At 69.5% G+C, this 112,943-nt stretch carries 110 protein-coding genes (1 of these 110 running past the window's edge); 59 read left to right on the top strand and 51 right to left on the bottom strand.

What is annotated here, in order from left to right; translation table 11 throughout:
- On the bottom strand, positions 1–1,143 hold the 5' portion of the coding sequence (locus tag F0L68_RS00545; RefSeq protein WP_149847365.1) for an AbeC-like domain-containing protein. The gene continues 591 nt to the left of window position 1, outside the view; the window shows 1,143 of its 1,734 coding nt (coding positions 1–1,143); the start codon lies at positions 1,141–1,143; its stop codon lies beyond the left edge, outside the window.
- 39 nt (positions 1,144–1,182) lie between these two features.
- Positions 1,183–1,866, bottom strand: a complete 684-nt coding sequence (locus tag F0L68_RS00540) for a serine/threonine kinase C-terminal domain-containing protein (RefSeq protein ID WP_149847364.1) — start codon at positions 1,864–1,866, stop codon at positions 1,183–1,185.
- A gap of 169 nt (positions 1,867–2,035) precedes the next feature.
- On the opposite strand from F0L68_RS00540, the gene F0L68_RS00535 reads away from it, so the two are divergent.
- Positions 2,036–2,863 carry a hypothetical protein gene (locus F0L68_RS00535; RefSeq protein ID WP_149847363.1) on the top strand — a complete coding sequence of 276 codons (828 nt, stop codon included), beginning with the start codon at positions 2,036–2,038 and terminating at the stop codon, positions 2,861–2,863.
- Between the two features lie 29 nt (positions 2,864–2,892).
- Here F0L68_RS00535 and F0L68_RS00530 read toward each other — a convergent pair whose 3' ends face one another.
- Positions 2,893–3,774 carry a LysR family transcriptional regulator gene (locus F0L68_RS00530; RefSeq protein ID WP_149847362.1) on the bottom strand — a complete coding sequence of 294 codons (882 nt, stop codon included), beginning with the start codon at positions 3,772–3,774 and terminating at the stop codon, positions 2,893–2,895.
- 151 nt (positions 3,775–3,925) lie between these two features.
- On the opposite strand from F0L68_RS00530, the gene F0L68_RS00525 reads away from it, so the two are divergent.
- A complete protein-coding gene (locus F0L68_RS00525) occupies positions 3,926–5,353 on the top strand; it encodes an MFS transporter (RefSeq protein WP_149847361.1) in 1,428 nt (475 codons plus the stop codon).
- 5 nt (positions 5,354–5,358) lie between these two features.
- Here F0L68_RS00525 and F0L68_RS00520 read toward each other — a convergent pair whose 3' ends face one another.
- Positions 5,359–5,988: an HAD family hydrolase gene (locus tag F0L68_RS00520; protein ID WP_149847360.1), complete on the bottom strand. Its 630-nt coding sequence runs from the start codon at positions 5,986–5,988 to the stop codon at positions 5,359–5,361.
- Between the two features lie 255 nt (positions 5,989–6,243).
- Between F0L68_RS00520 and F0L68_RS00515 the strand changes: the two genes are divergently transcribed.
- On the top strand, positions 6,244–6,678 hold the full coding sequence (locus tag F0L68_RS00515; protein WP_149847359.1) for a hypothetical protein: 435 nt from the start codon (positions 6,244–6,246) through the stop codon (positions 6,676–6,678).
- A gap of 47 nt (positions 6,679–6,725) precedes the next feature.
- Here the strand turns inward: F0L68_RS00515 and F0L68_RS00510 are convergent, their stop codons facing one another.
- Positions 6,726–7,232 carry a PaaI family thioesterase gene (locus F0L68_RS00510; RefSeq protein WP_223198377.1) on the bottom strand — a complete coding sequence of 169 codons (507 nt, stop codon included), beginning with the start codon at positions 7,230–7,232 and terminating at the stop codon, positions 6,726–6,728.
- Positions 7,233–7,473: 241 nt separating this feature from the next.
- On the opposite strand from F0L68_RS00510, the gene F0L68_RS00505 reads away from it, so the two are divergent.
- The 5 genes from F0L68_RS00505 (at position 7,474) to F0L68_RS00485 (ending at position 13,616) form a co-directional block, all read left to right on the top strand.
- Entirely contained in the window at positions 7,474–8,736 is a 1,263-nt protein-coding gene (locus tag F0L68_RS00505; RefSeq protein ID WP_149847357.1) for an ATP-grasp domain-containing protein, read from the top strand.
- Between the two features lie 216 nt (positions 8,737–8,952).
- Positions 8,953–10,281 carry an MFS transporter gene (locus F0L68_RS00500; protein ID WP_188316312.1) on the top strand — a complete coding sequence of 443 codons (1,329 nt, stop codon included), beginning with the start codon at positions 8,953–8,955 and terminating at the stop codon, positions 10,279–10,281.
- 70 nt (positions 10,282–10,351) lie between these two features.
- Positions 10,352–11,305, top strand: a complete 954-nt coding sequence (locus F0L68_RS00495; RefSeq protein ID WP_149847356.1) for an alpha/beta hydrolase — start codon at positions 10,352–10,354, stop codon at positions 11,303–11,305.
- Positions 11,292–12,578 (top strand): ATP-grasp domain-containing protein, encoded by a 1,287-nt coding sequence (locus tag F0L68_RS00490; protein ID WP_149847355.1) that lies wholly within the window; start codon positions 11,292–11,294, stop codon positions 12,576–12,578. Before F0L68_RS00495 ends, F0L68_RS00490 begins: the two co-directional genes overlap by 14 nt.
- 132 nt (positions 12,579–12,710) lie before the next feature.
- Positions 12,711–13,616: an alpha/beta fold hydrolase gene (locus F0L68_RS00485; RefSeq protein ID WP_223198376.1), complete on the top strand. Its 906-nt coding sequence runs from the start codon at positions 12,711–12,713 to the stop codon at positions 13,614–13,616.
- A 52-nt stretch (positions 13,617–13,668) separates the two neighbouring features.
- On the opposite strand, the gene F0L68_RS00480 is transcribed toward F0L68_RS00485, so the two are convergent.
- The gene (locus F0L68_RS00480; protein ID WP_223198375.1) at positions 13,669–14,535 is read right to left on the bottom strand and encodes an SDR family oxidoreductase; all 867 of its coding nucleotides are present in this window, start codon (positions 14,533–14,535) and stop codon (positions 13,669–13,671) included.
- 49 nt (positions 14,536–14,584) lie between these two features.
- On the opposite strand from F0L68_RS00480, the gene F0L68_RS00475 reads away from it, so the two are divergent.
- The 4 genes from F0L68_RS00475 to F0L68_RS00460 all read left to right on the top strand — a co-directional run bounded on the left by F0L68_RS00475 (position 14,585) and on the right by F0L68_RS00460 (position 21,854).
- On the top strand, positions 14,585–15,049 hold the full coding sequence (locus F0L68_RS00475; protein WP_149847353.1) for a MarR family winged helix-turn-helix transcriptional regulator: 465 nt from the start codon (positions 14,585–14,587) through the stop codon (positions 15,047–15,049).
- A 169-nt stretch (positions 15,050–15,218) separates the two neighbouring features.
- Entirely contained in the window at positions 15,219–16,937 is a 1,719-nt protein-coding gene (locus F0L68_RS00470; RefSeq protein ID WP_149847352.1) for a putative Ig domain-containing protein, read from the top strand.
- A gap of 157 nt (positions 16,938–17,094) precedes the next feature.
- A complete protein-coding gene (locus F0L68_RS00465) occupies positions 17,095–20,409 on the top strand; it encodes a S8 family serine peptidase (RefSeq protein ID WP_223198374.1) in 3,315 nt (1,104 codons plus the stop codon).
- Between the two features lie 236 nt (positions 20,410–20,645).
- Positions 20,646–21,854 (top strand): S53 family peptidase, encoded by a 1,209-nt coding sequence (locus F0L68_RS00460; RefSeq protein ID WP_223198373.1) that lies wholly within the window; start codon positions 20,646–20,648, stop codon positions 21,852–21,854.
- Positions 21,855–21,953: 99 nt separating this feature from the next.
- Here F0L68_RS00460 and F0L68_RS00455 read toward each other — a convergent pair whose 3' ends face one another.
- Genes F0L68_RS00455 through F0L68_RS00445 form a run of 3 tightly spaced genes read right to left on the bottom strand, consistent with a single transcriptional unit; the run spans position 21,954 to position 25,466 of the window.
- Positions 21,954–22,790 (bottom strand): aspartate 1-decarboxylase, encoded by an 837-nt coding sequence (locus F0L68_RS00455; RefSeq protein ID WP_149847350.1) that lies wholly within the window; start codon positions 22,788–22,790, stop codon positions 21,954–21,956.
- 41 nt (positions 22,791–22,831) lie between these two features.
- A complete protein-coding gene (locus F0L68_RS00450; protein ID WP_149847349.1) occupies positions 22,832–24,001 on the bottom strand; it encodes an NAD(P)-binding domain-containing protein in 1,170 nt (389 codons plus the stop codon).
- Between the two features lie 46 nt (positions 24,002–24,047).
- Positions 24,048–25,466, bottom strand: coding sequence for an MFS transporter (locus F0L68_RS00445; protein WP_223198372.1), 1,419 nt, complete (start codon positions 25,464–25,466; stop codon positions 24,048–24,050).
- A 63-nt stretch (positions 25,467–25,529) separates the two neighbouring features.
- Between F0L68_RS00445 and F0L68_RS00440 the strand changes: the two genes are divergently transcribed.
- The gene (locus F0L68_RS00440) at positions 25,530–26,297 is read left to right on the top strand and encodes an ArsR/SmtB family transcription factor (protein ID WP_149847347.1); all 768 of its coding nucleotides are present in this window, start codon (positions 25,530–25,532) and stop codon (positions 26,295–26,297) included.
- Positions 26,298–26,410: 113 nt separating this feature from the next.
- A complete protein-coding gene (locus F0L68_RS00435) occupies positions 26,411–26,983 on the top strand; it encodes a ClpP family protease (RefSeq protein WP_149847346.1) in 573 nt (190 codons plus the stop codon).
- Positions 26,984–27,011: 28 nt separating this feature from the next.
- Here the strand turns inward: F0L68_RS00435 and F0L68_RS00430 are convergent, their stop codons facing one another.
- Together F0L68_RS00430 and F0L68_RS00425 are read right to left on the bottom strand one after the other, a co-directional pair.
- Positions 27,012–28,277 (bottom strand): GGDEF domain-containing protein, encoded by a 1,266-nt coding sequence (locus tag F0L68_RS00430; protein WP_149847345.1) that lies wholly within the window; start codon positions 28,275–28,277, stop codon positions 27,012–27,014.
- 464 nt (positions 28,278–28,741) lie between these two features.
- Positions 28,742–29,116 (bottom strand): hypothetical protein, encoded by a 375-nt coding sequence (locus tag F0L68_RS00425; protein WP_149847344.1) that lies wholly within the window; start codon positions 29,114–29,116, stop codon positions 28,742–28,744.
- Between the two features lie 616 nt (positions 29,117–29,732).
- On the opposite strand from F0L68_RS00425, the gene F0L68_RS00420 reads away from it, so the two are divergent.
- Positions 29,733–30,446, top strand: a complete 714-nt coding sequence (locus F0L68_RS00420) for a S1 family peptidase (RefSeq protein ID WP_149847343.1) — start codon at positions 29,733–29,735, stop codon at positions 30,444–30,446.
- Positions 30,447–30,518: 72 nt separating this feature from the next.
- Here F0L68_RS00420 and F0L68_RS00415 read toward each other — a convergent pair whose 3' ends face one another.
- A complete protein-coding gene (locus F0L68_RS00415; RefSeq protein WP_149847342.1) occupies positions 30,519–31,376 on the bottom strand; it encodes a PP2C family protein-serine/threonine phosphatase in 858 nt (285 codons plus the stop codon).
- An 83-nt stretch (positions 31,377–31,459) separates the two neighbouring features.
- On the opposite strand from F0L68_RS00415, the gene F0L68_RS00410 reads away from it, so the two are divergent.
- Together F0L68_RS00410 and F0L68_RS00405 are read left to right on the top strand one after the other, a co-directional pair.
- Positions 31,460–33,277 (top strand): N-6 DNA methylase, encoded by a 1,818-nt coding sequence (locus F0L68_RS00410; protein WP_149847341.1) that lies wholly within the window; start codon positions 31,460–31,462, stop codon positions 33,275–33,277.
- 28 nt (positions 33,278–33,305) lie between these two features.
- Positions 33,306–34,199: a serine/threonine-protein kinase gene (locus F0L68_RS00405; protein WP_149847340.1), complete on the top strand. Its 894-nt coding sequence runs from the start codon at positions 33,306–33,308 to the stop codon at positions 34,197–34,199.
- Between the two features lie 24 nt (positions 34,200–34,223).
- Here F0L68_RS00405 and F0L68_RS00400 read toward each other — a convergent pair whose 3' ends face one another.
- Both F0L68_RS00400 and F0L68_RS00395 read right to left on the bottom strand, forming a co-directional pair.
- Entirely contained in the window at positions 34,224–34,580 is a 357-nt protein-coding gene (locus tag F0L68_RS00400) for an MmcQ/YjbR family DNA-binding protein (protein ID WP_149847339.1), read from the bottom strand.
- Between the two features lie 69 nt (positions 34,581–34,649).
- A complete protein-coding gene (locus F0L68_RS00395; RefSeq protein ID WP_149847338.1) occupies positions 34,650–35,660 on the bottom strand; it encodes a quinone oxidoreductase family protein in 1,011 nt (336 codons plus the stop codon).
- Between the two features lie 110 nt (positions 35,661–35,770).
- Between F0L68_RS00395 and F0L68_RS00390 the strand changes: the two genes are divergently transcribed.
- From F0L68_RS00390 to F0L68_RS00380, 3 genes are all read left to right on the top strand, one after another.
- Positions 35,771–36,214 (top strand): MarR family winged helix-turn-helix transcriptional regulator, encoded by a 444-nt coding sequence (locus F0L68_RS00390; RefSeq protein ID WP_149847337.1) that lies wholly within the window; start codon positions 35,771–35,773, stop codon positions 36,212–36,214.
- Positions 36,207–36,866 carry a class I SAM-dependent methyltransferase gene (locus tag F0L68_RS00385; RefSeq protein WP_223198371.1) on the top strand — a complete coding sequence of 220 codons (660 nt, stop codon included), beginning with the start codon at positions 36,207–36,209 and terminating at the stop codon, positions 36,864–36,866. Before F0L68_RS00390 ends, F0L68_RS00385 begins: the two co-directional genes overlap by 8 nt.
- Before the next feature lie 283 nt (positions 36,867–37,149).
- Entirely contained in the window at positions 37,150–37,353 is a 204-nt protein-coding gene (locus F0L68_RS00380; RefSeq protein WP_149847336.1) for a cold-shock protein, read from the top strand.
- Between the two features lie 106 nt (positions 37,354–37,459).
- On the opposite strand, the gene F0L68_RS00375 is transcribed toward F0L68_RS00380, so the two are convergent.
- On the bottom strand, positions 37,460–37,666 hold the full coding sequence (locus F0L68_RS00375) for a hypothetical protein (RefSeq protein WP_149847335.1): 207 nt from the start codon (positions 37,664–37,666) through the stop codon (positions 37,460–37,462).
- 721 nt (positions 37,667–38,387) lie between these two features.
- On the opposite strand from F0L68_RS00375, the gene mihF reads away from it, so the two are divergent.
- Positions 38,388–38,699 carry an integration host factor, actinobacterial type gene (gene mihF / locus F0L68_RS00370; protein ID WP_149847334.1) on the top strand — a complete coding sequence of 104 codons (312 nt, stop codon included), beginning with the start codon at positions 38,388–38,390 and terminating at the stop codon, positions 38,697–38,699.
- A 105-nt stretch (positions 38,700–38,804) separates the two neighbouring features.
- Here mihF and F0L68_RS00365 read toward each other — a convergent pair whose 3' ends face one another.
- Both F0L68_RS00365 and F0L68_RS00360 read right to left on the bottom strand, forming a co-directional pair.
- Positions 38,805–39,440, bottom strand: coding sequence for a response regulator (locus tag F0L68_RS00365; RefSeq protein WP_149847333.1), 636 nt, complete (start codon positions 39,438–39,440; stop codon positions 38,805–38,807).
- Entirely contained in the window at positions 39,433–40,680 is a 1,248-nt protein-coding gene (locus F0L68_RS00360) for a sensor histidine kinase (protein ID WP_223198370.1), read from the bottom strand. Before F0L68_RS00360 ends, F0L68_RS00365 begins: the two co-directional genes overlap by 8 nt.
- Positions 40,681–40,815: 135 nt before the next feature.
- Here F0L68_RS00360 and F0L68_RS00355 point away from each other — a divergent pair, with 135 nt between their 5' ends.
- From F0L68_RS00355 to F0L68_RS00335, 5 genes are all read left to right on the top strand, one after another.
- Positions 40,816–41,349, top strand: a complete 534-nt coding sequence (locus tag F0L68_RS00355) for a hypothetical protein (RefSeq protein WP_149847332.1) — start codon at positions 40,816–40,818, stop codon at positions 41,347–41,349.
- The gene (locus F0L68_RS00350; RefSeq protein ID WP_149847331.1) at positions 41,336–41,836 is read left to right on the top strand and encodes a PH domain-containing protein; all 501 of its coding nucleotides are present in this window, start codon (positions 41,336–41,338) and stop codon (positions 41,834–41,836) included. The genes F0L68_RS00355 and F0L68_RS00350 overlap by 14 nt, the downstream gene beginning before the upstream one ends.
- A gap of 104 nt (positions 41,837–41,940) precedes the next feature.
- Positions 41,941–43,461 (top strand): PH domain-containing protein, encoded by a 1,521-nt coding sequence (locus F0L68_RS00345; RefSeq protein ID WP_223198369.1) that lies wholly within the window; start codon positions 41,941–41,943, stop codon positions 43,459–43,461.
- Between the two features lie 191 nt (positions 43,462–43,652).
- The gene (locus F0L68_RS00340; protein WP_149847329.1) at positions 43,653–46,790 is read left to right on the top strand and encodes an efflux RND transporter permease subunit; all 3,138 of its coding nucleotides are present in this window, start codon (positions 43,653–43,655) and stop codon (positions 46,788–46,790) included.
- Positions 46,791–46,946: 156 nt separating this feature from the next.
- Complete coding sequence (locus tag F0L68_RS00335; RefSeq protein ID WP_149847328.1) at positions 46,947–47,711, top strand: thioesterase II family protein; 765 nt, start codon at positions 46,947–46,949, stop codon at positions 47,709–47,711.
- A gap of 3 nt (positions 47,712–47,714) precedes the next feature.
- Here the strand turns inward: F0L68_RS00335 and F0L68_RS00330 are convergent, their stop codons facing one another.
- Complete coding sequence (locus F0L68_RS00330; protein WP_149847327.1) at positions 47,715–48,203, bottom strand: MarR family winged helix-turn-helix transcriptional regulator; 489 nt, start codon at positions 48,201–48,203, stop codon at positions 47,715–47,717.
- Positions 48,204–48,314: 111 nt separating this feature from the next.
- Between F0L68_RS00330 and F0L68_RS00325 the strand changes: the two genes are divergently transcribed.
- Entirely contained in the window at positions 48,315–49,157 is an 843-nt protein-coding gene (locus F0L68_RS00325) for an NAD(P)H-binding protein (protein WP_149847326.1), read from the top strand.
- Positions 49,158–49,311: 154 nt separating this feature from the next.
- Here F0L68_RS00325 and F0L68_RS00320 read toward each other — a convergent pair whose 3' ends face one another.
- The 6 genes from F0L68_RS00320 to F0L68_RS00295 form a co-directional block, all read right to left on the bottom strand.
- The gene (locus tag F0L68_RS00320) at positions 49,312–49,962 is read right to left on the bottom strand and encodes a 4'-phosphopantetheinyl transferase family protein (protein WP_149847325.1); all 651 of its coding nucleotides are present in this window, start codon (positions 49,960–49,962) and stop codon (positions 49,312–49,314) included.
- The gene (locus tag F0L68_RS00315) at positions 49,959–50,813 is read right to left on the bottom strand and encodes a metallophosphoesterase family protein (protein ID WP_149847324.1); all 855 of its coding nucleotides are present in this window, start codon (positions 50,811–50,813) and stop codon (positions 49,959–49,961) included. Before F0L68_RS00315 ends, F0L68_RS00320 begins: the two co-directional genes overlap by 4 nt.
- A gap of 50 nt (positions 50,814–50,863) precedes the next feature.
- On the bottom strand, positions 50,864–52,828 hold the full coding sequence (locus F0L68_RS00310; RefSeq protein ID WP_149847323.1) for a phosphocholine-specific phospholipase C: 1,965 nt from the start codon (positions 52,826–52,828) through the stop codon (positions 50,864–50,866).
- A 120-nt stretch (positions 52,829–52,948) separates the two neighbouring features.
- Positions 52,949–53,707, bottom strand: a complete 759-nt coding sequence (locus F0L68_RS00305) for an IclR family transcriptional regulator (RefSeq protein ID WP_149847322.1) — start codon at positions 53,705–53,707, stop codon at positions 52,949–52,951.
- Positions 53,704–54,522 carry an SDR family NAD(P)-dependent oxidoreductase gene (locus F0L68_RS00300; protein ID WP_149847321.1) on the bottom strand — a complete coding sequence of 273 codons (819 nt, stop codon included), beginning with the start codon at positions 54,520–54,522 and terminating at the stop codon, positions 53,704–53,706. Before F0L68_RS00300 ends, F0L68_RS00305 begins: the two co-directional genes overlap by 4 nt.
- Positions 54,519–55,628, bottom strand: coding sequence for an amidohydrolase family protein (locus tag F0L68_RS00295; protein WP_149847320.1), 1,110 nt, complete (start codon positions 55,626–55,628; stop codon positions 54,519–54,521). The genes F0L68_RS00300 and F0L68_RS00295 overlap by 4 nt, the downstream gene beginning before the upstream one ends.
- A 154-nt stretch (positions 55,629–55,782) precedes the next feature.
- On the opposite strand from F0L68_RS00295, the gene F0L68_RS00290 reads away from it, so the two are divergent.
- The 13 genes from F0L68_RS00290 to F0L68_RS00225 all read left to right on the top strand — a co-directional run bounded on the left by F0L68_RS00290 (position 55,783) and on the right by F0L68_RS00225 (position 70,201).
- Positions 55,783–57,105, top strand: coding sequence for an alpha-glucosidase/alpha-galactosidase (locus F0L68_RS00290; protein ID WP_149847319.1), 1,323 nt, complete (start codon positions 55,783–55,785; stop codon positions 57,103–57,105).
- Entirely contained in the window at positions 57,102–57,866 is a 765-nt protein-coding gene (locus F0L68_RS00285) for an SDR family NAD(P)-dependent oxidoreductase (RefSeq protein WP_149847318.1), read from the top strand. Before F0L68_RS00290 ends, F0L68_RS00285 begins: the two co-directional genes overlap by 4 nt.
- Before the next feature lie 27 nt (positions 57,867–57,893).
- Positions 57,894–59,183, top strand: a complete 1,290-nt coding sequence (locus F0L68_RS00280; protein ID WP_149847317.1) for an ABC transporter substrate-binding protein — start codon at positions 57,894–57,896, stop codon at positions 59,181–59,183.
- Positions 59,184–59,233: 50 nt separating this feature from the next.
- Entirely contained in the window at positions 59,234–60,124 is an 891-nt protein-coding gene (locus F0L68_RS00275; RefSeq protein WP_149847316.1) for a carbohydrate ABC transporter permease, read from the top strand.
- A gap of 95 nt (positions 60,125–60,219) precedes the next feature.
- Positions 60,220–61,029, top strand: coding sequence for a carbohydrate ABC transporter permease (locus tag F0L68_RS00270; RefSeq protein ID WP_223198368.1), 810 nt, complete (start codon positions 60,220–60,222; stop codon positions 61,027–61,029).
- Positions 61,030–61,349: 320 nt separating this feature from the next.
- Positions 61,350–62,927: a restriction endonuclease gene (locus F0L68_RS00265; protein ID WP_188316310.1), complete on the top strand. Its 1,578-nt coding sequence runs from the start codon at positions 61,350–61,352 to the stop codon at positions 62,925–62,927.
- Between the two features lie 289 nt (positions 62,928–63,216).
- A complete protein-coding gene (locus tag F0L68_RS00255) occupies positions 63,217–64,713 on the top strand; it encodes a recombinase family protein (RefSeq protein ID WP_149847314.1) in 1,497 nt (498 codons plus the stop codon).
- Positions 64,714–64,782: 69 nt separating this feature from the next.
- Positions 64,783–65,505 carry a hypothetical protein gene (locus tag F0L68_RS00250; protein ID WP_149847313.1) on the top strand — a complete coding sequence of 241 codons (723 nt, stop codon included), beginning with the start codon at positions 64,783–64,785 and terminating at the stop codon, positions 65,503–65,505.
- A gap of 45 nt (positions 65,506–65,550) precedes the next feature.
- The gene (locus tag F0L68_RS44830; RefSeq protein WP_223198367.1) at positions 65,551–65,760 is read left to right on the top strand and encodes a helix-turn-helix domain-containing protein; all 210 of its coding nucleotides are present in this window, start codon (positions 65,551–65,553) and stop codon (positions 65,758–65,760) included.
- A 366-nt stretch (positions 65,761–66,126) separates the two neighbouring features.
- Positions 66,127–66,597, top strand: a complete 471-nt coding sequence (locus tag F0L68_RS00240) for a hypothetical protein (protein ID WP_149847312.1) — start codon at positions 66,127–66,129, stop codon at positions 66,595–66,597.
- Positions 66,597–67,748, top strand: a complete 1,152-nt coding sequence (locus F0L68_RS00235; protein WP_149847311.1) for an AAA family ATPase — start codon at positions 66,597–66,599, stop codon at positions 67,746–67,748. The genes F0L68_RS00240 and F0L68_RS00235 overlap by 1 nt, the downstream gene beginning before the upstream one ends.
- Positions 67,749–68,222: 474 nt before the next feature.
- A complete protein-coding gene (locus F0L68_RS00230) occupies positions 68,223–68,636 on the top strand; it encodes a MobC domain-containing protein (RefSeq protein WP_149847310.1) in 414 nt (137 codons plus the stop codon).
- Positions 68,637–68,842: 206 nt separating this feature from the next.
- Entirely contained in the window at positions 68,843–70,201 is a 1,359-nt protein-coding gene (locus F0L68_RS00225; protein ID WP_149847309.1) for a relaxase/mobilization nuclease domain-containing protein, read from the top strand.
- A gap of 175 nt (positions 70,202–70,376) precedes the next feature.
- On the opposite strand, the gene F0L68_RS00220 is transcribed toward F0L68_RS00225, so the two are convergent.
- The 3 genes from F0L68_RS00220 to F0L68_RS00210 are packed head-to-tail and all read right to left on the bottom strand — an operon-like array spanning position 70,377 to position 76,566.
- Complete coding sequence (locus F0L68_RS00220; RefSeq protein WP_149847308.1) at positions 70,377–73,808, bottom strand: DEAD/DEAH box helicase family protein; 3,432 nt, start codon at positions 73,806–73,808, stop codon at positions 70,377–70,379.
- Between the two features lie 56 nt (positions 73,809–73,864).
- Positions 73,865–75,052, bottom strand: a complete 1,188-nt coding sequence (locus F0L68_RS00215; protein WP_149847307.1) for a restriction endonuclease subunit S — start codon at positions 75,050–75,052, stop codon at positions 73,865–73,867.
- Positions 75,049–76,566, bottom strand: a complete 1,518-nt coding sequence (locus tag F0L68_RS00210; protein ID WP_149847306.1) for a type I restriction-modification system subunit M — start codon at positions 76,564–76,566, stop codon at positions 75,049–75,051. The genes F0L68_RS00215 and F0L68_RS00210 overlap by 4 nt, the downstream gene beginning before the upstream one ends.
- Positions 76,567–77,036: 470 nt before the next feature.
- Here F0L68_RS00210 and F0L68_RS00205 point away from each other — a divergent pair, with 470 nt between their 5' ends.
- Complete coding sequence (locus F0L68_RS00205; RefSeq protein WP_149847305.1) at positions 77,037–77,351, top strand: hypothetical protein; 315 nt, start codon at positions 77,037–77,039, stop codon at positions 77,349–77,351.
- A gap of 248 nt (positions 77,352–77,599) precedes the next feature.
- Here the strand turns inward: F0L68_RS00205 and F0L68_RS00200 are convergent, their stop codons facing one another.
- From F0L68_RS00200 to F0L68_RS00190, 3 genes are all read right to left on the bottom strand, one after another.
- Positions 77,600–78,022 carry a hypothetical protein gene (locus tag F0L68_RS00200; RefSeq protein ID WP_149847304.1) on the bottom strand — a complete coding sequence of 141 codons (423 nt, stop codon included), beginning with the start codon at positions 78,020–78,022 and terminating at the stop codon, positions 77,600–77,602.
- A 112-nt stretch (positions 78,023–78,134) separates the two neighbouring features.
- Complete coding sequence (locus tag F0L68_RS00195) at positions 78,135–79,772, bottom strand: alpha/beta hydrolase (protein WP_149847303.1); 1,638 nt, start codon at positions 79,770–79,772, stop codon at positions 78,135–78,137.
- A 4-nt stretch (positions 79,773–79,776) separates the two neighbouring features.
- The gene (locus F0L68_RS00190) at positions 79,777–80,091 is read right to left on the bottom strand and encodes a hypothetical protein (protein WP_149847302.1); all 315 of its coding nucleotides are present in this window, start codon (positions 80,089–80,091) and stop codon (positions 79,777–79,779) included.
- Between the two features lie 397 nt (positions 80,092–80,488).
- Here F0L68_RS00190 and F0L68_RS00185 point away from each other — a divergent pair, with 397 nt between their 5' ends.
- From F0L68_RS00185 to F0L68_RS00170, 4 genes are all read left to right on the top strand, one after another.
- Positions 80,489–80,944 carry a PE domain-containing protein gene (locus tag F0L68_RS00185; protein WP_149847301.1) on the top strand — a complete coding sequence of 152 codons (456 nt, stop codon included), beginning with the start codon at positions 80,489–80,491 and terminating at the stop codon, positions 80,942–80,944.
- Between the two features lie 2 nt (positions 80,945–80,946).
- Positions 80,947–81,555: a DUF3558 domain-containing protein gene (locus F0L68_RS00180; RefSeq protein WP_188316309.1), complete on the top strand. Its 609-nt coding sequence runs from the start codon at positions 80,947–80,949 to the stop codon at positions 81,553–81,555.
- A complete protein-coding gene (locus tag F0L68_RS00175) occupies positions 81,555–82,844 on the top strand; it encodes a hypothetical protein (RefSeq protein WP_149847299.1) in 1,290 nt (429 codons plus the stop codon). Before F0L68_RS00180 ends, F0L68_RS00175 begins: the two co-directional genes overlap by 1 nt.
- A 96-nt stretch (positions 82,845–82,940) precedes the next feature.
- Positions 82,941–83,720 (top strand): ESX secretion-associated protein EspG, encoded by a 780-nt coding sequence (locus F0L68_RS00170; RefSeq protein WP_188316308.1) that lies wholly within the window; start codon positions 82,941–82,943, stop codon positions 83,718–83,720.
- A gap of 15 nt (positions 83,721–83,735) precedes the next feature.
- On the opposite strand, the gene F0L68_RS00165 is transcribed toward F0L68_RS00170, so the two are convergent.
- Genes F0L68_RS00165 through F0L68_RS00160 form a run of 3 tightly spaced genes read right to left on the bottom strand, consistent with a single transcriptional unit; the run spans position 83,736 to position 84,501 of the window.
- Complete coding sequence (locus tag F0L68_RS00165) at positions 83,736–84,026, bottom strand: hypothetical protein (protein WP_149847297.1); 291 nt, start codon at positions 84,024–84,026, stop codon at positions 83,736–83,738.
- 41 nt (positions 84,027–84,067) lie between these two features.
- Complete coding sequence (locus F0L68_RS42060; protein WP_188316307.1) at positions 84,068–84,244, bottom strand: hypothetical protein; 177 nt, start codon at positions 84,242–84,244, stop codon at positions 84,068–84,070.
- A gap of 59 nt (positions 84,245–84,303) precedes the next feature.
- Positions 84,304–84,501, bottom strand: coding sequence for a hypothetical protein (locus F0L68_RS00160; RefSeq protein WP_149847296.1), 198 nt, complete (start codon positions 84,499–84,501; stop codon positions 84,304–84,306).
- Positions 84,502–84,834: 333 nt separating this feature from the next.
- Between F0L68_RS00160 and F0L68_RS00155 the strand changes: the two genes are divergently transcribed.
- On the top strand, positions 84,835–85,692 hold the full coding sequence (locus F0L68_RS00155; RefSeq protein ID WP_149847295.1) for a helix-turn-helix domain-containing protein: 858 nt from the start codon (positions 84,835–84,837) through the stop codon (positions 85,690–85,692).
- 20 nt (positions 85,693–85,712) lie between these two features.
- Complete coding sequence (locus F0L68_RS00150) at positions 85,713–85,907, top strand: DUF397 domain-containing protein (RefSeq protein ID WP_149847506.1); 195 nt, start codon at positions 85,713–85,715, stop codon at positions 85,905–85,907.
- Between the two features lie 62 nt (positions 85,908–85,969).
- Here F0L68_RS00150 and F0L68_RS42055 read toward each other — a convergent pair whose 3' ends face one another.
- From F0L68_RS42055 to F0L68_RS00110, 9 genes are all read right to left on the bottom strand, one after another.
- The gene (locus F0L68_RS42055; RefSeq protein ID WP_188316306.1) at positions 85,970–86,122 is read right to left on the bottom strand and encodes a hypothetical protein; all 153 of its coding nucleotides are present in this window, start codon (positions 86,120–86,122) and stop codon (positions 85,970–85,972) included.
- Between the two features lie 223 nt (positions 86,123–86,345).
- On the bottom strand, positions 86,346–88,490 hold the full coding sequence (locus F0L68_RS00145; RefSeq protein WP_149847294.1) for an ACT domain-containing protein: 2,145 nt from the start codon (positions 88,488–88,490) through the stop codon (positions 86,346–86,348).
- Positions 88,487–89,281 (bottom strand): hypothetical protein, encoded by a 795-nt coding sequence (locus tag F0L68_RS00140; protein WP_149847293.1) that lies wholly within the window; start codon positions 89,279–89,281, stop codon positions 88,487–88,489. The genes F0L68_RS00145 and F0L68_RS00140 overlap by 4 nt, the downstream gene beginning before the upstream one ends.
- A complete protein-coding gene (locus tag F0L68_RS00135) occupies positions 89,278–89,925 on the bottom strand; it encodes a helix-turn-helix domain-containing protein (RefSeq protein ID WP_188316305.1) in 648 nt (215 codons plus the stop codon). Before F0L68_RS00135 ends, F0L68_RS00140 begins: the two co-directional genes overlap by 4 nt.
- Positions 89,926–90,173: 248 nt before the next feature.
- Positions 90,174–90,800: an MBL fold metallo-hydrolase gene (locus F0L68_RS00130; protein ID WP_149847291.1), complete on the bottom strand. Its 627-nt coding sequence runs from the start codon at positions 90,798–90,800 to the stop codon at positions 90,174–90,176.
- On the bottom strand, positions 90,797–91,492 hold the full coding sequence (locus tag F0L68_RS00125; protein ID WP_188316304.1) for a DsbA family oxidoreductase: 696 nt from the start codon (positions 91,490–91,492) through the stop codon (positions 90,797–90,799). The genes F0L68_RS00130 and F0L68_RS00125 overlap by 4 nt, the downstream gene beginning before the upstream one ends.
- The gene (locus F0L68_RS00120; RefSeq protein ID WP_149847290.1) at positions 91,489–91,986 is read right to left on the bottom strand and encodes a pyridoxamine 5'-phosphate oxidase family protein; all 498 of its coding nucleotides are present in this window, start codon (positions 91,984–91,986) and stop codon (positions 91,489–91,491) included. Before F0L68_RS00120 ends, F0L68_RS00125 begins: the two co-directional genes overlap by 4 nt.
- A 40-nt stretch (positions 91,987–92,026) precedes the next feature.
- Complete coding sequence (locus F0L68_RS00115) at positions 92,027–92,653, bottom strand: FMN-dependent NADH-azoreductase (RefSeq protein WP_149847289.1); 627 nt, start codon at positions 92,651–92,653, stop codon at positions 92,027–92,029.
- Positions 92,654–92,891: 238 nt separating this feature from the next.
- Positions 92,892–93,524 carry a TetR/AcrR family transcriptional regulator gene (locus F0L68_RS00110; RefSeq protein WP_149847288.1) on the bottom strand — a complete coding sequence of 211 codons (633 nt, stop codon included), beginning with the start codon at positions 93,522–93,524 and terminating at the stop codon, positions 92,892–92,894.
- Between the two features lie 186 nt (positions 93,525–93,710).
- Between F0L68_RS00110 and groL the strand changes: the two genes are divergently transcribed.
- Entirely contained in the window at positions 93,711–95,330 is a 1,620-nt protein-coding gene (gene groL, locus F0L68_RS00105; protein ID WP_149847287.1) for a chaperonin GroEL, read from the top strand.
- 49 nt (positions 95,331–95,379) lie between these two features.
- Here the strand turns inward: groL and F0L68_RS00100 are convergent, their stop codons facing one another.
- Complete coding sequence (locus F0L68_RS00100; protein ID WP_223198366.1) at positions 95,380–95,991, bottom strand: TetR/AcrR family transcriptional regulator; 612 nt, start codon at positions 95,989–95,991, stop codon at positions 95,380–95,382.
- 117 nt (positions 95,992–96,108) lie between these two features.
- Between F0L68_RS00100 and F0L68_RS00095 the strand changes: the two genes are divergently transcribed.
- The 5 genes from F0L68_RS00095 (at position 96,109) to F0L68_RS00075 (ending at position 100,077) form a co-directional block, all read left to right on the top strand.
- Positions 96,109–96,414, top strand: coding sequence for a GNAT family N-acetyltransferase (locus tag F0L68_RS00095; RefSeq protein ID WP_149847286.1), 306 nt, complete (start codon positions 96,109–96,111; stop codon positions 96,412–96,414).
- 11 nt (positions 96,415–96,425) lie between these two features.
- Positions 96,426–97,460, top strand: a complete 1,035-nt coding sequence (locus tag F0L68_RS00090; RefSeq protein ID WP_149847285.1) for a gamma carbonic anhydrase family protein — start codon at positions 96,426–96,428, stop codon at positions 97,458–97,460.
- 141 nt (positions 97,461–97,601) lie between these two features.
- Complete coding sequence (locus F0L68_RS00085) at positions 97,602–98,330, top strand: TIGR04222 domain-containing membrane protein (RefSeq protein WP_149847284.1); 729 nt, start codon at positions 97,602–97,604, stop codon at positions 98,328–98,330.
- Between the two features lie 175 nt (positions 98,331–98,505).
- The gene (locus F0L68_RS00080; protein WP_149847283.1) at positions 98,506–98,958 is read left to right on the top strand and encodes a hypothetical protein; all 453 of its coding nucleotides are present in this window, start codon (positions 98,506–98,508) and stop codon (positions 98,956–98,958) included.
- 186 nt (positions 98,959–99,144) lie between these two features.
- Positions 99,145–100,077 (top strand): NADP-dependent oxidoreductase, encoded by a 933-nt coding sequence (locus F0L68_RS00075; protein ID WP_149847282.1) that lies wholly within the window; start codon positions 99,145–99,147, stop codon positions 100,075–100,077.
- A gap of 93 nt (positions 100,078–100,170) precedes the next feature.
- On the opposite strand, the gene F0L68_RS00070 is transcribed toward F0L68_RS00075, so the two are convergent.
- Positions 100,171–101,079: an NmrA/HSCARG family protein gene (locus F0L68_RS00070; RefSeq protein ID WP_149847281.1), complete on the bottom strand. Its 909-nt coding sequence runs from the start codon at positions 101,077–101,079 to the stop codon at positions 100,171–100,173.
- 99 nt (positions 101,080–101,178) lie between these two features.
- On the opposite strand from F0L68_RS00070, the gene F0L68_RS00065 reads away from it, so the two are divergent.
- Both F0L68_RS00065 and F0L68_RS00060 read left to right on the top strand, forming a co-directional pair.
- Positions 101,179–101,748 carry a TetR/AcrR family transcriptional regulator gene (locus F0L68_RS00065; RefSeq protein WP_149847280.1) on the top strand — a complete coding sequence of 190 codons (570 nt, stop codon included), beginning with the start codon at positions 101,179–101,181 and terminating at the stop codon, positions 101,746–101,748.
- A 179-nt stretch (positions 101,749–101,927) separates the two neighbouring features.
- Positions 101,928–102,590: a SecDF P1 head subdomain-containing protein gene (locus F0L68_RS00060; protein WP_149847279.1), complete on the top strand. Its 663-nt coding sequence runs from the start codon at positions 101,928–101,930 to the stop codon at positions 102,588–102,590.
- 109 nt (positions 102,591–102,699) lie between these two features.
- Here the strand turns inward: F0L68_RS00060 and F0L68_RS00055 are convergent, their stop codons facing one another.
- The 3 genes from F0L68_RS00055 to F0L68_RS00045 all read right to left on the bottom strand — a co-directional run bounded on the left by F0L68_RS00055 (position 102,700) and on the right by F0L68_RS00045 (position 105,790).
- Positions 102,700–103,590 (bottom strand): helix-turn-helix transcriptional regulator, encoded by an 891-nt coding sequence (locus F0L68_RS00055; RefSeq protein WP_149847278.1) that lies wholly within the window; start codon positions 103,588–103,590, stop codon positions 102,700–102,702.
- Positions 103,591–103,711: 121 nt separating this feature from the next.
- On the bottom strand, positions 103,712–104,515 hold the full coding sequence (locus tag F0L68_RS00050) for an SDR family oxidoreductase (protein WP_149847277.1): 804 nt from the start codon (positions 104,513–104,515) through the stop codon (positions 103,712–103,714).
- A 411-nt stretch (positions 104,516–104,926) separates the two neighbouring features.
- Entirely contained in the window at positions 104,927–105,790 is an 864-nt protein-coding gene (locus F0L68_RS00045; protein WP_149847276.1) for an NAD(P)H-binding protein, read from the bottom strand.
- Between the two features lie 83 nt (positions 105,791–105,873).
- On the opposite strand from F0L68_RS00045, the gene F0L68_RS00040 reads away from it, so the two are divergent.
- From F0L68_RS00040 to F0L68_RS00030, 3 genes are all read left to right on the top strand, one after another.
- Positions 105,874–106,281 (top strand): winged helix-turn-helix transcriptional regulator, encoded by a 408-nt coding sequence (locus F0L68_RS00040; RefSeq protein ID WP_149847275.1) that lies wholly within the window; start codon positions 105,874–105,876, stop codon positions 106,279–106,281.
- A gap of 207 nt (positions 106,282–106,488) precedes the next feature.
- Positions 106,489–106,722, top strand: a complete 234-nt coding sequence (locus F0L68_RS00035) for a S1 RNA-binding domain-containing protein (protein ID WP_149847274.1) — start codon at positions 106,489–106,491, stop codon at positions 106,720–106,722.
- A gap of 109 nt (positions 106,723–106,831) precedes the next feature.
- On the top strand, positions 106,832–107,470 hold the full coding sequence (locus tag F0L68_RS00030; RefSeq protein ID WP_149847273.1) for a LysE family translocator: 639 nt from the start codon (positions 106,832–106,834) through the stop codon (positions 107,468–107,470).
- 6 nt (positions 107,471–107,476) lie between these two features.
- On the opposite strand, the gene F0L68_RS00025 is transcribed toward F0L68_RS00030, so the two are convergent.
- Positions 107,477–107,686, bottom strand: a complete 210-nt coding sequence (locus F0L68_RS00025) for a DUF397 domain-containing protein (RefSeq protein ID WP_149847272.1) — start codon at positions 107,684–107,686, stop codon at positions 107,477–107,479.
- Positions 107,687–107,701: 15 nt separating this feature from the next.
- Positions 107,702–108,541, bottom strand: coding sequence for a helix-turn-helix domain-containing protein (locus F0L68_RS00020; protein ID WP_149847271.1), 840 nt, complete (start codon positions 108,539–108,541; stop codon positions 107,702–107,704).
- Between the two features lie 126 nt (positions 108,542–108,667).
- Between F0L68_RS00020 and F0L68_RS00015 the strand changes: the two genes are divergently transcribed.
- The gene (locus tag F0L68_RS00015) at positions 108,668–108,931 is read left to right on the top strand and encodes a hypothetical protein (protein ID WP_149847270.1); all 264 of its coding nucleotides are present in this window, start codon (positions 108,668–108,670) and stop codon (positions 108,929–108,931) included.
- On the opposite strand, the gene recD2 is transcribed toward F0L68_RS00015, so the two are convergent.
- Together recD2 and F0L68_RS00005 are read right to left on the bottom strand one after the other, a co-directional pair.
- Positions 108,882–111,098 carry an SF1B family DNA helicase RecD2 gene (recD2, locus tag F0L68_RS00010; RefSeq protein ID WP_149847269.1) on the bottom strand — a complete coding sequence of 739 codons (2,217 nt, stop codon included), beginning with the start codon at positions 111,096–111,098 and terminating at the stop codon, positions 108,882–108,884. The genes F0L68_RS00015 and recD2 overlap by 50 nt on opposite strands.
- 22 nt (positions 111,099–111,120) lie before the next feature.
- Positions 111,121–112,893, bottom strand: coding sequence for an acyl-CoA dehydrogenase family protein (locus F0L68_RS00005; protein WP_149847268.1), 1,773 nt, complete (start codon positions 112,891–112,893; stop codon positions 111,121–111,123).
- Positions 112,894–112,943 lie beyond the last annotated feature (50 nt).

Below are 112,943 nucleotides of genomic sequence, written 5' to 3'. Positions count from 1 at the left end.
CTCCGTCGGCTGCTCCATCAGCGCCCGCAGTTCGGCCTCGGGCAGCTGCTGGTTGGGCCTGGCCTGGAGCTGCGGCAGCACCGTCCTGGTGCCCGGTTCGCTGATGTGGTCGAGCAGTTCGTCCGCGGACACCACCACCTGGTGGAACGAGGACAGCCCTCGGAACCGGTGGCTGGGCACCAGCGACGCCGATCCGTGCAGCAGAAGCAGATCCTGCTCGATCGCGTCGTACAGTTCGGCCATCGCGAACGGCGGGCCGCCCGGGTGCTGCGGCCGGGGCCGTTCGGTGGCCGCGTCCTCCCCGGGGTCGAGCGGCAGCGTGAGCAGCCACGGTTTGTGGCTGACACCGGCGCCGAGGAACGGCTCGTAGTCGCGGTACACCACCAGGTTCTCCCGCGCGGCCACCTGCTGGCCCTGCTGCGAGGCGCGCGTCCGGCACTCGGCGAGCGGCCCGGCGAACAGCTCGTGCCCGAGCGAGCGGATCAGGCGTTCGCCGCTCCACGAGTCGTGCGTCGGTGTCGGGGTGAACCTGCTGCGGCGCAGGCTCTTCGTCAGCAGCGAGGACACCACGAACCGGTCGGAGATCAGCAGCGTCAGCATCAGCGCCGCCATCACGTAGCTGATGATCGTGGCCGCCTGGCCGTTCCAGCCCTCCAGCAACGACGTGGCGCTCGAGCCGGCGTTGCCGAGCACGACGGACACCGCCACGACGAGCACGGCCAACGCGATCAGCCCGTTGAGCAGTCCGGCCAGCCCGCCGCCCTTCGGCCCGACCAGCCGCAGTCCCCGGATCAACGCACGTCCGGTCAGTCTCGGCAACGCGACCACGACGGCCAGCAGGACCCAGCCGAGCAGCACGAGCGGGGCCGCCACCGCGAACACCACGATCAGCAGGGTCAGCGCGCCGTCCCGGATCTTGCGCCGGGTGCGCGCCGCGACGGCCTCGTGCAGGACCGCGCTGGAGTCGACGCCGGGCGAGGGCGCGACCGCGCGGGTCGGCTCGACGAGGTGTTCCCGGATGGCCTCGTCGGCGAACAGCCGGTCGGTGTGCGCGGCCCCGCACAGGTAGCGCGTCGTGTCATTGCGCAGTTCGGGCGGCTGCTGGCCGCCTTGTCCGAGCCCGTAGGGGGATTGCGCAGTCATTGTCCTCGCCCGTCTTGTGGTGGTCGGTTCCCGCGCTCGTCACGGCGCCGTGTTGGCGGCCATCGCCTGGTAGACCGGTTCCATCGTCGGCCACTGGTCCGCGGGCGCGGAGGCGTACACGTAGTACTCGTATCCCTGCGTCTCCCAGTACAGGATCTTCACGTGTCGGCGCTGGGTGATCGTCTTGGTCGAATAGTCGTATTCGAACTCCCACACCACGGCCGCGTTATTCCGCAGAAGTGTGGAGTTCAATTGGACCCTGCTGTAGCCGCCGTTTCCGGTCCGGAAGTCCGCTTCGCCGGCCGTCCGCCTGGTCAGCAGGTCGTGTGCGTCAAGGGGTGCCGCGCCGAGCCGGACGAACCGGCCCGTCAGCCCCGGCTGGCCGGGGTCGTCGAGCTGCATGCCGACGCTGTTGGCCAGGGGATGCGACGGCCAGCCGGTCGGCGCGACGCTCGCCACCCCCTGCGGCCCGGTGACCGGCGTGTATCCGGCCGGAACGGCGGGGGTCGTGGTGGTTGGCGCGGTGCTGGTCGTGGTGTCGGTCGTGCTGTTTTCCGCCGTCGACGGCTGGGTCGGCGCCTGCGTGACGGGGGAGGCCTCGGCGGCGAGCGGGATCCCGGCCACGGTCGCGCCGGCGGGCGGCACCAGCATCGCGACCGCGAACGCGCCGCCGACGACGAGATATCCTGCGGCGCACAGCAATCCGAGTGATCGCGAACTCAACTGGGTCGTCTCGGCTGCGTCATCCGAATGGAGTACCACGGGTGCAGGCCCCCTCGGAAAATCACGTCAACTCGATGTTTCTCCGATCACTTTGAGGGAAACTGTAGCGCACGGAGCAATGGTGGAGAACGTTTGCACGGCGTGATTGTGATAGGCGGTCGAATAGGCGATGAGCGTCAATACTCCGAACGTGTGGCAGGGCGGCAGGGATTGGCGGAACATTTCACTCAAATGGGGGGCGGACCCGGAGTGGTCGGCGGCGGGCGATTCCGATGAGGCCGAGGCGCTGGCCGAGGCGCGGATCGACGACGCCCAGCGCGCCTACGAGCTGGCCGTGGCCCGAGAACCGGACGCCCGCAGCCACACCGGCCTCGGCGACGTGTTCCTCGCCAGGGGCGAGTGGGCGATGGCGGCCGAACAGTTCGTCATCGCCTGTCGCCTCGACCCGACGGCCCTGGTGCCGAGGCTCGGTCTCGCGCACGCCAACATCATGCTCGGCACCGCGCACACGTCCGTGTCCGATCTCGACGCCATCGAGGTGGCCAAGCCCGGCGACCCCGTCGTGCGCTACTACCTGGCGCTCGCGCTGTGGGCCAGGACCGTCGAGGTGCGCAGCCAGACCAGGACCGGCGAGCTGGTCCTCGTCGAGCCGGAGCAGCTGACCGCCTGCGAGGGACTGACCAGGCGGCTGCTCGCCCTCGGCGTGCCGGACGAGGAGCTGACGACGCTGGCCGGCACGTTGCTCACCGCGGTGCAGCGCGGCAGGCGGTGGGTGTGGATCCGGGACGGCGCGGCGGCCCTGCACGCGGTGGTCGCTGTCCTCGTCGGCGGCGTCGGGCTGGCGCTCGCCGGCCTCGCCGGCAGCCTGCTGCTGGTCGTGCTCGCCGCCGTGGTCGGCGCGATCCTGGTGTTCACCTTCGTGCTGCGCTTCCGCAGGCTCGCCTGGCAGGTGCACGCCGACGAGGCGGCCGCCCTCGTCTGGCGGCGCGGCCACTGACAGCGAGGCCGGCTAGGAGCTGGGCCAGACTAGGAACTGGCCGCGTAGAGGATGTCGCGCAACCCGGGGAGCGTCTCCCGGTCCGCGCGCCAGACCAGCCGCAGGCTCAGGGCCGGGGTGGGCAGCCCGAGCCGGACCAGCGAACCGGAGTCGAGGTCGGTCGCGACGGCGAACTCGGGGAGCAGGCAGATGCCGAGGCCCTGCTGCGCCCAGGCCCGCATCACCGCGACCCCACCTGCCCTGACCCGTTCGATGTCCGCGTCGAAGGTCTGCTCGACCGCCATCCAGAACGAGCAGGCCGGGCTGTTGTTGACCAGCAGGCGTTCGCCCCTCAGGTCGGCGGGGCGGAGATCGGGCCGGCCGCTCAACGAATGGCCGGGGGCGGCGACGAGGGCGAGCGGCACGGGCGCGAGGTCGAGGAAGGCCAGCGGCTCCGTCGGCGGCTCGAAGCCGAGCGCGCCGAGGGTGTCGCCGTTGTCCAGCAGCAGGGCGACGTCCAGCCGTCCGGCCGCCACGTCGTCGAGCAGCGTGTCGCGGCTGATCTCGGCGTGCACCTGGACACCGATCTCCGGACGCCGCTCGGACAGGCGCGCGAGCACCACGGGGACGTGGGTCGCGGCGATGGACTCCAACGCGCCGAGTCGCAGCGCCGCGCCCTGCTCGGTCACCTCGCGGCGGGCCTGCTCCGCCTGGCTCAACAGCCGATGCGCCCAGGTCAGCATCCGCTCGCCGGCGCCGGTGAGCCGCATGCCCTTCGGGCCGCGGTCGAACAGCGTCACCTCGAGCGACCTCTCCAGGGTCCTGATCTGCTCCGACACCGAGGAGGGCGCGAGACCGAGCGCGACGGCGGCGTCCGTGACCGTCCCGTGCCGCACCACGGCCTCGAAGGTCCGCAGCTGTCGTAGCTCCACTCCGCCCCCTACCGTCTCGACTCCCGTTCCCGACCAACCCCGGCAGGCGTTCGGAAATTCCGAACGGACGTGCGGCTGCGCCGGTGGAGACGGGTGCCGGCGCATCGGAGAGTGGATCACGCATCCACCACCTCCTGGGGAGACACTCGACATGACTTCTGCCGTCACCCGTGCGTCCGGCCGCCGAGCCGGCACGGCTTCCGGCCGCCCCGCCAGCACGGACGAACCGCGCGGGCGGACCCGCGCGCTGCTGGGGATCTCGCTCGGCTACTTCATGGTGCTGCTGGACATGACCGTGCTGTCGGTCGCCGAACCGGACCTGGCCGCCTCGCTCGGCAGCGCGGTCGCCGGGCTCCAGTGGGCGATCACCGGCTACACGGTCGCGTTCGGCGCGCTGCTGCTCTCGGCGGGCGCGCTGGCCGACCGGTTCGGCGCGCACCGGATGTTCCGGATCGGCGTCGCGGCCTTCGGACTCGGTTCGGCGCTGAGCGCGTTCGCGCCGAATCTTGGCACCCTGGTGGCCCTGCGGGCGCTGCTCGGTGTGGCGGCGGCGATGTGCGTGCCGGCCTCGATGGCGATGATCACCCGCCTCTACCCCGAGGCCGCGCTGCGGGCGCGCGCGGTGGCCACCTGGGCGGCCATCAGCGGTGCCGCCGTGGCCGCCGGCCCGGTCGTCGGCGGCGTCCTGGTCGACCTGGCCGGCTGGCGGGCGATCTTCCTGGTCAACCTGCCGATCGCGCTGCTCGTGCTCGGGCTGACCGCCGGTCCCGCGGTGCGCTGCCCCCTAGGCGACCGGCGGATCGACCCGGCCGCGCAGCTGATGGTGTGCGCCGCGCTCGCGTTGGCCACCGACGCGCTCATCGCGGTCGGCTCGGGCGCCTGGACTCACACGGCGTGGTCGGCCGCCGCGGCGGTGCTCGCCGGGATCGTGTTCGCGATGCTGGAGCGGCGCAGCGCGACCCCGGTCCTGAACCGCGCGCTGCTGCGGACCCGCGACGTGCGGGCCGCGCTACTGGCCGGCGCGGCGGTGAACTTCACTCTCACCGGCGGGCTGTTCGTGCTGCCGCTGCTGCTGGCCCAGGACCGCCACCTCAGCCCGGTCGCCAGCGGCCTCGCCTTCCTGCCGCTCACCATCCCGTTCGCGCTCAACCCGCCGATCACCGGCCGCATCGTCGCGCGCGTCGGCGCGCGCCCGCCGATCCTGGTCGGCCTTGCCCTGCTCGTCGTGGGCGGCGCGATCCTCAGCTGCGCGACCCTGACCGGAGCGGGCTACGGCTGGCTCGCGCTCGGTCTCGTGCTCACCGGATTCGGCGTGTCCTTTGCCATGCCGGCGTTGGTCAGCGCCATCGTCAACGCCGCGCCGGCCGGAACCGCGGGCGCGGCGGGCGGGCTGCTCAACGCCGTGCGCCAGCTCGGCGCCACCCTCGGCGTCGCGGTCATGGGCGCCTTCGTCACGGTCCGGGCGTCCGAGGCGAACCCGCACGGCGCCGGGGTCGCGCTGGCGCTTCCCGCCATCGTGTGCGCCGTGGCCGCGATCGCGTTCGTCGGCACGTCCCGGCGGCGAGACCAGAGCGCCTGACGGCGTCAGGCGCTGCCGAGCGGCCACCGCACGGCGGTCAGGTCCGCCACCACCCGGTCGGCCGAGGACAGCGCGTCGGCGGGCTGGGTGGTGGTGAGCGCGACGCAGTGCAGCCCCGCGGACTTGGCCGCGGCGACCCCGGCCGGCGCGTCCTCGAACGCGACCACCCGGCCCGGCGGCACGCCGAGCGCCCGGCAGCCGGCGAGGTAGCCCTCCGGGTCCGGCTTGCCGCGCACCACGTCCTCGGCGGTGACCACCACCGCGAACAGCGGCAGCAGGCCGATCACGGCCAGCTCGCCGTGCGCGTAGTCCCTGGTGCCCGAGGTGACCACGCCGACCGGCACCCGCTGCTCGTGCAGCCGCCGCACCAGCTCGACCGCGCCGGCCACCGGCGCGGCCGGCAGGGTGGCGTAGGACATCGCCTCGGTGAGCAGATCGTCGACGGAGTGCTCGTCGCCGAACTGATCATGGTGCGCGGCAAGCACCTCGCGGCCCGGCCTGCCGGCGAACGAGGCCAGCAGGCGTTCGTCGTGCGGCACCCCGTGCGTGCGGAACAGCCTGCCCCACGCTGCCTGGCTGCGCGGCTCCGTGTCGACCAGGGTGCCGTCCAGATCGAACAGCGCGGCCTCGTGCATGGGTGTCCCTTCGTTGTGTCGGGAGCCGTCAGGTGTTGTCAGGCGCCGTTAGGGGCCCTTGGCCCGATCCTGCCCGGCCCTTCGACGACATGCCGGCGGTTTCCGGACACGATGATCCGCCCGCCAGGGGCCCTTGTGGGTGCCCGGACTGCCCTCGGCCGTCGGTGTGTCTACCTTGTTGCCCAGCGTGGCCATCGCGGTTCCGGGTCGAGCCGTGCGCCGATGCGCCGCCAGCAGCACAGAAAAGGGAGGTAGATGAACGGCAACGCCGTCAGCCTCGGCACCGACTACATCAGGGATCTGGTGAGCGTGCTGAGTTCTCAGGGTTTCACGATCTACTTCTATGGGCGGAAACCGAACGTGCACACCATCGCCGCGACCCGGCGCGAGGCGGACGTGGTCGAGGTGGTGATCCTGCGCGGGCCGTACCGCGCGGTGGCCTACCGGGTGCCAGCCGCCGATCCCGGGGTGGACGTGCTGGCGCCGGAGTGGTTGCTCTGGCATCGACGGGGGTCGGCCAGTTCCACGATCAGAGCGGTCGGCTTCCTGCCGGCGTCGAGCCATCCCGACTCGCCGGCGCACCCGTACCGCGTGACCGAGTGTCCCGAGCCCGAGGAGTTCGGTGTGCCGCTTGGTGAACGACAGGACTGCGACATCCGCTTCCCGCCGATGCGCCCGGCCGCACGCTGACGCGGTGTCCGGGGATGCCCCCGCAGGCGTCCCCGGACACCGCACCGCTACCTGGCGAAGACCGCGCACGTGGTGGTGCCGTGCGCGTACAGCCGACCGTCGGCCACGCCGACCACGCGCGCCTCTGCCGTGGCGACGGTCCTGCCGACGTGCACGGCGGTGCCCTCGCAGCGCAGCGGGCCGGTGCTGGCCGTGACTCCCCGAACGAGGTGCACACCCAGTTGGACGGTGGTGTAGCCACGTTCCGGCGGCAGCATCGTCATCACCGCGCAGCCAAGCGCGGAGTCGAGCAGGGTGGCGAGAAATCCGCCGTGCACCGACCCCATCGGGTTGTACAGGTGGTCTCCAGGGTCGCCCTCGAACACGGCCCTGCCCTCGTCGACCTCGACGAGGTGGAAGCCGAGCGCGCTGGAGATCGGCGCCTGCGGGAACCGTCCGTCCACGATGCGGCGCAGGAACTCGACACCGGACAGGCCGGCGGCCTCCTCCCGCGTCGGCGGCGGGGACCACGTGTGCGTGCGCGACCGGTTCGCCGTGTGCTGGTCCAGATCCACCTGCGCCTCCCCGTTCTCCTCGCGGCCGTGGGCCGTCGACCGATGATCGCAGTCCTGCGGTCCCGTCACCGAGCCGGGTGGCGGCCGGGGGCTGCCCGGCCGAACCCACCGGCGGGCGAGTGCACCTTTACGGCGGTGTGCCGAGGGAAACCGGCTCACCACGATGTGTTCGGTCGCCCGCCGGTCGGCATCCGGAGGATGGGCGAGTGGTCCGGTTCGAGCACGAGGAGACGCGCGAATCATGGATGTCGAGGACACGTTGGCCGAGCTGCCGTTGATCATCCTGGTCGGCAGCGGATTCCACCTCTACCGCGAGTACCTGTTGAGCGCGGTGGCGCGGTCCGCGCGGGTGTGGCTGTTCACCGCGACAGAACCGACCTGGGAGCTGGACTACGTCGCGGGGCACACCGTCGTCGACACGCTCGACGTGCGCGCGATGCTCGCCGTGGCGCGCGACCTCGCGGCGCGGCAGGTGGTCGGCGGGGTGCTGTGCTGGGACGAGCTGCGGACCGTGCAGACCGCCGAGGTGGCCAGGGGTCTCGGGTTGCCGGGCGGCCACCCCGAGGCGACAAACCGTTGCCGTGACAAGCATCTGACCCGGCGGGCGCTGGCCGAGGCCGGCGTGCCGCAGGCCGAGTCCGTGCTGGTCGCCGACCTGGCCGAGGCCACAGCGGCCGCGGCGAGCCTTGGCTACCCGGTGGTGCTCAAGCCGAGGGCGCTCGGCGCGAGCATCGGCGTGGTCAAGGTGTCCACGCGGGACGAGCTCGCCGCCGCGTACCCGATGTCCCGCGACGCGACCGAGCCGGGCGCGCCGAGGTTCGAGATCGGCGTGCTGGTCGAGGAGTTCCTGGTCGGCGAGGAGATCTCGGTCGACTCCTCGGTCGTCGACGGCGTGCTTACCCCGCTGTTCGTGGCCCGCAAGATCCTCGGCTTTCCGCCGCACTGCGAGGAGGTCGGGCACGTCGTGCACGCGGCCGATCCGCTGCTCGCCGACCCCGACATCGTCGACCTGCTCGAACGCGCGCACCGGGCCGTCGGATTCCGCAACGGCCTCACCCACACGGAGGTCATGCTGACCGCCGACGGTCCGAGGATCATCGAGATCAACGGGCGGCTCGGCGGCGACCTGATCCCCTATGTCGCGTCGGTGGCCTCGGGCATCGACCCCGGACGCGTGGCGGTGCAGGTGACCGTCGGCGCCCAGCCGGACCTGCCGGCCCCACGACAGCGGGTCGCCCGCGTGACCTTCCTGTACCCCAGCGCCGACACGGTGGTCGCCGGCGTCGACGTCGACCGCACCGGCCTGCCGCCCGAGGTGGACACGGTCGCCGTGCTCGCCATGCCGGGACAGCGCCTCGAACTGCCGCCGGTCGGGCACGTGACCAGCAGGTACGCCTACGTGGTCACCTCGGGGCCGTCCGAGCAGGTGTGCACGGCGGCGGCCGAGGTCGCGGCGGTCGCGATCACCCTCAGGACGGTGGAGGAGCCGGCATCGACCGGATGACCCAGGAGGACTGCAACCGTTTCGCCCCGCTTGGGGTTCAGAAGGCAGGAACCCGGAATCAGCCGGTCCAGGAGGGAGGCAGGAGCGACATGTGGTTCGAGGCGGCGTGGGGTCGTGCGCTCGTGCCGGGGACGGCCGCGAGCGAGGAGCCATGGGTGAGTTGGCTGGCGAACCGACCGCGCGACACGACGCGCCATGACGTGCCAGGGGGACGGCATGAGTGAGGCAGCAGAGGCGGCGTCGATGGCGGAGCCGGCCGAGGAGCCCAGGGCGATCGCCGAACCGGTCGACGCGCCGACCGCCAGACGCGACTTCGGCATGCTGTGGGCCGGCCAGTCGACGAGCCTGCTCGGCGACCAGTTCATGGTGGTCGCGCTGCCGCTGTTGGCGGTCACCGTGCTCGGCACGTCCAACGCGCAGGCGGCGCTGCTGCCCTTCGCCCTGTTCCTGCCGTTCCTGCCGCTCGGCCTGCCGGCCGGCGCGATCCTCGACCGGCTGCGCCGCAGGCCGACGCTCATCGTCTGCGACACCATCCAGGCGGCCTGCTTCCTCACCGTGGCGCTGCTGGCTTGGCGGCACCTGCTGCCGTTCTGGCTGCTGATGCTGCTGGTCGGCGTCAGCGGCTGCACCACGGTGTTCTTCCAGGTCGCCTACAACTCCTACCTGCCAACCCTGTTCGCCGACCCGAGGAACCTGCATCGCGGCAACGCCAGGCTGTTCTTCTCCGAGTCGGTGTCCAGATCGCTCGGGCCGGTGCTGGCCGGCCCGCTGATCCAGTTCTTCGGCGTGGTCGCCGCCGTGTTCGTCAACGGCGTCACCAGGGCGGTCTCGGTGGTCTCCCTGTTGGGCATCAGGCACCGGGAGGAGCGGCCACCGGCCGTCGAACGCGAACGCGGCTGGCTGGTTCGCGAGATCAGGGAGGGGCTGCGGTTCGTGTTCGGGCACCCGCTGCTCGAGCCGGTGCTGTCCTGCGGCAGCGTCTACGTGCTGTTCCTCAGCATGATCGACGCGATCATCGTGTTGTACTGCAAGGACGTCCTGCACCTGAACGCGAGCTGGATCGGCCTGGTGGTCGGTGCCGCCGCGCTGGGCTTCCCGGTCGGCAACATGCTGTCCGGCAGGCTGATCGAGCGGTGGGGCACGCCGCGCACCCTGGTGTTCGGCGCCTTCGTCTCGGTGACCGGCATCGTGCTGATGCCGATCGCGGGCAGCGCGGGCTCGGCGGTCGGGCTGGTCGCCGGCAGCATCGTGCACGGCGTCGGCGAGGGTTCCTTCGGGCCGACCTCGCTCACCCTGCGGCAGACCGTCACACCGCAGGGCTTACTCGGGCGGGTCAACTCGGTGCAGCGCTTCCTGCTGTGGGGCGCGGTGCCGGTCGGCAGCCTGTTCGCGTCCCTGTCGATCAAGCTGGCCGGGCTGTCCTGGGCCATGTGGATCGGCGCGCTTGGCACCGTGCTGTGCCTGCCGCCGTTGGTGCGCCGGGGCGTCCTTGCCGACCTGCGTGGTCGCCGCAGGGCGGCCGAGCCTGCCGCGCCGACCTCCTGACCCGCACCGCAGCACGCCGAACGCCGTCAACGCCGTCCCACCGCGCCGACGAACAGTGACTGGAGGAACCATGGGCTACGCCGAGGGGATCGAGACGTTCGTCGATCTGTGCAACGAGGCGATGCCACCGGACTTCTACACCTATCCGGTCGAGGAGCAGCGCAGGCTGTACCTCGGCCTGACGAAGGTCTTCCCGTACCCGGTGCCCGACGGCGTCGCCGTGCGGGACGCCGTGGTGCGGCACGACGGCCGCGACCTGCCGGTGCGCGTCTACGAGCCGGGCACCAGAAGCGGCGCGGGGTTGGCGGTCTACCTCCGGGGCGGCGGTTTCGTCGTCGGGTCGCTGGACACGCACAACACCGTGGTCGCCGAGCTGGCCGCCAGGTCCGGCCTGGTGACCGTCGCGCCGGACTTCCGGATGTCCCCGGAACACCCGTTCCCCGCCGCGCTGGAGGACTGCTTCGGCGCGCTGTCGGCGATCGTGACGAGGCCGGCCGCGCTCGGCGTCGAGATCGACACCGACGCCGTGGTGCTGTGCGGCGACAGCTCCGGCGCGAACATGGCCGTCACGGTGTCGATGATGTGCCGGGACCGGGGCGGCCCGACGCTGCGCGGGCAGGGCCTGATCAGCCCGGTGCTGGACTTCACTCGCTGGCGGCACGGCGGCGCGGACGCCCCACTGCTGACCGGCGGCGAGATGGAGTACTACACCAAGTGCTACTGCGCGGAGCCAGAACAGGCCGCCGACCCGTACGTGTCGCCGCTGGTGTCGGGCTCCTTCCACGACCTGCCGCCCGCCTACATCATGAGCGCGGAGCTGGACTCGCTGCGGGTGGACGCCGAGCAGTACACGGAACACCTGCGCCGCAACGGGATCGCGGTGCGCAACGTGGTCGAGCCGGGGCTGGTGCACGCGGCGGTGCGGGCCAGGGCGCTCAGCCCCCAGGTCGAGGACGCCTGGGCGCGGTTCTGCGCGGCCGTCGCGCTGCTGGCCGAACAGGGGGAGCCCGATGCCGCACGGTGAGCCGACCGGTCCCGCCGTGATCGTGGACCCGTACTCCTCTGGCGCGTTGTTCGCCCCGGCCTTCCGCGCGGCCGGCGTGCCCGTGGTGGCTGTCCTGTCCGGTCCAGAGCCGCCGGAGGTGTACGCCTCGTCCTACGTCCCCGAGGACTTCCCGGAGATCATCACGTTCGCCGGCGACCACGACGCGGTGCTGCGCAGGCTCGCCGAGCTGGCGCCGCGCTGCGTGCTGGCCGGCTGCGAGTCCGGGGTCGAGCTGGCCGACGCCCTGGCCCCGAGGGTGGTGCCGGCAGTGGCGAACGTGCCGGCGCTGGCCGCCGCGCGGCGGCACAAGGGCGAGATGGCCGCCGCGGTCGCCGCGGCCGGCCTGCCGGTGATCCCGCAGGTCTGCACCGCCGATCCGGCCGAGGTGACCGTCTGGATCGAGCGGTCCGGGCTGCTCGGCCGCGACCTGGTGGTCAAACCGCCGAAGAGCGCGAGCACCGACGGCGTCACCAAGGTCGCGGGCGGTCGCGGCTGGCGGGAGGTGTTCGACGCGTTCATCGGCGTGCCGAACCGGCTCGGCCTGGTCAACGACCGGCTGGTGGTGCAGCAGTTCGTCACCGGCACGGAGTACGTCGTCGACACGGTCAGCCACGACGGGGTGCATACGGTCGTCGACGTGTGCCGGTACAACAAGATCGACAACGGCGAGTACATGGCGGTCTACGACAGCATGGAGTGGATCGAGCCAGCCGATCCCGTGCTCGACGAGCTGCTCCCGTACGCGAGGGGCGTGCTGGACGCGGTCGGCCTGCGGTTCGGCCCTGCGCACGTCGAGGTGATGCTCACCGACGAGGGCCCGAGGCTGATCGAGATCGGCGCGCGGGCGCACGGCGGCGGCCAGCCTCGGTTCTGCCGGGTGGCGACCGGGGACAGCCAGATCGACCGCACCGTGCGGTACTTCGCCGGCGAGCAGGACGTGCCCGACCACTACCGGCTGCTGTGCCACCTGCTCGTGGTGTTCCACATCGCGCGGGAGTCCGGCGTGCTGCGCAACGCCGAGGTGCTGGACGGGGTGGAACGCCTTGCCAGCCACCACTTCTCGATCCGCAACGTCCGCAGCGGCGCACTGGTGGAGCGGACCAGGGACCTGTTCGGCAGCCTCGACCTCGGCTTCGCGGTGCTCGCCCACGAGAGCAACGACCAGCTGTGGGCCGACTATCGGCTGTTGCGAGCGCTGGAGGACGAGTTACGCATCGACCCCGCGGACCGGGCCGCGCCGCCCACGCGGTGACCGAGGCGCCAGGGTGACCGGGCCGCCAGCGTGACCGGGCCGCCGTTCCGGCCCGTGGCCGGGCGGCGGACCATGGTCGACACAGACCCGCGCGGTGGACATCCGCGCGGCACACCAGCTTCAGGAGGTTCGATGTCGGCAGCTCCGACCACCGTCCAGCATCCCGCCGGCCGGCACTACGACGTGCGCGGCCATCGGCTGTGGGTGGAGACCGAGGGCGCGGGGGAGCCGTTGCTGGTGCTGGCGGGGCTCGGCCCCGCAGGGTCGCACGTGATCTTCCACCCGTTCTTCAGCGACCTGGCTGGGGACTTCCAGGTGATCTACGTCGACCTGCACGGCCGGGGTCGCTCGGACACGCCGGAGGACCTCGGCGAGATCACCTTCGCCGGGGACGTCGCCGACGTGGCCGAGCTGATCCGCCAGCTCGACCTCGGCCCGGTGCACGTCTACGGGTTCTCCTACGGCGGACTGCTCGGTCAGGCGCTCGCGCTCGACCACGCCGACCTGGTCCGTTCGCTCGTGCTGGCCAACAGCCTGCACAGCCCGGAGATGTGGCAGCGCAACCACGCGAACATCAACCGCGAACTGGAGAACCAGCACCCGGACGTGTGGGACCGGATCCAGGAGCTGCGCCGCGAGGGCGCGGTGTCCACCGACCCCCGGCTGCGGGAGCAGTTCGCGGCGGCCACCGCGCTGGTGCGGTTCTACGACCCTGGCAACGCGGCCAAGCTGTTGAGCGAGCCTGGCGCGCGCAACCTGGAGCTGTATCCGCTGTTCGTCGGCGCGGACGTGGACTTCATCATCGGCGGGCAGGTGGCGCAGATCCCGGACTTCCGGCCGAGGTTGAAGGACATCGCCGCGCCGGTGCTGGTGCTGGCCGGGCGGTTCGACCGCGCCCTGTACCCGAGGCTGCAACGGGAGTTCGCCGAGTACGCGCCGAGGATCACCGTGCGGGTGCTGGAGCGCAGCGGCTCGTTCTCCCACGTCGAGGAGCCAGAGGAGGTGTTCGCCCAGGTCCGCGCGTTCCTCAAGGGCTGAGTGGCGCCCCGGCCGCCCCGAGGCGCGCCGGCCGGGGCCGGTGTCGCCGTGGTCAGGCGATCCAGGTGGCGGTGAGGCCGAGGACCTTGCCGCCATCCTGGTCGGCGAGCTTGGTGCCGGTGAAGGCCGTCGCCCACTCCGAGGTCTGCACCCGGAGCGCGGGGTGCTCCGCCGTGAGCGCCGCGACGATCGGCTCGGCGGCCTGGGCCGGGGTCTGCGCGCCGGTGCCGAACGAGCTGCGGGTGCGGGCCACGTAGGCCTGGAGCACCTCGGCGTACGGCCCGGCGTTGGCGATCACCTCGGCGGGGTCGACCTGGAGGTTGGCGACGAACTCGCTGGCCACCGCGCCGGGCTCGATCAGCGTGACCGCGACGCCGACACGCGCGGCGACGGGTGCCAGGCTCTCCATGAAGCCCTCGACGGCGAACTTCGCCGCGCAGTAGGCCTCGTTGAACGGCTGGCCGACGACGCCGCCAACGCTGGACACGGTGATCAGCCGGCCGCCGGACGCGCGCAGGTGCGGCATCGCCGCCTTGGTCACCTGGACCACGCCGAAGAAGTTGACCTCCATGACCCGGCGGACCTCGTCGACCGACTCGTTCTCGATGGTGCCGAGGTGCCCGGCGCCCGCGTTGTTGACGACCGCGTCCAGCCGGCCGTAGTCGGCCATCACGCCGTCGATGCAGGCCGCGACGGAGGCGGGGTCGGTGACGTCGAGCTGGCGCACGTCGAGGTCGCCGCCGGACTCGCGGAGCGCGCCGGCCCGCGAGGTGTCGCGCAGCGTGGCGACCACGCGATAGCCGGCGTTGGCGGCGGCCACCGCGGCGGCGAGCCCGATGCCGGAGGAGGTGCCGGTGATGAGGACAACCTTGGGGGACATGTCGGCCTTCCGTTGCTGACGAGTTCCGTGCGTGTACACACACTAGCAGGCTTTCGTGTGCGTACACACAACGACGTACGATGGCGGGATGAGCAGCGCGAAGCTTCCGGCGTTCGGGGGGATGCCCTTAGCCGACCATGCGTTCTACGGGCTGGTCTGGGCCGGCGCGACCCTGGCCGAGCACGTTGGCCGCGCCCTCAGGCGCGCGCACGACCTGCCGCTGTCCTGGTTCGAGGTCATGCTGTGGCTCTCAGGCCGCACCGAACCGGTGTCCGCCTCCGCGCTCGGCGCCAGCACGATGCTCAGCCGCAGCCAGGTCTCGCGTGTGCTCGACGCGCTCCAGGAGCGCGGCCTGGTCAGCCGCACCCCCTCCGAGGTGGACGCAAGGTCGGTCGAGGTGGCCCTCACCGAGCACGGGCGCGAGGTGTTCGCCGCCGCCGACGCGACCAGGCGCGCGTGCCTCGCCCCGGTGTTCACCGACCTGCTCGACGACGGCGACCTCGCCGCGCTCGACTCGGTGTGGCGCAAGCTCAAGGCGCACCGGGCCGGCTGAGTTCGCGGCCGAACAATGCGAGGAAAGGCCCGTTAAGTATCTTCGTCCGTTTTATGGACGTGGTTATTTGTTAACGAAATCGCCCTGGAATTCTCCTGGCTGAGCCGAGGACAGACCCGGCAATCTGGATCCGCCGTACGTCCTCGTGACGTCCTACCACGGAGGTTCCATGCGACTTCGACAACTCGCGCTCGCCGGAGTGACCCTCGCGAGCGGGCTGTTAGCCGCAGCGACCGTCACACCCGCGATCGCCTCGGTGCCCCCTGCCCACCGAGCCGCCGCCACCCAGCACCGGGTGCTGTTCGACGACACCAAGGCCGAGACCGCCGGCAACGCGGACTGGATCATCAGCACCAGCATGCCCGACCCCCTCGCGCAGAACCCCGCGCCGGCCAGCGAGACCGACTGGACCGGCGCGATCTCCTCCTGGGGCGTCGCACTCCAGCGGACCGGCCAGTACAGCCTCAAGACCCTCCCGCCGGGCAACTCCATCAGCTACGGCAACACCGGCAATCCGCTGGACCTGACGAACTTCGACACCTTCGTGCTGCCCGAGCCGAACATCGTGCTCAGCTCGGCGGAGAAGGCCGCGCTCATGCACTTCGTGCAGAACGGCGGCGGCCTGTTCCTGATCTCCGACCACACCGGCAGCGACCGCAACAACGACGGCTGGGACTCGCCGGCCATCATCAACGACCTGATGACCAACAACGGCGTCGCCAACAACGACCCGTTCGGCTTCTCGGTCGATCTGAAGAACATCGTCAAGGACTTCCCGGTCGCCATCAACGACCCGGCCAACCCCGTCCTCAACGGGTCGTTCGGCTCGGTCCAGCACAGCCTCATCGCCAACGGCACCACCTTCACGCTGAACCCGGCGGACAACCCGAACGTGCGCGGCCTGCTGTACCTGAGCACCGCGACCCCCGGCAACACCAACGCGTTCTTCGTGACCAGCACCTTCGGCTCCGGCCGCGTCGCCGTCTGGGGCGACAGCTCCCCGCCGGACGACGGCACCGGCGAGCCCGGCAAGAAGGTCTACAACGGCTGGAACGACCCCGGCGCCAACAACGCCGCGCTCGCCCTCAACGCGACCGCGTGGCTCGCCGGCACCGGCGGCGGCACCACCGGCGGCGTCACCGTGACCAACCCCGGCAACCAGACCGGCACCGTCGGCACCCCGGCCAGCCTCCAGCTCCAGGCGAGCGACACCGCGGGCGGCACGCTGTCCTACCAGGCCACCGGGCTGCCGGCCGGCCTGTCCGTCAACGCGGGCACCGGCCTGATCTCCGGCACGCCGACCACCGCAGGCACCGGCACGGTGAACGTCACCGCGACCGACAGCACCGGCCCGAGCGGCAGCACCTCGTTCGGCTGGACCATCAACCCGACCGGGGGCGGCGGCGGCTGCACGCCGGCCAACCTGCTCGGCAACCCCGGCTTCGAGAGCGGCGCCGCGAGCCCGTGGACCGCGTCCTCGGCGTCGATCGTCAACAGCGGCTCGGCGCAGCCCGCGCACGGCGGCTCCTGGGACGCCTGGCTGGGCGGCAAGGGCAGCACGCACACCGACACCCTCGCGCAGACCGTCACGCTGCCGACCGGCTGCGCGACCTACGGGCTGAGCTTCTGGCTGCACGTCGACACCGCCGAGACGACCACCACCAGGGCCTACGACACGCTCAAGGCGCAGGTGCTGGACGGCTCCGGCGCGGTGCTGAGCACGCTCGCCACCTACTCCAACCTGAACGCGGGCAGCGGCTACACGCAGCGCACGTTCAACCTGGCGGCGTACGCGGGCAAGACCGTCACGGTGAAGTTCACCGGGGCCGAGGACTACACCAAGCAGACGTCGTTCGTCATCGACGACGCCGCGCTGTCCGTGTCCTAGCTCCGTCCGGGTTTTGCGGCCATGGCGCGCGCAAACCGCGCCATGGCCGCAAAACTCGCACAACCCTGCTCCGGCACCGACGAATGGGCGTAGCGCGCGGGGACGCCGTGCCGAAGGATCCAGCCATGATCCATCGGGTCGGCGAACAGGAGACAGGGTGAGAACCGGAAGGTCCTTTCTGACACTGACGGCCGCCTCGGCGGTGGTGGTCGCGATCGTCGCGCCATCGCAGGCGAGCGCGGCGCCGGACACCTCGGGCGCGCAGGGCGCGCCGCAGAGCGTGATCGTGGTGATGCGGGACCAGCATCCCGACCTCAAGCCGAAGGTGCAGGCAGAACAGCGCGCCAAGACCGTCGCGGGCGACCAGCAGTCCGTCGTCGACGACCTCAAGGGACACGGCGCCACCGACCTCGTGCAGCTCAACACGGTCAGCGCGGTCGCGGCCAAGGCCAAGCCCGCCGACATCCAGCGGCTGCGCGCCAATCCGGCCGTCGCGGCCGTCGTGCCGGACCTGACCATCTACCCGAACGCGCACGCGCGGTCCGCGACCCCCAAGGACACCACGCCGAAGCCGAGCCAGCAGATCTGCCCGGCCGACCCGGCCAAGCCCCTGCTCGAACCCGAGGCCCTGGACATCACCAGGACCGAGTCGCAGGACCCCGGCGCCGTGCAGGCGCACTCGCTGGCCACCGGCAAGGGCATCAAGGCCGCGGTCATCGCCGACGGCCTCGACCCGAGCAACCCGGACTTCATCCGGCCGGACGGCAGCAGGGCCATCGTCGACTACCAGGACTTCTCCGGTGACGGCCTGCGCGACTCCAGCGGCGGCGGCGAGGCGTTCGGCGACGCGAGCTCCATCGTCTCGCAGGGCAGCCGCACCTACGACCTGTCCACCGAGCTGCCCTACGCCGGGCTGCCGCGCGGCTGCACCTTCCGGCTGCGCGGCATGGCGCCGGACGCGCAGTTGGTCGCCATCAAGGTGTTCGGCCAGAACGGCTCCTCCACCTCTGGTTTCGTGCGCGGCATCGACTACGCGGTCAACCACGACAAGGTGGACATCCTCAGCGAGTCCTTCGGCGGCAACCCCTATCCCGACCCGGACACCGACCCGATCACGCTGGCCGACCGCGCCGCGATCAATGCCGGCGTCACGGTGGTCGCCTCCAGCGGCGACTCCGGCGTGTCCGGCACGGTGGGCTCGCCGGCCAGCGACCCCAGGGTGATCGCGGCGGCAGGCTCGACCTCCTACCGGCTGCTCGCCCAGGCGTACGGCTACAAGACCTGGGTGAACAACAACATCACCGGGCTGTCCTCCGGCGGCCCGACCCTGAACAACAAGGTCGTCGACCTGGTCGCGCCCGCCATGGCCGGCATGGCCGACTGCACGGTCGACCCGCGCTGGGACGACTGCACCGGGCTGACCGAGACCTTCGGCGGCACCAGCCAGTCCGCCCCGCTCGTCGCCGGCGCGGCCGCGCTGGTGATGGAGGCCTACGAGCGCACCCACCACGGCGTGCGGCCGTCGCCCGACCTGGTCAAGCGCCTGCTCACCGGCACGGCGACCGACCTCAACGTGCCGGCTGACCAGCAGGGCTCCGGGTTGCTGGACAGCTACAGCGCGGTGCGCGCCGCACTGTCCGTCAGGACCGACGACGGAAGGCCGACCACGGCGGCGGGCACCGCGCTGCTGCCCTCGGTCAGCCAGCTCGACCTGACCGGGAACGCCGGTGACACGCAGAACGCCTCGGTGACCCTGACCAACACCGGGTCGGCGCCGCAGACCGTCACCGCGACCTCCCGCACGGAGGGCGCGCAGACCTCCTTGCAGGACAGGACGGTCCCCATCTCCGCGTCCGCCGCGAACCCGACACCGGCCGAGGGCGCGCAGGCCTCGGCGCCCGTGACGTTCACCGTGTCGCCGGGCACCCCGTTGCTGGACATGACGATGGTCTGGCCGGGCACCAAGAGCTCCGGCCCGCTCGCCATGCTGCTGGTCGACCCGCAGGGCAGGCTGGTGCAGGAGTCCTACGACTACAAGTTCACCAACTACCAGTTCATCAACGTGCACGACCCGATCCCCGGCACCTGGACCGTGAAGATCCTGTGGGCCAACGGTCGCGCGCACCTCCAGGAGCCGCCGCTGCCGCCGGGCACCTTCGCCGGCAACGCGCAGCTGCGCATCGTCGGGCACGACTACGCCTCGGCCGGCGTCACCGGCACCACCCGCCGGGTGATCCCGGCAGGCGGTTCGGCCACCTTCGACCTGCGGGTGCCGCTGCCCGCCTCGGCTGGCGACGTGCCGGCCTCGATCCAGTTCGACTCGGACGCCGGCCAGCACCTGTCGCTGCCGGTGTCGCGCAGGGCGCTCATCCCCACAAAGGCCAACGGGGACAACGCGTTCAGCACCACCATCACCGGCGGTGTCGGTCGCGTCCTCGGTCAGGAGAAGGGCTTCTACCTGGACGTGCCGGCCGGCCGGCGGAGCATGACCGTCGACCTGACCGCGCCTGACCCCGGCACCGCGCTGGAGTTCTACCTGGTCAGCCCGGACAAGCAGCTGCTGTCCGGCGACGTCAACGCGACCGAGGCGACCTGGAACGACAAGACCTCCGCGCAACCGACCGGGACGTCCAGCCTCACCGTGCGGGAACCCGCCGCCGGCCGCTGGCAGCTGCTCGTCGTGCTGACCAACGCGGTCAGCGGCAAGGAGTTCAGCGAACAGCTGACCGGCAAGGTCCGCTTCGACGCCGTCAACGCGCGGGCCAACAACCTGCCAGACGGCCTAGGCACGAAGATCAAATCCGGCACGACGACGACCGGCTCGATCGAGGTCACCAACGCAGGGGTCGCCGGCCAGTACTTCTTCCTCGACCCGAGGCTCGCCGGACAGTCCACAGTGGACCTCAAGCCCTACGTCGGCGACACCACACTGACGCTGCCGCTGCACACCAGCACCTCGACGCAGCCGAGCTGGATCGTGCCACCGCACACCAGCAAGCTCGCGGCGACCGCGTCGGCGACCATGCCCGTCGACCTGGATCTCTACAACGACAAGGGAAATCCGGAGATCTTCGCCCGCGCGCCGCGCAACGGCGGCAACACCACCACCGTCGTGGCCAGGGCGAAGCAGCTGGCGCTCGGTTCGTGGACGCTGGACGTGCAGCAGCCGGGGCCGTTCCCGAACGGCTCGGCGGCCGGCTCGGCGACGGTGTCCCTGTCGGCGGAGACGCAGGCGTTCGACCCGTGGACCACGTCCGAGACCGGCGACTACTGGCAGCGCGCGGTCGGCGGCCCCGCCGCCACCCCGGTGTATGTCGCGCCGGGGGTGAGTCGCAGCATCAGGTTCAGCATCACGCCGACCGCACCGGTCGGCACCCAGGTGCACGGCATGGTCTACGTGAACACGGTCAACCCGTTGGCCGGCAGCGGATCGGAGTTGGTCGGCATTCCGTACAGCTACACCGTGAGCTGAGCCGAACGGCTCCGTGAAGGTGGCCTCCGCCCTGGATCCGTCCTTGGCGGAGGCCACCTTCGTCGCAGCGACACCGTGCGTGCGCCGAACACCTTCGGCGCATTGTCACGGGATGTGCGCGGTCCCAGCATGGGAGCGGCGCTCCTGAACCAGGTGCCGCCGCACCCGTCCTGTGAAGTGGGGTCCGCATGAAACACCGGTTGCTCCCTGCGTTAGCCGCCTGTGCCACGATTGCCATGTCGTTGACCGTTTCGTCCACCCCGGCCTCGGCCGCCGAACCGGCCGCGTCTCCCTCGCTCTCAGCGAGTTCCACGCTGGACTTCGGCTGCGCCGCACACGGCGCCCACCAGCTCGGCTGTTTCGGCAAACTGCACGCGCGGCGCGCCAGCAACGGCAGGCTCGCCCCGCTGACCACGCCGGGCCCGGTCGGGCTCGGCCCTGCGGATCTCCAGTCCGCCTACCGCACCGGCGGCCTGAGTGCCTCCGGGCGCACCGTCGCGATCGTGGACGCCCAGGACGACCCGAACGCCGAGGCCGACCTCGCGGTGTACCGCAACGCCTACGGCCTGCCCGCGTGCACCACCGCGAACGGCTGCTTCCACAAGGTCAACCAGAACGGCCAGGCCGCGCCGCTGCCCGCGGCGGACCCCGGCTGGGCCGAGGAGATCAGCCTCGACCTGGACATGGTCTCGGCCACCTGCCCCAGCTGCCACATCCTGTTGGTCGAGGCTGACTCGCCCAACACCGACCCGCTGATGACCGCGGTGGACACCGCCGCCGGCACACCGGGTGTGGTGGCCATCTCCAACAGCTACGGCGGCGCCGAGGACAGCACGATCCTCGCGGCCGACACGCACCTCAGCCACTCGAACGTCGCCATCACCGCCAGCTCCGGCGACTCGGGCTACGGCGTGAGCTGGCCCGCGTCGTCCCAGTACGTCACCGCGGTCGGCGGCACCAGCCTGACCAGGGCGACCAACGCGCGCGGCTGGACCGAGTCGACCTGGTCCGGCGCAGGCTCCGGTTGCTCGGCGTTCGAGCCGAAGCCCGGCTGGCAGCACGACACCGGCTGCGCGAACCGGACCGTCGCCGATGTGTCCGCCGTGGCCGACCCGGCCACCGGGCTCGGCGTCTACGACACCTACAACACCTGCGGCACCAGCTTCTTCTGCGACTTCCTGATCTCGCTCGGGCTCGTCGCAGGAGCCGACGGCTGGGTCACGGTCGGCGGCACCAGCGCGTCCTCGCCGATCATCGCGAGCGTGTACGCCCTGGCTGGCAACGCGGTGACCTACGGCTCGTACCCGTACACGCACACCGCCGGCCTGTTCGACGTGACGACCGGCAACAACGGCAGCTGCGGCGGCAGCTACCTGTGCACCGCGGGCCCCGGCTACGACGGACCGACCGGCCTCGGCACCCCTAACGGCACCACTGGTTTCTGACGGCGAAGGGCTCAGTCGTAGCTGACGATGGAGCCAGAAACTGAACCGAGAAGCTCGGCGTTGTGGGCCCCGCCACCCGGCCCACAACGCCGAGCCGGATCAGGCGCTCGGGACGGGATCCTTGCGCAGGTTGCAGATGGTCGGGGTGAACTGTTCGGTGGTGCTGACGTAGGCGGCCTCCGACACGCGGTCGCCGAGGTCGGCCACCGCGGACAGCGCGCCGGAGATGCCGATCGTCTTCTTGGTCAGGCTGGGCACCACGTAGCTCTCGGCGGACGCGCCACCGCGGCTCTGGTTGTACACCAGGATGCTCTGGTTGGCGCAGAAGCCGGCGCGCCGCATGTACTCGATGGGCAGCTCGGCGCTCATCTCGATGCAGCCGCGCCGCTCCACCTCCTGGATCTCCAGCCCGGCAAGGAGGTTGGACAGCACGGTCCTCGGCAGCGCGCGCCGCTGCGCGACCACGTCCTCGGGCAGGAAGTCGACCTTGCGGTACTGCCCGTTGTTCTCCAGCAGGATCTTCGCCTTGCTGTAGTCGTTGACGACCTCCTCCTCCGGGTAGAAGCGGGCGTCGACCAGCGGGATGTCGAACCGCTCTGTCAGCTGCTGCTCGTGCTGCTCGGCGTTGAGCGTGGTGCGGGAGATCGCGCAACAGACGTCCCCGACGGCCAACAGGTGCGCCAGCGCGCCGCGCACCTCGACCGCGTCGCCCTCACCGGGTAACACGAAGCTGTGCATCCGGTTCATCCAGTTGTCGCCGCCGATCTTGGTGACGATGACCTGCTCGAACGGCGCGAAGTCCATCATCTCCATCATGGCGGCCGGCAGCACGATCCCCTCGGGGATGTCCGCCGTCGAGTCGCGCACGGACGAGGTGACCCGCACGTTGTGCAGGCACGATCTTTTGATGGTGTAGAGAGCCGATGCGTTGTTCACGGTGCTCCTGTTCTCCTTGCGGTTGGGGGAAAACCGTTCGGTCACCGGCTGGTCGCCGGCAGCCCGAGGCGGACGTGGTCGGCGATGATCCGAGCGGAGACCCGCGCCGCCGCGGTGAAGTCGAAGAAGTGTCCGAAGTCCCGAACGGCGAACTTGTTGGTGAAGTAGAGGCCAGGCACGGTGGACTGGAAGTGCTCGTCCAGCACCGGAAAGCCCCCGTCGACGCGAACGCCGGCCAGCGCGGAGCCCGAGGCGAGGAACCCGAGCCGCGCGACGTCCATCCGGTATCCGGTGGCGAGCAGCACGTGGTCCACCGCGAGCGACCGGCCCGTGTCGAGCGCGACGAGCAGCCCGCCTTCCGGATCCTCGTGACAGGACCGGATCTGCGAGTTCGGCCACAGGCGCACCTCGGGCCGGTCGATCCTCGGCGCGAGCCACGCCTCCAGCTGGAGCCTGCCGATGCGCCACATGCGCTCGGTGATCGCGTCCTGCTCGTCCGGCGCCATGGTCCGGTACCACGCCGGGTCGCTGTCGAACCGCTCCAGCAGCGGGGTCACCCAGCTCCAGTCGGCCGGCGCGAAGACCGGAGTGGGATGCCGGTGCGAGACGTGCACCTCGGCCGCGCCGTGCTCGGCGGCGAGCGCCGCCCACTCGAACGCGCTCTGCCGGCCGCCGACGATGAGGCAGGACCGGCCGGTGAACGTCGCGAGGTCCACGCGGTCGCCGCTGTGCGAGTACCGGCCCTCCGGCAGCGCGGCGGCCAACTCGTCCGGCACGTGCGGGCACGCGCCGAGCCCGGTGGCCACCACGACCTGGTCCGCGTCCACGACCGAGTCGTCGTCCAGCGTCACGGCGAACCCGGAACCCGCCGCGTCGAGGCGGGTCACCTCGCGGCGGTCGGCGGTCAGGCCCCTGCGCTGCTGGAACCACTCGGCGTAGGCCAGGTAGTGGCTCAGCGGGATGGGATCCGGCTCGGACCTGTCGAGCCCCGACTCCACCGCGTACCGCTCCAGCGTGTACTCCTCCAGCGGGTCGAGGTGCCAGTCCGCGTGGGACCGCAGGACCATGCCGCGCGGCATGTGGTCCCGCCACAGCGACATCGGGCTGCCGAACACGACGTGCTCGACGCCGAGGTGCTTGCACTGCGCCGACAACGCGAGGCCGTACGGCCCGGCGCCGATGATCACCAACGGAACGGTATTTGCTGGCAACGAAGATCTCCTTTGCGGCCGGGGATTCCTGGTGCTGGCGTGCGCGTCAGGCCCGTAGGCTGCGCGCGGTCACCGCCACGGACGCGGCGATCGCCAGCGTGGCAACGACCTCCGCGACGGGAATCCGGTCGGGCAGGTGGTTGGCGGTGAGTGAGCCGAGCAGTGCGATACCGAGCACGCCGCCGAGTTGGCGGCTCGCGTTGAGCAGTCCGGAGGAGACGCCGACGCTGTCCTGCGGGGTGTGGGCGAGCACCAGGGTGGTCATCGAGGTGGTGATCAGTCCCGAGCCGACGCCGAACACCAGCAGCGCGGCGGCGAGCACCGGATAGGCGAGGGTGCCGGCCACGACGAACCCGGCCGAGCCGACCAGCGTGCACAGCTGTCCGGTCAGCAGCGGCCACTTCGGCCCCCGGTTCGCCGTCCACGGGCCGGCGAGCCTCGTCGCGACGGGGGTGTGCATGATGGTCAGCGGCAGGAACGCGAGGCCGGTCAGCAGCGGCGCGTAGCCCCGGATGTGTTGCAGCGTCAGCGTGTACACGAACAGCGACCCGTACATGGAGAAGTTGAACGCCGCCCCGGCGAGCAGCCCGGCCCGCAGCGGCGGCGAGGTCAGCACCGCCGTGGGGATCAGCGGTTCGGCGCGACTGCGTTCCCACAGCACGAAAAGCGCGAGGCCGAGGGCGGTCGCGCCGAACGCGCCGACCACGAACGGCGCGCCCCAACCGATCCTGCTCGCCTCGATCAGCCCGGCGGTCACCGCGGTCAGCGTGCCGACGGCGAGCGCCTGGCCGACCAGGTCGAGCGCGACCGGGCGCGCCGGCACCGGGCGCAGCCGCGTCGCCACCAACAGCAGGGCGAACGCGCACACCGGCACGTTGACGAGGAAGATCCCGCGCCAGCCGACCGTCTGCACCAGTCCGCCGCCGACCACCGGCCCCGCCGCGAACGCCAGCCCGGAGATCGCCGCCCACATGCCGAGCGCGCGCACCCTGATCCGGCCGGCCGGGTAGACGGCGTGGATGAGCGCGAGCGAGGTCGGGGCGAGCAGCGCGGCGCCGACGCCCTGGAGCACCCTGGCGGCGATCAGCCAGCCGACGGTCGGCGCGAGCCCGCAGCCGACCGAGGCGACCCCGAACACGACAAGGCCCGCCTGGAATCCCAGCCGCGCGCCCCAGCGGTCGCCGAGCAGTCCGGTGGACAGCAGCAGCGCGGCGAACGCCAGCGTGTACGCGTCGACGATCCACAACAGGGCACTCGTGCTCGCGGCCAACTGGTCCCGCAGCGTCGGCACCGCAACATTCAGCACATTGGCGTCAAGGATGACCAGAGCGAAACCGGTGCAGACCCCGGCAAGCCCCCAACCGCGTTTGGCCGCATCACCCGTCCGCGCGCTTTCCGCGCCGAGGGCGGCATCGGATGACAGAACGTCACCCGTGGCCTCGTGATTGGAGGAAGTATCTGTCACAGACCGATAGTCGCGCGAAAACAGTTCCACGAACCTGGAACCATGGCGGGTTACTGTGAGGTAATGACGAGCCTTGGTCACTGCTGCCCGGGATGTCCCGGGTCCGGCGGCGACGCCGACGTCGCGGCGGTCGCCGCGCTGTTCGGCGATCCGGCCAGGGCGTGCATGCTGCTCGCGCTGGCCGCGAACCACGAGCTGTCCGCGTCCGCGTTGGCCAGCGAGGCCGGCCTGTCCGCACCCGCCACCAGCGCGCATCTGCGCAAGCTCACCGACGGCGGCCTGATCACGGTCAACCGGCGCGGGCGATACCGCTTCTACCGCATTGCCGGCGTCGACGTCGCCGCCGCGCTGGAGACCCTGGCCAGGCTCGCGCCGCCCCGGCCGGTCCGGTCGCTGCGGCAGAGCGTGCGCGGTAAGGCGCTGCGGTTCGCGCGGATCTGCTACGACCACCTCGCCGGCCACCTGTCCGTCGCGATCACCGACGCGTTGATCAGCAGGCGCGCCATCACTCCCGTCGTGTCGTCGGGCCACCAGGCCGAGGAGGAGCTGTGGGCGCTGGGCCCCGGCGCGGCCTCGGTGCTCGGCGAGCTCGGCGTGGAGTTCGACCGCGTCGCGCCACGGGCCGTCGACCCGTCGGCCCTGCGCACCTGTTACGACTGGAGCGCGCGCCGGCCGCATCTCGCCGGTTCGCTCGGCGCGAGCCTGCTGGTCACCATGCTCGACCGCAGGTGGCTGGCCAGGATTCCCAAGCAGCGCGCGGTGAATCTCACCGAGCGCGGCGCCGAGGCGCTGAGCGCCACACTGGACCTGGTGGTCTCGCCCGAGGCGTGACGCTCAGAGCGAACGAACCACGCTCTCGGCGAACGCGCGGCTCGTCCCGGTCGCGATCTCGTTACGGTCGGCCGAACGAGATCAAGTCGCGTTTTCCTGGAGAGGGACCAACAATGACCGGTGGGCTGACCCTGAACGACTCGGTGTTCGAGCTGCTGCTGCGGGAGCGAATCGTCTTCCTCGGCACTGAGGTCGACGACGACAGCGCGAACCGCATCACCGGCCAGCTGTTGCTGTTGGCCGCGGAGGACTCCACGAGGGACATCACCTTCTACGTCAACTCTCCCGGCGGTTCGGTCACGGCGGGTCTGGCGATCTACGACACGATGCAGCTCATCGAGCCCGACGTGGCGACCTGGGCCGTCGGGTTCTCCGCTTCGATGGGCCAGTTCCTGGTGTCCTCCGGCGCGCCGGGCAAGCGCTATGCGTTGCCGCACACGCGAATCCTGATGCACCAGCCGCACGCGGGCCTCAGCGGCAGCGCCTCCGACATCGCGATCAGGGCCGAGGCGTTCAGCAACATGAAGCGGCAGGTCGCCGAGCTCACCGCGCAGCAGACCGGCCATCCGGTGGAGAAGATCATCGCCGACGGCGACCGGGATCGCTGGTTCAGCGCGGAGGAGGCCCGCGAGTACGGCCTGATCGACCACGTGGTCAGCCGGATCGAGCGCGAGCCGGTGTCCTGATCTCCTTGCCGGGCAAGGGATCGGCCCGTCAGGGTCGCTGAACCTGTTGGGGGATCTGGTGAGCGGAGGCGGCGAGGCGGATCTGGTTGCGGCCACCGTCCTTGGCCTCATACAGGGCCGCGTCGGCGGCGAGCAGCAGCGCGGTGAGATCGGTTCCGCTGTCCGGGTAGACGGCCGCGCCGATCGACGCGGACAGTCCGTCGACGGTGGCCGGCAGGCTCAGCGCCGCCACCCGCACGCTCAGTCTGCCGATGTCCGTGCGGATCCGGTCGGCGATGGCGGTGAACTCCTCGTAGTTGGTGCCCGGCAGCACCACCGCGAACTCCTCGCCGCCGTAGCGGCCGACGAGGTCGACGCCCCGCACCTCACGCCGGATTGCGTTGGCCACCTCGCGGAGCACCTGGTCGCCCGCGAGGTGGCCGTAGCGGTCGTTGACCCGCTTGAAGTGGTCAAGGTCGATGATCAGCACGGCGACCATCGAGCCGAGTCTGCGCGCCCTGACCAGTTCGCGGCCGGCGACCTCGTGCCAGAAGACCGGGTCGACCAGTCCCGTCTTCGTGTCGGTGCGTGCCGCCGCCTGGAACTGCGGCAGCAGCAGGCCGCGGTGCAGCGCGAGGACGGTCACCATGAGGATCGGCAGCAGCCACGGGCGGACCGTCGTGACCAGCGCGATGCCGCTGCCGAGGCCGACGGCCGCGCCGATGGTGAGCGCGTCGTTGAGGCTGCCTAGTGCGGTTCGCCCTGGGGTTTCCGGGTTTGTCGCGATGATGGCGGCGACGACGAGGACGTAGTTGACAAGAAAGTAGGCTGCTGCGGCGACAGTCAGGGCGACCAGACCCCATGGGCCGCCCAGGAACATGAGGTAGGGGGCGGCATGTCCGGCACTGGCCAGCGTCAGCGCGGACCCGGCCGCGCAGCAGCCGAGCACGACGGTGGCCGCCGAGAAGACCTTGCGGTGCAACGTGGTTCTGCGGTGGTACACCCTGACCCAGGAATGTGCGTAGCTGACCGCGATCACCACGACCACCAGCGGCGGCGGGAGCAGCAGCAGGCCGGCGAAGATCCAGATCGACTGGAGGTGGGCGTGCGGGCTGCCCTCGGCGGCGAGCTCCCTGATCCGCTCGATGCCGCGCGCGGTCTCCAGGTGCGCGACCGCGCCGACGACGAGCAATCCGCACCACATCAGGGAGTGCGAGGTGATCGGCGCGAGCCGCGCGGTGGCGACCACGCCGACGACCGCGAGGCACTCCACGGCCAGCAGGTACGCCAGCACGCCTCGGGGCAGCGACCACATTCGCCATCGCCACACGGCGAAACCGGCGAGACGGCTGGCGCTCGACCCTGGCTCTGGCTGATCATCATGACGTCGCACGGCGAATTCCCCCAGTCACCGTTCTGGAGCCGTCAAGATAACCGCGCGCACACCGAGCTGTCGCTAGCCCACCGGGTGGCCATGAAAAGGCAAGTGGCGCAACCAACTCCCGCGTCGATGGAGGACATCATGCACAACACTAACTCCGCACCACGGACCGGCCGGCCGATCGACTGGCGTACCCGGACCTCCCAGCGCTGATAGCGCCGGTCCACGGCCATTCCCCGGTCGTCCGCCGGCTGCCGCGACACCGTCGCGGCAGCCGGCGGATCGTTTTCCCGGTCTCCGGCGCAACTGTGCCCGTAGGGGAAGCGGAATCGGCACGTTAGGCGTCGCAATGTGCCATGAAGAACGCCATTGAACGTTCGGCGTCCTGATGGTGTCCCTCAGGACATCGACGGTTCCGTGCTGCCGTCGAGCGGGGTCATCCGGTCGGGCAGGTGCGCACGCAGCGTGTCGCTGAGCGTCCGGCGGTCGGTGGGGCTCAGGTGCAGCTGGTGTGTGGCGTTGCGCAGATCCCCGGTCGGCTCGCCGGTGAGGCAGGCGAGCGTCGCGTCCTCGGTGTCCGAGCCGTCGGGCAGGTAGGCCAGCGTGGCGTCGGACCCGGTCCGCACGGTGCAGCTGCGGTGCGTGCGAATGGCGGCGATCAGGTTCTCCGCGTGCGGATAGGGCAGCCGGGTTGTCCACTGGCTGGCGCCCGGCGGATGCACGAACAGCCTCAGCCCGCCACTGGTCCGGCGCACATCAATCCGCGTGCACACGATGCTCTCCCCCCGTGCTGTCCGTGCCGTATAACCGCCGTCATCGACAATGCCACCTCATCGAGCATGCGGACAGACATAAACGGCGGTGTGGTCACGGATATGGTTGGTGCGAGATTCCCTCGGACAGCCTAGTCCGCATATGTGACATTTGCGCAGGATGTGGCCGGTTGCACCGGACGTGCCTCGAACTGGCTACCCAGAACGCCCTTTTGTCACCGAGTGGCCGTCGATTGTGAAACGACTCTCACTCGAAAAGTGGACTGGCGACTCGAAGGGGCGAACCCCGTCAAGGGCGGGCGATCGCGTAGGGCGGTCGGGTGACGGGCGGACGCCGGTCGGTGATCTTGCTCACCTTAGATCGACCGATCGCCGCAACTCGGCAAATGGTTCGACCAATTTGTCCGGTCGGGGGCCAGGAGCTGATCCCCGGTTTGGCCGAACCGCCGCAGTGTCAACCGTCAACGTCGTACTACGAACGGAGGGTGACGTCGCCGTCCGAGCGCCATAGCGTCCCAACTGCGTCGTATCGACGAAATGCTCCGAGCCTCAATTCCCCGACATTCCGTTGAGGCACGGAGATCCTGCCATTTTCTCCCTCGAAGGGACGAACTCGATGCGCATGTTGAAGATCGCTGCCGCGGTGTGCGGTGCGGCCCTGGTCGCCGGCCTCGGTATTGGCTCGACCGCGTCCGCGGAGACCAGCACCCCCAACATCATCGGCGGCGGCTCCGCACCCACGGTCGGCTGGGGCGCCCAGATCCTCTGGAACAACGTCACGACCTACGGCGGCTTCGAGTGCTCCGGCACGATCATCGCGCCGCAGTGGGTGCTCACCGCGCAGCACTGCCTGAACTCCGCCGGCATCCACGTCAAGGTCGGCAGCAACAAGCTCGGCCAGGGCACCGACGTCCCGGTGGACCGGCAGCTGGCCTCGCCAAGGGGCGACATCTCGCTGCTGCACCTGACCAGGGCGGTCTCCACGACCTACATGAAGCTGGGCAACGGTGACCCGGCGACCGGCAGCACCAACCAGATCTACGGCTGGGGCCGCACGCTGAACTCCAGCCCGCCCTCCCCGGTGCTCAAGACCGCCAACGTCCGCGTGACCGGCTCGAGCTCCGACGCCTTTGGCGGCAGGGCGATCGCCAGCGTCGGCATCAACGGCGCCGCGTGGCACGGCGACTCGGGTGGCCCCGAGCTGTCCAACGGCGTGCAGGTCGGCGTCTGCTCGACCGGCAGCAACTCCGGCTCGAACCCGCAGGGCTCGCAGAACTACGCCAGCGTGGCGAACAGCCGCGCCTGGATCAAGTCGACGTCCGGCGTCTGATCAGCCGGTAGCGCCAGCTCGGCCGATGCCCGGGAACCCATGTGGTTCCCGGGCATCCGCCGTTTCTGGACCTCACGCCTGGGCCAGTAGGCGGCGGAGCCAGCCGGGCAACCGGCTGGTCCGGACGTCCACGGTTCCCTCGGCCGCGCCGCGCACGATCCGCCTGCCGCCGCGCCCCGACGGCCGGTCGCGCACGTCGACGACCACGCAGGTGATGTTGTCCGGTCCGCCCGCCCGGTTGGCCAGCTCGATCAGCTGGCGGACCGCCGCGTCGGGATCGGCGGCCTCGGCCAGCGCCCCGCGCACGTCCTCGTCCGGCGTCACGTCGGTCAGGCCGTCCGAGCACAACAGGTACCGGTCGCCGGTTGCCGCCTGGTGCAGGAACAGGTCGGGCTCGCCGCTTCCGGTGCTCTGCAACGCCTTCATCAGCATCGACCGGCGCGGGTGCTGCGCGGCCTGCTCCCGCGGAAGCTGCCCGTCGTCCACCAGCGCCTGCACCAAGGTGTGGTCGTGGGTGAGCTGACGCAGCTCGCCGCCGCGCAGCAGGTAGCCGCGCGAGTCGCCGAGGTGCGCGACGGCGAAGCCCGGCCCGAACGGCAGCAGCGCGGTGAGCGTCGTGCCCATGCCGCGCAGCTGCGGCTCCTGGTCGGCGACCTCGGCCAGCCGCCGGGCGATGGCCGAGACCGCGCCGGCCAGCGCGGCGAGCGGGTCCACGCCCTGCCGGTCCGTGGCGGCGAGCCGGTCGTCGAGTTTGGCCATCGCGGCCACCGCGATCGAGCTGGCTACCTCGCCGTGCGCGTGTCCGCCCATCCCGTCGGCGACGGCGAGCAAGCGCGGGCTCGCGTACGCCGAGTCCTCGTTGACCTCGCGGTGCAAGCCGAGGTCGGTGCCGACGGCGTAGCGGAGTCCCAGCTCGGTGTCGTGCGTCATGCATGCAGTAGAGCAGTTGTGAATAGAGTTCACAAGCATGAGTCTTGTGGACCGTGTGTGCGAGGTGGCCTAGGATCGCGGCAATGAGCCAGGACACGACCGTGACCGCGGCGGACATCGCGCGGCTCGGCGACGTGGGGCGGGCGGCGGTGAGCAACTGGCGTCGCCGGCACGAGGACTTCCCCGAGCCCGTCGGCGGCACCGCGTCCAGCCCGCTGTTCTCGCTGCGCGAGGTGGAGAGCTGGTTGCGGCGCAACGGAAAGGCGTTCGAGGTCTCCCTCGCCGACCGCGCCTGGCAGCAGCTGCGCGCCTCGGGCGAGGACCTGCGGCTCGGCGAGCTCGTCGCGGGCGCCGGCGCGCTGCTGGCCCGCCTCGCCGGCCGGGAACCGCCCGGCCACGACGGCCTCGCGCTCACCGATCCCGCGCTGATCGGCCTCATCACCGACCTGGCGGCCGAACGCGGCAGCCTGGACGCCTTCGAGTTCCTCTGCGAGCGCTACCAGGAGGCGCACTCGCGACGGCTGTCCGGCACCCCCGCCGACATCGCCGCCCTGCTGGCGCGGCTGGCCTGCCAGGACGGCGGCACCGTGCTCGACCCGGCCTGTGGGCTCGGCACGCTGCTGCTCGCCGCGCCTGCCGCCCGCGCGCTCGGCCAGGAGACCGCCCCGTCCGCCGCGCTGATCGCCGCCGTCCGCCTCGGCCTTCGCGAGGTGCCGGCCGCGTTCGTCGTCGCGGACTCCCTGCGGCACAACGGCTTTCCCGGCGAGCTCGTCGACGCGGTGCTCTGCGACCCGCCCCTGCACGACCGCGCCTGGGGCTACGACGAGCTGACCGCCGACCCGCGCTGGGAACACGGCCTGCCGCCGCGCGGCGAGCCCGAACTGGCCTGGCTCCAACACTGCCTCGCGCATGCGCGGCCCGGCGGCCTCGTGGCGATCCTGATGCCGCAGGCCGCGGCGAGCCGCCGCCCCGGTCGGCGGATCAGGGCGAACCTGCTGCGGTCCGGCACCCTGCGCGCCGTCGTCACCCTCACCGACGGCGGCCCCGACCTGTGGCTGCTGCGCCGCCCGCTGCCCGGCGAGCCGCCGCCCGCGCACCTGCTCACCATGGAGGCCGATGGCGACCTGGCCGCCGTCGAGACCGCCTGGCGGCAGCACCTGCGCGAACCGGCCGCCGAGCCGCCCGCCCCCGGTCGCGCGGTGCGCGTCATCGACCTGCTCGACGAGGACGTCGACCTCAGCCCGGCCTGCCACGGCGGCCGGCACCCCGGCCGCGACCTCGGGGCCGAGTTCGCCGCGACGCTGGACCGGCTGCGCGCGGCGGCGCTCCCGCTGCCCGACCTCGCGGTGCTGGCTGAGCCGAGGACGCCGCCGACCACCACGATCGGCGAGCTGGCCAGGGCCGGCCTGCTTACCATCGCGCACGCGCCGACCAGGCTGCGCACTGACGGCGGCGACCTACCCGTGCTGCTCGCCGACGACCTGGCCACCGGCAGCGCGCCCTCCGGCCGGACCGAGCACCAGCCCGGCCTGGTCACCCTGGCCAGGGGCGACGTCGTCGCCGCGCCGACCGGCGCGGCCAGGGTCGTCGACACCGACGGCGCGGTGCTCGGCCCGTACCTGGCCCGCTACCGGGTCGACCAGGAGCGGTTGGATCCCGACTTCCTCGCCGGGGTGCTGCGGTCCGCAGACCCCCGCGCGTACCCCGGTTCCAGCCGGATGGACGCGCGCCGGACGCAGCTGCCCAGGCTGTCCCTGGCCGAGCAGCGCGCGTACGGCAGGGCGTTCCGCCAGCTCGCCGCGCTGGCGGACGCCGTGCGCGATGCGGCGGAACTGGGGGAGAAGCTGGTCGGGCTAGGCTTTGCCGGACTTGTCGACGGTCACCTCCGGCCCAACACCTAGGCACAACGGAGGTTCCTGGGGAGGCCGGATGCTCATCGCTGACCGCTACGAGCTCGACGAACTGCCCCTCGGGCGGGGCGGCATGGGCACCGTGCACGGCGGCCACGACAAGCACCTCGACCGAAGGGTGGCCGTCAAGTTCCTGCAACTGCCCGGCGGGCCCGACGACGAGCTGGAACGCCGGTTCATCCGCGAGGCGCGGATCCTGGCGCGGCTGGAGCACTCCGGCGCGCCGACGCTCTACGACTTCGGCATGCACGACCAGCGCCTGTTCCAGGTGATGCAGTTCATCGACGGCGTCACCGTCGCCGACCTGGTCGGCGAGCACGGCCCGCTGCCGGTGCCGTGGGCCGCCGCCATCGCGGCCCAGGCGTGCGCAGTGTTGGCCGCCGCGCACGAACTGTCCATCTGCCACCGGGATCTCAAGCCCACCAACCTGATGCTGTGCCCGGACGGCAGCGTGAAGGTGCTCGACTTCGGGCTCGCCATGCTGCGCGAGAGCGACGTCGCCCAGTTCACCAGGGCGGGCCAGATCCTCGGCACCCCGGCGTACATGGCGCCGGAGCAGATCCAGCGCGGCATCGCCGGGCCGCGCAGCGACCTCTACGCGCTGGGCTGCGTGCTGCACGAGATGGTGACCGGGCGGCAGCTGTTCACCGGCCCGACCGCGTACGCGGTGTTCGACAAGCAGGTGAGGCAGCGGCCGCCCTCGGTGCCCGGCGCGCCGGCCGAGCTGGACCGGCTGATCCAGGAGCTGTTGGCGAAGGAGCCCGCCGACCGCCCGGCCGACGCGAACTCCCTCTACACCCGGCTGGTGCCCTTCGCCCTCGACCTGCCGATGCTGCCCGGCTTCCTCAGCTCGCCGTCGGTGCCAAGCCCGGTGCGGATGTACGCGCGCATCGTCGGACAGGTGCTGCCCTAGCGTTGCCCCGCAAGGGTTTCCGGGCTAGGCCTTGCCGATCAGGCCGTCGAGGTGCGCGGCGGCGACTCGCTTGGGCACCACCATCCGCCAGGCCTCGACCACCAGCTCGGTCATCTCGTCCTCGTCGATGGCGGCCAGCCACACGCACACCCAGTTGTACCGCTCGTCCGACGGCCTCGGCGGGTGGAACTTCGTCGGCTCGGCCTCGATCAGCGCGGCGCGTTCTTCCTTCGGGAACGCGAAACCCATCGTGGTCTCGTCGCGCGAGAACGCGACGTACACGATCTGGCCGACCCGGAACTTCACCCGGTCGCGAATCAGGTGCTCGGTGGTTCTCGGCAGCGTCAGCGCCAGCCGCCGCACGTCCTCGACGGTCACCATGGCCGTCCCCCTCCGCCTCGTGCTGTCGGCCACATGATGCCGGGCGACACCGACAACGCGGCCGCCGCGTCAGGGCACCAGCACCACGCGGCCGAGCTGCGTGCGGGACTCCAGGATCCGGTGCGCCTCGGCCGCGTCCGCGAGCGGCAGCCGAGCGTGCACGGCGGCCCGCAGCCGGCCGGCCGCGACGTGCCCGAGCACCTCGCGGATGCCGTCGTCGACGAGGTCGGGACGGTGCTGCCGCAGCTCCGAGAACGCGAAGCCGGTCAGGGACTTCATGCCGAAGACGTCCATCGGCGACGCCGCAGGCTCGGTGAGGTCGCCCATGGCTCCGTAGACCACCAGCCGCCCGTACGGCGCGAGCAGCCGGAGACCGGCGCGCAGGACCTCCCCGCCGATGCTGTCCGCGACCACGTCGACACCGCGGCCGCCCGCCGCCGAGGCGACCTCGTCGGCCCAGGCGTCGGAGCGGTAGTCGATCGCCACGTCCGCGCCGAAGGACCTGGCGAAGTCCAGCTTCTCCGGCGAACTCGCCGTCGCGATGATCCGGCCAGCGCCAAGCGCCCTGGCGAGCTGGACGAGCAGGTGCCCGATCGCCCCTGCCGCGCTGTGCACCAACACGGTCTCGCCTTCCGCGAGCCGCCCGGTCCGCAGCACGCCGAGCGCCACCTGCGCGGGCGAGGCCAGGATCGTCGCCTCGGCGGCGTCCATCCCGGCCGGCACCGGGACCAGCCAGCGTGCCTGCGCGATCCCGTGGTCCGCGTACGCGCCGTCGCGGACGACGGTCGCGACGCGGTCGCCGACGCGGACACCGGTGACGCCGTCGCCGACGGCGACGACCGGGCCGACCACGTCGCCGGAGGGCGCGCCGGGCAGTCCGGAGTGCAGCGCGCGGGTGGTTGCCGTCGACGCGGCGCCGGACGCGCGCAGCGTCGCCCCGCGCCGCAGCGTTTCCACGTAGTTCACGCCGACGGCCTCGGTCCTGATCAGCACCTCGCCGGGACCGGGGCTGGGCGTGTCCGCCTCCTCGATCCGCAACACCTCGGGACCGCCGTGCTGGTGGTAGCGGACGATGCGCATGGGCTGCTCCGTATTCATTGGTGAGACCAACGTTGGTGAGACCAACGTTAACACCGTGATCGTCGGTCGCGTCAAGGGGACGCGACGAGCCGCCGGGTAGGGTGTCGGCCGTGACGTCGAGTCCGGAAGCCTTGCGGCGCCTGCCATCCCTGCTGCTGGAGCGCGCCGCCGCGCGCGGGGGCCGGCTGCTCACCGACGAGCTGGCCGAGTGTGGCGTGCGCAGGCGGCACTACCTCGTGCTGGCGGCGATCGCCGAGTGCGGCCCGGTCGCGCAGGCCGAACTGGGGCGGCAGTTGGACATCGACGGCAGCGACATGGTCGCCGTGCTCAACGAACTCGAGGAGCGCGCGCTGGTGGTGCGCGCCAGGGACGACCGGGATCGGCGGCGCAACGCCATCACGCTGTCCGCCGAGGGCGGGAAGGTGCTCCGCCGTCTCGACCGCCTCGTCGGCCGCGCCAACGACCGGCTGCTCGCCGCGCTCTCGGACGCCGAACGGGGGCAGCTCGTCGCCCTGCTCGCCCGCGTCGCCGAAAGGACCGACCTGGATGGCTGAGCCCGGTGCCACCACCGCTCTCGTCTCCGCACTGCACCAGGTGATGCGCGTGCTCGCCTGGGACCACAACGCGCACTACCACCGCACCCTGCTCCGCAGGCTGCCCGCGCGCGTCTCGCGCGCGCTCGACATCGGTTGCGGCACAGGGGATTTCGCCCGCAGGCTCGCGGCGCGCGCGGACCACGTCGACGCCGTGGACCGGTCCGCGCCGACCGTGGCGGCGGCCGTGGCCGCGACGGCGGGGAAGTCGGTTCGATTCCTCGTCGGCGACGCCCTCGAACTCCCGCTGGACCGCTACGACGCGATCAGCTGCCTGGCCAGCATCCACCACCTGCCCTTCGGTCCCGCGGTCGAACGCCTGCGCGGCCTGCTCACGCCGGGCGGCACGCTGGTCATCCTCGGCTGTTACCGCGAGGAGACCCGCTCGGACCGGTGGCTGAGCCTGGCCGCGGTGCCGGCCAACGTCGCCATGGGGCTCGGTCACGCCGTGCTGCTCACCGGTAACCGTCGATCCGCGCTCGGGCACCGCGCGCCGGTGCTGCCGGCGAGCATGACCCTGGCCGAGATCCGCACCGAGGCCCGTCGGCTGCTGCCCGGCGCGATCATCCGGCGCCACCTGTTCTGGCGGTACACGCTGGTCTACCGGGCCTGACCGCGTCGCCCGCCCTCCGATCCGCCGCGCCGAGGGTGTGACGCACTCGGTCGGGTGAACGGGCCGGTCGCGGGGACCGTCACACCCCGCGACCCCGGGAAGTGTGGTTGACTGTCATCGGTCAGTGGTTTTGCTGGCGCGATTTCGACGCGCTCGCGAAACGATGATGTTGCTCGTGTGTGGGTTTCCTCCAGGTTGTGGGAGAGAGTCCTCCCGCTTGAGACAGGCCCGGGTCGCCGCATCGGCGGCTTCCCGCATCCGTCACCTGTTGAGGAGACAAATCATGGCTAACGGCACCGTGAAGTGGTTCAACGCCGAAAAGGGCTTCGGTTTCATCGCGCCCGAGGACGGCAGCGCCGACGTGTTCGTGCACTACTCCGAGATCCAGAGCGGCGGCTTCCGCAGCCTGGAGGAGAACCAGCGCGTGCAGTACGACCTTGGCCAGGGCGCCAAGGGTCCGCAGGCGACCGGCGTGACCGTCGTCTGATCTGACCTAGCCGGTCGGAACACAGCGAAGGGGCGGTTCCCATTCCATCGGAGTGGGAACCGCCCCTTTCGCGCTGTCGCCGGTTCGCGGTCGCCCGGCCAGGCGATCAGGTCGTCATCTGCCGCTTACCGTCGACGGCCTCCAGGCCGAGCATCTCCAACAGACGTCCGCAGTCCTGCGCGTCGGAGGCGTGATGGGCGACGAGACGGGCCGCCCTGCCGTTCTGGATCTCGCAGTGGATCTTCTCGCTCGCCCGCAACTCGGCGAATCGGTCGTTCTCGTTCACGGGGCTGGCGTGTCGGGCCAAGGTCATGCGGCACCTTCCTTCGACCTGAGGCGACCCAACAACGGGGCCTCGGGACATCTGGATCGAGATCCATGCATCGCGAACCGCCGTCAGGCGACCTGCAGGGCGCAGACCGTCGTCGGGACGAAGGTCCCGGGACCCCTCCATGATGACAGCCCTGACCGAGGGAAACCACCCCGGCCTCCTCGTTACCGTGGGTGTCGGACCGATGCGCCCTACTCTGTAACGTTTCTGTCGCGCAGGGTGACGGATCCGGCTTGCGGTCGCGCGGATCCGGTCAGCGCCGCTCCGGCCTGCCCCGCGCGGTCGGTCGACCGCGTCCTGTAGGCCCCGCTCGACGGTAATCCCTTGGTGGGCAAGAGAATCCCTCCTTCGAGTGATCGTCTCGGGCCGACACCGTCCACAGCGGACAGTGTGATCCGATCGGCGTGCGGCGCGGTCGGTCGGCCGTGTCAGGGCGACACGATTCGGCACGCGGGGTAGCCGTCCGGCTCCGTTGGGGTGTCCGACCAGGTGACAGAAGTAAGACAAACTTTTGCGCGACAAGGGCGTGTGGACTTGCCCTCCGACGGGTAACCATGCTTGTGTCGTTTGTGCGTCACCTGGTCACCGGGCTGGTGCAATCCGCCACTGGTGCGCGTTTGGCTTGCTGAATGCCCTGGTGAGGTGGTTGAGTGCCGTCTGAGGTGTGCGGTGTGGACTGTCCTCAGTGGAAGGAATGTGAAGAGTGGCTCTACCTACCTTGACTCCGGAGCAGCGTGCGGCAGCCTTGGCCAAGGCGGCTGAGGTCAGGAAGGCTCGTTCCGAACTGCTGGCGTCGCTCAAGAGCGGCGAGAAGACCATCCAGCAGGTGTTGGCCAACGCCAAGACCGACGTGCTCGTTGGCAAGACCAAGGTCGTGCAGCTGCTCAAGGCGCTGCCCGGCTACGGCCCCGCCAAGGTGACCGCGCTCATGGAGGAGACCGGTGTCGACGCCAACCGGCGCGCGGCCGGCCTCGGCGACAAGCAGCGCGCGGCACTGCTCGACAAGCTTGCGTAGCTCGTAGTTGCTTGAGTAGCTCTTAGTTGACGGTGCGTCCGGCCGAATTCGATTCGAGTTCGGCCGGACTCACGGTTAACGGTCCGAATTTCTTGCCCGGCCGATTCAGGTGCCGAGCAGTCCGCGTTCCAACGCGACGATCACGGCGGCGGTCCGATCGGACACGTCCAACTTCTTGAACGCCCGCAGCAGATGCGTTTTCACCGTCGCCTCGCCGATGAACAGCTCCCTGCCGATGTCCGCGTTCGTCAGGCCCCGGCTCACCAGCCGCAGCACCTCGCGTTCCCGCTCGGACAACGCGTTCGGCTCCGGCGCACGCGCTCGGAACAGCCGGCTCGCCACGGCGGGCGACAGCACGGTCTCGCCGCGCGCGGCCGCGCGCACCGAGCCGATCAGCTCCGCCCGCGACGAACCCTTGAGCAGATAGCCGACCGCCCCGGCCTCGACGGCACGCAGGATGTCCGCGTCGCTCTCGTAGGTGGTGACCACGACCACCCGAACCTCCGGTGACCTGGCCAGGATCCGCGCCGCGGCCGTCACCCCGTCCAGCTCGCCCATCCGCAGGTCCATCAGGACCACGTCCGGCCGCACCGCGGCGGCGAGCGCCACCGCCTCCTCGCCGCTGCCAGCCATGCCGACCACCGAGATGTCCGGCGCGGACTCCAGCATCGCCGACAGGCCCTCCCGCACCACCGGGTGATCGTCGGCCAGCAACACCCGGATCTCGTCGCCCTCAGGCATCTCCGCCCACCTCCGCCACGCCAGCTCCCTCCGGGCCGCGCAGCGGCACGACCACCTCGACGACCGTGCCGACCCCCGGATCGCTCGTCACCGTCACCGCACCCCCGATGTCTGCCACCCTGCCGCGCAGACCACGCAGGCCGAAGCCCTCCCTGTCCGGATCCACCTCGAACCCGCCGCCGTCGTCGGCGACCGTCAGCCGCACACCGGAATCGCCGTAGTCCAGCCGCACCGACACCTCGACGGCGCCAGCGTGCCGGCGGATGTTCGCCAGCGACTCCTGCGCCGCGCGCAGCAGTACCACCCCGACCGCCGTCGGCACCGGGAACTCCGCGCCGGTCGCCGCGTAGCGCACGGACAGCCCGGTCTCCGCGGCGAGCGCGTCAGCCTGCCGACGCACCGCCTCGGGCAACGGGTTGTCCCGCAACGGAATCGGGGTCAGCGCCGCGACGAACTCCCGAGTCTCGGCCAGGTTCTCCTTCGCGGCCCGCGCCGCGAGGCCGAGATGCCGGCGGGCCAGGTCCGGCGCGTCGGCCAACTCGGACTCGGCGGCCTGCACGAGCCCGATGATGCTGGTGAGTCCCTGCGCGACGGTGTCGTGGATCTCCCTGGCCAGCCGCTCCCGCTCGGCCGCGATGCCCGCCTGATGGGACAGTTGGGCCACCTCGGCGCGGCTGCGCCGCAACTCCTCGATCAGCCGCGCCCGTTCCCGGCTCTGCCGCGCCATCCTGGTGATCCACAGCCCGAGCAGCACCGCGAGCGCGATGTTCAGCAGCGCGGCCGGCAGGAGGCCGAGCGCGCTCTCCCGCGACCCCGTGGTGAGCCACACCACGGTGGTCGGCAGCAGGTTCGCCAGCAGCACTATCGCGAGCGCCGGGCCGGTCGCCAGGCTCATCAGCAGCATCGGGCAGATCGCGAACAGCGCGTAGGAGGCGGACACGTCCAGCGCGATCGCCGCGACGAACAGCGCGATGAGGCCGACCGCGAACACCACAGCGGGTCGGCCGCCGCCGGCGCTGGTCATCAGCCTGCGGCCGAAACCGGCGTACCACGGCACGATCAGGGTGAGCGCCACGACCGCGTAGGCCACCCGCCCGGACGCTCCGCCGGACATGATCAGCAGCCCGACAGTGATCACATAGGACACCGCGAAGTAGGCGTCCCACAGGCCGAACCAGCGCAGGCTCGCGTCCGGCACTGCCCTTGTCGGGGACTCGGGCCGGGGGATGGGATCGCGCACGACCCAAGTCCTATCACGTCTGCGGCGCGCCGCTGTCCGTCGACCGGTGGACAGCGGGGTCAGTCGCTCGGTCGTCCCGGCGGGCCGATCCGCGCCATAGCGTCGAGTCGAGTCGGAACCGAGCCAGTGAGGGCGATGCAATTGAGTGCACTGTGGACCACCGTCGCGGTCAGCGTGACGGTGCTGATCGTGATTCTCGCCAGCGACCTCGGCAGCCGCCGGGTCACCAGGATGCGGCTGATCCGCCCGCTCGTCGCGGTGGCCGTCGTCATCGCGGTGTTCTTCCGCCTGCCGTCGTTGGCCGGCAACGATCTCGCGCTCCAGGTGACCGGCGCCGGCGTCGGGATCATCCTCGGTCTGGTCGCCGGCGTCCTGCTGCCCGCGCGGCTCGACCAGGACGGCGTGGTGCGCACCAGCGGCGGCGCGCTGTACGCGGCGTTCTGGGTGCTGGTGTCGGCGGCGCGCGTGCTGTTCGTCTACGGCGCCGAGCACTGGTTCACCGAGGGCCTGATCCGGTTCTGCGTGACCAACCGGATCAGCGGACCAGATGTGTTCGCGAACGCCTTCGTCCTACTGGCGCTGGCGATGGTGTTGGCGCGCACCGCGGTCGTGCTGGTGCGCAGCCGCAGGCTCCGCGCAGGCGAGAGGCACGCGCATGCCGAGCGGTGAGACGTGGCGGTTGCGGCCGCCGCGCCATCGGGTCGAGCGGCGCGCCGTCTCGTGGTGGACCGCGCAGGCCGCGCTCGTCGCGCTGCCGACGCCGCTGGTGTTCGCCGTGCTGTGGCTGGTGATTCCGCCCGCGCGGTTCGTGTTCGGCTGGCTGACGCTCGGCACGGTCCTGCCGGCCGTGGCGTACCTCGCGGTGATGCCGCGCTGGCGGTACCGGGTGCACCGCTGGGAGACCACCAGGGACGCCGTCTACACGGCTTCTGGGTGGCTGTGGCAGCGCTGGCGGGTGGTGCCGATGTCGCGCGTGCAGACCGTGGAGTCCGTGCGCGGACCGCTGGAGCAGCTGTTCGGGCTGTCCGGTGTGCAGGTGACCACGGCGTCCGCCTCGGGCGCGGTCCGCATCCGCGGCCTGGACCGCCGGACGGCAGCCGACGTGGTGGCCCTGTTGACGGGAGCGGCGCAGGCGACCGAAGGGGACGCAACATGACCACTGGACCTGACGCGGCTGGACCTGATGCGACTGCTGCTGCCGGGACTGCTGCTGCCACGAATGCTGCTGCCGCTGCCGCGACTGCCGCTGCTGCGGCTTCCGTGGAGACGCCGTGGGAGCGGCTGAGCGGTCGGCTGGTCCCGGTGCACCTGGCCTGGCTCGGCCCGCCGCTGCTGACGGCGGCCGGCACGCTGCTGGCCACCGGGGGCCAGCCGGACCTGCGCGCGGTGCTCACCATGGCGTCGGTCGCCTGCGCCTTCCTCGTCGTCACCGGCCTCAACCTGGTGCGCCTGGCCACCAGCCGGTTCCGGGTCACCGGCGAACGGGTGGAACTGCGGTCCGGGCTGCTGTTCCGCCGGCACCGGGCCACCCCGCTCGACCGGGTCCGCAGCGTCGACCTGGTGGCGAACCCGGTGCACCGGCTGTTCGGGCTGACCTCCGTGCGCGTCGGCACCGGCGAGGCCGGCAGGGGACTGCGCCTCGACGGCCTGACCGCGCGACGCGCCGACCGGCTGCGTCGCGAACTGCTCGATGCGGTGCGGCGCAACGACATCTCGGCCGAGCGCGCCCCGATCGCGCGGTTCGACCCGGCCTGGCTGCGCTACGCGCCGCTGACGATCTGGGGCGTGGCCGGGCTCTTCGCCGTGCTCGGCACCGCCTACCGGATCCTGCACGAGCTGCGGGTCGACCCGTTGGCGCTCGGGCCGGTGCGCGCCATCGTCGATGGTGTCGGCTCGGTGTCGCCGTGGGTGTGGGCGCCGGTCCTGCTGCTGGTCGTGGTGACGCTCGGCGTGCTCGGCTCGGTCGGCCGGTACGTCGAGGGCTGGTGGGGCTTCCGGTTGGAGCGACTGGACGGCGGCGTGCTGCGGGTGCGTCGGGGGCTGCTGGTCACCAGGTCCGTGTCCATCGAGGAGCGGCGGCTGCGCGGCGTCGAGCTGCACGAGCCGATGTTCCTGCGCTGGGGCGGCGGCGCCAGGGTGCAGGCGGTGGCCGGCGGGCTGGGCAGGGCCGAGGAGAACCGGGCGAGGGGGGCGCTGTTGCCGCCTGCGCCGCGCGCCGAGGCGCTGCGGGTGGCCGCCGAGGTGCTCGGCGAGCGCCGGTCGCCGACGCTGGCCGCGCTCTACCGGCATCCGGGAGCCGCGCTGCGCCGCCGGATCATCCGGGGGCTCGCCTGCGCAGTGGCGCTCGTCACGCCGTTGGCCGTCCTCGGTCGGTGGTGGCCGGTGTTCGGGATCGTGGCGCTCGTCACGGCGATCGTGCTGCTACCCCTAGGGGTGCTGCTCGGCGTCGACGCCTACCGGGCGCTCGGGCACGGCCGCGTCGGGCCGTACCTGGTCGCCCGCGCCGGCACGTTCTCACGCCGGACAGTCGCCCTGCACCAGGGCGGCATCGTCGGGTGGACGATCGGCCGATCCGTCCTCCAGCGCAGGTCGGGGCTGTGCACGGTGGTCGCCGCGACGGCGGCGGGCGTCGGCTCGTACCGGGTGCGCGACGTCGGCGTGGCCGAGGGGCTGCGGCTCGCGGAGGACACGGTGCCCGGGTTGCTCGCGCCGTTCGTCGAGGGGACAACCCCGATGGACCGTCCGCCTTTCGTCGAACACGGTCCGTTCAAGAACACCTAAGGAATGACACGGACAGGAACCAAAGACGGACGCGATGCCGCCGAACGGGTCGGTATTTTGGTCGCACCGCGACTCTGCGTGCCCGGGGTGACCGGCAGTCGGCATGTGAGATCTGCGGCACAGCAGTCACTTCGAGGGGGAACCGTGACCAGACCGCCTGCCCGTGCCCCACGCTGCCCAGGAGCGGCGCGATGAGGCATCTCGCCAGGATCAGCCTGGCCAACCGCGCGCTCATCACCCTGATGTCCATCGGCCTGCTGCTGTTCGGGCTCTTCGCGGCCGGTTCCCTCAAGCAGGAGCTGCTGCCGAGCATCTCGCAGCCGTCGGTGACGGTGACGGCCGTGTACCCGGGCGCCGGGCCGAAGATCGTCGAGCGCACCGTCACCGAGAAGATCGAGCAGGCGGTGCAGGGCAGCCAGGGCCAGGAGAAGATGACCTCCTTGTCCCGCAACGGTATGGCCGTGGTGTCGCTCGAGTACAAGTTCGGCACCGACATCGGCAAGACCACCCAGGATCTCCAGCAGAAGCTCAGCAGGATCCAGAGTGAGCTGCCGGCGGGCGTGACCCCGTCCGTCGGCACGCAGAGCATCGCCGACATCCCCGCCGTCTACCTCGCGGCCAGCGCCGACAACGATCAGGACCTGGCCAAGAAGCTCCAGGACACCGCGACCGCCGAGCTGAAGAGCATCCCCGGCGTCAGCGACGCGGTGGTCACCGGCGTGCGCGACCAGCAGGTCGAGGTGCGGCTGGACCGCGCCAAGCTCGCCGCGGCCGGCCTGTCCGTCGACGGCGTCGAGGCCGCGCTGCGCACCGCCGGCACGCCGCTGCCCGCCGGGCAGGTCAACGAGGGCGCGAACGCGTTCCCGATCCAGGTCGGCGGCACCTTCAACACGCTCGCGGACGTGCAGAACTTCCTGCTCACTCCCGACCCGATGGCCCTCGCCGCCGCCGGCGCGGACCGGGCGGCCGCGCCGAAGCCGGTGACCCTCGGCGAGGTCGCCGACGTCAAGCAGGTGCTCGCCGAGTCGACCTCGTTGACCCGCACCGACGGCAAGCCCAGCCTGGGCCTCGCCGTGATGACCGGGCAGGACGGCAACGTCGTCTCGATCTCCGACGCGGTCAAGGCGAAGCTGCCCGACCTGGCCAAGAAGCTCGGCGGGGGCGCCGCGTTCACCGTGGTGTTCGACCAGGCGCCGTTCATCCAGAGCTCCATCAAGGACCTCACCACCGAGGGCCTGCTCGGGCTGCTGTTCGCCGCGCTGGTCATCCTGATCTTCCTGCTGTCGCTGCGTTCCACGCTCGTGACGCTCGTGTCGATCCCGCTGTCACTACTGGTGGCGCTGATCGGCCTGTGGGTCGGCGGCATGTCGCTCAACCTGCTCACGCTCGGCGGCCTCACCATCGCGATCGGCCGCGTGGTCGACGACTCCATCGTGGTGATCGAGAACATCAAGCGGCATCTGAGTCAGGGCAAGGAAAAGCGCTCCGCCGTGCTCGACGCGGTGCGCGAGGTGTCCGGCGCGGTCACCGCGTCCACGCTCACCACCGTCGCGGTGTTCCTGCCGATCGCGTTCACCAGCGGCCTCGTCGGCCAGCTCTTCTCGGCCTTCTCGCTGACCGTGACCATCGCGCTGATCGCCTCGCTGCTGGTGTCGCTGACCGTGGTGCCAGTGCTCGCGTTCTGGTTCCTCAAGGCGCCGAAGCCGGGCGCGCAGGCCGCCGAGACGCGCCGCGACGAGAGCGGCTTCCTCCAGCGGGCCTACCTGCCGGTGATCGGCTTCGCGGTGCGCAAGCGCAAGACCGTGCTGGCGATCGGCCTGCTGCTGCTCATCGGCACCTTCGGCGTGCTGCTGCCCATGGTGAAGACCAACTTCCTGGACCAGTCGGGCCAGGACACCTTCACCGCCAAGCAGGAGCTGCCGCCCGGCACCAACCTGACGACCACCGACGAGGCCGCCAAGAAGGTCGAGACCGTCCTTCGGGCGGTGCCCGGCGTGAAGTCCTATCAGGTCACCGTCGGCGGCGGGGGCGTGGCCTCCGGCGGAGGCGACTCCGGCACGAACACCGCGGACTACTACGTCACCGCCAAGCCGGGTGTCGACGTGAAGACCGTGCAGCAGCAGGTCAGGGACGCCACGGCGAAGCTGTCCGACGTCGGCAAGGTGACCGTCGCCGAGGGCCAGCAGGGCGGGCTCGGCGGTTCCGGTGTCGCCGTCACCGTCTCCGCGCAGGACGAGGCCACGCTGGCCACGGCGGCCGACCAGGTCACCAAGGCCGTGCAGGGCGCGCCGAACGCGGGCGAGGTGACCAGCGGGCTGGCCAAGGCGGCCGACGAGATCACCATCCGCGTCGACCAGCGCAAGGCCGCCGCGCTCGGCCTCAGCGAGGCCCAGGTCGGCAGGGTGATCAGCCGGATCACCCGCAGCGACAAGGTCGCCAAGCTCAACGTCGACGGCAAGCAGCAGGACATCACCGTCCGGGACGCCACGACGCTGGCCGACACGACCGCGCTGCGGCAGCTCCCGGTGTCCTCGGCGGGCGGGCAGACCGTGCGGCTGGAGCAGATCGCCGAGATCGTCAAGGCGCCCGCGCAGACGCAGATCAACCGCATCGACGGCAAGATGGCGACCACGGTGACCGCGAAGACCACCGACAAGGACCTCGGCGCGGTCAGCAAGGACATCACCAAGCGGGTCGGCGACCTGACCCTGCCGGCCGGCGCGACGGCCACACTTGGCGGCGTGAGCCAGCAGCAGAGCGACTCGTTCTCCTCGCTCGGCCTCGCCATGCTCGCGGCGATCCTGATCGTGTACCTGATCATGGTCGGCACGTTCCGCAGCCTGGTCCAGCCGCTGATCCTGTTGGTGTCCATCCCGTTCGCGGCGACCGGCGGCATCGGCCTGCTGCTGCTGACCGACACGCCGTTGGGGCTGGCGTCGATGATCGGCGCGCTGATGCTGGTCGGCATCGTGGTGACCAACGCGATCGTGCTGCTCGACCTGATCCGCCAGTATCGAGAACAGGGGATGAGCGTGCGGGACGCGGTCGTGGAGGGCTGCCGGCACCGGTTGCGGCCGGTGCTGATGACCGCCGTGGCGACCATCTGCGCGCTGACGCCGATGGCGCTCGGCATCACCGGCGGGGGCGGGTTCATCTCCAAGCCGCTGGCCGTCATCGTCATCGGTGGCCTGATCACCTCGACGATCCTGACGCTGGTGCTGATCCCGACGCTCTACACGATGACCGAGGGCGTCAAGGAGCGGCGCAAGGCCCGTCGCGGCAAGGTCGAGGACGCGGTCGAGCCGGAGTTGGCCACGACCAGCGCCTGACCGCGAGCACGACCAACGCCCGATCGCAGGGCGGAGCGGCGCCCCGGGACCCGTCGGTCCCGGGGCGCCGCCGTGTGTCGGCCCTTGGGGCGCCTGGACGTCGGCCGCCCGAGTCGGTTGGATGGTGCTGCGTGATCGTCTTCGGATGGGGGCCCGATGTCAGCGGTTGAGGTCGACAACGATCGGTGGATCCGCCGGTTCCACCCGGCGCCGGACAGCGCGACGCGCCTGGTGTGCCTGCCGCACGCCGGTGGGTCCGCGAGCTTCTTCTTCCCGGTGTCGCGGGCGCTCTCGCCCGCTGTCGACGTGCTGGCCGTGCAGTACCCGGGCCGGCAGGACCGGCACACCGAGCCGACCGTCGACTCGGTGCCCGAACTCGCCGACCTGATCTTCGCGGCGCTGCGGCCGTGGCTGGACCGCCCGCTGGCGCTGTTCGGCCACAGCATGGGCGCGACCGTCGGCTTCGAGGTGGCGCGGCGGCTGGAACAGCGGGCCGGGATCGTGCCGCTCGCCCTGTTCGCCTCGGGCAGGCGCGCGCCGTCGCGGTACCGGGACGAGCTGGTGCACACCAAGGACGACGACGGCCTGGTCCGGGAGCTGACGTTGTTGAGTGGCACCGATTCGCGGCTGCTCGGGGACGAGGAGATGCTGCGGATGATCATCCCGGCGATCCGAGGCGACTACCGGGCGATCGAGGCCTACCGGTGCGAGCCGGGGGCGACGCTGCGCGCCCCGATCGTCGCGTTCACCGGCGACGCGGACCCTCGGACGACGCTCGACGAGGCGCAGGCGTGGCGCGAGCACACCGAGTCGGAGTTCGACCTCACCGTGTTGTCCGGCGGCCATTTCTTCGTCGCCAACCACCAGTCGGAGATCCTGGCGGCGATCTCGGCGCGGGCGCGGACGGTGTCCGCGAGCTGACCGTCACGCCTTGGCGGCCGGGCCCCGGTTGGCGAGGTCGGCAAGGGAGTCGGCGTATTTGAGCATCAGGCGGGCGAACTCCAGCCGGTCCCGCTCCGACCAGTCCCCGGTGATGTACTCGAACGCGGAGCGCTGGTGCCGGCGGAAGCGGGTCATCAGCTCGCGGCCCGCCGGGCTGAGCTGGAGGACGGTGCGCCTGCCGTCCTGCTGGGAGGCGGCGCGGATCAGGTAGCCGGCCTTGATGTTGTCGCTGACCATGCGGCTGGCGACCGAGGGGTCCACGGCGAGGAGTTCGGCGATCGCGCCGACGGTGATCTCCCTGTCGGTGTCCCTGGTGCCCTCCATGACGTGGTTGAGCACCAGGGTCCGGCTCAGGTCCTTGGCCGAGATGGGGTTCTCGACCTCCAGCAGTGAGGTGCGGCGCAGCTTCGAGAACGCCGGGCCGACGGCGTCCAGCAGCTCGTCGGCCGTGCTCGGCTCCTTCGGCGTCATGTGCCCATGATACCTCCGTGACATCGTGAAGGCATGTGTTGACACGAAACTATGTGCATGCAAACATACATATGTCGGCAACGAGGTCGACACCCGAGAAGGAGACCCATCGTGACCACCCTCATCACCGGCGCCCGAGGCAAGGTCGGCCAGGCCGTCATCAACCGCCTGCACTCCGCAGGCGTGCCCGTCCGCGCCGCCAGCGCCAAGCCCGCCGAGCTGACCGTGCCCGCCGGCGTCGAGGTCGCCGAGCTGGTCCTCAACCAGCCCGAGACCTTCGAGGCCGCGCTCGCCGGCGTCCGGCAGGTGTTCCTCTACCCCGAGCCCGCCGGCATCCACCAGCTGATCAAGGCGGCGGAACAGGCCGGCGTCGAGCACGTCGTCCTGCTGTCCTCGTCATCGGTGCTCGGCCCCGACGCCGAGACCGACCCGCTGGCCTCGCACAGCCTCGCCGTCGAACGCGCCCTCGCCGACTCGGACCTCACCGTGACGCTGCTGCGCCCGGACGCCTTCGCCAGCAACGCGCTCGGCTGGACCCACTTCATCGGCCGGTCGATGCCGATCCAGCTCGCCTACCCGGACGCGGGCCTCGCGCCCATCCACCCGGCGGACATCGCCGACATCGCCGTCGAGGCGCTGACCGGCGACTCGCTGCGGGGCCGTGCGGTCACCCTCACCGGCGCCCAGCAGCTCACCTTCCGCGAGCAGCTCGCCGTGCTCGGCGACGTCCTCGACCGCGACATCCCGGTCGTGCGGATCACCCGCGCGGAAGCCGAGGAGCAGCTCGGGGGATACATGCCGGCTCCCGTGCTCCGCTTGCTGCTCGACCTGTGGGCGGCCGCCACCGACCACCCCGTCGCCGTCGCGGACACCACCGAGACCCTGCTCGGCAGGCCCGCCCGCACCTTCCGCCAGTGGGCCACCGAGAACGCCGACGCGTTCGCCGCGAACTGACCCCCACCCGGCGAACCGATCCCATGCGGCGAACCGATCCCATGCGGCGAACCGATCCCATGCGGCGAACTGATCCCCATGCCGCGAACTGATCCCCATGCCGCGAACTGATCCCCGCGCCGGGAAACCGGCCCCAGCGCGGGGAAACCGGTCCCTACACGGAGATCGCGGTCAGGATCAGGCCGTCGCGCACCATCCACCGGCCGGTGAACCCGGTCAGCTCCGCACCGGCGACGAACGGCCCCGGCACCAACAGCCGCGCCTGAAACGTCCCGCCGACCGGGTCCACGGTCACCGACGCGTCCTCGAAGCCCAACCACTTCCTGGTCAGCGGAAACCAGGTCTTGTAGACGCTTTCCTTGGCGCTGAACAACAACCGGTCCCAGCACACGTCGGGATGGGCCGCGCTGACCGAGGGCAGCCAGGCCAGCTCGGCCGGCACCGCGATCGCCTTGAGCACCCCGTCGGGCAGCACGTCGTGCGGCTCGGCGTCGATGCCGACCGAGGCCACCTCGGTGTCCAAGGCAAGGGCCGCGGCCCGATACCCGGCGCAGTGCGTCATGGTGCCGACCACCCCGGCCGGCCACTGCGGCGCGCCGCGTTCCCCCGGCAGCACCGCGGCAGGCGGCAAGCCGAGCTTGGCCATCGCCTGGCGGGCGCAGTGCCGCGCGGTGGTGAACTCCCTGCGGCGCTTGTCCACCGCCTTGGCGATCAGGGCCTCCTCCTCGGCGAACAACACCGCGTCCGCCGGGTCGTCGAACGCCTCGGCGCAGGCGACGGCGTCGGGCAGCAGCTCCTCGATCACCGGGCCACCTCGGGCAGGATCTGCCGCAGCACGCCCTTGGGGTGGTTGTGCCGCTGCCACTCCCTCGGGTAGCCGACGGACACCTCCTCGAACCGAACCCCGTCGTACACGGTGCTGCGCGGGATGTGCAGGTGCCCGTACACCGACGCGACGGCGTTGTACTTCAGGTGCCAGTCCGCGCTCAACTCCGTGCCGCACCACTGCGCGAACTCCGGGTACCGCAGGATCCTCGTCGGCTCCCGCACCATCGGCCAGTGGTTGATCAGCACCGTCGGCAGGTCGGGGTCGCGCGCCTCCAGCAGCCGCTGGGTGTGCTCGATCCGCGCCCAACACCACGCCTCGATGCTCGGATACGGGTCGGGGTGCAGCATGTACTCGTCCGTGCACACCACCCCGGTGCTGTGCGCGTAGGCCAGGGACTCCTCCTTGTTGGTGGTGCCCTCCGGCCGGAAGCTGTAGTCGTAGAGCAGGAACAGCGGCGCGATGGTCACCGGACCGCCGTCGCCCTCCCACACCGCGAACGGGTCCTCCGGGGTCAGCACCCCGAGCCGCCGGCACAGCTGCACCATGTGCATGTACCGCTGCTCACCGCGCAGCTGCACCGGGTCGTTCTTCGGCGTCCACAGCTCGTGGTTGCCCGGCGCCCAGATGACCTTGGCGAACCGTTCCGCGAGCAGGCCGAGCGCCCATTCGATCTCGGCCATGGTCTCGCTGACGTCGCCGGCCACGATCAGCCAGTCGTCCGAGGAGTCGGGGCGCATGTTCTGCACGATCTTCTTGTTCTCGGCGTAGGCGACGTGGATGTCGCTCGTGGCGAGCAGTCTCCCTGGGGCGGGCCTGGCTGAGGTCACTCCGACCACATTACCGGCGCTGGGCCCGCCCCCGGGGCAGACAACGCGGATCAGCCGGTCACGCCTGATTGGCCGGTCTCCAGGTGCCCGGCGAACCTGCGCGAGAACAGCGGGTCGACGTCGACGGTCGCGGTCAGGTCGTACCAGTGGTTCCCGTAGGCGGCGACGTTCCACGTGTCGGTCACGGTCGCGCCTGCGGCCACCTGGTACTGCCACGGGCCGTCGGTCCGGTACGCGTTGGCGCGCACCGTGACCGTCACCGCGCCAGCGCCCGTGTTGGCCATGCTCACCGTGAGCAGACCGGTTGCCGGATCGAGCGCCGGGCTGACCTCGACGACACCGCCCGCCGCGTTGATGTCGCCGACGTAGCGGCGCAGGAAGCCGTTGGCGCCGTGCAGCGAGATGTCGTACTTGCCCTTGCCGTACCGCTGCACGCTGAAGTAGTCGCTGACGGTGCCCGAGGCCGGCACGTCGTACTGCCACGGCCCGTCCGTGCGGTACGCGTTGACGTAGGCGGCCAGGTGGGCGGTCGCCGACCCCGCGTTGGTCATCGTCAGCCACAGCCTGCCGGCCGCCCTGTCGACCCGCGCGGTCGCGTTCTGTTGGTAGGGCAGGGGACGCGCGGTGCGGGTGCCCGGTTCCTGGCTGGGTTGCGCGGTGGTGCCCGGCACCGACGCGGCCGGCAGCGTCCTGTGCTGCTGGTCGGCCGCGGCGACCAGCGCCGCCGTGTCGGGCAGCGTCGGGATGCTGGTGTCCGCGCCGCCGAAGTCGAACGCCGAGGTCAGGTCGCCGCACACGGCCCGCCGCCAGTCGCTGATGTTGGGCTCGTGCACCCCGGTCCACGCCTCGAGGAAGCGCAGCACGGACGTGTGGTCGAACACCTGCGAGCAGACCGCGCCGCCGCGGCTCCACGGCGAGATCACCACCATCGGCACCCTGACGCCGAGGCCGATCGGCGCGCCGCCGACGAACTCGGCCGCCGTGCCGGCGGGCGGCGTCGGCGGCACGATGTGGTCGAAGAACCCGTCGTTCTCGTCGTAGGTCAGGAACGCGACCGTCGAGTCCCAGGTCGCCTGGTCGGCGGCCAGCGCGTTGAGGATGTCGGCCGTCAGGGCGGCGCCGTAGGCCGGCGGGTAGGGCGGGTGCTCGGACTTGTTCGCCGGCGCGATCACGAAACTGACCTGTGGCAACGTTCCCGCCGTGACGTCGGCGCGGATCGCGGCCGCCACGTCGGGCACGGTCGCCAGTCCCCGGTCGTGCAGCGGGTTCCCGGCCTGCGCGTTCTTGAAGTTCGCGAACCAGGCGAGCGCGTTGTCGTCGTAGTTGTCGGTCTGCTGGTAGACCTTCCAGCTGACCCCGGCGGACTCGAGGCGCTCTGGGTAGGTGGTCCAGGTGAAGCCGCCGCCCGGCTCGGTGTTGTCGGTGACCGGACCGCCGCCGGTGCCCGTCGGGTCGATCATGCCGGTGAACACGTACAGCCGGTTGGGGTTGGTCGGGCCCATCACCGAGCAGAAGTACGCGTCGCAGGTGGTGTACGCGTCGGCGAGGGCGTAGTGGAACGGCAGGTCGGCCCTGGTGTAGTAGCCCATGGTCAGGCCGCCCTTCGCGGCCACCCACGCGTCCGACTTCCCGCCGTGCCACGCCTGGTGCCCGGTCGACCAGCTGTGGCTGAGGTCGGCGACACCCTGGCCGTCCATCACGGTGGTGTCCAGCCGGAACGGGTATTCGGTGCCGCTGCCGGACGGCTGCGCGAACACGGTCTTCCCACCGGTCCCGTTGCGCAGCACCGCTGTGCGGTCGTCGAAGCCGCGCATTCCGGACAGTCCACCGAAATAGTGATCGAACGACCTGTTCTCCTGCATGAACACCACGACGTGTTTGACCGCGTCGAGGCTGCCGGCGGCCTGGGCCGGCCGGTCGAGCCGGAGCACGCTCGGGGCGAGGCCGCCGAGCAGGGCGCCGCCTGCGCCGGCTGCGGTCAGCTTGAGCAGGGAGCGACGGGACAGTTCGGGCATGCGGGCCTCCACGGTGAGGGCGAACGACACGTCCTGGCGACCAAAGCCAAAACGGTTCGAGTGAACAAGCCCCCAATGCGGTCTTACGCAGGCCGACACACCCGTTGGCCTGCGGGTGTTTCACCCGATCAGACGCTCGGCCTCGGCGACGGTCGCGGCGAGTTCGGCGCGCGCGGCCGCGGCGGTCTCCCTGCTGTAGCGCGGGGTCGGGATGGACACCGACAGCGCCGCGATGACCGTGCCATCGGCGTTGCGCACCGGCATCGCCACGCAGCGACAGCCGATCACGAACTCCTCCATGTCAAGGCCGTAGCCGCGTTGCCTGGTCAGCGCCAGGTCGCGCAGCAGCGCGTCGACCGTGGTGAGGGTCCGGTCGGTCATCCGGACCAGGTCCGCCCCGGCCAGCCTCGCCCCGGCCTCGCCGGCCGGCAGGTGCGCGAGCAGCACCTTGCCGACCGCGCTGGCGTGCGCCGGCAGCCGCGAGCCGACCTTCGAGGTGAGCTTCATGGGGTGCGGGGACTCCACGATCTCCAGGTACACCGCGCTGACCCCGTCCAGCGTCGCCAGTTGCACGGTCTCCTCGGTGCGTTCGACCAGGCGTTCCATCAGCGGCCGCAGCAGCCTGCGCAGGTGCTCGACGTCGGTGCAGTGCTGGGCGACCTGCCAGACGCGGACGCCGAGCCGGAACGCCTTCTGCTGAGGGTCGCGGTCGAGGTAGCCGCGAATCACCATGGTGTGCAACAGGTTGTGCGTCGAGGACTTCGGCAGTTCGAGTGCCTCGCAGATGTCGGAGAACGACAGGGGCCCGCGCTCGGCGAGCAGGTCGAAGACCGCCAACACCCGGTCGGCGGACTTCACCACTGTCGGCTCGGTGCTCACCGGTGTCCTTCCGTCGCGCGCATGGCGCCCATCACGTCGAGGTTCGCCTTGAAGGCAAGGTAGCCGCTGTCGACGGGAAAGGTGGAGCCGGTGACCGCATCGGACTCGTCGGCGGCCAGGTACACGGCCAGCGGGGCGATCTGCTCCGGCGTGGGGATCGGCAACAGGTGCAGCCGGTCGATCAGCGCCCGCGACTCGCTGTTGGCCAGCCACTCCAGTTGCGGTTCGGTGGTGACGAAGCTGGGGCAGATCGCGTTGACCCGCACGCCGTCCGGCGCCATGCCGGCGGCGAAGGACCGGGTCAAGGCCAGCACGCCGCCCTTGGCCGCGGTGTAGGCGTCCAGCCCGGCGACGCCGACCAGCGCGTCGGTGGTGGCCACCAGCACGATGGAGCCGCCGCGCTGCGCGAGCATCTGGCGGCCGACGTGCTTGCACACCAGGAACGTTCCGGTCAGGAACAACCGGATCATCCGGTCCCACACCTGCTCGTCCAGCTCGGTCAGGCGCGCGTCCTGCGTGTTCACGAACGGGACGTCCGCGACGGAGTGGAACAGCACGTCGATCGAGCCCAGCTCGGCCACCGTCCGTTCCACCAGACGCCGCACCAGGGCGGAGACGGTGACGTCGACCCCGATGGCGACGGCGTGCCCGCCGTCGGCGCGGATGGTCTCGGCGACCTGTTCGGCCCGTTCGGTGTTCAGGTCGGCGAGCACGACCCGCGCGCCCTCGGCGGCGTACGCGGTGGCGGTGGCCCTGCCGATGCCGGACGCGGCGCCGGTGACGAGCGCGACCTTGCCGAGCAGACGGTCGGTCATGACAGCTTCTCCTTCGGTGTCAACAGTGTCAGCGCGTTGTCCCGATATACGGCGCGCAGTACTTCGTCCGGCAGGTCGAGCGCCGAGATGTCCCAGCGCCCGAAGCCGGGCGGGTCGTCGTCGGAGTAGGGGAACTGCTCGTCGTCGGTCTCCAGGAACCGGAAGTACCTGGCGTACTCGGTGCGGTTGGGCGGAAAGTGGTCCGTGCCGAACAGGACCCGGTCGGGGTGGCGCAGCAGCAGCCGCCGCGCGGCGCGGGGTTGCCGGCCGAGGTCGGCGATCCGCGCGCCGATGTCCACGCGCAGGTTCGGGTGCTCGTCCAGCATCCTGTCGACCAGGCCGAGGTCGTCGGCGCAGCTGGCCACGTGCGCGCCGACGAAGACGGTGCCGGGGTGCCGGCCGAGCACCGTGTCCAGCGCGGCCAACAGCCGTTCGTGCCGGGGGAATCCCGAGTCGGCGTAGGACCAGTCCGGGTGGGCGCGCAGGATCTCCAGCCGCTCGTTGCGTTCGTCGGCCGGATCGAAGAACGCCGAGGGGTCGGCGACGTGGATCAGCACCGGTATGCCCAGCGCGCCCGCCGCGTCCCAGAGGTCCGCGAGGCACTCGTCGTCGGGCAGCATCAGGTCGCCGGCGCCGTCGCGCACGTGCAGGCCGAGCGTCTTCCACACCTTCAGGCCCCGCGCGCCCTCGGCGACCGAGTCCGCGAGTCCGCGCAGGAGCCTTGGCACGCCGTCGGGTTCGCGCAGCAGCGACCAGTCGAGCTGGCAGAAGGTGTGGAACCGGCCGGGGTGCGCGCGGTCGTAGCGGTCCAGGTTGGCGCGCAGCTCCGCGCCCCAGCCGCCGTCGAGGTTCACCACGGCCTCGACGCCGCACTCGTCCATCGTGCGCAGCAGCTCGGGCACCGACGGCGCGGCCCAGTCCATGTCGTTGCGACTACCGGACAGTTCGCGCGCCGCCCAGTCGCCGTCGGGGTGCAGCCAGCGGCCGAGATGGTTGTGCGCGTCGATGGCGGGGAACCTGGCGCGCGGCACCTCGTGCGCCGGCAACCGAAGCCGGCTGCGCGGTCGGTAGTCCGCCAGTGCGGGCTCCTTGCTGCAACGGTGCATCTGTCACTCCAGTTGGCTCGCAAACGGTTGGGCCACTTGGGTTCTTCCTGCGGATAACGCGGACGCATCGCCTTGTCGGGACGGGGACCCGCTGTTAGCTTCGGTTCCCATGAAGGAAATCTAGTTCATGATGAAGAACTGAGGAGTCGGCCAAATGGCGCGAATCGCCTTTGTCGGGGCCGGCAGCGTCACCTTCACCAGGATGCTGCTCACAGACCTGTTCTCCCACTCCGCGCTCGCCACGGTCACCATCGCGCTGCACGACATCGACCCGGAACGGCTCGCCACCGCCGAGGCGATCGCGCGCAGGGTTGCCTGCACGGCGGGAGCCGCGCCGAGGATCGAGGCGCACCTCGACCGCAGGGCCGCGATCGCCGGCGCCGACTACGTGATCAACATGATCCAGGTCGGCGGCCACGAGGCGACCGTGCGCGACCACCGGATCCCGGCGGCATACGGGCTGCGCCAGACGATCGGCGACACCCTCGGCATCGGCGGCATCTTCCGTGCGCTGCGCACCATTCCGGTCATGCGCGCCATCGCGGCAGACATGGCCGAGCTGTGTCCGGACGCGTGGCTGCTCAACTACACCAACCCGATGGCGATGGTGTGCTGGGCGACCTACGGCGCGAGCTCGCACCAGCGCGTCGTCGGCCTGTGCCACTCGGTGCCCAACACCGTCGACAAGCTCGCCGCGCTCGTCGGCGTGCCGGCCAAGGAGGTCTCCTTCCTGGCCGCCGGCGTGAACCACCAGGCGTTCCTGCTGCGCTTCGAACACGAGGGCAAGGACCTCTACCCGAGGCTGGACGAGGCGATCGACCGCGATCCCGAGCTGGCCCGCACGGTGCGCGTCGAGCTGTACCGGCGGCTCGGCTACTTCCCGAGCGAGTCCAGCGAGCACAGCGCCGAGTACCTGCCGTGGTTCATGCGGCGCGACGACGACATCGACCACTTCCGCATCGAGCCGGGTTCCTACGTCGCGATGAGCGAGGAAAACCTTGCGGAGTACCGGGAAACGCGACGGCTGCTCGCCGAGGACGCGCCGCTGCCGGCCGACGAGGGGCCGGCCGGCAGCGCCAACGAGTACGCCCCGCAGATCATCCTCGCCATGGAGACCGGACACTCGCGGGCGATCTACGCCAACGTGGAGAACAACGGCCTGATCGACAACTTGCCTGGCGGCGCGTGCGTCGAGGTGCCGTGCGTCGTGGACAAGACCGGCGTCCGGCCGCTCAGCGTCGGCACCATGCCGCCGCAGCTGGCCGCGCTCAACCGAACCTTCCTCAACGTGTGCGAGCTGACCGTCCGCGCCGCGGTGCACGGCAGGCGCGAACACGTCTACCACGCGGCCATGCTCGACCCGAACACCGCGGCCACGCTGTCGCTGCCGGACATCCGGCGGCTGTGCGACAGCCTGATCGCGGCGCACGGCGACCTGATGCCGGACGGCGTCCGCACGGTCGGGGCGCACCGATGACCGCCGGCACGACCGTCGTGATCGGTGCGGCGCAAGGCATCGGGGCGGAGATGGCACGCAACCTCGCCGCCGCGCCGTGGACCCGCAGGCTGGTGCTGGCCGACGCGCGCGGCGAGGCCGTCAAACAGGTCGCCGAAACCCTGTGCGCCGAGGGTTTCGACGTGTTCGCGGAACAGCTGGACATCACCGACGCCGACGCGGTGTCGGCGTTCGTCGCCGGCACCGCCGACGCCGAGCGGGTGGCGCTGGTGGCCGGCGCCTTCGCGGCCGCCGCGGCGCTCGACGTGCAGCGCGCGGAGTTCCTGCGGCTGCTCGAGGTGAACCTGCTCGGCGTGTACTTCGTCGCGCAGGAGTACGCGCGGCACATGGTGGCGCGCGGGTCGGGTTCGATCATCGCGGTCGCCTCCATCGCTGCGCGGCTGCCCAGGATGCGCCAGGCGGCGTACTGCGCGTCGAAAGCCGGTATGCGCCAGGCACTTCGAGTGCTCGGCATGGAGGTCGCCGCGCGTGGCGTGCGAGTCAACACCATCTCGCCCGGCGTGACCGACACCCCGATGATGCGGGCGCTGGCCAAGGACCACCCCTCCGTCGACCACCTGGCGGCCGGCAGCGCCGAGTCGCTGCGGTCCCCGATCCTGGACGGCCGGGTCGGCACACCAGCCGACGTGGCCAACGTGGCGACGTTCCTGCTCTCCCCGGAGAGCAACCACATCGTGTTGCAGGACGTGGTCGTCGACGGAGGCGAACTGCTCGGCATCTGAGCATCTCGACGAACATGGGAGTTCGACATGCGAAGACCGAAGACGCTTGGTCTGCTAGTCGCCGTACTGCTCGGCGCGTCGGTGCTCGCCGCATGCGGGAGCGGCGACACCGTGTCCGGCGGCAAGGTGAAAGTCGTGTTCTGGCACGGCCAGAACGACGCGGCCAAGAAGACGATCGACGGACTGATCGCCGACTTCAACCGCACCCACCCGAACATCGAGGTCGACGGCAACTTGGGCGGTGTGCTCGCCGACCAGATGACCACCAAGGTGACCGCGGCGCTCGCCGCCGGCAGTTATCCCGACGTGGCCTACATCTTCGGCTCGGACCTCGCGAACATCGCCCGCAGCCCCAAGGTGCTCGACCTGACCGACACCGTGCACGCCAACGGTTTCGGCTGGGACGACTTCTGGCCGGCCGAACAGCAGGCCGCGTCCGTGGACGGCAGGGTGCGGGGGATGCCCGCCCTGGTAGACGACCTCGGCATCGTCTACAACAAGAAGCTCTTCGACGCGGCCGGGATCGGCTACCCGAACGACAGCTGGAGCTGGGACGACTTCCGCACCGCGGCAAGGAAACTGACCGACGCCGGCAGCGGCACGTTCGGCACGGGCTGGCCGGGGGCAGGGGCGGAGGACACCGTCTGGCGGCTGTGGCCGATGCTGTGGCAGCAGGGCGGCGACATCCTCAACCCCGACCACAGCGCGACCGCGTTCGACTCGCCCCAGGGCCGGACCGCGCTGTCCCTGGTGCACGACATGGCGGCCGTGGACAAGTCGGTGTTCGTGGACTCCGATCCCAGCAGCCAGCGGATGAACCAACTGTTCAACGACGGCAAGATGGGCATGCTCGTGGCCGGGCCGTGGGCGCTGCCCGACATCGTCGACGCCAAGATCGACTACGGCGTGACGGGGCTGCCCGGCTTCGGCGGCAACCACACCACGATCTCCGGCGCGGACGACTGGGTGCTGTTCGACAACGGCTCGGCGCGGTCCAAGGCCACCATCGAGTTCATCACCTGGCTGACCGACCCCGCCCAGGACATCAGGTGGACCCAGGGCGTCGACAACCTGCCGATCCGGCGGGCCTCGCTGAAGGAGCCCGGCTACCAGGACTTCGTCAAGCGGGTCGCCGGCATCCAGGTCTTCGTGGACAACCTGCCCGGCGCGCGGGCGCGGCCGGCCGTCGCGGCCTATCCCAAGGTGTCGGCGGCCGTCGGGCAGGCGCTGGTCGGATCGCTGCTCGGGCAGACCGATCCCGCGACCGCGCTACACAAGGCCGCCCAGGACGGCGACACCGCCCTGAAGGGCCCGTAGTTCCCCGCTCGAACACCATCGTGTCGCCATCGTGTTAGGAGCTCTGACCAATGTCGACGAGCCTCCGCCGCAGGCTGCTCGGCGAGCACCCGAGCGGGTGGGGCCTGGTGCTCCCGGCCTCGGTGCTCATCCTCGGGCTGAACATCGGGCCGATGGTGTGGGCGTTCCTGTTGTCGCTGCGGCACGATGACCTGCTTGCGCCGAGCAAGTGGGTCGGGCTGGCCAACTACCGCAGGCTCGCCGAGGATCCGGTGTTCCGCGCGGCGATCGGCCACACGCTGAACTACACGGCGCTGTTCGTGCCGCTGTCCATCGCGATCGGGCTCGGCATCGCGATGATGCTGAACCAGCCGGTGCGGTTCGCCGGGTTCTACCGCACCTGCGTGTTCGTGCCGTTCGTCGTGTCGGCGGCGGCCGAGGGCGCGCTGTTCTCCTTCGTGTTCGACCCGCACTACGGCGTCGCGAACGCGGCGCTCGCGCGGGTCGGCATCGGCCCGCAGGGCTTCTTCCAGGATCCTCGGCAGGCCATGGCCACGCTGGTGGCGATCTCCCTGTGGGGTGGGATCGGCCTGTGCGTGGTGGTGCTGTTGGCGGCGCTCCAGGACGTGCCGACGCACCTGGTCGAGGCGGCCAGGCTCGACGGCGCGGGCCGGCGGGCGGTGTTCCGGCACGTGACCCTGCCCGCCATCACGCCGGTCCTCGTGTTTCTGTTGGTGTGGCAGACACTTCAGGCGTTGCAGCTGTTCGAACTGGTGTACACCACGACCAACGGCGGTCCGTTGCGAGCGACGACCGTGGTGGTGTTCTACGTGTACCAGCAGGCTTTCCAACAGTTCGACGCCGGTTACGGTGCTGCGGTGGCCTACGTCGTCGCGGTCGCGGTCTTCGGCCTCGCGGTTGCGCGGCTGGTGCTGCGCAGGATGCGAGGCAGGGCGGGATGACCACGATGGCGCGACGGCGTGGAGGGCGCGTCCCCACCCTCGGAAGGGGGGAGGGTGGGGACGATCGCCCCAAGGGGCGTTCTCGGCGGCGGTTGTTGCCGTTCAACCCGTGGCACCTCGCGCTCGCGCCGATGGCGGTGCTGTTCGCGCTGCCGCTGGTGTGGCTGGGGTTGTCGTCGTTCATGTCCAACGCGGAGATCAATCGGTTCCCGCCCGCGCTGTTCCCGTCGTCGCCGCACCTGGACGGCTACACCTATGTGTTGCGCAACGCCGAGTTCCCCGTGTGGTTCGGCAACTCCTGCCTGGTGGCCGGCGCGACCGTGCTGTCCAACCTGGTGCTGTGCTCGCTCGCGGCGTACGGGTTCGCGCGGATGAGGTTCCGTGGCGCGGGGGTGGTGTTCGGTTTGCTGATGGCGACGCTGGTGGTGCCGTTCCAGCTGACCATGATCCCGACGTTCCTGCTGATGCGGCAACTGGGCCTGACCGACTCGCTACCGGCGCTGATCGTGCCGAACCTGGTGTCCGCGTTCGGTGTGTTCCTGTTGCGCCAGTTCTTCCTCGCCCTGCCGCCCGAGTTCGAGGACGCGGCCCGCATCGACGGCTGCACCCGCCTCGGCGTGCTGATCCGGATCGTGCTCCCGCTGGCGAGACCGGCCCTGGCCACCCTGGCCGTGCTCACGTTCCTCACCACCTGGAACGACCTGACCTGGCCGCTGATCGTGATCTCCACCGAACACAACTACACGCTCCAACTGGGCCTGACCACGTTCACCGGCCAACACCGCAGCCAGTGGTCCGCGGTGATGGCCGGCAACGTCCTCACCACACTGCCGGTGCTGGTGGCGTTTCTGGTGGGACAGCGCAACTTCGTGGCCTCACTGACCTCCAGCGGCCTGAAGGGCTGAGCGGGTGGCCGTCGCATTCGACGTCCTGCCGTTCGACACTCGGCGCCATCGCCATCCGTGGGTGGTTTCATCGCCGAACCGGTTCTCGCCCAAATGTCGTAGCTGCCCGATGTAGCGAACATGTGCCAAGGACCGATGTGACTATGGCCGCATCATCTGGCACGGGAGTGGACATGGCACGTCGAACTGGCATTTTCGTCCAGATACAGCGAGAGGCGGCGCGGGCCCAGCGAGAGCGTCAACGGGCGCAGTCCGCACACATTCGCGCCCAGGAGCAGGCTCGCCGTGAGGCTGAGCGAACTGTCGCGGCAGCGCACCGTTTGGCCGAGCAGAAGGCAAAGGCGGATGTCCGAGCGCAAGCCGACGCGGAAAAGCGCCGGAAGCAAGCCCACCTTGACGCGCAGCTCGCACGAACAGCACAGTTGAACGCCGACCTAGAATCAACCGTCGCCGAGTTGGAACGACTGCTCGCCGCGACACTCGAGGTCGATGACCACATCGACTTCGAATCCCTGAAGCGCAAGGTCGCGCACCCCGGATTCCGTCCCGGCGGATTGGCCGTGCCACAGCAGCCACCGGTGATGGAACCTTTGTCCGTGCGACCGGTCTTCGAACAGTTCGCGCCAGTGCCCCCGGCCGGACTTGCCAAACTGTTTGGCGGCAAGGCCGGTCACGAGCGGGCCGTGGCTGCGGCCAGACAGCAGTTCGAGGACGCCGACCAACAGTGGCAGCAGCACGCAGCGGCCGCTCGGCAACGCTTCGAGGCGGCGCAGGAGCACCATCGCATGGCCGAGGGCGAGCGGCAGAGCAAGCTTGCGGCGGCCGAACGCCAGTATCAGCTGGAGTCCGAGCAGCGGATCCGTGAGGTGGATGAGCACAACGCGGATGTGGACGCCTTCGCCAGTGCGTTCAGTGCCGGTGAGCCGCACGCGATCGTCGAGTACTTCACCTTGGTGCTCGCGAACTCCGACTATCCGGCCGCGTTCCCGCAACGGTATCGAGTGGCCTATGTGCCCGAGTCGAGGCAGCTCGTCGTCGAGTACGAACTGCCGGCGCTCGATTGCGTGCCGGCTGAACGCGAGTACCGCTACGTCAAGTCCAAGGACGAGATCACGTCGGTCGCCAGGCCACTCAAAGACATCCGTGGTCTGTACGGTTCGGTCGTCGCGCAGGTGACCTTGCGGACTCTGCACGAGATATTCGAGGCCGATCGTGGCGGCGTGGTCGACACCGTGGTGTTCAACGCGATAGTGACCACGACCGATCCGGGCACCGGCAAACAGATCAGCCCGTGCCTGGTTACGGTGCGCACGACGCGTGGTGTGTTCGACGACCTCGACCTGGCTCGTGTCGAACCCCTCGCCTGCCTGGAGCGGCTGAACGCCTCGGTTTCCAAGAAGCCTGGCGAGCTGGCGCCGGTTCGGCCCGTGCTCGAGTTCGACATGGTCGACAAGCGGTTCATCGAGGAGACCGATGTGCTCTCAGGTCTGGACGCTCGCCCGAACCTGATGGAGTTGTCGCCGACGGAGTTCGAGAGCCTTATCCAGAATCTCTTCGCGAAGATGGGCCTGGACACGAAGCAGACCAGACCGTCGCGGGATGGCGGCGTTGACTGCGTCGCCTTCGATCCACGGCCCATCTTCGGCGGCAAGGTGGTGATCCAGGCCAAGAGGTACCGCAACACGGTCGACGTGTCCTCCGTCCGCGACCTGTTCGGCACGCTACAGAACGAGGGCGCTTCGAAGGGGATCCTGGTCACGACCTCGGGTTTCGGGCCGACCAGTTACGAGTTCGCCGCGAACAAGCCGATGGAGTTGATCGACGGATCGAACCTGCTCTACCTGTTGGCCAAGCACGCGGACCTGGAGGCCAAGATCGTGATGCCGGACGGGTCGTGACCGGCGAGGAGACCGTCGCGGTGTGGCCGGACCGACCAGGCGGTCCGGCCACCGACGCGGTGCTCACCAGCCTCGGCGTTCCCAGTCCGGCAATGCGGGCCGTTCCCGACCGATCGTGGTGTCCGGGCCGTGGCCTGGGTGTACGACGGTGTCGAGCGGCAGCTCGTGTAGCAGCCTGCGGACGGACCCGATGATGGTGGGGAAGTCCGACAGCGGCCAGCCGGTGAGGCCGGGGCCGCCGGGGAAGAGTAAATCACATTATCGGTGAACACGCGCTACCCTGGCCGACATGGCCGAGACGGTGGGGATCTACGCCAGGATCAGCGAGGACCCGTTAGGGCTGGAGAAGGGTGTCCAGCGCCAGGTCGCCGATGGTCTGGCGTTGTGCGAGCGGCGCGGCTGGACAGTCAGCGAGGACCTGGTGTTCGTGGACAACGACCTGTCCGCACTGAAGGGTGGTCCCCGCCCGGAGTACGACAAGCTGATCGACGCGGCGATGTCCGGCAAGATCACCCGGATCGTGGCCTTCCAGATGTCGAGGCTGTGGCGCAACCGCCGCGAACGGGTCGACGCGATCGAGAAGCTGGCCAAGGCCGGCGTCTCGGTGGCGCTGGTGAAGGGCTCGGACATCGACATGACCTCGGCGCACGGTCGTGCGCTGGCCGGGCTGCTGGGCGAGTTCGACACGATGGAGTCGGAAGTCAAGGCGGAGCGAGTCGAGGCGGCGGCCCGCCAGCGTGCCGAAGAGGGCAAGGCGAACGGCGCGGTGTTGTACGGCTGGCAGCGGGTCAAGGTCCGCAACCAGCGCGGGGACGTTGTCGACTGGTACGACGAGATCAACCCGGAGCAGGCCGCGATCGTGCGGGAGATCGTGGATCGCCTTCTCGCCCGCGAGTCGCTGAAGGCGATCACCGCAGACTTCAACGCCCGGAGTGTTCCCACGGCGCACGGCGGCGACAAGCCGTGGAGGCCGAGCTCGGTTCGCAAGCTAGCCATCCGCTTGGCCAACATCGGACGCCGTGCACGCGGGGGAGAGGACTTCGGTCCAGCGGCCTGGCCACCGATCGTTGATCGAGATCTGCATGATCAGGTGGTCGCACTGGTGACAGATCCGTCTCGGGTCAAGGCCCGCAGTGGCGCCCGAACCCACCTGCTGACCTTCGGTATCGGCCGCTGCGGCAAGGAAGGCTGCGGCGCGCACCTGCGGGTGACCCAGAAGTGGCTCAACCCGCGCCATAAAGAGATGGGCAAGACGACGGTCTACGTCTGTGACGGGCCATCCTCCTGCGTCGGACGACGGCAGGCATGGGTGGACGATCTTGTTGAGCGGGTGGTGGTTCGGCGGCTTCAGGAGCCTGATGCCCGCGACCTGCTGACGCGGGACGACAGGGAGGCGCGCGCGGCGCGGGACCGAGCCGAGGGAATCCGGTCCAGATTGGACGCGGCGGCTGACGACTTCGCGACTGGTGACATCGACCGGGAGCAACTGCGTCGGATCAGCGCGAAGCTCCGTCCGGATCTGTTGAAGGCCGAACGTCAGGCAATGCATGTGGTGCAAGGGATGCCTGCGGATGTTGTCGCTGACATGGTTGGCCCACAGGCGAAGGAGCGCTGGCAGAAGCTCGCCGTCACTCAGAAACGCGCGTTGCTTGAGGCGATGGCCGTGACGGTGACGATCATGCCCGCTCGCGGAGGCCCAGGCTTCAAACCCGAGTCCGTCAAGGTTCGGTTCGAGCGTGACGGCGAGCAGAACGAAGCCGTCGATGGACCTGTTGCGGTGGAATGAATCGCTGCCCGAGCCCGGCGACTAACCCAAACGCTCGACTCGTGGGCCCGAGCGGTCTAGTCTGATCACATGGTTGCTCGGGGGAGCACGGAGATTGACGTCGACAGCGCGCGACGTCGAGTCCTGGCGTCGGCCGCCGATCCGGAGTGCTTCTCCGCTCGCGAGATTCGGCTGAAGGTCCATGCGCTCCACGATCTGAGGACCGCTCTGCCGACCGAGCAACACCAGACGATCGAGGCCGAGCTGTCGCGCGGGCTGATTCTCGGCTTCGAGACATTTGTCGAGCAGGACGACGCGGCGAGATCTCGTTGGGCGGGCAACCATCCGAAGCGTCGCCAGTTGCTTGACCGCACTGGTGATGTTCCGTATGTCGTGCACGAAGACCTGATGCTGCTGACCGACAAATCGGCCTTCTCGGCCAGGGTGGGCGAGGACATCGTGTATCCGCCGATGCGCTGGACCAACGTGGAGGAGCGCGCAGCGCTTGCCCGCAGGTTGGACATCGCGCTGAGGCTGATCAGGTTCTTGACTCTGCTGGCGTTGGCTGCCAAGCGGAAATTGCCAGTTGCGCTCCTGCTGGAGCTGTTCAGGCTCCTCCGCGCGGATTGGCTAGTCCCGAAGCCAACAGCGAGTCCTGGGGCAAACACGCCACCAGTCCGCGTGACTCGACCACCAGGTAGTGCTGTGCTTGCCGAGCCGCGCGTGGCTCGTGCTCCCGGTCGTGGTGCGCCCCTTGCTGCTCATAACAGTGAGGGCCGCGTCAGGCCGTGTGCGCCCGGGGGAGCGCTCTAGTCGCATAGCCTGTCGCTGGCCTTCCTGTTCTGGAAGGGCCACACCGTGGCAGACAACATTGATCAGCCTCAACTCCTTGCTGCCCTGGAGGCGGCGGAGTGCCTCAGCGTTTCCGAGGTGACAGTTCGCCGCGCCATCAGGTCGGGGGAGCTTCCCTGCATCCGTATTGGCCGCGCCGTGCGGATCTCCGTTGAGGATCTCCGCGCGTTCGCTGACGCTCACCGCAGTGCGGGGGTGTTGCGCGATGAGGCGTAAGGACACTCACGCTCGGCGCAATACAAGGTGCCGGACGACATCACGCGCCGCCGGGCAGGCTCCGATCTGTCCGGGACTTGAGGAGTACGTCGAACAGATCGTTCGCAACGCACCACCCTTCAGCGCGCGACAACGAGCGCGGATCGCGGCGATTCTCAACGGCGATACCGATTCCGTTCCGGAAGCGCGACGCAGGACTCCGACGGCAAGGAGCGATGCAGCGTGACCCAGACACAAAGGAGCGGCGGCCCCCGGCAAGGAGCCGCCGCCCAGATGACCGGAACAGCCAGCTTCAACCGTACCCGCGCCACTTGCTTGTCCACATCGCACGGTGAGAACCACATCGGCGAGTCGGGGATCATGGTTGTGACCGAGGTTGAAGTCGCGTTCGTCGGCGCGCTGTTGCACCAGGCCCCGGACGGAGCCGCGGCGCTACTGAAGCTGGTGTCCGAAGAGGACATCGCCGACCCCCGGCTGCGGGTGGTGCTCGGGTTGGCCCGCGCGTGCGTCGATCAGGGCGTGGCGCCGGATCCGGCGGCGGTCTTCGCCGTTGCGCGGTCCTCGGCGGCGGTGAACGGCGAGCACCAGTTGAAGGTGCTCAGCAAATGTCTGGCGGATGTCTACACCTCCAGCGTGGTGCCGGCGTCGGCGTGGTTCTACGCCGGACAGGTGCTGTGGGCGGCCTGGCGGCGTCGGCTGATCCAGACCGGCGACCGGCTGCGGCTGGTTGCTCAGACCTCGGCGGAGGACCGCCTTGACGAGGCGGTGGCCGAGGAGTTCGCGGCGTGCCAGACCATGCGAGACCGTCTGGCCGTGTTCGCCGGAGGTGCGGCCTGATGGGTGTCAACGACGATCGCACGACACCGGACGCGCCTGCCGAAGCTCGCCGCAGGGCACGGTTGACGTGGGCCTCGGAGATCGAGCCGGAGCCGGTGCCGTGGGCCTGGAAACCCCAGGGGCAGGGCCGCATCCCGGCCGGGTCGATCACGGTCGCCGCCGGCAGGGAGGGGACCGGGAAGTCCTCGTTCGCCATCTGGATGGCCGCGCAGACCACCTGCGGCCTACTGCCGGGGATCTGGAAAGGAGAGCCTCGCACCGTGTTGTACGTCGCGGTGGAGGACTCCTGGAAGCACACCCTGGTCCCCCGGCTTATCGCGGCCGGAGCCGACCTCGCGAAGGTGGCACGTTTCGACGTGGTGACCGAGCTGGATCGGGTCGCCCAGTTGTCGCTGCCGGTGGACAACGCCTTGTTGGAGCGGACGATCGTGGAGGACCGGGTGGGCCTGGTCGTGATCGACCCGCTGATGTCGGTGATCTCCGAGAAGCTCGACACCCATCGGGAACGTCAGGTGCGGCAGGTGCTCGACCCGTTGGCCGGGATCGCGGACCGCACGGGCGCGGTCGTGCTGGGCATCGCGCACTTCGGCAAGGGCGCCCATCTGGACGCCGCGTCGTTGATCACCGGGTCGGGGGCGTTCAAGAACGTGCCGCGTTCGGTGTTCGGGTTCGCCTCCGACGACGCGGCGGGCGATGGCAGGGGCGTGGTGACCGAGGTGAAGAACAGCCTGGGGCGCAGCAATTTGCCGTCGCTGTCCTACCGGATCGAGGAGGCAGAGGTACCTACACGGATGGGGATCGCTCGCACGGGTCGGTTCGTGTTGCTTGGTGAAGCCGACCGCTCGGTGGAGGACATCCTGCGCGAGGCACGGGCGGGCGAGGGCGAGTCGAGCGGTGAGCTTTCCGAGGCCGCGCAGTGGCTACGAGGCTACCTGATGGACGAGGGAGGTTCGGCGAAGTTCGCCGACGTCGTCAAGGCCGGCAGAGCCGACGGGTTCGCTGAGGCGACACTGAAGCGGGCCCGTCGCAAGGCAGGGGTGACATCGCAGCGCAGCGGGTACGGGCAGGGATCTTGCTGGTCGCTGGAGTCAACCGACGAGCCAGTGTCGGAGCCCGGCGACGCTCATTCAGCTCATTCAGATCAAGNNTGATCTGAATGAGCTGAATGGTGAGTTCGGCGCGGGCGTCGGGGCTGTGAAGACGGCCGCGGCTCCCGCCCCGGCGAGGGACTTGCCGCCGTCGGCGGGTACCTGGTGTAGGGCTGCGAAGGTGGCTTTCCCGGTTCGCTGCGGACCATCGCGAGCCGGGAAAGCTGGGCGTACCACTTGCCCGCAGGGTGCCAGTTCACGGACGTCCAGACCGCCTGCGGCGGTGCCGAGGTCGCTCGCCGGCGGCGGCGTTCACGACGTTCGACGGCCAGAACGTCCGCTGACCGTGGGACCTGGTTCCGGGAAGCAAGTTAGCAATCAGGGCACCCATTGGGCGTCCTGCCCGCCCTGCAGTCTCCGGCCGCAGGGCGACATCCTGCTCTTCCCCCGCGACGACATTCGTCGCGGGGGACGAGTGCGGCACGCGGTTCGCGGGGAGGCGAACCGCGCCGACGAGCGCGATGGGGGAAGTACGTCATGGTTGAACGCAAGAGGAAGCCGCGCCGGCAGCGCCGAGTCCGAGGAGGATCGCCTCAGCGCATCAACATCCGCACCACCGACGAGACCTATGCCCGACTGGTGATCGGCGCTGCGGTTGCCCAGTTGTCGATCCCGAGGTTCCTGATCGAGTCGACGCTGCGGGAGTCCACCGATGGGTGGAGCCTGCGCGAGCAACGGTGGTGGGTCGAGCGGCTGGACGTCGTGGAGACCAGGCTGATCCGCATCGGGGTCAACCTGAACCAGATGGCCGCCGCGACCAACGCCACCGGCGAGCTTCCCGACGAACTCGCGGGCGCGCTCCGCTACTTCGAGGCGACGCTGACGCTGCACCGCGAGGTGCTCGGCGCGATCAACCCGGCGGACCCCTCCCGCGAACCGGGAGACCGGTGATCGCCAAGGCGCCGAAGGACGGGAAGCGTGGCAGCGACACCGGCGGGCTGCTGCGCTACCTGTTCGGCCCCGGCAAGGCCAACGAACACACGAAGCCCCACCTGGTCGCGGCGTGGGATCCGGAGTGGCTGGCCGGTGGGGCGTTCACCGAGCTGATCGGAACCCGGGGCTGGTTGCCTCGGCTGGCGCGCGACATCGACGCCGCGATGACCGGACACGACGTTGTCGTGCCCGGCGGTCACGTCTACCACGTCGTCCTGTCCGTGCCGAAGTCTGACGGCACGCTCGGCGACGGCACCTGGCGGGAACTGGTCGAGCAGGCCGTCGAACACATGGGCTTCGGCCCTGATGCCGATGGCGCCGGCGGCTGCCGATGGGTCGCGGTGCACCACGGCCAGTCCATCGAGGGCAACGACCACGTGCATCTGCTGGTCAACCTGGTGCGCGGCGACGGGACCATCGCCGACCTCTACCGCGACTTCCCTCGGTGGCGCGCGTGGTGCCTGGCCGTGGAGGAACGTCTCGGCTTGACCCGCACCTCTCCGCTGGGCGCGGGCCGCAAGTCGACATCCCGTGCCGAGCTGGAGCGTGCGACGACAGCGGGCACCGATCGTCAACGGCTGACCCAGTTGGTGGCCGAGGCGGCAAGCGCTGCCAACGGCGAGGCGGGCTTCCTAGCTCGCCTGGACCGTGGCGGAGTGCTGTACAAGCCGCATGTCTCCGGTGGCAGGCTCGCCGGTTACACGGTGGCCCTGGCACCAGAGGACGGACACGGAGAACTTTTGTGGTTCGGCGGTTCCACGCTGCGGCGTGACCTGAGCCTGCCCCGGCTGCGTGCACGCTGGGACGAACCGTCGCCGAGTTCGCATGATTTCGTGCTGCGCCTGTGGAACAAGGAAGCCGCCAACCCCGTAGGGGAGCCGTCGCTGCACAACTCGTGGCGAGAAGTCGAACGCGTCCTGGCCCGAGCCGAGACCGCGATCGGCGAGGAAATCGGCGACGACCCTGACCGCTGGAGCTATATTGTCGGCGACACTGCTGAGCTCGTTGTGGTCCTGGCCCGGTTCGACCCCGAACCCCATAACCTTCACCGGGTCGCCGACCATCTGGCCCGCGCCGCCCAGCTCGAACGCCACCAGCGCCGGCGTCGTCCCCTTCAGCCCGGCATTGCGCTGCCGTTGCTGGTCGGCGCCGCCCGCGTGGCCGCCACCTGCAAGTCACCCACCCCAGTGGTGTTGGCCGCTGTGCTGCTGCTGGTCCTGAAGGTCATCGACATCCTGCTTGCCGTCGCCGACCGCCACCGCATCCGACGACAGCACGGACTGCGAGGCTCGGCCCGCCAGCAGCTCGACACGGCTCGCGCCGCGCTGGCCGGCCACCCTGTCGTGTCCAGCCAGCTCGACCTCGACAACACCCGCACCGCCGACTGGCGCGAGGCCCGGCAGGCGCCGACAGCCCAGACGGACACTGCGCAACGACCTACCGCACCGGTGGCGAACCGACTTGATCAGCGGCCGGCCGTGTACGGATCGCCAGCATCAACGCCTCGCGGCCGATCACGATAGCCGTGGCCGACGATCGCGATACCCAAGCTGAGCCCGAGGACTCCGATCATCAGTCCGATACGGCCGAACCAACGGGGCGAGCACTCGCACGTTGGCCTCTCATGGCCGACTGGGCCGTGCGAGACCAGTTGAGTGCCGTTCTCCGACGAAGAATCTTGCGGTGACGACAAGCTTACTAAGCTGGTACTGCGGTGGCGGTCACGGAATGAATTGTCGTGATCATTGCTTGGATGTCTATCTCAAGGAAGATGTCCTCTGGTCCACCGGGAGCGATGGAGTTAAAAGGGGCTCGATAGAGGATATCGATGTTAAGTGCGCCGTTGTAGGTGAGGTAGTCGACCACCTCATTGACGAAGCGGAGCTGAGCAGACGTGAAGGTCTTGCCCTCCTGAAACTTCGAGAACGCCGCCACGGCGGCCTCCCTGTCGAGTCCAACGAGCGATCGAACGAACAGGCCGAGGCCGCCGGAGTTGGTCTTGGCCTGGCTGATCTCCGCCTCGGTGCCGATCCCGGTTTCGATGAAAATCCGTTCCAACTCTTCGAGGTCGGTAACGGTGATCTGGCGGTTGCGGCGGATCTTCTGGACGGCGAGCTGGTTCTCGTGCGTACGGAGGTAGATACGTAGCTTCTGCTCGAAACGGGTGAGATCAGCGCCGGTCTCCATGCCGCGCAGCGATGCGGCGGTCAATTCGCCCAGCTCGTCCTCGAAGTCGGTGTAGACGGCGCCACGCTTGGTCTTCTCGATCAGCTTGACCAGGCTGCGGATGCGTCGACGCATGGTCTCCAGCATCGGCAGGGTCACGTCCTGCCACCACTCGTCGCCAGCGAGTTCGTCGAGGAGTTCCTGCTGAGCGCGGACGGCAGGGATGGTGAGCTGGTCGAGGAGTGCGGACGCGATTTCCTGGACACGAGCTTGAAGCCGTGAGTATCCAGGCTCGGCGTTGATCAGGGCGAGTTGGAGGCGCAGCGCAAGTAGGTCGAACCGCTTCGCCTCTTCGCTTGTGTCGTTCTCGCGGAAGGCAGTAGGAAGGCCCGCAAGGTGGTCTACGACCTCCGCGTGAGCTTCGGGAGTGAGCCTGAGCCAACTGTCGAAGTCGGTGAAGGTATCGATCTGCTCGCGGTGAGGCCGCACCAAGAAATTGTCAGGGTTCATGCTTGCGACTTCTTGATGCAGGCGTTCGGCTAGGTCCCAGCGAAGACCGGTTTCGCTGGTCGTGCCGTCGTCGCCATTCTCAGCCGCCGGCACCGAGTCTGGATGCTGGTGGTCGAGCGCAAGGAGGAGATCGGCGCGACGTTCGAACAAGCGCTGGCCCAAGGGGGGTGCGAGCCGGCCTTCGGCTGGCATGAGATTCTGGTTGAAGAACTCGACGTTTTGGCACAGATCGAAGACAAGGAAGCCTGTCTTGTCACGGTTCGGGCCGAACAGGTCCGGTGCGAGGCGCGTGCCTCGGCCGATCATCTGCCAGAACTTGGTCTTGGAGCGCACCAGTTTGAAGAAGACCAGGTTGACGACCTCTGGTACGTCGATACCGGTGTCGAGCATGTCTACTGAGATGGCGATGTGCGGAGCCCTGGTGGGGTCGGAGAACTGTTCGATCAGACTCTGCGCGTAGTCCTTGCGGTAGGTGATGACCTGGGCGAACTGGCCCTTGTACTCGGGGTAGTTCACGTCGAAGCGCTCGGCGATGAATTCGGCGTGCTTGTTGTTCGCGGCGAAGATGATGGTCTTGCCGAGCCTGTCGCCGCCCGCGACCTTGAGGCCGTTGGTCATCAAGGTCTGCAGAGCTTTGTCGACGGTGTCGGCATTGAACAGATACTTGTTAAGCTCCTCGGAGGTGACCTCGTCGGGGACGTTGCCGTCCTCGTCCCACTCCAGTTCGTCCCAGCGCTCCTTGTCTTCGTCGGACAGGTCGGAGTACTTGATGCCGCCGCGCTGGAACTTGAGCGGGACGTCCACGGCGCGGGGCGCGACAAGATAGCCCTCGGCGACGGCCTCATCCAGGCTGTAGACGTCAGTGGGGACGCCGTCCTCCAGTTGAAAGCGGCGATAGGTGTTGCGGTCGATCTCGTCCTTGGGGGTCGCGGTCAGGCCGACGAGCAGAGCGTCGAAGTAGTCGAAGATCGCGCCATACTTCTGGTAGATGGACCGGTGCGCCTCATCGACGACGATCATGTCGAAGTAGCCAGGACCGAAGCGCCGCAGTCCGCTACCGTCCACCTCGTTGATCATGTTCATCAACGTCGGATAGGTGGAGACGAACACGCGGGCGCTGAGGTCCTTTTCTGTCAACAGGTTGACAGTGGGAACGCTCGGCAAGTGCTGCTTGAACGCGTTCGTGGCCTGAGTCACCAGCGCTTTCCGGTCGGCGAGGAAGAGGACTCGCTTCGCCCAGTTCGCCCGCATCATCAGGTCGGTCAACGCGATCACAGTGCGGGTCTTGCCCGAACCGGTCGCCATGACGAGCAAGGCATGACGTTGAGCGTCGTTCTCGAACGCTTCGGCGATACGCCGTATCGCGTGCGACTGGTAGTGCCGTCCCGCAATCTGCTCGTTGATGGGGAGCTTGGCCAGAGTGAGCCGGCTCGCCCGGCGCTGGATCAGCAGTCGTAGCTCATCCTTGGTGTAGAAGCCTTGGACCTCGCGCGGCGGGTAGTTGACGTCATCCCACAGGTAGGTGCGATAGCCGTTGGTGCAGAAGATGACTGGGCGCTGCTGGAACTTATCCTTAAGGCAGTCGGCGTAGAGCTCGGCTTGGTGTTGTCCTTGCTGAGGGTCGCGGGTCGTGCGCTTCGCCTCAACGAGGGCGAGCGGCTTGCCGTTGTCATCCCACAGGACATAGTCGACCTTGCCTTTACCGGATGGCGACGCGGAGGTAGGCATCCCGATGACCGGGTACTCACGGTCGTTCGGCTGGTCGAGCGCCCACCCGGCCTCCTTCAGTAGAAGGTCGATGATCAGAGTGCGGGTCTCGGCTTCGTTGTAGTCGTGGGTGTCGGGCCGAGCTTCGTTAGCTGTCTTGGCTGCCTTGATCTCAGCTCGCAGCGCGGCGAGTTCGGCGTCAAGGTTCTCGTTCTTCTGCCGCTCGGCTGCGAGTTCGGCGTCTTGCGCGGCATATCGTTCTGCCTGATCCTGGAGCTCGGCCAGCCTGGCCCTTCGCACGTCGGCGGACAATGGCCGGGGAATGACGGCTAGGTTGAACGCGAGCCCCTGAGCTGGCAGATCAGCCGGATTGCGGGAGTAGGTGCGCGCGACCCAGTACATGACGTGGAACAGCTCGGTGACGACGCGGATCGCGTCGTTCGCTGCCACCGGGCTGTGTCGGTGGACCGCCGTGTTGCCTTGGCGTCGGATGACGTCCATCTTCGTTCGGATTCCCGGACCGGCCACTGTGACCAGAGTCGGCTCCGCGATCATGGCCGCCAAGTCGTCCCTGTAGGGACGATGAAGTGAGCCATCGGCCTGGTAGAGCCAAGTGACGGCGAGCTCCAAGGTCCGGCGGGCGTAGAAGCACGACGCCCGCGGATCGGCTACAGCCAGCCGCTCGGCATGCACCGCCTCAACGTGCAGGTCAGGCCACTCGGCCTTGAGGAACCCAAAGTTGCTCACGGTGATGCCCTTCCTAAATGCGGCGGGTGCGGGTCAGCGCCAGACCGGACGAAGCGTTAGATGACAGGTTCGTCCCACAACTCGCCGCGGAACGCGCGGTGTCGAATAGACGCGAACAAGGCGTCCAACTCTGAGAGGTGCGTAGCATTCGATGCCTTATGTTGCTCCAACTTATCAATTCGCTGAGCGAAGCTACGCTGAAGTTCGGCAGGTGGGATTAGGAGGGGGAATTGTTTGAGCTGGGTAGAGTTAATGGAGGCGATGCCTGTCGTCTGTTTTGCCGAACGAAGAAAAAACCTTCTCCCTCTTTCCGATGCTACGAGCCAGTTCAGGAAGACTGGCTCAATCGCTGAGTTTCTTTCAAGGCGAACGCGGAATATGTGGTTCTGATGAATGCACTCCGGAAGTTCATTTCGCCAGAGGGTGCCGCGCCCAAGCTTGTCGGGATCACCGCCTTCGGTGAGCAATAGGTCATCTTTCAGAAGCTGGTATCTCTCAATCTCAGCCTCAGTGGCTTCAATGTCTTTGACGACGGATAGATTGAGGTGTCGTTCTTGTACGTTGAGGACGGCCATGAATGGAACGGCACGCGTCGGCTCTGCTGACATCTTTCGACCCTTGGTTATTCCCGATGTTACGTGGGCGACTTCTCCAAGGGTCTGCGATTCATTCCATCCTCGATCGTTCCTGACTACATTGCCGAACATTTCGAAGAAGATGGACTTGGTTAGCTCGTCGAGGAAGGAGATTGCCTCTCGACGTTTCGTGCGCAGTGCATCGACGCTATCTAGTAGATGCGCAATCTGGTGCTGCACATCAACCGGGGGAACCGGAATGGGAATCTGCGAAGCGCCCATCTTGGTCAATTTTGCACGAGTAGTTCCTGTAATGAATCTAGTAACGTCGCGATTTTCAAGAATTCGACAAAGGAATCCGGAGTCCATATTTTCGCGCGGACGAAGTACGTGGGCATGATTGTTGACCCATGTTTTTCCGGAGATCCTGTAGGCGATTCCACGCTCTGGGCTTTCGAAGTGTCCTCCATCTTCGGCGAGCAGGACTAGCGGCTCATCGAAGAGATATTCATCGATGGTCCCTTGTTGTCCATTTGCTCCGAAGTATGGGTAGCTCCCGCTTGGGCGGTCGCCTGCCTTTACGGGGCGACGCAAGTGATCTAGAAATTCAACAACTGAGCTCAAAGGCTGAATCGGAAAATGTTGAGTTGGCGTAGTTGTACGACTCACCCCAGTAGCCCCTTAAGCTCGCTCATTCCCTGCTGGATCTCGGTCTCGATGCGTTCGAGCTCGTCTAGGATCGCGACTGGACTTCGATGCTTGACCTCTTCGTGGGTGATCTCCTTGTATCGATTGAGACTGAGATCGTAGGCGGGTGCGGCGATGTCGGCCTTTGGGACGCAGAAGCTCTGTTTGGTTCGAGCACGATCCTGTTCGGTGCCGTTGCGCTGACTCCAGCGGGTCAATGCGTCGGGCAAGTTGTTCTTAGCATGATCGGCGTCGTCCAGCCCTTCGCTGGTAATTGGGCCGAGCTTACCTTCGGTAAGCAGCGGGATACGTTTGTCGTCCAAACTCCAGCCATCCGCAGTGACTTCATAGAACCAGACGTTCTCCGTGCCGCCGCTGTTGGTCTTGGTGAAGAAAAGGATGGCGGTAGACACGCCGGCGTATGGCTTGAAGACCCCACTGGGTAGCTTAACTACAGCGTCGAGCTTGTGATCCTCGACCAGGATGCGGCGCAAGTCCCTATGGGCCTTGCTGGAGCCGAACAGCACGCCGTCCGGCACGATGACAGCCGCTCGCCCGCCGGGCTTCAGGAGCCGCAGGAACAGGGCGAGGAACAAGAGTTCGGTCTTCTTGGTCTTTACGACCGCTTGCAGGTCCTTCGCGGTGGCCTCGTAGTCCAGGCTGCCAGCAAAGGGAGGGTTGGCAAGGATTAGCGAGTACCTCTCCGCTTCGCTTGCGGTGCTCTGCGCGAGGGAGTCGCGGTAGCGAATATCGGGATTCTCTACCTCGTGAAGCAGCATGTTCATGCTGCCGATTCGCAGCATGGTGTTGTCAAAGTCGAAGCCGTGGAACATGCTTTCGTTGAAGTGCCTGCGCTGCGCAGGCTCCAGCAGGGCCTCGCGATGCGTCCGATTGACGTACTCAGCGGAGGCAACGAGGAAGCCCGCGGTACCGCATGCCGGGTCGCAGATCTCATCCTTGGGACCCGGTGCCATCATCTCGACGATCAACTGGATGATGTGGCGTGGGGTCCGGAACTGCCCGTTCTGTCCAGCGGTCGCAATCTTGCTAAGCATGTACTCGTACAGGTCGCCTTTGGTGTCCCGTTCACCAAGTGGGATCTCGTTGAGCATGTCGACGACCTTGGCGAGCAGATTGGGTGTGGAGATAGTGAAGCGGGCGTCCTTCATGTGATGCGAGTACGTGGAATCCTCGCCGCCGAGCGTGCGCAGCCAAGGGAACACTTCGTCGCGGACGACGGTGAGCATGTTGTCGGGAGCCTCGTTGGTGAAACGGGACCAGCGCAGGACTTGACTGTCCTCGGCGTAGATCGGATTTTCGACCGCTTTGTCCGTCCGGAGCGCCCTGCGTTCCTTGGCTGTCTGGATGTCGTCCAGCCGGCGGATGAACATCAAGTAAGTGATCTGCTCGATGACCTCCAGCGGGTTGGAGATACCTCCGGACCAGAAGGCGTCCCAGACCCGGTCAATCTTGCTCTTCAGCTCACCTGTGATCACATGTTGAGGCTATCGGATCACCTCGCTCTCGACGGCGACTACCCGACAGTCGCCGTCGAGTACGCATGCAGCCCAAGCACCTGCAAGTACAGAACCGTAGGACCAAGTCCGACGAACGCATCGCTCCAACTGCTACCTCGCAGGCGGCCCACCTTCGGCGCAATGGACTGGTGCTCAGCGGTCCCCGTCGCGTGGGCGCCGTTCACTGCGTTCGCGGGGTTGACGCTGTCCAGTGTGGGCAATCTGGTGAAGGTGGGTGTCGGCACTGACGTGGTGGTCCCGGGCGGCGTCCGTGTCGCCGCGAGCGAGCGCATGCACGGCCTCGCGTTCAGGCTGGTCGACATCATCATGTCCAGCAGGCGGTCGTCGGCCGTCGAGCTGGGTGGCCAGTCGCACGGTGGCCGCCTCGAACCCTCTGGCCGCTCTGCCGAGCGCGTCCTTGGATTCGGTGGGGCACGGCGATGCCGCTGTTGGTCACCGCCGCCCGCACCGCCGCCGCCTGCAAGTCGCCCGCCTCGCAGGTGTTCGCCGGCGTGCTGGTTGTGGTCTTGGCGATCATCAAGGCGTTGCTGGTTCTCGCTGAGCGGCACCGGTACCGGCTGCTCGCCGCAGCCGTCCAGCAACTCGATGCGGCCCGCACCGAACTGGACGGCCATCCGCTCATGCCCACCAAGCCCGGCATCGACACCGACCGCGCCCGCACTGCCGACCGACACGAGGCTGTGCCGGTGTCGGCTTCACCCGCAGACACGGCTCGACGGCCTGCCGCATTGGAGAACGGCTGACTTGGCCAGCGGCCGGCGGCGTACAAGCCTCCGGCGGTACCGACGCCACGCAGGCGAGCGTTCTAACCACAGCCTCATTGACGTGATCGTGCTGCCGATCTTCATTGGCGCCGGGTGCGAGTGAGGGGCAGATGCCGCACCGGCGAGACGGTCGTCGTACTGCCTACAGGAGAGGATATCGAGAAGGCTCGTTCCCCCGCTTGATTGAGGCGCTCGACGGGGATCTGCTGACTGCGGAGTCTGCCGCGTTACCCGGTTGCTCCTGGCGCGGGTGTTCCCTTCGGCCATACGCAGGGGGAGGTCGCGGTCAGATAGAGCTTGCCCAGGTCGTTGGCTTGCAAGGCCATCCGGAACCCGTCCTGGTTGTTCTCCACCCAGATGTACATATCCTTGGGGCGGTCGTCGGTGAGCACCCGGAAGTCGTGGTCGGTCCACCACTTCCGCAGCGCGTCGAAGTAGTTGTTGTACTGCTCCCTGGGGAGATCGTGGATTTCGTACTCGAAGGACGCGATGACTCTCCCTTTTGGACCGTTGTCGGTGGGGTCGTCGCACTGGTTGGTGTTGGCCGAGAACTTCTCGGGACGTGCTTGTGCGGGCAGCGCCGCGACGACCTGCTTCGCGTAGTCCTCAACGCGAGTGGTCGCCTGCTGCTCGGTGATGGTGTTCTTCACAGATCCTCCCGTGCTCCCGCAGCCCGTCAAGGCGATGCTGACCAGCACCACCAGCGTTGCGAACAGGATCGGCCACCTCCGGCCCGCTCGCGTGCCCGACGCCATCACTTCCCTACGAGGTGGGTTTTCCGGCAATGACATCTCCCATGTTCTTCAGTGCCTTGTTGCCGTCGTCCCAGTACTGGCTGTGCACGCCGGGGTTCCAGCCCAGCTTGTACCACGGCCCCGGCTCGCCGGGGTTGCTGTCGAAGGTGGTGCCGCCGAACGAAGGGTTGGTCGGCGAGGGGCCGTGAATGCCGGCGGAGACGTTGATCGGGTCGTACTGGGCGACGGTGGCGTGCACGTGCTGGGCGACTTGGTCTGGGGTCTCGCCGGTGAGGTGGAGGTCGCGGACGTCTGAGACGCCGACGCCGGGGCTGGCCACGAACACCACGTCGTCGGCGTTGAGGGTCATGTCGCGGGCGGTGTGGCCGACCACCGTGGTGCCGTAGCTGTGGCCAACCACCGTGTTGTGCGACGGTTGTCCCTCGTGGGTGATGCGCAGGCCGTCCTGGAACCGACTCAGGTCCTTCTCGGCGCCGTCGGCGTACTTGTCCTCAGCCGCCTCGGGCACGATCGACTGGGGCGCGTCGTAGCCGATCCAGGCGATCACCGAAGTCGACGGCGAGCCGGCCTTCTCTGCGGCACGGCTCGTCGTGTCGGACCGCTGGAGGTCTCCCCTGCAGGATGCCAAGCTTGCCTTGGTTCCTGGCACGTAGGTGGCGACGTTGGCGGCGGTGTCGGGGTTGCCCATCGCGACGATGGCGCGTCCGTTGCCGTCGGTGCTGATTCCCAGCAGATAGGGCTGAGGGTGGTCACTGCTGGGAGCAGTCTTGAGCCGGTCGGCCACTGCGTCCAGGCCGCCGATTTTGCCCTTGAGGTCGTCGAGGCGACGGTTCTCGTCGTCGCTGCGGTTGGGCTTGCTCTCCAGCCGGATGCGTTCCTCGTCCAGGCGAGATCGTTGCTCGCCGAGCACGTCGCGATTGGCGCGGTCGCGGAACACCGCTGGGATGCCGTCCAACGCGCCGATCTGGTCGGGGTGCGCGAACAGCAGCGATTCCTGTTGCTGTGGGTTCAGCGAGTCCCACCACTTCTTCACCTCGGCAGGCGCGGTGCCTCGCGCGGGGATCGCGGCGCTGGCCGAGGTGACAGTCGGATCTCCTGGGGCGACGGCGAATCCAGTGGCCTGTGCGGTGAGCCGACGCAGTGCCGCGGCGGCCTCCTCGTCGGCGGAGGTCGCTTCCCGCAGGAGGTCCTGCACGGTGGTGGTCAACTGTGCCGCCACCTGCTGCGCGCTGGGCGGACTCGACGGCGCGGGCTGCCCCGGCATCGGCGGCGGCGACGGGTCCCTGCCCGGTGGCGCGGGCACGAACTCGGCGGGCTTGACCGTGCCGTCGGACTGGATGTCCAGTCCGTTGTCCCGTGCGGTGTTCGTCGCCTCGCGCAGCTTCTGCTGGGCTCGGTCCAGCCGGTCGCCCACCGCCGTCAGCACCGGAGGGATCTTGCCCAACTGTTCGGCGGCATCGGCAAGCTTCTTGCGCTGCTCGCCGAGGTTGGCCTTGGCCGCGTCGCTGGCCGCGCCCTGCCAGTCCGCCAGGCTCGCAAGGTGCTTGTCCCGGTCGGCGACCTGACTGGCCAGGTCCTTCCAGCGTTGGGCGTCGCGGGTGAAGATGCTGGGTTCGGCGTCGCGGAGATCGGGAACCGAGATCATCGCGTCACCGGGGCTGTAGGAGGTGCTGGTTGGCGTTCTCGACGCCCTGGTATGTCGCCGCGCTGAGCACGATGTTGTCCCCGGCGGTGGCGATCTTGGTGCCGAACACCGTCAGGGCGTCCTGCCACCCGGTCTCGCAGTCCGCGTGGGCCTGCGCCGTGGCGAAGGATCGGTTCGCCCCGCCGTCACCCTCCTGGGCGCCGCTGTGCGCGCGAACGTTGCGGTTCATCTCGTCGGCGGTGTTCATGACGTCCTGGCCGGCCTTGCCCAGCGAATCCGCCGTGACTGCTAATGCTCCGTCCGGAGGCGCCACAGCCATTCCCCTCTCCGTCGAATCCCTGCGTCGGCTGACGCGAAGCACCGACTGGCCCTGCGTAGTCCCGCCGGTCTGACCGCAGCGGCCGTCGAGGTCGCCGCGTGTTGTCGCCTCGATCGCACTGTGCGGCCCGTGCGTCCCTCACCGGCGCGTGCCGCTCGCCAATCGGGCGATCCACGCCACTCACCATCGCACACGGAGGTGTCTCAGGCGATCCGGTCGGTTACTCAGTGTGTCGTATCAGTGGGTTAGGCGAAACTACTCAAGTTCTGCATCGAGTTGCCACTGATTGGCTATCGGCCACTGGGAACCGTTCCGGGCACTGGCATGCCTTGTTACCCTCAGCTCGCCACCGGCTACGCACCGAGTACGGGCCGGTTGGCGAACTCGGGGAGGGGCGATGGCAGAGCAGGGCGGTGACCAGGTGTCGAACCTGGTCAACAACCTCACCACACCAGAGGACGGCAGTCCGCAGTTGACGAGCATGTCCGACCTGCTCGGCCTGACCGGGCCGACCTCCTCGCTGATCAATGGCGGCGGTGCCGGGGGCTACAAGTTCTCCCCGGAGGAGATGCCGGGCATCATCAAGGAGTTCCAGGGCATCCGCGATGACCTCCAAAAGGTTGCGAGGACTGCTCAGCGCATGGTTCAGGTCAAACCTCCTGGTGATGAGGATGCCAGCAAGCGCTTCGCTCAGCTAGCCAACGATTCTGGCCATGCCTATCTGAAGCTCAACCAGGACATGCAGGACTACGTCAGCAATTACATTCAGAAGCTTCAATCGGCCATGGATGTCTATCAGAAGACCGAGCAGGCTGCTGCGGATGCAGCCAAGAACATTGAAGGAAGGCTCTGAACGTGCGTCGTCGGACCCCTTCGATCGTCTTGGGCATTGCGGCTGCGGGATTGCTAATTGCCGGATGTTCTTCCTCGCCGCCGCCTCCTCGTCAGTCCGCCGACAGCTCGGACAGCCCGTCGTCCTCACCGACCTCGTCCTCGGCCAGCGCTCCACACGTCGCCAAGCCTTTGGACACGTCGAAGTTCCAGGCAGCGCCTTGCACGATGCTTCAGTCCGCTCAACTCCAGCAGTTCGGCCTTTCCACTCCCGGAGATCCGAAGGCAGATGCCACAGGCCCCAACTGTCACTGGAGCAACCTGGACAGCGGCGTCAGCCTCGACGTCGGTTTCGTCACCGGAAACAAGGATGGCCTGTCGGCTCTTTACGGCAAGCGAAGCTCACTCGACCTATTTACTGTATTGCCTGACATTGACGGATATCCGGCGGTCATCTACGGCGTGACGGACAACCGCAGTCGCGGTACGTGCAATGTGGATGTGGGTGTCAGTGACAGTCTCAATTTCGATGCCATGGTGCAGGCGGCTAATGGACCGCTGAAATCTGATCCGTGTAGTGCCGCCAAGCAGATCGCAGGCATGGTGGTCAAGACTCTGGCGGGAGGTTCGTGATGGCGAGCTTGTCGGCTGCCGACATCTACAAGAAGCTCCGGGGTGGCCAGGGCGGAGGAACGGTCGCCGACGCGTCGCAGGCTGCCTACGCGACGCAGCAGGAGCACACCGACTTGGAGAACCGGATCAACGCGTTGATCGGGCGGATGGATAGCGCTTGGCAGGGCGATGCCTCTGCGGCGGCGCAGGCGGGCGCGGCGCCCTTGGCTCGGGTGCTGGCGCAGTCGCAGGGCGAGTTGGACAAGGCCAACCAAGCGATGCTCAACCAGCACACGACGTTCTTCAACTCCTACCACGAGGTCGTGCCGGTGCCGGACACGCCGCCGTCGAGCAACCTGATCAACGACGCGACGCCGTGGAAGACCGATCTGGTCAAGCAGATCTCTGACTACAACGACAAGGCGCACAAGAACGTCCAGATCTACGACAACTACGTCAAGACCAGCTCAGAGAGTGGAAGCGCGCTGCCCAGCAGCTACATGGGTCTCAGTAGCGACCAGGCGGTGGTCAGCGTGGCGACGCCGGCCCCGACGATCACTCCACCGGGCCAAGGCCAGTGGGACGGAGTGCCACAGACCACCAGGACGGCCAACAACACCGGCACGACGAGCCGGCAGCCCAATGCCACGTCGACTCCGGGCATGAGCTCCGTCCCTGGCATCAACACCCCGGCTGGCAACCAGGTTGTCAACGTCGTCGGGAACACCGGCACCGACAACAGCAACACCGGCACCGCGCCTATCGGCAGTTCTGACGTCGGCGGCCCGCCGGGGAGCACCAGCACCTCGGGCAGCGCGACCGGGACAGCGACGGGAACCGGCACAGGTCTCGTCGGCGGCAACACCGGCACCGGGCTCGGCACCAACGTAGGCGTCGGAAGCAACACGCCTGGCGTGATCGGCGGCCCTGCCGGTCTTCCGGGCCGCTTCGTCGTCGGTGGTCCTTTGAGCGTCGACGGCAAGCCGAGCAGCGGCGTTGGCTTGCGCGGCAACCTCCCGGGAGGAATCGGCGCGGGCACCGGCAACCTTGCCGAGAAGGGCCTTGGGTCCGGCCCGAAGGCCGGTGCGCTGGCCGCCGAGGAGGCTGCCGCCGCACGCGGCGGTGCCGGCACGGCTGGCGCCCGTGGCGCGGCGGGACAGCAGGGCGTGGGCGGTATGGCCTCGGCGGGGCGCGGCAAGGGCGGCGAGGACGGGGAGCACCGCTCGGCCGGCTACCTCCACGACGACTACAGCGGCGACATCGTGGGCGAGCTGCCGTTGGTTGCGCCGCCGGTGTTGGGTGAGGACTGAGCGCAGCACGGTGCCCCGGCCGCATTCGTCGTGGCCGGGGCTTGGCATGAGCTGATGGAGCTGGGGGCGAACGCCGGATCAGGGGGTTGTGCGGGGATGTTGGTCGAGCCGGTCGAGCTGCCGTTGGAGGTGCTCACCACCGCCTTGCGGTGGGACAATCGGGGCGAGCCGCACCCCACGCTGTCGGGGGCGGCGGTGTGGCGCGACGAAGACGGTGCACGCGAGATCGACGAGCGGGCGTGGACTGTGCTCGGCGAGCAGGGCTTGGTGAAGGCGGGCGGACTGCGGAAGGAGTTCCGGTCCGCTGTGGCGGTGTTGGGTCGTCCCGAGGTCGAGTGCTACGGGCTGATCACCGCACCCAACGGCGACTGGGGCGTCCTGGCCGCCGCGTCGGGAAACGAAGCGGTGTTGGCCGTCAGGGATTGCACCGCGGACCGGGTGCAGGTGTCCTCGATCCGTGCCGGCGATCTGGCCGAGGAGCTGATCGCACGACTTCCCGACGTGCCGGGGGGATGGGGCCGGTCGTTCAACGTCCCCGAGGCCGACTTCCTCGGCACCCGGCACCGTACGGCGGGCGAGGAGAGTTGGGTGGGCTTGGCGGGCCGATCAGCGCAGGACGCGCATCCGGACGTGGCGCGGCTGCGGGAAGTCCTCAGCTACCCCCGGACCGGCAGCGGGCAGCTCTATGCGGCCGGCCGCGACGAGATGGGCCGCCGCTACCGGGTTGCCCGGCCGGTGACCTATGTGGACACGGTGAACGGGCGATGGCTGTTGCAGGTCAGCCGTTCCGTGGCCAAGGAGAGGTGGATCGTGGTCGCGCCCGCGAGCCCGCGTCAGGTGCTCAACGAGCTGCACGAGGTGCAGCGGTCACTGTGACGCTCGCGGACGCCGTCACGGTGCGCCGGGACCGGATTCACCGAAGCGATTGGCTTGGTCGTCCAGCATCAGCACGTGCTTGTTGGGTTCGCCGTCGGGGTCCAGAACGGCTGCCGCCGCTGCTGCCTCGCGGGCCAGTTCTCGCAGGAACATCGCCAGCTCCCGCTCGCCGTTCTGGCTGAGCGCGGGGTGCAGGGTCACCTCGACCGGGTCGAGCAGCAGTCGCAGCCCCACGTTCCCGGCGGCGAAGCGCAGGAACTTCGCTGACGCTGCCGAACCTGGTACGCACACCACATCGAACCTCATCCTGTTCTCCACATCCGGCCGGCGTGCGGCCTGTTGGTTGCTCATACCGCCTCGGCGATGCGTTGCCACTCGTCGGCCCGCAGCCGCGATCGCACGGCGCCGGCGTTGAACGCGGTGTTGAGAGCGACGTCGCGCCACTTGGCGGCGCGGAACTCGGCGATGCGCCGGAGGCGGTCGACACCTACGACGGCCAGGATCTCGGCTGCCTGAACCCGCACTGTGAACCTGACCGGCGCGCCAGGCGGCCAACTCAGCGAGTACAGATGGCTGACCACCGTCACAACACGTCCGACGGTTCGTCCCGACGCAGGGCGGGCTGTGTGTTCAGCACGACCCGGCAGCGACGCTCGCGCTGGGCCAGCAGTTCGCGGTCGATCGGGTCGGGGCGACAGCCGTGTCGTCTGACGTGCACGAGCCGTGCCACCAGGTACAGGCCCGCGGTGCTGGTCGCGATGATGTCCGCCGGGTTGGCCACGTTGACGCTCCGATGCTTCCGGCAGGGGTGCCCGGTGGAGCTGCGGGGCGCGGAAGCCACGCATGTCCGATGCCACGGCCTCCCGGTTACTCGGGAACCGCAGCCCCACCGGGCGTCGCGGGTGGCTGGTGTCCCCACATCCGATGCCACTCGCGTTCTGGGCCAGCGGGACTGCGGCGCGCGTTTGCACGTGGCCTGTCCGGTGCCACGTCCCCTGGATGGGTAGGGGCGCAGTCCCGCCAGCGGAACGTAGCGTACAAAGTGTAATTACACACTGTCGATACACCGTCTGAGTGACTACGCACTGACGATCACCGCGACTAAGGTGCAGCCGTGGCAGCCACGCAGAGCGGACCGACCAAGCGCAAGCGCCGACTCGGCCAGCTCCTCCGCAGCCTTCGCGAGGAGCGCGAGATCAGCGTCGACGCGGTCATGGAGCGATTGCACTGCTCCGACGCGACAGTCAGCAGGTTCGAGACCGGCAAGGTGCTGATCAAACACAGCGACCTGGAGATCCTGCTCGCCTTCTACACGGTCGACGACGAGATCCGGACTCGTGCGCTGGACATGTGGGAAGACGCGGCGCAACGCGGCAAGCAGCCAGAGTTCCTCAACGCGCTTCCGCGCAAGTTCCGGTCCTACGTCAAGCTGGAAGCCGAAGCCTCGCGTGGCCTCTTCCTTCAGCCGCTGCTCGTGCCAGGTCTGCTCCAGACCGAGCCGTACTCGCACGCCGTCCACACCGCGGACCAGTTCGTCGCGCCCGAGGGCGTCGACAAGTCTGTCGCCGCTCGTGTCAGCCGTCAGCGTCTGCTGACCGGACGTGATCCGCTGCACCTGCACGCTGTGATCGACGAGGCGGTGATCCGCCGTGTCATCGGCGGACCGGACATCATGCGCGAGCAGCTTCAACGGTTGCTCGAACTCGGTGAGTGGCCGAACGTGACGATTCAGGTGTTGCCGTTCGGTGCTGGTGCGATCGGCACGATGAGCGGTCCCGTCACGATCTTGGAGTTCCCCGACCCGGAAGATCCGCCCAACGTCTACCTCGAACACCCGGCAGGCGGCGAATGGGTCGAGGACCCGGACGCGGTCAGCGGGTTCATGAGCGTGTTTGATGGAGCCGTGGCGGCGGCTCTGAGCGCGTCAGAGTCGGCCGCGTTGATCTCTGCGGCGATCGCAGACCTGGCATGAGGTAGGGAGATGTGGCGACGATGGACCTGTCCGGCGTCACTTGGCGCAAGTCCAGCCGCAGCGGTGGCAACAACGAGTGTGTGGAGTTGGCCTGCCTGGCAACAGGCTCAGCCGTCCGCGACAGCAAGGCACCCCAGGCGGGGACGCTGACGTTCGATGATCGTAAATTCGGAAGCTTCTTAGCCGCGATCAAGGCTGGCCGTCTGGATGGTTAGTGCTGTTGGCTGAGGGGCTGCTCGGGCGTGGTGCCCGAGCAGCCCCTCAGTTGCGAGAGACTTCAGCGCGTGCAGGCTGGAGGCGTCTGTGGTGCGACGGTCGGCGTGGTTGAGACCGTGCCGACGAGATAGGAGATCACGCAGGCCAGGGCGGCGAGGCCGAGCCAGCGCAGCGGCCGGAACTCGCGGGACGTGCTGACGGTGGACCGTGGCACAGGATCCTCCTTGATGGTGTGCGGACCTCCCGACGGGATGCCGGCGGCCTTGAAGCGTGTGTTGCAGGGTGTTGTGGGGACCGATCTCGCTGGGTGTGCAAGCCGGCGGCGGGACAACCCCAACGGGTGTTGTGGCTGCTCGGCGAAGGCCCCTGACGTGTTGAGGTCCGCACGGCAGGGAGCCGGGGGTCCGCACACCCTGTGCAGACCCCCGAGCGCGTCCTCAGCCGTCGATATGACCGATCACGGCGACCCGGATGGCATCCAAGTCGGCCACGGACACCGGGTGCGGGGAGCCGTTGATCCGCTGCCGTGGTGGGACTGGTGCCGGTACGCCGGCCCGGCGCAGTGCCTCGCCGAGAGCCTTCGCCTCCCAGCCGATCCGCCCGGCCAGCTCGAAGGTGGCGACCAGGCCGGCTTCGTGGTCCTCGATCACCTCGACCAGCAGGCCCAGCACCTCGGGCAGGTCCTCGGCCAGGACGGCATCCTCAACCTCGACCGCTGCGACGCCGGCCGCCGTCACGTCGGCGATGCGGGCGGCCACTTCTGGCGGGAGGTCGCCGACGGCGCGATTCCCGGCGGCGTCGCCGCTCAGCGTGCCCGCGGCTTCGCGCAGCGCCCGGCCTCGGTGGCAGGCGACGCGGATCTCCTTGATGGCCAGCAGGTGCGTGCGCACCGCGGTGGCCTCTCCGGCGTCCAGGTCGGTCTCGCCGTCGGCGCCCAACAGCAGCCCGACGCCCTTGTGGGACTTCAGCAGCTTGGAGGCGTCCATGCCGGCCTTATAGGTGCCCGCGCCGAGGATGGTCTCCGATGCTTGCCAGGTCATCACCTTCAGCGCGAACCGCGTGCCGAGCTGGCCGCGGAGCTTGTCGGGAATCACCGCGCTGTCAGGCTTCTGCGTGGCCAGCACGAGTGAGTAGCCGGCGGCCGGACCGGTCTTGGCGATGAACGTCAACAGCTCCAGGATCCGCTGTCCACGCTTCTTGCTCTTGGGGTTGTCCAGGTCCAGTGGAGTGTCGTCCTCCAGGTAGTTCTGGATCTCATCGATGCCGATCACCGTCAGCGGCATCCCGAAGGTGGGGTTGCGGGTGATCTCCGGGGTCACCTTTGACTCCGGGCAGACCTCGTCGTCCATGTCGGACAGTCGCTCGAACCGGTTCTCCACGTCGGCGGCAGCCTCCTCCAGCACCGCGATCAACCGCAGCACCGATTCGGGGCGGGTGTTGCGGATGAACCGGTGCGCGACCAGCTCGAAGGGGCGGTGGTCCTTGCCGCCCTTGCCATCGGCGATGATCAACCGCACGTGCGGGTCGAGTGCGGCGGCGGTCATCGGCAGCCGCATCACGTAGGTCTTGCCCATGCGAGGGATCGCGCCGACCAGTAGCGAGGTCCACACGACCGGCACCGCCACCACACCACCGCGCGCCGTGGAGCCGAACGGGGGCGCGGTCCACAGGTCCCACGCCTCCGCGCTCGCCAGCGGCGATGCGACCGGCATCGCCGCATACGGGTCGGAATCCCCGATCCACAGCGAGACGCGACCGGCGTGCCCGTCGTCGCCGCGAACGCGCTCGATGATCAACCGGGACTCATCCACAGCCAGCGCCGAGGCGAGATCCTCCCGGTGCGCCACCGCATTCGATGCGCGGCGGGACGGCGGCAGGTCGACCACGACATACCAGCCAGCCCCATCCCGCTTGGGGAGTCGAACGAAGGCGAGTCCTTCGTCCCTGCCGATGAGCTTGGCGTCGCGGAACGCCTCCACCAGGTGGTCACCGTCCATCGCCCAGGCCAGGGTTCGAGGACCAACGACGGCCTTCCTGCCACCAGCTCCGTCCTTGCGGCGCCCGAGTAGCGCCAAGCCGGCCGAGACCGCGCCGCCGGTGAGCAAGAGCGGCAGCGGGCCGGCCGCGAGGTCGGTCACCAGCGAGCCGCTGGCGGCGGTGCCGATGGCGGTCAGCGACCACCAGGCCCGCCGCTTGCGGATCGCGGCGATCTCCAACCACCGGTCCGCGAGCCGGTCGGCGGTCCTGGCAGCGGCATAGAAGTCCGCGACCCGGACCCACGACCACCATGCCCGCGCCGAGACCGCCAGGCCCCGACCGACCGAGCCGGGGTAGCGGACGGGCAGCGCGACGAGTTGCCCTGCGAGCTGTGCGCTGGCCTGTCGTGCGGTTTCGGGCGTCTGCCACACAGCCGGCAGCCGAGACACCATGCTCTCGGCCAGCCGTCGGGCACGAGTCCGCTGGTACTCGGCTTCGTCCACCAGCTCGCCGGTCAACACCTCGGAGCGAGGGGCGTCGGCCGTGCCGGGGAAGGGGACCAGCTTGCCGGGCGCGTCCTCGACGCTCAGCTTGGGGTGCGTCACTGGTCCGCACCGCCAGTACTGGCGTCGCGCTTCACCAGGGTCGCCAGCCCGGTCGCCAGCCCGATCACCAGCAGTGGCACGCAGGCCACCAGCGTGGTGACCGGCCAGGGCGCACTGGTGACGGTGGCGGCGGCCATGACGTGGCTGGCGATTTGCGCTCCGCCACCCACCAGCAGGCTGGCGAGGAACGAGCGGCGGGCGAACCGCCGGGTGCTCGCCGATAGACGATCGGAGGCCAGCAGGACTCGCAGTGCGTAGGCGCTGTAGAACTCGACCGACAGGGGAAGCACCACGGCGGTGTCCAGGGTGAAGCCGTGTCCGATGCCGGGCAGCAGGTTGATCGGGCCGAACCCGGTCAGCTCTCCGAGGCGGACCCAGCCGCCCCAGATGGCCACGGCCGCCGCCAATCCGATGAACACCAGCGGCCACGACCTCGGCAGCCTGCCGTTGGGACTCGGCACGGTCGGCTGGTGCTCGCCGGACGCCACCTCGGCGAGGGTTGTCGGCTCCGGCTCGATCGCGGGCGGTAGCTGGTGATCTTCGGCTGCCAGGCTGGTGTCCTCCGCCAGGTCGCCGCCCGGCTCCTCGGTTGTCTCGGCCTCGACGTGGGGCTCTGGCGGGAGGCTGATGTCCTCGGCCGCCAGTGTCGCCAGCGCTTTGCGGACCTGGTGGTCCGTCGCGTTGGTGAGCTTGATCAACGCCGGCCGTCCGGGACGGGGTTCGCCCGCCTGACGGGCAGCCTGGATGGCCTGTCGGATCTGGTCGGTGATGTCCGTCGACGGTGCGCTCATCGCTGTCCACCTCCGACCGTGCCGGTCGTCGCGTGTGGGTGGCAGCGAGGACACCGTTGGGAGCGGGTGTGGTCGGCATCCAGCCAGATGACTCGGGCGGTGATCGGGTCGGACTCGCGGGCGTCGCACCGTCCGCACACCGGTGGCATTCCGGCCGTGCGAGCGCCCTTGGGGGCGCGCTCGCGCGAAGGACGGTTCTCTGGACGGTTCAAGGACGTTTCGGGTGTCACCGTGACACCCCGTTCGGTGCGAGTTGACACCCCGTCGGAGGGAGTTGACACCCCGTGCTGGTCGGCGGGGTGTCGTGGTGACACCCGGTCGTCGTTCTGTGGATAACGCTTGTGGACAGCGAGGTTCCAGCCCTGCGGCCGGCGGTCGGCGCGCTTGATCTTCGCGACGATCACGGCGGGGTCGGACGGGGTGATCAAGCCCAACTCGTGCAGGGTGTCCAGGGCGCGGCGCACGGTCGACTCCGACAGTCGCGTGTACCTCATCAAGGTGGACACGGCCGGGAAGGCGTCGGTGCCGTCCGGGCTGGCGTGGTTGGCCAGGCCGACGAGGGTGAGGGCCAGGGACGGGGCGTCCCGGCGGTCGCGGGGGATCGGGGCGTCGCGCAGCGCCCATACGATGCACTCGACGCTCACGCGCCACCGCCGGAGCACGTCGGGGAGCAGACGAACACCTGGCTGCCGGTTGCCGATCGGCCAATGGGCCGGTGAGGGACGCGGACCGTGAGGTAGTCGGCGCCACAGACCACGCACGCCAGGCCGTCCGCCTGAGCTGGAGTCAACCGGGTGAAGTCGATCGGGGTGCGTTCGTTCGAGTTCTCGGTGCTGGCAGGATTTGGTGCCACGGCGGACCCTCCTGTCCGTCGAGGCCCCGTCTTGCTGCCCTACAGCGAGACGGGGCCACCTGATGTCTCAGGCGGCCCCGTTCGGGGAATCCTCAGCTCACCGAGACCGGTGAGGTCCTTCGAGCTTGTTAACCGTTTAGAGCCGCCGGGGAACAGGGTGTCGCCGGTGAACACGTGGCCGTCTGCCGAGAGGCTGACACCGCCCGGCGTGTGGCCCGGGGTGTGCAGCACCTCGACCCGCAGCGGACCGACCTGGAGGACCTGGCCGTCCGTGAGGTGGCCGTCCAGGTCCCCGGACCACAGCTCCGCGGTCGGGCGCGGTGGTCTGCCCTCGGCCAGCAGCTCGTCCGTCGCCGTGCCGGCGTCGAAGTGGCCGTGCTCGGCTAGGTGCGCCAGCTCGTGCCGCCACACGGCCTCCTCCTCGGCGTGCCCGAGCACCGGCACGCCGAGGGCCGCCGCGACCGGCGCCACGCCGAGCACGTGGTCGTAGTGCGTGTGGGTCAGCACGATCGCGGTGACGTCGAGGCCGGCCACGGCGGCGAGCACCCGCTCGGCCTCGTCGCCGGGGTCGACCAGCAGCGCCTGCCGCGCCCCCTCGGCCCGCACGATCCAGCAGTTCGTGTCCAGCGAGCCCACCACGACCCGCTGCGGCGCGACTGCCGTCATGCGGCGGCACGCTCCACGAGCGTCTCGGCCCAGCCCGAGTCGTCCTCGTCGACGATCGGGTAGCCGGACGCCCACGGCCCCTCCCAGTGCACGGTCAGGCCGGGATTGTGCTCGCCGGTGCCGTCGGGCAGGAACAGGTGCGGGCTGCCGTTGACGGCGCTGGTGCTCGCGACGGCATAGTCGGCCATCACGTCCGCCCGGTGCCAGCCCGAGTCCAGCGCCGCGGCCAGCTCGGTCACGTCGACCGCGCCGGTCTCGCCGGCGACGTCGAGGATCACCTTGCGGTGCGCAATGGACCGCGATTCGACCCAGAACGCCGCGCGCAGCGCCCGGTCCAGCTCCTCGGCCGCGCCGAGCCCCTGCGCCTTGGCGGCGTGCACGGCCTCGGCGGCGAGCAGCACCGTCGACGGGTACAGCCAGTCCGGCTGCGTCCACACCCGAAAGCCCGCCGCGGGCTCGATCTGCCCGAGCCCGACGGCCTCGGTGTCGGTGCCCGGCCGGGGATGCGGGCCGTTGAACAGTTCGAGCGGGAACGTGTGGTGATCCAGGGTCACTCGGCCGTCCAGCCCGAGCCGCCGCCGCGCGGTGACGAGCCGGTGGATCGCGACGTGCGCGAACGGGCAGAGCAGGTCGGACCAGAGTTGAATCGTCCCGGCCAGCACGGCGGGACGCTGGATTTCCGTTGTCGTCACTGAGGTTCCTCGTGGTCGGTGCCCAGCGGGTTGGTGGTGAAACGTTCCGGGGTGAGCAGCACGGCGGTGCGGCGCTCGGTGGCCATGATCCGGTCGTACTCGTCGAGATCGGGGTGCTCGCCGCCGGCGGCCAGGTAGATGTCGCGCAGCAGCCCGGGCAGGCCGTCGAGGGACACGCCGGGCAGCGCGTCGTCCGGGCCGGCCAACTCGGTCGGCCCGGACACGGCGACCCACTCCCATCCCGCGCGGAACACGAGCGTCGCGCGGGGCTTGCGCCGGAGGTTGGTGAGCTTCGCGGTGGCGCCCCTGGCCACGAACGCGAGCACGGGATCGCCGGTGGCGGGGTGCGGCACGATGCCGACGTTCACCACCGACGTCGACGGTTCGCCCGAGGGCCGCTGGGTCACCAGCACCGCGAGCCAGTGCTCGGGCTCGGCGAGTTCGGCGACCAGCCGCAGGCCGTCCGCGAAGGCGATCGGTTCACGTTGGGGCATGGTGGTTCCTCCGGTTCGGTAAGCGATTCTCCTTGGTGTATCAGAAGTTCTTGGCCACGTCGACGGCGAGCGCGTGCGCCGCGCGCCTGCCCTCGTCGGCGGTCGCGGTGGCCAGGTTGGGGCGGAAGTGGATCTCGGTGATGTCGTCGATCCCGGTCCAGCGCAGCCAGTCGTCGAAGAAGGTGCGCTGGAAGTCCGCGCCGAACGCGAGGTCCCGGCCGTCCCCGTACACCGCGCTGGTGTAGATCACGGCGACCTTCTTGCCGCGCAGCAGACCGGAGTAGCCGCGCTCGGGGTCGAAGCCGAACACCATGCCGGGCTGGCTCACCACGTCGATGAACTGCTTGAGGATGTAGGGCACGCCGGCGTTCCACATGGGGACGCTGAACAGGTACCGGTCGGCCTCGGCGTAGCGCTCGAAGGTCCGGCGGGCGGCGTCCCAGGCCCGCGCGGCCGCGCCCTCGGGGGTCTGGCCGGCGAAGACGGCCATCTTGGCCTCGGCCGCGGCCGGTCCGAACTCGGGCAGCGTGCCGTCCCACAGGTCGAAGGTGTCGACGGTGTCCTCGGGGTGTGCCGTTCGGTAGGTGTCCAGGAAGGTCCTGGCGATGGACAGGGACTCCGAGGCCTCGCCTCGGGGTGACGCGGAGATGTGCAACAGGTCGCTCACGGCGTGGGCCTCCGTCTGGGTGTGTTGGTCTGGAGCTGCCGACCACGAATCGGACCGTGGTCCGTTTCACTGTAACGGACTGCGGTCCGTTTGTCGGCGACCATGAGCGGGCTCACATGCGACGTCGACGTGGGTGGGCGGCGCGTGGCCCTGCGCGTGACCCTGCGCGTGAGTTGGGGCGGTCGTGAGTTGAGCGGTTACCTCCTGGGGAACGTCAGGGCGGTCGCGAGTTGAGCGGCTACCTCGTAGGGAACGTCAGGGCGGGGGTCAGGTGTGCGAGCGCCTCTCGTAGGAGATCGGCCAGCGGTCTGCTGGACACCACGACGAGACCCATGGGCTGCGTGTCCTGTGCCGGGCGCACCCAGCGCGCGACGGCAACGCGCGCGGCGGCCGACACCGCGGCCGCGAGCACGGCGATCCCGAGTTCGTCGTCGCTGCCGGTGCGGGCCGCGATGGCCGCTGCGAGCGGCTGTTCGATCCCGGCGACGGTGTCCACGAACTCGGCACGTAACCCTGGTGTCGAGGTGATCAGCATGAGCGCGTCACCGGTCGGCTCGCTGCCCGCGCCGTACTGCTCGACCACCGCCTCGATGACCGCCTCGGCCAGCGGTTCGTCGGCCGGCCGGGCGCGCAGGGCCGCACCGACCCGGAGCGCGCGCTCCGCCGCGATCGCGGCCACGATCGCCTGCTCCCGGCTGGAGAAGTAGTTGTTGTAGGTCCGTGGTGACACCCCGGCGGCCTCGGCGATGTCGTCGACCCGCACGTTCTCCGGGCCGTGCTCCAGGGCGAGGCGCAACGCCGCCGCGCTGAGTGACTCGCGCGTGGCGACCTTCTTGCGCTCGCGTAGCCCGCCGCTCTCGTTCGTGTTCATGGGGCCACTCTACAGCCGATGTTGCGCGCGCGCATTTTTGCGCGCACGCACTTTTGTGTACTCTTCGGTTGGCACTTGAGGCATGAGAGTGCCAACCCGGTGGTCGGCGTCGGTGGGACTTGAGATCCAGCCGTCGCGGGCGCCGCCGCCGACCACCCCGGCACGCAGGGAGAGGACGACAACGCAATGTCGAAGATGATCGCGTTCGACGAGGACGCCCGCCGAGGGCTCGAGCGCGGCATGAACGCGCTCGCCGACGCCGTCAAGGTGACGCTCGGCCCGCGCGGCCGCAACGTCGTGCTGGCACAGAAGTGGGGCGCGCCGACCATCACCAACGACGGCGTGTCCATCGCCAAGGAGATCGACCTGGAGGACCCGTGGGAGAAGATCGGGGCCGAGCTGGTCAAGGAGGTCGCCAAGAAGACCGACGACGTCGCTGGTGACGGCACCACCACCGCCACCGTGCTCGCCCAGGCGCTGGTCCGCGAGGGCCTGCGCAACGTGGCCGCCGGCGCCAACCCGATCGCGCTCAAGCGCGGCATCGACAAGGCCGTCGAGGCCGTCACGCAACGGCTGCGCGAGACGGCGCGGGAGGTCGAGACCAGGGAGCAGATCGCCGCGACGGCCTCCATCTCCGCCGCCGACCCCGCGATCGGCGAGCTCATCGCCGAGGCGATGGACAAGGTCGGCAAGGAGGGCGTGATCACGGTCGAGGAGAGCCAGACCTTCGGGTTGGAGCTCGAACTCACCGAGGGCATGCGGTTCGACAAGGGCTATCTGGCGCCGCACTTCGCGACCGACACCGAGCGGATGGAGACCGTCCTCGACGACCCGTACCTGCTGTTCGTGGCGTCCAGGATCGCGGCGGTCAAGGACCTGCTTCCGGTGCTGGAGAAGGTGATGCAGACCGGCCGGCCGCTCGCGATCATCGCGGAGGACGTCGAGGGCGAGGCGCTGGCCACGCTGATCCTCAACAAGCTCAAGGGCACCTTCAGGTCCGTTGCGGTCAAGGCGCCCGGCTTCGGCGACCGTCGCGAGGCGATGCTGACCGACCTGGCGATCCTCACCGGCGGCGAGCTGATCTCGGAGAAGGTGGGCCTCAGGCTGGAGAACGTCGACCTGCCGCTGCTCGGCAGCGCGCGCAAGATCGTCGTGACCAAGGACGAGACCACCATCGTCGACGGCGGTGGCGAGGCCGACCGAATCGCGGGTCGGGTCAACCAGCTCCGCAGCGAGATCGAGCGGAGCGACTCCGACTACGACCGCGAGAAGCTTCAGGAGCGATTGGCCAAGCTCGCCGGCGGCGTCGCGGTGATCAAGGCAGGGGCCGCCACCGAGGTAGAACTCAAGGAACGCAAGCACCGCATCGAGGACGCCGTGCGCAACGCCAGGGCCGCCGTCGAGGAGGGCCTGGTCGCCGGCGGCGGCGCGGCGCTGGTCCAGGCGGGCGCAGGCCTGCCCGAGAGCCTCGGCCTGACCGGCGACGAAGCCGTCGGCGCGAACATCGTCGCGGTCGCACTGGCCGCGCCGCTCAAGCAGATCGCCGTCAACGCGGGCCACGAGGGCGGCGTCGTCGCGGACCGGGTTCGCGGCCTGCCGGCCGGTCACGGCCTCGACGCCGCCACCGGCCAGTACGTCGACCTGATCGCGGCGGGGATCATCGACCCGGCCAAGGTCACCCGGTCGGCGTTGCAGAACGCCGCCTCCATCGCGGCCCTGTTCCTCACCACCGAGGCCGTCGTCGCCGACAGGCCGGAACGCAACCCGGCTCCGGCCGGCGATCCGACCGGCGGCATGGACTTCTGAGCCGGCCGAGCGTGCGACCCGGCTCGGTGGGCACTGCCACCGGGCCGGGTCAGGCCTGTCCCGTGAGCACCAGCCGTGCCAGCGCCACCACGCCGTCGGCCGCCCGTTCGAACGAGTAGTCCGCGCGCACCGCGCGGCGCAGGTCGGCGGCCAGCGGCGCGAGCAGCGCGTGCGCGAGGAACCCGGCGTCCAGGTCTGGCCGCGCCTGCGCGAGCAGCAGGCGGACGTGCTGGTGCCAGAACTGGTACGCGCCGATCCGGTAGCGGGCGCCGGGGGTGGCGGTCTCCGACAGGTGCACCAGGTCGAGGCTCGCCTCCAGCAGTTCCGCGTAGGCGGCCACGAACGCGCACAGCCGCTCCCCGGGCGGCGCCTCGGGTCCCAGCGGCGGCGGCCCGCTCAGGATCGCCTGCTGGAGCTCGCGCTCGCGGGCGTCCAGCAGCGCGGCGGCCAGCCCGGCCTTGTCGCCGAAGCGGCGGAACAGCGTGCCCTTGCCGACCCCGGCCTCGGCGGCGATCTGGTCCATCGACACCTCGGCGACGCCGAGCCGCCCGAACAGGGCAGCGGCGGCGTCCAGGATCCTGGCCCGGTTGCGCGCGGCGTCCGCCCGTTCCCTGCGCGGTTCGGGACCGATTTCCAGCGTCTGGCTGTCTTCGTCACCCACAGCAACGGGACTCTAGTCCGGTTCCGGGCGGTCGACCGGCCGACGCCGCGCCGGCCGCCGCGCACCGGCCGGAACTCGGCGGCGCTGGCATGATCGAGGCGACCGAGGAGGCTGCTGATGGACGTCGACGTGCGGGACGTGCCCGAGCAGAACCACTACGAGGCCACTGTGGACGGCGCGCACGCCGGACTCGCGGCCTACCACCGCACGAAGCGGGTGATCGTGTTCACCCACACCGAGGTGGACCCGGCCTTCGAGGGCAGGGGTGTCGGCGGCGCGCTGGCCCGCACGGCGCTGGACCAGGCGCGCGCCGACGGGCTCGAGGTGCTGCCGGTGTGCCCGTTCTTCAAGGCCTGGATCGACAAACACCCCGACTACGCCGACCTCGTGCACCACGTCCCGGCCAGCAGGGTCACGGACTGAGGGGACGGGTCATGAGCCTCACGCACTGCACCCCGAAGGTCGGCACCGCCAGGATCGCCGACTCGGCGGCCGTGCTCGGCACCGTCCTGCTCGGCGCGGACGTGATCATCGCGCAGGGCACCGTGCTGCGGTCCGTCGACGGCGCGGTGACGGTCGGGCACAACTCGGCGGTGCTGGAGAACTCCAGCGTCGTCGGCACACCGGACCATCCGGTGCGGATCGGCCAGCGAACCGTGTTCGGCCACCGCTGTCAGGTGCTCGGCGCGACCGTCGGCAACCTGTGCGAGATCGGCAACGGCTCGATCCTGCTGCCCGGCGCGCACCTCGGCGACGGCTGCGTGCTCGGCGAGGGCACGCTCGTCCCGGCCGGCACGCGCATCCCGGACAACTCGGTCGTCGTCGGCCGTCCAGGACACCTGATCAGGGTGGCGACCGACGAGGACCGCGCGCGGATCGCGAGCCTGCGCGAGAACCAGCTCGACCTGATCGACCAGCCACTGACCGAGGTCACCGGAAACGTGCCAGCGGGAGCCACCATGGGAACCCTGTACTCCCACCGCGACAAGAGCCCGGTCGTCGCCGATTCGGCGATCCTGTTGGACAGCGCGGAAATCACCGGCGACGTCCACATCGGACCGGACACGATCATCGGCGGCGGCGTCCGGATCATCGGCGACTCGCACGGCCCGGTCCGCATCGGCGCCCGGGTGCAGATCCTGGAGAACAGCGTGCTGCATCTGTTGCCGGACAACGAACTGGTCATCGAGGACGATGTGGTCATCGGGCCAGGTTCGATGATTCACGGCTGTCACATCGGCGCCGGCACCGTCGTCGAGCCCGCCGCGATCGTGTGCGACTGGAGCCGCGTCGGGCGGGAGTCGGTGATCGGCGCGGGGGCGTGCGTGAAGCAGCGCGCGGAGTTCCCGGAGCGCTCGGTGCTCGACGGCTTCCCCGCCAGGGTCGTCGGCACGCTGTCCGAACGTCCGCAGGTCCCGTCCTGGGGCGTCACCAGGCAGTCGCTCGGCTCGCTTGTCCGGTTGCGCTGACCGAACTGTCCGATAGCGCCGGCCGACCGGCTGGTAGCGCTAAGCCTTGCCCAGATTCAGCCTAAGCCTGTGTTAAGTATCACCGCTGAACAGTGATCCCAGTTACACCATGGTCAGGCACCTTCGTGGAAAGGGACGGCCATGGATGGGATCAACTTCGTTGTCGGCTACGTGCTGGCGGTGGTGGCGACCCTCCAGTGGGCGCGCGTGGTGCTTCGTCGGCCCGTGCCGTTGCGGTCCGACCGGGCAGCCGCGCCGCTCACCGTGGATGAGCTCGCCTGCCTCGCCGGGGGGACCGCGCGGGTCGTGGAGGCCGCGGTCGGCCGGCTGTTCGACGCGGGCACGCTGCGGTTCGGCCCCGCCGGCGTGCTGCGCGCCGCCGCCGGGGACGGCGCAGGCCGGGTCGAGGCCGCGGTGCTCGCCGAGGTCCGGCGCGGCTCGCACAGCACGGTCGCTGCGCTGGCGCACCGACTTGCGCACCACCGGGAGGTCGCCGCGATCAGCGCGCGGCTCGCGGAGCTCGGGCTGCTCGCCGGCGTGGAGCTGACCAGGGCGCGCCGCAGGATCGCGTTGCTGCCGCTGGCGTTCGTCACGCTGGTCGGCGTCGCCAGGGTGGTCGTGCAGGCGTTGACCGGGCGGGAGTTGTTGCTCCAGGCCGCGGTGTCGCTCGGCTTCGCCGCCGTGGTGCTGGTCGCCGTGGCGTGGCGGCCGGCCGCGCGGCGCACCAGGTTCGGCGAGGACGTGTTGACGCAGGCGCGGCGGCGCATCGGCCTGCGGGACTCGGTGAGCGCCGCCGAGTCGGTTGCCCTGTACGGGCTTCTCGGTCACCCCGATCCGCAGGTTCGCGGGGTCCTGCCGATCGCGGTGTGAGATTGGGGGTCGGCGTGGTGTCGGGGCGGCGGCCCCGGCACCACACCGTCACGTTTCGGGCTTGTGCGGGAATTGACGACCCTGTTCATGATCCGTTCCCGCCCCTAGAATCGGCACCCGTCGAGCGGCGGGCGGGCGCGGCCTGTGACGGCGCCGAAGCGGATGGGGGCTCGACATGGGGCTGAAGCGGACCGCTGCCGGGCTGGCCGTCGTGGTGGGCGGCGTCGTCGGGTTGTCGCTGATCTCGCGCGGCTGCCAGGCCTTCCTCAAGAGCGACGGCGCCACGGTTCAGGCGTACTACCACGCGATCGGCTCCGGCGACACGGCGAAGGCGTGCGGCCTGCTCGGGGACGCCGGCCGGGCGAAGCTCCAGGCCGAGCGGCAGGAACCGACCTGCGAGGACGCGGTCAGGAGCCTGACCGCGTCGCTCGACCAGGCGAAGCGGGACCAGCTCGTCAACGGTGAGATCACGGTCAACGACTCCGCGAGCACCTTCTCCCGCAAGGAGATCACCCTCACCGACGGCGACGTGCTCGGCTACGTCGTCATCGTCCTCGAGGTGCACAACGGTCGCGAGGCGATCACCGACTGGGGCCGGGAGTCGCAGCAGATCTTCTCGGGAGGCTGAGGGCTCCGGCGGGCCGTTTCACGCGGCCTTCCGATGGGCCGGGAGAATCCCACAGGTCAGTGACGGTATCCATTCGTTCCCTGGATATCCTCAAGGTGCCTACTTTACTGGAGTTAGTACAGACGCCAGGATGGTGATCACGGCCGGGCGGACCGCTCGGCCACCGAGGTTCAGGGAGTCATTGCGATGCTGGCCATCACGCAGAAGTCCTTCGGCGGACCCGAGGTGCTCGAGGTCGTCGAGGTGGACCGCCCGCAGCCCATGCCCACCGAGGTGCTGGTCCGGGTCAACGCGGTCAGCGTCAACCCGGTTGAGGCATACATCCGGTCAGGGGCGTTCCCGCTGCTCGGCGAGCCGCCGTTCACCCTCGGCTGGGACGTCTCCGGGGTCGTGGCCGAGGTCGGTCTCGGCGCGTCCCGGTTCGAGGTCGGCGACGAGGTATACGGGATGCCGTTCTTTCCCCGCGCCGCCAACGGGTACGCGGAGTATGTCGCCGCGCCGTCCCGGATGCTGGCGCGCAAGCCGGCCAACCTGGACCACGCGCACGCCGCCGCCCTGCCGTTGGTCGGGCTGACCGCGTGGCAGGGCCTGGTCGACTACGCCAAGGTCGAGGCGGGGCAGAAGGTGCTGATCCACGCGGCGGGTGGCGGGGTCGGGCACGTCGCGGTCCAGATCGCGAAGGCAAGGGGCGCCTACGTGATCGGCACGGCGAGCGCGGCCAAGCACAACTTCGTCCGCGAGCTGGGGGCCGACGAGGTGATCGACTACCGCGCGGTCGACTTTACCGACGTGGTGCGGGACGCGGACGTCGTGTACGACGTGATCGGCGGGGACTACGGCGAGCGCTCGCTTCGGTCGCTGCGGCCCGGCGGCGTGTTCGTCACGGCCGTGGACCACGGCAACGCCGAGCTGGCGGCGAAGGCCCGCGCGGCCGGGCTGCGGTTCGCCGGCGTCGGTGTCGAGCCCGACTACACCTCGTTGGAGCAGCTGACCGCGTTGGTCGAGGCGGGGAAGCTGCGGCCGTTCGTCGAGCATGTGTTGCCGTTCAAGGAGGTCGGGAAGGCGCACGAGCTGGTGGAGAGCGGAAGCACGCAGGGGAAGATCGTCCTGACGGTGTGAGCCCGAAGCGAGGGGCCGGCCGGGGCCGCACGGCAGTGCCAGGAGCTGCGGCAGCTCGTCTATGCCGCGCTGGTAGACGAGCCGCCGCGCTGATCACGCGGGCTGGGCGGCGAACAGGGCACGCAGCCGGTCGGCGCCGCCGCGTTCCAGCCAGGTGTCGAACGTGGTCAGGCCGGGGTACATCGCGCGCAGCGCCGGCAGGTCCACCCGCCAACCGCCCTTGACGGCGGCGAAGTCGTGCGCCGCCCGGAAGTTGTCGGCGTCGTACCCACCGCTCGCGACGAGCTGGTCGATGTCGGCCAGGGTGATCTGGTGGAAGGCGATGTCGCGCCCGGTGGCCCGCCTGATGGCCGTCGCCACCTGACGCGGAGTCGGGGTATCGCTGCCGAGTTCGATGGCCTGGCCGACGAAGCGATCCGGATCGTCGAAGGCCAGCGCGGCGAACGCGCCGATGTCGTCCGCCGCGACGAGCGGGGACGGGTGGTCCGGCCCGAAGAAACCGGACAGCACACCGGAACCGATGCCGTACCGCGGGCTCGCGTAGTTCTCCATGAACTGGACCGGGCGCAGGATCGTGGTGGGCAGGCCGAGCGTCCCGATGTGCTTCTCGATCTCCCACTTGGTTTCCCAGTGGCTGATGCCCGAGTCGCGCTCGGCCCCGGCGACCGAGGTGTAGACGAGGTGCGCCCCGACCGTCCTGGCCGCGTCGGCGACGTTCACGCCGAGGGTGATCTCCGAGCGGTCCTGGGGAGTGTCCGTGGCACGTTGCACGCTGAACACTCCGTGCGCGCCCTCGGCCGCGGCGTCCATGGTCGCGCGGTCGGCCATGTCGCCGACGACGAGTTCCGCGCCGAGCGCGTTCAGCGCGGTGGCCGCCGCGCTGTGCGCGTCGCGGACCAGGGCGCGCACGTGCCAGCCGCCGGCCAGTAGGTGCCGCGCGGCGGCGCCGCCCTGCTGGCCGGTCGCGCCGGTGACGAGCACGGTCTTCTGTGACGAGGGCATGGGTTCTCCTTCGGAGGTAGACTCCGGCCTCGATCCGGAGCACTGCTCCAGAACAATACGGAGCAGTGCTCCACTTGGCAACGGTGCTGGAGGGGACGAATGGCGACGACCGACGAGCCCGCGATGCGCGCGGACGCCCGCCGCAACTACGAGCGGGTGCTGGCCGCGGCCCGTGCCGTCTTCGCCGTACACGGCACGGAGGCCTCGCTGCGCGACGTGGCGCGCACCGCCGGCGTCGGCATCGGCACGCTCTACCGGCATTTCCCGACCCGCGAGGCGCTGCTGGAAGCCTTGCTGCGCAACGAGTTCGAGCAGCTGAGCGCGAAGGCGGACGGGCTGCTCGCCGACCCGTCGCCCGACGCCGCTCTGGTGAGCTGGCTGCGCGACTTCGCGACGGGTTCCACCACGTACCAAGGCCTGCCGGCCTCGGTGCTGGCCGCGCTGCACGACGACGGCTCCGAACTGCACGCCGCGTGCCTGGCCATGCGCGAGGTCGGGGCGCGGCTGCTGGCCCGCGCACAGGAGGCCGGGACCATCCGTGCCGACCTCGACATCGGGGAGCTGTTCGCCCTGACCGCCGCGCTGGCGTGGGTGAACGAGCAGGTCCCTGGCGAGGCCGACGTCACCGACCGCTTCCTGACCCTGGTTATGGAGGGGCTGCGAAGGTAAGCCGGAGTGTGCCAGGTTGCGCCGGTCGGATCGCGGTCCGCCGCGCCTGACCCGAACCAGCAACTGCCGCAGGTGAAAGCGCATTGCCCGCCTGGTTCGTCGTTTCGAACTCCGAGATCGTCATCGAGGCGCATACTCGACGCGACTGTCAGCGGCTACGGATTCAGGGGCGAACGCGGATGCTCGGCTTGGCGCGCAGGACGGCGATCCTCGCGATCGCCGCGATCGGACTCGTCGGCGCGGCGGGGTGCACCTCGTCGACCGGCGGGCAGGCCAGCGGGAGTTCCATGGTCGCCGCCCCGGCGGCCAAGGCGACCGCGCGGTTGCAGTGGCGTCCCGTCCTCAAGGTCGACGGTCCCTCGATGTCCGCCACCGCGCAGGTGCCCGGCCAGCAACTGGAGCAGGTGAAGGCGGAGCGGCAGAGCACCGACCCGGCAACGCAGTCGCGGTCGTTCGAGCAGCTCGACTGCCCCCGCATGACCTCCGATCCGCTGCTCGGTCATGACGATCCGGCGCTGCCGCTGGTCACCTGCGACACCGACAGCCGGTCCCGGTACCTGCTCGGTCCCGTCTTCCTCGACGGCACCGAGGTCAGCAGCGTGTCGATCGGCCATGGCCAGGACGGCAAGGACGTCGTCGACCTGAACTTCACCGCACAGGGGACGAAGACCTGGGCGGACTACACCACGAAGAACACGGGGGAGCAGGTCGCGATCGTCGTCGGCGCGCTCGTGGTGTCCGCTCCGCGCATCAACACGCCGATCGTCGGCGGTGCCACGCAGATCACCACCGGCGTCGGCCAGGACGCGCGGAGCCTGGTCGACAAGATCACCGCCAAGTGACCGCTCGACCCGTGCGGCTCGGCCCTGTGCCGTAACGCTTTGCCCCCCGTTCGCGACGGTGCCGATACCCGAACCCTGGGGACTCAGACGGACTGAAAAGGTTGGAATATCAGCTGAGTGCTTGAATCTCGGTCGCTAGCCTCTCCTGGCCAGCCGACCACGACGCCAATAGGGCTAGACCGTCCGCGGTCGCCGTGCCAGCGGGCGCGGTGTAGACGTTCAGGAGCAGGCCGGGTTCGGCAGGCATCTCCATCGACTCGACGTCCAGGTCGAGCTGGCCCACCACCGGATGGTGCACGCGCTTGCGTCCGGACCGGTGGAGCCGAACGTCCTGAGATGCCCACCGCTGCCGAAACAACTCACTGCACGTTGACAGTTCGCCGACCAGAGCGATCAGCTCCTCGTCGTGCGGATTGCGGCCGGCTTCCATGCGTAGCTTCGCGGCCGCGTCACCGGCAATGTGGTCGTAGTCGACAAAGAAGTCTCTGGCCGCCTCGGGAGCTAGATAGACGAACCGCGCTGTGTTCGCGGGCCGTCGCGGGTCGGCCAGCACCGGTGAGAACAGCGCGCGGGCAAGTTGATTCGTGGCGAGCACGTCATAACGTCGGTTACAGATCCAGGCCGGCGCGTCGGAGATGGCGTCGAGCACCTGTTGCAGCGTCGAGCGCACCGCCACGGCAGGCCTGCGCCGGCGTGTACCGCTGGGCGCCCCGGATTGGCGCGCGAGGTGGAACAGGTGGTCGCGCTCGGCCTCGTCGAGTTGCAAGGCAGAGGCCAACGCGTCGAGCACGCCATCGGACGCACCGGCGAGGCTGCCGCGCTCCATGCGCACGTAGTAGTCGACCGATACCCCTGCTAATAGAGCTACCTCTTCGCGACGCAGACCTTTGACCCGGCGGTTGCCGCCGTAGGCGGGCAGTCTGGCCCGCTCGGGCGTGATCCGCGCGCGACGGGAGCTCAGGAATTCCTTGATCTCAGTGCGTAGATCGATCGCGGCCACCTCGTCACCGTAGTCCCTGTCCGCAGGCGAAGGGAGGTACTGCTGGTACCCGAACGCCTGCGTTGAGCCCCGACTTGGAGATGTTCACGAGCGCCCGTAGGCCGCTGGCAAAGCCTCGCGCCTAGGTACCTGATGCGGTCGTGGCGATGCCGCCGTCGATGGGGATGATGGTGCCCGTGAGGTAAGAACCGGCCCGGCTGGCGAGGAACACGGCGATGCCTGCCATGTCGTCGTCGCGGCCGAGCCGGCGCAGAGGGGCCTTCGCCGCGATCGTGTCGCCGATGGCATCGAGCGTGGACGCCATCATCTGCGACGGGAACGGTCCCGGGGCTACCGCGTTCACCGTGACGTGCTGTGGACCCAGTTCTCTGGCAAGCACTCTGGTGAGTTGATGGAGTGCCGCTTTGCTGCTGGCGTACGAGTAGTTGGGCGACTCGGCGACGTGGATGCCTGCGATACTGCCGATGTTGATGATCCGCGCGGGATCATCGGCGGTGCCCGCCCTGCGCAGTGCGGGGAGCAGCGCCTGCACCAGCCAGAACGGCGACTTGAGGTTGAGGTCGATCACTGCGTCCCATGCCTCGTCCGGGAACGTCTCCAGCGGCTCGCGCCACATCGCTCCCGCGTTGTTGACGAGGATGTCCAGGCGTTCCGAGTCGACCTTGACAAGATCAGCGAGGCGCTGACACTCGTCATGCCTGGACAGATCGGCGGGGATTGCTTGAACGTCGCCGAATTCGGACAGTAGACGCTGTGCCTCCGCGCACGTGTCTGCGTTGCGCGAGCTGATAACGACGCGGGCGCCCGCCTGGAGTAGGCCGCGCGCTATCATCATCCCAATGCCCCTGGTGCCGCCAGTGACAAGTGCGTACTTCCCACTCAGATCGAAAAGGTCTGCGTGAGTGGTGAACTGGTTGTCCGCCATTGGTCTTCGTCCCTTCTGCCGGGGAAGCATGTGCTGACACGGTCGCGCGTCCGGTCCCGTGGATCCATTACTTCTCCTCCGTGTAGCTGGACTCAAACAGGTTGACAGGCGTCCCGGAAGTCTGGGAGACCCTGGTGATACAGGTACTGTCAGAGCCACCCTTGTCTGGTGCGCTGGCTCACGCGGCCACAATCCCCTCCTGCACAATCACTTTCTCAATTGCCTTGATCTGTATTGCGACCCGGCATCGTCGAGTCCAGGTGCGACATAACGCGCGTTCCCAATCGACCTCCACCGTCCACAACACCCTGAACCCAGCAGGAGGCGCAGCGGCTCGCCGACCAGCTCAACCGCCACTGACCGCAGGCGCGCGGGCATGGGGGTGGCTGGCCGGCGGACGCCGGTGACCGGTCAGGCGTTGCCCGCGACGATCACGTCCAACGGGAGACGCGGGTCCGCGTCGAGCAGGGCGGGTAGGTCGGTCCTCGTGCCGGCCAGGAAACCCGCGGTCAGGTTCGCGAACGTCGAGACCGAATGAGCCACCTGGTACGGCGGCAGGCCGGCCTCGGTGAGGGCCGCGCGGGTGTCGCCGAGCGAGGCGGGCTCGTAGCGCACCTCCCTGCCGAGCGTCCTGGTCAACGCCTCGGCGATGTCCGCGCCGCCGATGGCCACCACACCGTCCAGTTCGTAGGTCCGGCCGGCGTGCCGGCTGCTGCGGTCCTCGGCAACGGCGGCCTGCGCCTCGGCGGCGACCAGCGCCGCGACGTCGGCGAGATCCTCCCTGGCCACCGCAGTGATCCGGCCGTCGCCCCACGGCGCGGTGAGCACGTCGGAGACCGTGGTCTGCACGGCGATCGCGCCGATCAGCTCGGCGTAGAGGCCGTTGCGCAGGATCGTGCTCGGCACGGTCGACGCGGCGAGGCGGCGCTCGGTCCAGCGGTGCGGGACCGCGAAGCTGAGGTGGTCGCCCGAGCCGGCGAGGCTGGTGTAGACGACGTGCCGCACGCCGGCCCGCTCGGCGGTCTCGACGGCCGCGTCGTGCCGCGCGATGACGACGTCGTCCTCCGCGTAGCCCGCCGAGATCAGCACGAGTACGTCGATGCCGGCGAACGCCTCGGTCAGCGTGCCGGGCCTGTCGAAGTCGACCGCCCGGACCGGGACATCGGTGTCGAGGTGCGACGGCGACCGTGTGCCGGCGACGACCTGGGCGGTGGCGGTGAGCCTGCGGACGATCAGACCGCCGAGCGCGCCCGACGCACCGGTAACGAGAATCACGACACTGGTCCCTTCGCTGACATGGCTTGGGTAGCGGGGTTCAGCATGGGTAGCGTCGATGCGGAGGGTAAGGAGGCACATCCATGTCAGTGGGGCACACCGCGGTAACCCCCGAGGTCGGCGCGCCGGTGGCGGTCGGCCCGTGTGGCGAGGACGACTGCGGAATCCGGGACGTGCTGGATCGCATCGGTGACAAGTGGACGGTGCTGGTCGTCGTGGAGCTGGCCAAGGGCGTACGCCGATTCCGCGAGTTGCAGCGGGCGATTCCCGGGATCTCCCAGCGGATGCTGACCCTCACCACGCGCCGGCTCTGGCGGGACGGGCTGGTCGAGCGGACCGTGTACCCGACGATTCCGCCGCAGGTCGAGTACCGGCTGACCGAGACGGGCCGGAGCCTGTCGGAGGCGATCCGTGCGCTGGCCGACTGGTCGCGCGAGCACAAGGACGCCATCGCCGGTGCCAGGGAACGCTGGGACGCCGAGCAGTCCTGAGGAGCGGAAGTCGCGCTGGGCATTGGTTTCCGGTCGCGCTGAGGCTAAGGTCGACGCGTGACTGCCGGGTCGGCCAACTGCCATATGCGCGAGTGCCACAAGCGGACGGGGTACCCGGCTAGTACTTGATCACCTGGCGGGCCCGTGGCCCGCCGAATCCACTGCGTTCCGCGAGTCGGAGTTCGCAGAGGAGAGGAGGTGATCATCATGTCCCGTCCGGATCAGGACGTCTGGGGCGATTTCGTCGCACGCCACGACGTTGGCGACGTCCTCGACGGAAGAGTGGTCAAGGTCGTGCCGTTCGGCGCCTTCGTCGAGGTCTCGCAGGGCGTCCACGGGTTGCTCGTGAGCAGGCCGCAGCCCGAGGCCGAGGCGAGTGTGTCGGTTCGCATCGCCGAGATCGACAACGACGGACAGCGGTTGCGGCTGACGCGGCCGTGACGTCGACCGTGCGGTGAGTGACCGGGGGTGGGCCCGCCCTCGGTCGCTCCAGGGCCGGGAGATCGAATACCTGCTGTTCTCGCCAGGTGAGTGCGATTAGCCTGGCCAGATGGTGTCGATGGACCACGTGCTCGCGTTCGGGTTGATGTCGTTCGTACTGATCGTCGTGCCTGGGCCGAGCGTGCTGTTCACGGTCAGCCGTGCACTGTCCGTCGGTCGGCGCGCGGCGCTGGTCACCGTGCTCGGCAACGCGCTCGGGGCCTGCACGCAGGTCGCGGCGGTCGCGTTCGGGGTCGGCGCGGTGGTGCAGGCGTCGGCGGCGATCTTCACGGCGGTCAAGGTCGTCGGCGCTGGATACCTGGTGTACCTGGGGGTTCAGGCGATCCGGCATCGGCGCGGGCTCGCCGAGTCGTTGAGCGCCACCGCCGCGCCGACGCGGACCGGGCGGGTGCTGCGCGAGGGCTACGTCGTCGGCGTCACCAACCCGAAGGGCATCGTGTTCCTGTCCGCCGTGCTGCCGCAGTTCGCGGACCGGTCGGCCGGCCAGGTGCCACTCCAGATGTTGCTGCTGGGCCTGGTGTTCATCGCGATCGCGATGACGTCGGACACCGTGTACGCGTTCGCGGCGGGGACGGCGCGCGAGTGGCTGGCCAGGTCGCCGCGCCGGTTGGCCGCGATCGGCGGTACCGGCGGCCTGATGATGATCGGCCTCGGTGCCAGCCTCGCCATGACCGGCCGCAAGGACTGACTCCGGCTACGGGACCAGCCGGTCGGTCTTGATCGCGGTCAGGAACGCGGTCAGTTCGGATGCCGCGAAGCTGAGCGTCGGGCCGTCGGGGTTCTTGGAGTCGCGAACGCCAATCGGCCCAGCAGTCGGGAACCGCACAGCGACGCAACTGCCGTTCTCGCCGCTGCGGCTACTGGTGCGCCATGTTCCGTTGCTGGCGGGCTTGGATGTGCTCACGCTGCCTCCTCCGGCCTACCTGATCAAGCGCTCGATCAGAGCTGAAGTCTCGCCCGGTGAGAGTGCGATTCGCTCCAGGCTCTGTGTGCTCATGCTATACGTGCGCACACGGTCGGAGTCGTTCACGAAGACCGCACCGTCCTGCATCTCGACATAGGAGATGGGGCGTGCGTCCGCGAACTCCAGGAGCATGAACTGCCCGGTCACGGCGGAGTGCGGGCCGCCTTCCGGCCGCATGACCTGGAGCGTGACGTTGGGCAGTTCGGCGAGCTTCAGCAGATGCAGATACTGGTCACGCAGGATCTCCTGATCGCCGACTCGGAGGTTCAGTGCCTGCTCGTTGAACACTGCGTGCAACTCCAGCGGTTCGTCCTTACTCAGCAGTCGAGCGCGTTGCATCCGAAACTCGACCAGGCGTTCGCTGTGGTCGGGCCGGACCCGACTGGCCGCGATGGTCAGCTCGCGCGCGTAGCTCTCGGTCTGGATCAGGCCGGGCAACAGGATGGGTTCGAAGACGAACTCGTTTCGCGCCAACGACTCCAGGCCGACCATGGTCCGCAGCCAGTCGGGCACCACATCGGTCCACGCACCCACCCAGGAACCTTCCTCGGCGCGACCCGTCAACGAGTTCAAGCGGTCGATGTCCTGGCGTTCCGCGCCGCACGCCTTGAGGATCTTGCTGATGTCGACCGGGTACTGGTTCAGCCGGCCGCTCTCCAGGTGGCCGAGCTTCGACTTGCTGATCTCCACCAGCCGCGAGAGGTCGGCCAGCGAGAGGTCCGCCGCGTTGCGGTAGTGCGCCAGCTCGGCTCCGATCAACCAGCGCAACGCCGAGGGACAGCTGTGGTCGGCCACCGAGTTCTCCGTTCCTGCCCTGTGATGTGTCGGACGCACCGTATCTGTCCGCACCGACACGCTCACCAAGCGTCACCGTATCGAGGGATGTACCTCGGGATACGTCTCCGGCTACGGTCGGGAACCATGTTCATCAGCGACAACACCGTGCACGTCAGCTCATACGCCGTCATCGCCGAAGGGGCCCCGATCCGCTGGGAGGTGACCGGCGACGACGAGGTCTCCGTGACCATCGGGCAGGAGAGCAGCATCCTCGGCATCTCCGAGACGGTGACCCTCGTGCTCCGCCGGGCCGGTCTGCACCGCATGATCCACGCTTTCGGCGCGGGCCTGCTGGCACTCACTCCTGTAGGCGGTACGCAAGAGCCGTGTGCCGACGGCCCCCGCTGACGGTCCGCACCGCCTGCCCGATGGCCTTGCGCGAACCGACCAGCACGACGAGCTTCTTCGCGCGCGTCACGGCCGTGTAGAGCAGGTTGCGCTGCAACATCATCCACGCGCTCGTCGTCACCGGGATCACCACGCACGGGTACTCGCTGCCCTGCGACCGGTGAATGGTCATCGCGTACGCGTGCACGAGTTCGTCCAACTCACCGAACTCGTAGTCGACCTCCTCGTCCTCGTCGGTCCGCACGGTCAGCTTCTGCTCCTCGGGGTTGAGCGCGATCACCACACCCAGCGTCCCGTTGAAGACCCCGTTCGCGCCCTTGTCGTAGTTGTTGCGGATCTGCGTCACCTTGTCGCCGAGCCGGAAGATCCGTCCGCCGAACCGGCGCTCCGGTAGGTCGGGTCGGGGCGGCGTCAACGCCTCCTGTAGCAACGTGTTCAGCGCGCCGGCACCCGCGGGCCCCCGGTGCATCGGCGCGAGCACCTGCACGTCGCGGCGCGCGTTGAGACCGAACTTCGCCGGAATCCGCCTGGCCACCACGTCGATGGTCATCGTCGCGGCGTCCTCGGTCTCCTCCACCGGGAACAGGAAGAAGTCCGACAGTCCCTCCGTCAGTGGGAACTCACCCTCGTTGATGCGGTGTGCGTTGGTGACCACGCCGGACTGCTGCGCCTGCCGGAAGATCTGCGTGAGCCGCACGTGCGGGATCGGCGTGCCGGCGGCGAGCAGATCGCGCAGCACCTCGCCCGCGCCCACCGACGGCAGCTGGTCGACGTCGCCGACCATGAGGACGTGCGCGCCGGGCGGGATTGCCTTGATGAGTTTGTTGGCCAGCAACAGGTCCACCATGGACGCCTCGTCGATGACGACCAGGTCCGCGTCCAGCGGGCGGTCGCGGTCGTACGCCGCGTCGCCGCCCGGCCTGAGTTCCAGCAGGCGGTGGATGGTGGACGCCTCGTGGCCGGTCAGCTCGGTGAGACGCTTGGCGGCTCGGCCGGTCGGCGCGGCGAGCACCACCTTGGCGCCCTTGGCCGCCGCCAGCGTGACGATCGACCGCACGGTGAAGCTCTTTCCGCAGCCGGGACCGCCGGTCAGCACCGCGACCTTCTGCGTCAGCGCCAGTCGCACGGCCTCCTGCTGCGCCGGGGCGAGGTCGGCGCTGGTCTGCGTGCGCAGCCAGGCGAGCGCCCGGTCCCAGTCGACCGAGGCGAACGCCGGCATGCGGTCGGACTTGTTGTGTAGCAACCGAAGTAGCTGGCCGGCGAGGGAGATCTCGGCGCGGTGGAACGGCACGAGGTAGATCGCGACCACGGGCTCCTCGGCGTCCTCGCCGGGCAACTCCTCGCGGACCACACCCTCCTCGACGACGAGTTCGGCCAGGCAGTCGATCACCGCGCCTGCGTCGACCTGGAGGATCTTGATGGCGTCGGCGATGAGCCGCTGCTCCGGCAGGAAGCAGTTGCCGTCCGAGGTCGCCTCGGAGAGGGTGAACTGAAGCCCCGCCTTGATCCGCTGCGGGCTGTCGTGCGGGATTCCCACCGCCTTCGCGATCGTGTCGGCGGTGCGAAAACCGATGCCCCACACGTCGGTGGCCAGCCGGTAGGGCTCCTTGCGGACGACGTCGATGGACTTGTCGGCGTAGGTCTTGTAGATCCGCACGGCGAGCGACGTGGACACGCCGACGCCCTGGAGGAAGACCATCACCTCCTTGATCGCCTTCTGTTCCTCCCACGCGTCGGCGATCAGCTTCGTGCGCTTGGGGCCGAGCTTGGGCACCTCGATCAGGCGCTCGGGAGTCTGCTCGATGACGTCGAGCGCGTCGACGCCGAAGTGCCCGACGATGCGGTCGGCCAGCACCGGCCCGATGCCCTTGATCAGCCCGGATCCGAGGTAGCGGCGGATGCCCTGGACCGTCGCGGGCAGCACCGTCGTGTAGTCCTCGACGTGGAACTGCTTGCCGTACTGGGGATGCGAGCCCCAGCGGCCGCGCATCCTGATCGACTCGCCGGGCTGCGCGCCGAGCAGCGCGCCGACGACCGTGACCAGGTCGCCACCCCCGCGTCCGGTGTCGACCTTGGCCACGGTGTAGCCGGTTTCCTCGTTGGCGAAGGTGATCCGCTCCAGCACGGCCTCGAGCACGGCATGCTGGAACGGTTCCTTCGCGGTCACCGCTGTTGCTTACCACACGGTGCTATGCGCGCATTTCGTAGGCCCCCGACAGCGCGGCGACCTGCTGCCACACGCGGTCGAACCGCTCAGCGTCCACGACGGGCTTGCGGACGTGCGCCAGTGCCCAGGACTGCTGGGCATCCGTCGAAGACGCCTTGCCGTGCAGGGCGACCGCGTAGCCGGAGAAGTCCCGCGCCAGCACGTCGAAGAGCTGGTCGAGCACGTCGCGGTGCAGCCCGGTCAGCTCGGCCTGCTCCAGGATCAACTGGCCGTAGACCACCAGCGTGAACAGGTGGCCGAGGTTGAGCAGGAAGTCGAGGTCGGCCTGCTGCCCCTCGTCGGGCGCCGCGTCGCGCAGCAGCGTCAGCAGGCCGCGCGCCTGCTCGTGGAACAGCGCCACGTTCGGCACGTCGGCGAACTGCCGGTAGGCGGCCTGCCAGTCGTGGAAGGTGACGCCGCCGAGGCCGCGCGCGGGCCCCTGCCGGAACAGGAACTCGTCGTCGGCCGGGTCGTGTCTGGTCGGCACGGCCGGGTACTCGCTCGGCGCGAACAGGTAGTTGGGCATGAACTTGAGCACCAGCGCGAGGTTCACGTGCACGGTGCCCTCCAGCTTGGGCAGCCCGCGGATCTCCCTGGTGGCCATGCGGAAGTAGGTGTCGCGCTCGAACCCCTTGGCCGCGATGACGTCCCACAGCAGGTCGATCACCCGCTCGCCCTCGGTGGTGACCTTCATCTTGGTCACCGGGTTGAACAGCAGGTAGCGCCGGTCGTCGGGGCCGGCCGAGCGGAAGTAGTCCACCGCGCGGTCGCTGAACAGCTTCATCGCGAGCAGCCGCGCGTAGGCGTCCACGAAGTTCTGCCGCACGTGGCCGAACTCGGTGACGCGCCTGCCGTACAGGACGCGGTTGTGCGCGTGCGTGATCGCCTCGTAGAAGGCGTGCTCGCTGATGCCGATCGAGCCGGTGCAGAGGTTGAACTTGCCGACGTTGACGGTGTTCAGCGCCGCGCTGAACGCCTCGGGCCCGGCGTGCAGGATGTCGTCGGCGGCCACCGGATAGTCGTTCAGCCGGAACTCGCTGACATACATCTGTGTCGCCACGACGTTCTGCACCAGCTCGAAGTTCGGGTGCTGGCTGTCGACGGCGAAGAACACGTATCCGTCCGCGCCCTCGACGTCGGCGCGGCGGCCGAACACCGAGACCATGCCGGCGACGTTGCCATTGCCGATGTAGTACTTGCCGCCGCTGGCACGGAATCCGCCGTTGCCGTCCGGCGTGAGGATCATGTCGGTTGAGTAGACGTCCGCGCCGTGGTCCTTTTCGGACAGGCCGAATGCGAACACCGCGCCGTCGTCGAGCAGTTCCGCGGCGCGCGCCTTCGCCTTGCCGTTGTCGCTCATCCAGATCGGGCCGAGGCCGAGGACGGTGACCTGCCAGGCGTACCAGTACTGGAGGCCGTAGAAGCCGAGGATCTCGCTGAGCGCGGCGTTGCGCGCGGTGTCCCAACGCTTGTTCGGGTCGCCGCCGCCCTCGGCGGCCGGCGTCTGGAAGGTGGCGAACAGCTTCTCCCGCCGCGCGAACTCGAGGAAGTCCGCGTACCAGGCGCGGTCGAGGTCGTCGGCGATGAGCGTGCGCTTGCCGCGCTCCTCGAACCAGTCGATGACCGCCCGCAGCAGCCGCCGGGACTCCGCGTCCAGGTGCTGGGGGTCGTAGGTGTTGGGGTGGAACAGCACCGTGGTGTCCTTCCGTCCTGGAGTCTCGGCGAGGCTCGGCGGAAGGCTACCAGTCAGTAACATGCCCGGCAGGTCAGCGCCACGGACACGTCCTAGAAGTGTCCTGAAGATCT

The organism is Solihabitans fulvus (assembly GCF_008386585.1).
In the GTDB taxonomy this organism is placed as follows: Bacteria; Actinomycetota; Actinomycetes; order Mycobacteriales; family Pseudonocardiaceae; genus Solihabitans; species Solihabitans fulvus.
The sequence above is the reverse complement of the archived record's forward strand: the minus strand, read 5'-3'. Positions and strand labels throughout refer to the sequence as shown.

Bases quoted from the DNA above. Each gene is read 5' to 3' on its own strand.
- F0L68_RS00435 (WP_149847346.1), top strand. From the start codon at position 26,411: ATGACCGGTGGGCTGACCCTGAACGACTCGGTGTTCGAGCTGCTGCTG.
- F0L68_RS00485 (WP_223198376.1), top strand. From the start codon at position 12,711: ATGTCGGCAGCTCCGACCACCGTCCAGCATCCCGCCGGCCGGCACTAC.
- F0L68_RS00395 (WP_149847338.1), bottom strand. From the start codon at position 35,660: ATGCGCATCGTCCGCTACCACCAGCACGGCGGTCCCGAGGTGTTGCGG.
- F0L68_RS00290 (WP_149847319.1), top strand. From the start codon at position 55,783: ATGGCGCGAATCGCCTTTGTCGGGGCCGGCAGCGTCACCTTCACCAGG.
- F0L68_RS00340 (WP_149847329.1), top strand. From the start codon at position 43,653: ATGAGGCATCTCGCCAGGATCAGCCTGGCCAACCGCGCGCTCATCACC.
- F0L68_RS00175 (WP_149847299.1), top strand. From the start codon at position 81,555: ATGGCGAGCTTGTCGGCTGCCGACATCTACAAGAAGCTCCGGGGTGGC.
- F0L68_RS00005 (WP_149847268.1), bottom strand. From the start codon at position 112,893: ATGTTACTGACTGGTAGCCTTCCGCCGAGCCTCGCCGAGACTCCAGGA.
- F0L68_RS00130 (WP_149847291.1), bottom strand. From the start codon at position 90,800: ATGACGGCAGTCGCGCCGCAGCGGGTCGTGGTGGGCTCGCTGGACACG.
- F0L68_RS00095 (WP_149847286.1), top strand. From the start codon at position 96,109: ATGGACGTCGACGTGCGGGACGTGCCCGAGCAGAACCACTACGAGGCC.
- F0L68_RS00405 (WP_149847340.1), top strand. From the start codon at position 33,306: ATGCTCATCGCTGACCGCTACGAGCTCGACGAACTGCCCCTCGGGCGG.
- F0L68_RS00140 (WP_149847293.1), bottom strand. From the start codon at position 89,281: ATGAGCGCACCGTCGACGGACATCACCGACCAGATCCGACAGGCCATC.
- F0L68_RS00185 (WP_149847301.1), top strand. From the start codon at position 80,489: ATGGCAGAGCAGGGCGGTGACCAGGTGTCGAACCTGGTCAACAACCTC.
- F0L68_RS00050 (WP_149847277.1), bottom strand. From the start codon at position 104,515: ATGGCGGACAACCAGTTCACCACTCACGCAGACCTTTTCGATCTGAGT.
- F0L68_RS00375 (WP_149847335.1), bottom strand. From the start codon at position 37,666: ATGACCTTGGCCCGACACGCCAGCCCCGTGAACGAGAACGACCGATTC.
- F0L68_RS00065 (WP_149847280.1), top strand. From the start codon at position 101,179: ATGGCGACGACCGACGAGCCCGCGATGCGCGCGGACGCCCGCCGCAAC.
- F0L68_RS00255 (WP_149847314.1), top strand. From the start codon at position 63,217: ATGGCCGAGACGGTGGGGATCTACGCCAGGATCAGCGAGGACCCGTTA.
- F0L68_RS00275 (WP_149847316.1), top strand. From the start codon at position 59,234: ATGTCGACGAGCCTCCGCCGCAGGCTGCTCGGCGAGCACCCGAGCGGG.
- groL (WP_149847287.1), top strand. From the start codon at position 93,711: ATGTCGAAGATGATCGCGTTCGACGAGGACGCCCGCCGAGGGCTCGAG.
- F0L68_RS00355 (WP_149847332.1), top strand. From the start codon at position 40,816: ATGCAATTGAGTGCACTGTGGACCACCGTCGCGGTCAGCGTGACGGTG.
- F0L68_RS00490 (WP_149847355.1), top strand. From the start codon at position 11,292: ATGCCGCACGGTGAGCCGACCGGTCCCGCCGTGATCGTGGACCCGTAC.
- F0L68_RS00035 (WP_149847274.1), top strand. From the start codon at position 106,489: ATGTCCCGTCCGGATCAGGACGTCTGGGGCGATTTCGTCGCACGCCAC.
- F0L68_RS00015 (WP_149847270.1), top strand. From the start codon at position 108,668: ATGTTCATCAGCGACAACACCGTGCACGTCAGCTCATACGCCGTCATC.
- F0L68_RS00165 (WP_149847297.1), bottom strand. From the start codon at position 84,026: ATGAGGTTCGATGTGGTGTGCGTACCAGGTTCGGCAGCGTCAGCGAAG.
- F0L68_RS00230 (WP_149847310.1), top strand. From the start codon at position 68,223: ATGGTTGAACGCAAGAGGAAGCCGCGCCGGCAGCGCCGAGTCCGAGGA.
- F0L68_RS00430 (WP_149847345.1), bottom strand. From the start codon at position 28,277: ATGTGGTCGCTGCCCCGAGGCGTGCTGGCGTACCTGCTGGCCGTGGAG.
- F0L68_RS00505 (WP_149847357.1), top strand. From the start codon at position 7,474: ATGGATGTCGAGGACACGTTGGCCGAGCTGCCGTTGATCATCCTGGTC.
- F0L68_RS00535 (WP_149847363.1), top strand. From the start codon at position 2,036: ATGAGCGTCAATACTCCGAACGTGTGGCAGGGCGGCAGGGATTGGCGG.
- F0L68_RS00400 (WP_149847339.1), bottom strand. From the start codon at position 34,580: ATGGTGACCGTCGAGGACGTGCGGCGGCTGGCGCTGACGCTGCCGAGA.
- F0L68_RS00280 (WP_149847317.1), top strand. From the start codon at position 57,894: ATGCGAAGACCGAAGACGCTTGGTCTGCTAGTCGCCGTACTGCTCGGC.
- F0L68_RS00120 (WP_149847290.1), bottom strand. From the start codon at position 91,986: ATGCCCCAACGTGAACCGATCGCCTTCGCGGACGGCCTGCGGCTGGTC.
- F0L68_RS00330 (WP_149847327.1), bottom strand. From the start codon at position 48,203: ATGACGCCGAAGGAGCCGAGCACGGCCGACGAGCTGCTGGACGCCGTC.
- F0L68_RS00350 (WP_149847331.1), top strand. From the start codon at position 41,336: ATGCCGAGCGGTGAGACGTGGCGGTTGCGGCCGCCGCGCCATCGGGTC.
- F0L68_RS00440 (WP_149847347.1), top strand. From the start codon at position 25,530: ATGACGAGCCTTGGTCACTGCTGCCCGGGATGTCCCGGGTCCGGCGGC.
- F0L68_RS00195 (WP_149847303.1), bottom strand. From the start codon at position 79,772: ATGATCTCGGTTCCCGATCTCCGCGACGCCGAACCCAGCATCTTCACC.
- F0L68_RS00190 (WP_149847302.1), bottom strand. From the start codon at position 80,091: ATGGCTGTGGCGCCTCCGGACGGAGCATTAGCAGTCACGGCGGATTCG.
- F0L68_RS00090 (WP_149847285.1), top strand. From the start codon at position 96,426: ATGAGCCTCACGCACTGCACCCCGAAGGTCGGCACCGCCAGGATCGCC.
- F0L68_RS00475 (WP_149847353.1), top strand. From the start codon at position 14,585: ATGAGCAGCGCGAAGCTTCCGGCGTTCGGGGGGATGCCCTTAGCCGAC.
- F0L68_RS00150 (WP_149847506.1), top strand. From the start codon at position 85,713: ATGGACCTGTCCGGCGTCACTTGGCGCAAGTCCAGCCGCAGCGGTGGC.
- F0L68_RS00080 (WP_149847283.1), top strand. From the start codon at position 98,506: ATGGGGCTGAAGCGGACCGCTGCCGGGCTGGCCGTCGTGGTGGGCGGC.
- F0L68_RS00385 (WP_223198371.1), top strand. From the start codon at position 36,207: ATGGCTGAGCCCGGTGCCACCACCGCTCTCGTCTCCGCACTGCACCAG.
- F0L68_RS00250 (WP_149847313.1), top strand. From the start codon at position 64,783: ATGGTTGCTCGGGGGAGCACGGAGATTGACGTCGACAGCGCGCGACGT.
- F0L68_RS00335 (WP_149847328.1), top strand. From the start codon at position 46,947: ATGTCAGCGGTTGAGGTCGACAACGATCGGTGGATCCGCCGGTTCCAC.
- F0L68_RS00525 (WP_149847361.1), top strand. From the start codon at position 3,926: ATGACTTCTGCCGTCACCCGTGCGTCCGGCCGCCGAGCCGGCACGGCT.
- F0L68_RS00365 (WP_149847333.1), bottom strand. From the start codon at position 39,440: ATGCCTGAGGGCGACGAGATCCGGGTGTTGCTGGCCGACGATCACCCG.
- F0L68_RS00500 (WP_188316312.1), top strand. From the start codon at position 8,953: ATGAGTGAGGCAGCAGAGGCGGCGTCGATGGCGGAGCCGGCCGAGGAG.
- F0L68_RS00300 (WP_149847321.1), bottom strand. From the start codon at position 54,522: ATGACCGACCGTCTGCTCGGCAAGGTCGCGCTCGTCACCGGCGCCGCG.
- F0L68_RS00075 (WP_149847282.1), top strand. From the start codon at position 99,145: ATGCTGGCCATCACGCAGAAGTCCTTCGGCGGACCCGAGGTGCTCGAG.
- F0L68_RS00380 (WP_149847336.1), top strand. From the start codon at position 37,150: ATGGCTAACGGCACCGTGAAGTGGTTCAACGCCGAAAAGGGCTTCGGT.
- F0L68_RS00520 (WP_149847360.1), bottom strand. From the start codon at position 5,988: ATGCACGAGGCCGCGCTGTTCGATCTGGACGGCACCCTGGTCGACACG.
- F0L68_RS00310 (WP_149847323.1), bottom strand. From the start codon at position 52,828: ATGCCCGAACTGTCCCGTCGCTCCCTGCTCAAGCTGACCGCAGCCGGC.
- F0L68_RS00285 (WP_149847318.1), top strand. From the start codon at position 57,102: ATGACCGCCGGCACGACCGTCGTGATCGGTGCGGCGCAAGGCATCGGG.
- F0L68_RS00040 (WP_149847275.1), top strand. From the start codon at position 105,874: ATGTCAGTGGGGCACACCGCGGTAACCCCCGAGGTCGGCGCGCCGGTG.
- F0L68_RS00460 (WP_223198373.1), top strand. From the start codon at position 20,646: ATGTCGTTGACCGTTTCGTCCACCCCGGCCTCGGCCGCCGAACCGGCC.
- F0L68_RS00170 (WP_188316308.1), top strand. From the start codon at position 82,941: ATGTTGGTCGAGCCGGTCGAGCTGCCGTTGGAGGTGCTCACCACCGCC.
- F0L68_RS00410 (WP_149847341.1), top strand. From the start codon at position 31,460: ATGAGCCAGGACACGACCGTGACCGCGGCGGACATCGCGCGGCTCGGC.
- F0L68_RS00030 (WP_149847273.1), top strand. From the start codon at position 106,832: ATGGTGTCGATGGACCACGTGCTCGCGTTCGGGTTGATGTCGTTCGTA.
- F0L68_RS00085 (WP_149847284.1), top strand. From the start codon at position 97,602: ATGGATGGGATCAACTTCGTTGTCGGCTACGTGCTGGCGGTGGTGGCG.
- F0L68_RS00295 (WP_149847320.1), bottom strand. From the start codon at position 55,628: ATGCACCGTTGCAGCAAGGAGCCCGCACTGGCGGACTACCGACCGCGC.
- F0L68_RS00110 (WP_149847288.1), bottom strand. From the start codon at position 93,524: ATGAACACGAACGAGAGCGGCGGGCTACGCGAGCGCAAGAAGGTCGCC.
- F0L68_RS00415 (WP_149847342.1), bottom strand. From the start codon at position 31,376: ATGACGCACGACACCGAGCTGGGACTCCGCTACGCCGTCGGCACCGAC.
- F0L68_RS00420 (WP_149847343.1), top strand. From the start codon at position 29,733: ATGCGCATGTTGAAGATCGCTGCCGCGGTGTGCGGTGCGGCCCTGGTC.
- F0L68_RS00470 (WP_149847352.1), top strand. From the start codon at position 15,219: ATGCGACTTCGACAACTCGCGCTCGCCGGAGTGACCCTCGCGAGCGGG.
- F0L68_RS00495 (WP_149847356.1), top strand. From the start codon at position 10,352: ATGGGCTACGCCGAGGGGATCGAGACGTTCGTCGATCTGTGCAACGAG.
- F0L68_RS00225 (WP_149847309.1), top strand. From the start codon at position 68,843: ATGACCGGACACGACGTTGTCGTGCCCGGCGGTCACGTCTACCACGTC.
- F0L68_RS00060 (WP_149847279.1), top strand. From the start codon at position 101,928: ATGCTCGGCTTGGCGCGCAGGACGGCGATCCTCGCGATCGCCGCGATC.
- F0L68_RS00070 (WP_149847281.1), bottom strand. From the start codon at position 101,079: ATGCCCTCGTCACAGAAGACCGTGCTCGTCACCGGCGCGACCGGCCAG.
- F0L68_RS00515 (WP_149847359.1), top strand. From the start codon at position 6,244: ATGAACGGCAACGCCGTCAGCCTCGGCACCGACTACATCAGGGATCTG.